This window comes from Streptomyces sp. NPDC055962 (genome assembly GCF_042270185.1).
Lineage (GTDB): Bacteria > Actinomycetota > Actinomycetes > Streptomycetales > Streptomycetaceae > Streptomyces.
Genome location: NZ_JBHJYN010000003.1, coordinates 340,441 through 455,783, shown reverse-complemented (window position 1 = coordinate 455,783; position 115,343 = coordinate 340,441). Strand labels below are relative to the sequence as shown.

General features: G+C 71.8%; 100 protein-coding genes and 1 pseudogene (2 of these 101 only partly in view). 60 read left to right on the top strand and 41 right to left on the bottom strand.

Features of this window, described 5'->3' with window-relative positions:
• Positions 1–387, top strand: partial view of an acyl-CoA dehydrogenase family protein gene (locus ACFC51_RS12570; RefSeq protein WP_376378075.1) — the final stretch only. It extends 1,332 nt beyond the left edge of the window; only the last 387 of its 1,719 coding nucleotides appear in the window; its start codon lies beyond the left edge, outside the window; its stop codon occupies positions 385–387.
• Between the two features lie 104 nt (positions 388–491).
• Positions 492–848, top strand: a complete 357-nt coding sequence (locus tag ACFC51_RS12565) for a hypothetical protein (RefSeq protein ID WP_376378078.1) — start codon at positions 492–494, stop codon at positions 846–848.
• Positions 849–894: 46 nt separating this feature from the next.
• On the opposite strand, the gene ACFC51_RS12560 is transcribed toward ACFC51_RS12565, so the two are convergent.
• Both ACFC51_RS12560 and ACFC51_RS12555 read right to left on the bottom strand, forming a co-directional pair.
• On the bottom strand, positions 895–1,524 hold the full coding sequence (locus ACFC51_RS12560) for a TMEM175 family protein (protein WP_376378081.1): 630 nt from the start codon (positions 1,522–1,524) through the stop codon (positions 895–897).
• Positions 1,525–1,649: 125 nt separating this feature from the next.
• Complete coding sequence (locus ACFC51_RS12555; protein ID WP_376378084.1) at positions 1,650–1,910, bottom strand: DUF5133 domain-containing protein; 261 nt, start codon at positions 1,908–1,910, stop codon at positions 1,650–1,652.
• 202 nt (positions 1,911–2,112) lie between these two features.
• Between ACFC51_RS12555 and ACFC51_RS12550 the strand changes: the two genes are divergently transcribed.
• Positions 2,113–2,784 (top strand): DUF998 domain-containing protein, encoded by a 672-nt coding sequence (locus ACFC51_RS12550; protein WP_376378087.1) that lies wholly within the window; start codon positions 2,113–2,115, stop codon positions 2,782–2,784.
• Between the two features lie 202 nt (positions 2,785–2,986).
• Here ACFC51_RS12550 and ACFC51_RS12545 read toward each other — a convergent pair whose 3' ends face one another.
• From ACFC51_RS12545 to ACFC51_RS12500, 10 genes are all read right to left on the bottom strand, one after another.
• Entirely contained in the window at positions 2,987–3,802 is an 816-nt protein-coding gene (locus ACFC51_RS12545; protein ID WP_376378090.1) for an SAM-dependent methyltransferase, read from the bottom strand.
• 229 nt (positions 3,803–4,031) lie between these two features.
• Positions 4,032–5,024, bottom strand: coding sequence for a polysaccharide deacetylase family protein (locus ACFC51_RS12540; protein WP_376378093.1), 993 nt, complete (start codon positions 5,022–5,024; stop codon positions 4,032–4,034).
• Between the two features lie 97 nt (positions 5,025–5,121).
• Entirely contained in the window at positions 5,122–6,120 is a 999-nt protein-coding gene (locus ACFC51_RS12535) for a glycoside hydrolase family 11 protein (protein WP_376528429.1), read from the bottom strand.
• Between the two features lie 556 nt (positions 6,121–6,676).
• Positions 6,677–7,348, bottom strand: a complete 672-nt coding sequence (locus tag ACFC51_RS12530) for a potassium-transporting ATPase subunit C (protein WP_376378099.1) — start codon at positions 7,346–7,348, stop codon at positions 6,677–6,679.
• Between the two features lie 20 nt (positions 7,349–7,368).
• Positions 7,369–9,462, bottom strand: coding sequence for a potassium-transporting ATPase subunit KdpB (gene kdpB / locus ACFC51_RS12525; RefSeq protein ID WP_376528426.1), 2,094 nt, complete (start codon positions 9,460–9,462; stop codon positions 7,369–7,371).
• Positions 9,459–11,123, bottom strand: a complete 1,665-nt coding sequence (gene kdpA, locus ACFC51_RS12520; protein ID WP_376378105.1) for a potassium-transporting ATPase subunit KdpA — start codon at positions 11,121–11,123, stop codon at positions 9,459–9,461. Before kdpA ends, kdpB begins: the two co-directional genes overlap by 4 nt.
• Positions 11,124–11,131: 8 nt before the next feature.
• The gene (gene kdpF / locus ACFC51_RS12515; protein ID WP_376378107.1) at positions 11,132–11,221 is read right to left on the bottom strand and encodes a K(+)-transporting ATPase subunit F; all 90 of its coding nucleotides are present in this window, start codon (positions 11,219–11,221) and stop codon (positions 11,132–11,134) included.
• A complete protein-coding gene (locus ACFC51_RS12510) occupies positions 11,218–11,355 on the bottom strand; it encodes a hypothetical protein (protein WP_376378110.1) in 138 nt (45 codons plus the stop codon). Before ACFC51_RS12510 ends, kdpF begins: the two co-directional genes overlap by 4 nt.
• A 186-nt stretch (positions 11,356–11,541) precedes the next feature.
• On the bottom strand, positions 11,542–12,879 hold the full coding sequence (gene lysA / locus ACFC51_RS12505) for a diaminopimelate decarboxylase (protein ID WP_376528423.1): 1,338 nt from the start codon (positions 12,877–12,879) through the stop codon (positions 11,542–11,544).
• Positions 12,876–13,232, bottom strand: coding sequence for an SAV_915 family protein (locus ACFC51_RS12500; RefSeq protein WP_376378115.1), 357 nt, complete (start codon positions 13,230–13,232; stop codon positions 12,876–12,878). The genes lysA and ACFC51_RS12500 overlap by 4 nt, the downstream gene beginning before the upstream one ends.
• Positions 13,233–13,556: 324 nt before the next feature.
• Between ACFC51_RS12500 and ACFC51_RS12495 the strand changes: the two genes are divergently transcribed.
• From ACFC51_RS12495 to ACFC51_RS12485, 3 genes are all read left to right on the top strand, one after another.
• On the top strand, positions 13,557–14,126 hold the full coding sequence (locus ACFC51_RS12495; protein WP_376378118.1) for a TetR/AcrR family transcriptional regulator: 570 nt from the start codon (positions 13,557–13,559) through the stop codon (positions 14,124–14,126).
• A gap of 52 nt (positions 14,127–14,178) precedes the next feature.
• The gene (locus ACFC51_RS12490; RefSeq protein WP_376378120.1) at positions 14,179–15,369 is read left to right on the top strand and encodes a GDSL-type esterase/lipase family protein; all 1,191 of its coding nucleotides are present in this window, start codon (positions 14,179–14,181) and stop codon (positions 15,367–15,369) included.
• A 243-nt stretch (positions 15,370–15,612) separates the two neighbouring features.
• The gene (locus ACFC51_RS12485) at positions 15,613–17,778 is read left to right on the top strand and encodes a SpoIIE family protein phosphatase (protein ID WP_376528421.1); all 2,166 of its coding nucleotides are present in this window, start codon (positions 15,613–15,615) and stop codon (positions 17,776–17,778) included.
• A gap of 71 nt (positions 17,779–17,849) precedes the next feature.
• On the opposite strand, the gene ACFC51_RS12480 is transcribed toward ACFC51_RS12485, so the two are convergent.
• From ACFC51_RS12480 to ACFC51_RS12470, 3 genes are all read right to left on the bottom strand, one after another.
• Positions 17,850–18,395, bottom strand: a complete 546-nt coding sequence (locus ACFC51_RS12480) for a YciI family protein (RefSeq protein WP_376528418.1) — start codon at positions 18,393–18,395, stop codon at positions 17,850–17,852.
• Between the two features lie 111 nt (positions 18,396–18,506).
• Complete coding sequence (locus ACFC51_RS12475) at positions 18,507–19,952, bottom strand: glyceraldehyde-3-phosphate dehydrogenase (RefSeq protein ID WP_376378127.1); 1,446 nt, start codon at positions 19,950–19,952, stop codon at positions 18,507–18,509.
• 246 nt (positions 19,953–20,198) lie between these two features.
• Positions 20,199–21,173 (bottom strand): TauD/TfdA dioxygenase family protein, encoded by a 975-nt coding sequence (locus tag ACFC51_RS12470; RefSeq protein WP_376378129.1) that lies wholly within the window; start codon positions 21,171–21,173, stop codon positions 20,199–20,201.
• A gap of 544 nt (positions 21,174–21,717) precedes the next feature.
• Between ACFC51_RS12470 and ACFC51_RS12465 the strand changes: the two genes are divergently transcribed.
• The gene (locus ACFC51_RS12465; RefSeq protein ID WP_376378131.1) at positions 21,718–22,191 is read left to right on the top strand and encodes a hypothetical protein; all 474 of its coding nucleotides are present in this window, start codon (positions 21,718–21,720) and stop codon (positions 22,189–22,191) included.
• 368 nt (positions 22,192–22,559) lie between these two features.
• On the opposite strand, the gene ACFC51_RS12460 is transcribed toward ACFC51_RS12465, so the two are convergent.
• A complete protein-coding gene (locus ACFC51_RS12460; protein WP_376378133.1) occupies positions 22,560–22,802 on the bottom strand; it encodes a DUF6411 family protein in 243 nt (80 codons plus the stop codon).
• A 151-nt stretch (positions 22,803–22,953) separates the two neighbouring features.
• Here ACFC51_RS12460 and ACFC51_RS12455 point away from each other — a divergent pair, with 151 nt between their 5' ends.
• Entirely contained in the window at positions 22,954–23,409 is a 456-nt protein-coding gene (locus tag ACFC51_RS12455) for a hypothetical protein (protein ID WP_376378136.1), read from the top strand.
• A 9-nt stretch (positions 23,410–23,418) separates the two neighbouring features.
• Here ACFC51_RS12455 and ACFC51_RS12450 read toward each other — a convergent pair whose 3' ends face one another.
• From ACFC51_RS12450 to ACFC51_RS12430, 5 genes are all read right to left on the bottom strand, one after another.
• Positions 23,419–23,961 (bottom strand): MarR family winged helix-turn-helix transcriptional regulator, encoded by a 543-nt coding sequence (locus ACFC51_RS12450; protein WP_376378138.1) that lies wholly within the window; start codon positions 23,959–23,961, stop codon positions 23,419–23,421.
• 170 nt (positions 23,962–24,131) lie between these two features.
• Positions 24,132–24,746, bottom strand: a complete 615-nt coding sequence (locus ACFC51_RS12445) for an SRPBCC family protein (protein ID WP_376378141.1) — start codon at positions 24,744–24,746, stop codon at positions 24,132–24,134.
• Between the two features lie 39 nt (positions 24,747–24,785).
• The gene (locus ACFC51_RS12440) at positions 24,786–27,176 is read right to left on the bottom strand and encodes a xanthine dehydrogenase family protein molybdopterin-binding subunit (RefSeq protein ID WP_376378144.1); all 2,391 of its coding nucleotides are present in this window, start codon (positions 27,174–27,176) and stop codon (positions 24,786–24,788) included.
• Positions 27,177–27,181: 5 nt separating this feature from the next.
• Complete coding sequence (locus tag ACFC51_RS12435; protein ID WP_376528416.1) at positions 27,182–27,718, bottom strand: (2Fe-2S)-binding protein; 537 nt, start codon at positions 27,716–27,718, stop codon at positions 27,182–27,184.
• Positions 27,715–28,587, bottom strand: coding sequence for an FAD binding domain-containing protein (locus ACFC51_RS12430; protein ID WP_376378150.1), 873 nt, complete (start codon positions 28,585–28,587; stop codon positions 27,715–27,717). The genes ACFC51_RS12435 and ACFC51_RS12430 overlap by 4 nt, the downstream gene beginning before the upstream one ends.
• 159 nt (positions 28,588–28,746) lie before the next feature.
• Between ACFC51_RS12430 and ACFC51_RS12425 the strand changes: the two genes are divergently transcribed.
• Both ACFC51_RS12425 and ACFC51_RS12420 read left to right on the top strand, forming a co-directional pair.
• The gene (locus ACFC51_RS12425; RefSeq protein WP_376528414.1) at positions 28,747–29,841 is read left to right on the top strand and encodes an XdhC family protein; all 1,095 of its coding nucleotides are present in this window, start codon (positions 28,747–28,749) and stop codon (positions 29,839–29,841) included.
• Positions 29,842–29,910: 69 nt separating this feature from the next.
• The gene (locus ACFC51_RS12420; protein WP_376528411.1) at positions 29,911–31,209 is read left to right on the top strand and encodes a TetR family transcriptional regulator; all 1,299 of its coding nucleotides are present in this window, start codon (positions 29,911–29,913) and stop codon (positions 31,207–31,209) included.
• Positions 31,210–31,245: 36 nt separating this feature from the next.
• On the opposite strand, the gene ACFC51_RS12415 is transcribed toward ACFC51_RS12420, so the two are convergent.
• A complete protein-coding gene (locus ACFC51_RS12415; protein ID WP_376374407.1) occupies positions 31,246–32,613 on the bottom strand; it encodes an MFS transporter in 1,368 nt (455 codons plus the stop codon).
• 290 nt (positions 32,614–32,903) lie between these two features.
• Between ACFC51_RS12415 and ACFC51_RS12410 the strand changes: the two genes are divergently transcribed.
• Genes ACFC51_RS12410 through ACFC51_RS12360 form a run of 11 tightly spaced genes read left to right on the top strand, consistent with a single transcriptional unit; the run spans position 32,904 to position 42,985 of the window.
• Positions 32,904–34,388, top strand: a complete 1,485-nt coding sequence (locus tag ACFC51_RS12410; protein WP_376528409.1) for an aldehyde dehydrogenase — start codon at positions 32,904–32,906, stop codon at positions 34,386–34,388.
• Positions 34,389–34,419: 31 nt separating this feature from the next.
• On the top strand, positions 34,420–35,430 hold the full coding sequence (locus tag ACFC51_RS12405) for a VOC family protein (protein WP_376528407.1): 1,011 nt from the start codon (positions 34,420–34,422) through the stop codon (positions 35,428–35,430).
• The gene (locus ACFC51_RS12400) at positions 35,427–36,224 is read left to right on the top strand and encodes an aspartate dehydrogenase domain-containing protein (RefSeq protein ID WP_376374399.1); all 798 of its coding nucleotides are present in this window, start codon (positions 35,427–35,429) and stop codon (positions 36,222–36,224) included. The genes ACFC51_RS12405 and ACFC51_RS12400 overlap by 4 nt, the downstream gene beginning before the upstream one ends.
• Positions 36,221–37,015 carry an alpha/beta fold hydrolase gene (locus tag ACFC51_RS12395; RefSeq protein WP_376528404.1) on the top strand — a complete coding sequence of 265 codons (795 nt, stop codon included), beginning with the start codon at positions 36,221–36,223 and terminating at the stop codon, positions 37,013–37,015. Before ACFC51_RS12400 ends, ACFC51_RS12395 begins: the two co-directional genes overlap by 4 nt.
• Positions 37,016–37,026: 11 nt before the next feature.
• Positions 37,027–37,548, top strand: a complete 522-nt coding sequence (locus tag ACFC51_RS12390) for a cupin domain-containing protein (protein ID WP_376374394.1) — start codon at positions 37,027–37,029, stop codon at positions 37,546–37,548.
• A complete protein-coding gene (locus ACFC51_RS12385; RefSeq protein WP_376374391.1) occupies positions 37,541–38,296 on the top strand; it encodes an SDR family oxidoreductase in 756 nt (251 codons plus the stop codon). Before ACFC51_RS12390 ends, ACFC51_RS12385 begins: the two co-directional genes overlap by 8 nt.
• A gap of 19 nt (positions 38,297–38,315) precedes the next feature.
• Entirely contained in the window at positions 38,316–39,104 is a 789-nt protein-coding gene (locus ACFC51_RS12380) for an SDR family oxidoreductase (protein ID WP_376374389.1), read from the top strand.
• Between the two features lie 9 nt (positions 39,105–39,113).
• Entirely contained in the window at positions 39,114–40,739 is a 1,626-nt protein-coding gene (locus ACFC51_RS12375; RefSeq protein WP_376374387.1) for a thiamine pyrophosphate-binding protein, read from the top strand.
• Between the two features lie 38 nt (positions 40,740–40,777).
• A complete protein-coding gene (locus ACFC51_RS12370) occupies positions 40,778–41,713 on the top strand; it encodes a PDR/VanB family oxidoreductase (protein WP_376528401.1) in 936 nt (311 codons plus the stop codon).
• A gap of 28 nt (positions 41,714–41,741) precedes the next feature.
• Positions 41,742–41,966, top strand: a complete 225-nt coding sequence (locus ACFC51_RS12365; protein WP_203184485.1) for a recombinase-like helix-turn-helix domain-containing protein — start codon at positions 41,742–41,744, stop codon at positions 41,964–41,966.
• Positions 41,967–41,968: 2 nt separating this feature from the next.
• Complete coding sequence (locus ACFC51_RS12360; protein WP_376374379.1) at positions 41,969–42,985, top strand: Rieske 2Fe-2S domain-containing protein; 1,017 nt, start codon at positions 41,969–41,971, stop codon at positions 42,983–42,985.
• Positions 42,986–43,006: 21 nt separating this feature from the next.
• On the opposite strand, the gene ACFC51_RS12355 is transcribed toward ACFC51_RS12360, so the two are convergent.
• Positions 43,007–43,699, bottom strand: a complete 693-nt coding sequence (locus ACFC51_RS12355) for an SDR family oxidoreductase (protein ID WP_376374377.1) — start codon at positions 43,697–43,699, stop codon at positions 43,007–43,009.
• 101 nt (positions 43,700–43,800) lie between these two features.
• On the opposite strand from ACFC51_RS12355, the gene ACFC51_RS12350 reads away from it, so the two are divergent.
• Positions 43,801–44,682: a helix-turn-helix transcriptional regulator gene (locus ACFC51_RS12350; RefSeq protein WP_376528397.1), complete on the top strand. Its 882-nt coding sequence runs from the start codon at positions 43,801–43,803 to the stop codon at positions 44,680–44,682.
• 8 nt (positions 44,683–44,690) lie between these two features.
• Here the strand turns inward: ACFC51_RS12350 and ACFC51_RS12345 are convergent, their stop codons facing one another.
• From ACFC51_RS12345 to ACFC51_RS12335, 3 genes are all read right to left on the bottom strand, one after another.
• Positions 44,691–45,233: a MarR family winged helix-turn-helix transcriptional regulator gene (locus tag ACFC51_RS12345; RefSeq protein ID WP_376528394.1), complete on the bottom strand. Its 543-nt coding sequence runs from the start codon at positions 45,231–45,233 to the stop codon at positions 44,691–44,693.
• Positions 45,234–45,621: 388 nt separating this feature from the next.
• A complete protein-coding gene (locus ACFC51_RS12340; protein ID WP_376528391.1) occupies positions 45,622–47,331 on the bottom strand; it encodes an FAD-dependent oxidoreductase in 1,710 nt (569 codons plus the stop codon).
• 9 nt (positions 47,332–47,340) lie between these two features.
• Positions 47,341–48,255, bottom strand: coding sequence for a diiron oxygenase (locus tag ACFC51_RS12335; protein WP_376528389.1), 915 nt, complete (start codon positions 48,253–48,255; stop codon positions 47,341–47,343).
• Positions 48,256–48,718: 463 nt separating this feature from the next.
• On the opposite strand from ACFC51_RS12335, the gene ACFC51_RS12330 reads away from it, so the two are divergent.
• The 3 genes and pseudogenes from ACFC51_RS12330 (at position 48,719) to ACFC51_RS12320 (ending at position 51,914) form a co-directional block, all read left to right on the top strand.
• Complete coding sequence (locus ACFC51_RS12330) at positions 48,719–50,059, top strand: extracellular solute-binding protein (protein WP_376528386.1); 1,341 nt, start codon at positions 48,719–48,721, stop codon at positions 50,057–50,059.
• A pseudogene (locus ACFC51_RS12325) lies at positions 50,056–51,018 on the top strand (carbohydrate ABC transporter permease). Before ACFC51_RS12330 ends, ACFC51_RS12325 begins: the two are co-directional and overlap by 4 nt.
• On the top strand, positions 51,015–51,914 hold the full coding sequence (locus ACFC51_RS12320; protein ID WP_376528383.1) for a carbohydrate ABC transporter permease: 900 nt from the start codon (positions 51,015–51,017) through the stop codon (positions 51,912–51,914). Before ACFC51_RS12325 ends, ACFC51_RS12320 begins: the two are co-directional and overlap by 4 nt.
• A gap of 108 nt (positions 51,915–52,022) precedes the next feature.
• Here ACFC51_RS12320 and ACFC51_RS12315 read toward each other — a convergent pair whose 3' ends face one another.
• Complete coding sequence (locus ACFC51_RS12315; RefSeq protein ID WP_376374357.1) at positions 52,023–52,910, bottom strand: UbiA family prenyltransferase; 888 nt, start codon at positions 52,908–52,910, stop codon at positions 52,023–52,025.
• A gap of 119 nt (positions 52,911–53,029) precedes the next feature.
• On the opposite strand from ACFC51_RS12315, the gene ACFC51_RS12310 reads away from it, so the two are divergent.
• The 6 genes from ACFC51_RS12310 (at position 53,030) to ACFC51_RS12285 (ending at position 61,453) form a co-directional block, all read left to right on the top strand.
• Positions 53,030–54,088: a type III polyketide synthase gene (locus ACFC51_RS12310; protein ID WP_376374413.1), complete on the top strand. Its 1,059-nt coding sequence runs from the start codon at positions 53,030–53,032 to the stop codon at positions 54,086–54,088.
• Between the two features lie 14 nt (positions 54,089–54,102).
• The gene (locus ACFC51_RS12305) at positions 54,103–54,630 is read left to right on the top strand and encodes an isoprenylcysteine carboxyl methyltransferase family protein (RefSeq protein WP_376374355.1); all 528 of its coding nucleotides are present in this window, start codon (positions 54,103–54,105) and stop codon (positions 54,628–54,630) included.
• Entirely contained in the window at positions 54,627–55,640 is a 1,014-nt protein-coding gene (locus ACFC51_RS12300; protein WP_376374352.1) for an NAD(P)/FAD-dependent oxidoreductase, read from the top strand. Before ACFC51_RS12305 ends, ACFC51_RS12300 begins: the two co-directional genes overlap by 4 nt.
• A gap of 46 nt (positions 55,641–55,686) precedes the next feature.
• Complete coding sequence (locus tag ACFC51_RS12295; RefSeq protein ID WP_376528380.1) at positions 55,687–56,433, top strand: YqjF family protein; 747 nt, start codon at positions 55,687–55,689, stop codon at positions 56,431–56,433.
• A 120-nt stretch (positions 56,434–56,553) separates the two neighbouring features.
• On the top strand, positions 56,554–58,668 hold the full coding sequence (locus ACFC51_RS12290) for an MMPL family transporter (protein WP_376374346.1): 2,115 nt from the start codon (positions 56,554–56,556) through the stop codon (positions 58,666–58,668).
• A gap of 82 nt (positions 58,669–58,750) precedes the next feature.
• Positions 58,751–61,453 (top strand): SpoIIE family protein phosphatase, encoded by a 2,703-nt coding sequence (locus ACFC51_RS12285; RefSeq protein ID WP_376374343.1) that lies wholly within the window; start codon positions 58,751–58,753, stop codon positions 61,451–61,453.
• A 15-nt stretch (positions 61,454–61,468) separates the two neighbouring features.
• On the opposite strand, the gene ACFC51_RS12280 is transcribed toward ACFC51_RS12285, so the two are convergent.
• The 3 genes from ACFC51_RS12280 to ACFC51_RS12270 form a co-directional block, all read right to left on the bottom strand.
• Positions 61,469–62,119 (bottom strand): methyltransferase domain-containing protein, encoded by a 651-nt coding sequence (locus ACFC51_RS12280; RefSeq protein WP_376374341.1) that lies wholly within the window; start codon positions 62,117–62,119, stop codon positions 61,469–61,471.
• 24 nt (positions 62,120–62,143) lie between these two features.
• The gene (locus ACFC51_RS12275) at positions 62,144–62,929 is read right to left on the bottom strand and encodes an SAM-dependent methyltransferase (protein WP_376374338.1); all 786 of its coding nucleotides are present in this window, start codon (positions 62,927–62,929) and stop codon (positions 62,144–62,146) included.
• Positions 62,930–63,067: 138 nt separating this feature from the next.
• A complete protein-coding gene (locus ACFC51_RS12270) occupies positions 63,068–64,783 on the bottom strand; it encodes a lysyl oxidase family protein (protein WP_376374336.1) in 1,716 nt (571 codons plus the stop codon).
• A gap of 451 nt (positions 64,784–65,234) precedes the next feature.
• Here ACFC51_RS12270 and ACFC51_RS12265 point away from each other — a divergent pair, with 451 nt between their 5' ends.
• The 8 genes from ACFC51_RS12265 (at position 65,235) to ACFC51_RS12230 (ending at position 74,331) form a co-directional block, all read left to right on the top strand.
• Positions 65,235–65,996, top strand: coding sequence for a DeoR/GlpR family DNA-binding transcription regulator (locus ACFC51_RS12265; protein ID WP_376374333.1), 762 nt, complete (start codon positions 65,235–65,237; stop codon positions 65,994–65,996).
• A 152-nt stretch (positions 65,997–66,148) separates the two neighbouring features.
• The gene (locus ACFC51_RS12260; protein WP_376374330.1) at positions 66,149–67,507 is read left to right on the top strand and encodes an ABC transporter substrate-binding protein; all 1,359 of its coding nucleotides are present in this window, start codon (positions 66,149–66,151) and stop codon (positions 67,505–67,507) included.
• Positions 67,504–68,469, top strand: coding sequence for a carbohydrate ABC transporter permease (locus ACFC51_RS12255; RefSeq protein WP_376374328.1), 966 nt, complete (start codon positions 67,504–67,506; stop codon positions 68,467–68,469). The genes ACFC51_RS12260 and ACFC51_RS12255 overlap by 4 nt, the downstream gene beginning before the upstream one ends.
• The gene (locus ACFC51_RS12250; protein ID WP_376374325.1) at positions 68,466–69,344 is read left to right on the top strand and encodes a carbohydrate ABC transporter permease; all 879 of its coding nucleotides are present in this window, start codon (positions 68,466–68,468) and stop codon (positions 69,342–69,344) included. The genes ACFC51_RS12255 and ACFC51_RS12250 overlap by 4 nt, the downstream gene beginning before the upstream one ends.
• The gene (locus ACFC51_RS12245) at positions 69,344–70,333 is read left to right on the top strand and encodes a zinc-dependent alcohol dehydrogenase family protein (RefSeq protein WP_376374323.1); all 990 of its coding nucleotides are present in this window, start codon (positions 69,344–69,346) and stop codon (positions 70,331–70,333) included. Before ACFC51_RS12250 ends, ACFC51_RS12245 begins: the two co-directional genes overlap by 1 nt.
• Positions 70,330–71,244, top strand: a complete 915-nt coding sequence (locus ACFC51_RS12240) for a PfkB family carbohydrate kinase (RefSeq protein ID WP_376374321.1) — start codon at positions 70,330–70,332, stop codon at positions 71,242–71,244. Before ACFC51_RS12245 ends, ACFC51_RS12240 begins: the two co-directional genes overlap by 4 nt.
• Positions 71,245–71,300: 56 nt before the next feature.
• On the top strand, positions 71,301–73,742 hold the full coding sequence (locus ACFC51_RS12235) for a SpoIIE family protein phosphatase (RefSeq protein WP_376374318.1): 2,442 nt from the start codon (positions 71,301–71,303) through the stop codon (positions 73,740–73,742).
• Positions 73,743–73,908: 166 nt separating this feature from the next.
• Positions 73,909–74,331, top strand: coding sequence for a DUF6221 family protein (locus tag ACFC51_RS12230; protein ID WP_376374316.1), 423 nt, complete (start codon positions 73,909–73,911; stop codon positions 74,329–74,331).
• A 43-nt stretch (positions 74,332–74,374) separates the two neighbouring features.
• Here the strand turns inward: ACFC51_RS12230 and ACFC51_RS12225 are convergent, their stop codons facing one another.
• Complete coding sequence (locus ACFC51_RS12225; RefSeq protein WP_376374314.1) at positions 74,375–75,271, bottom strand: SDR family oxidoreductase; 897 nt, start codon at positions 75,269–75,271, stop codon at positions 74,375–74,377.
• Positions 75,272–75,482: 211 nt separating this feature from the next.
• Here ACFC51_RS12225 and ACFC51_RS12220 point away from each other — a divergent pair, with 211 nt between their 5' ends.
• The 5 genes from ACFC51_RS12220 (at position 75,483) to ACFC51_RS12200 (ending at position 78,869) form a co-directional block, all read left to right on the top strand.
• Positions 75,483–75,716 carry a hypothetical protein gene (locus tag ACFC51_RS12220; RefSeq protein ID WP_376374311.1) on the top strand — a complete coding sequence of 78 codons (234 nt, stop codon included), beginning with the start codon at positions 75,483–75,485 and terminating at the stop codon, positions 75,714–75,716.
• Between the two features lie 341 nt (positions 75,717–76,057).
• Positions 76,058–76,570: a lamin tail domain-containing protein gene (locus ACFC51_RS12215; RefSeq protein WP_376528377.1), complete on the top strand. Its 513-nt coding sequence runs from the start codon at positions 76,058–76,060 to the stop codon at positions 76,568–76,570.
• A gap of 150 nt (positions 76,571–76,720) precedes the next feature.
• A complete protein-coding gene (locus tag ACFC51_RS12210; protein ID WP_376374306.1) occupies positions 76,721–77,218 on the top strand; it encodes a peptidylprolyl isomerase in 498 nt (165 codons plus the stop codon).
• A 140-nt stretch (positions 77,219–77,358) separates the two neighbouring features.
• Complete coding sequence (locus ACFC51_RS12205) at positions 77,359–78,153, top strand: SDR family NAD(P)-dependent oxidoreductase (RefSeq protein ID WP_376374303.1); 795 nt, start codon at positions 77,359–77,361, stop codon at positions 78,151–78,153.
• Between the two features lie 26 nt (positions 78,154–78,179).
• Positions 78,180–78,869, top strand: coding sequence for a ribonuclease H (locus ACFC51_RS12200; protein ID WP_376528375.1), 690 nt, complete (start codon positions 78,180–78,182; stop codon positions 78,867–78,869).
• A 58-nt stretch (positions 78,870–78,927) separates the two neighbouring features.
• Here the strand turns inward: ACFC51_RS12200 and ACFC51_RS12195 are convergent, their stop codons facing one another.
• The gene (locus ACFC51_RS12195) at positions 78,928–79,341 is read right to left on the bottom strand and encodes an ATP-binding protein (protein WP_376374410.1); all 414 of its coding nucleotides are present in this window, start codon (positions 79,339–79,341) and stop codon (positions 78,928–78,930) included.
• Between the two features lie 251 nt (positions 79,342–79,592).
• On the opposite strand from ACFC51_RS12195, the gene ACFC51_RS12190 reads away from it, so the two are divergent.
• The 5 genes from ACFC51_RS12190 to ACFC51_RS12170 all read left to right on the top strand — a co-directional run bounded on the left by ACFC51_RS12190 (position 79,593) and on the right by ACFC51_RS12170 (position 84,717).
• Complete coding sequence (locus ACFC51_RS12190; protein WP_376374297.1) at positions 79,593–80,447, top strand: helix-turn-helix domain-containing protein; 855 nt, start codon at positions 79,593–79,595, stop codon at positions 80,445–80,447.
• A 122-nt stretch (positions 80,448–80,569) separates the two neighbouring features.
• Complete coding sequence (locus ACFC51_RS12185) at positions 80,570–80,827, top strand: WhiB family transcriptional regulator (protein WP_376374295.1); 258 nt, start codon at positions 80,570–80,572, stop codon at positions 80,825–80,827.
• Positions 80,828–80,868: 41 nt separating this feature from the next.
• Entirely contained in the window at positions 80,869–81,201 is a 333-nt protein-coding gene (locus tag ACFC51_RS12180) for a YkvA family protein (RefSeq protein WP_376374292.1), read from the top strand.
• Between the two features lie 37 nt (positions 81,202–81,238).
• Positions 81,239–83,140: a rhamnogalacturonan lyase gene (locus tag ACFC51_RS12175; RefSeq protein ID WP_376528372.1), complete on the top strand. Its 1,902-nt coding sequence runs from the start codon at positions 81,239–81,241 to the stop codon at positions 83,138–83,140.
• Between the two features lie 281 nt (positions 83,141–83,421).
• On the top strand, positions 83,422–84,717 hold the full coding sequence (locus ACFC51_RS12170; protein ID WP_376374287.1) for an MFS transporter: 1,296 nt from the start codon (positions 83,422–83,424) through the stop codon (positions 84,715–84,717).
• Between the two features lie 2 nt (positions 84,718–84,719).
• Here ACFC51_RS12170 and ACFC51_RS12165 read toward each other — a convergent pair whose 3' ends face one another.
• Positions 84,720–85,376: a class I SAM-dependent methyltransferase gene (locus tag ACFC51_RS12165; protein WP_376528370.1), complete on the bottom strand. Its 657-nt coding sequence runs from the start codon at positions 85,374–85,376 to the stop codon at positions 84,720–84,722.
• A 368-nt stretch (positions 85,377–85,744) separates the two neighbouring features.
• Between ACFC51_RS12165 and ACFC51_RS12160 the strand changes: the two genes are divergently transcribed.
• Positions 85,745–85,888: a hypothetical protein gene (locus ACFC51_RS12160; protein WP_376528367.1), complete on the top strand. Its 144-nt coding sequence runs from the start codon at positions 85,745–85,747 to the stop codon at positions 85,886–85,888.
• Positions 85,889–85,923: 35 nt separating this feature from the next.
• On the opposite strand, the gene ACFC51_RS12155 is transcribed toward ACFC51_RS12160, so the two are convergent.
• From ACFC51_RS12155 to ACFC51_RS12145, 3 genes are all read right to left on the bottom strand, one after another.
• Entirely contained in the window at positions 85,924–86,451 is a 528-nt protein-coding gene (locus ACFC51_RS12155) for a hypothetical protein (protein WP_376528364.1), read from the bottom strand.
• Between the two features lie 160 nt (positions 86,452–86,611).
• Positions 86,612–87,892, bottom strand: coding sequence for an MFS transporter (locus tag ACFC51_RS12150; RefSeq protein ID WP_376528362.1), 1,281 nt, complete (start codon positions 87,890–87,892; stop codon positions 86,612–86,614).
• The gene (locus tag ACFC51_RS12145) at positions 87,889–88,497 is read right to left on the bottom strand and encodes an ArsR/SmtB family transcription factor (protein ID WP_376374274.1); all 609 of its coding nucleotides are present in this window, start codon (positions 88,495–88,497) and stop codon (positions 87,889–87,891) included. The genes ACFC51_RS12150 and ACFC51_RS12145 overlap by 4 nt, the downstream gene beginning before the upstream one ends.
• Positions 88,498–88,765: 268 nt before the next feature.
• Between ACFC51_RS12145 and ACFC51_RS12140 the strand changes: the two genes are divergently transcribed.
• Both ACFC51_RS12140 and ACFC51_RS12135 read left to right on the top strand, forming a co-directional pair.
• Positions 88,766–91,201 carry a GH92 family glycosyl hydrolase gene (locus ACFC51_RS12140; RefSeq protein WP_376528360.1) on the top strand — a complete coding sequence of 812 codons (2,436 nt, stop codon included), beginning with the start codon at positions 88,766–88,768 and terminating at the stop codon, positions 91,199–91,201.
• 172 nt (positions 91,202–91,373) lie between these two features.
• Positions 91,374–94,706: a LamG-like jellyroll fold domain-containing protein gene (locus ACFC51_RS12135; RefSeq protein ID WP_376374269.1), complete on the top strand. Its 3,333-nt coding sequence runs from the start codon at positions 91,374–91,376 to the stop codon at positions 94,704–94,706.
• 124 nt (positions 94,707–94,830) lie between these two features.
• On the opposite strand, the gene ACFC51_RS12130 is transcribed toward ACFC51_RS12135, so the two are convergent.
• Complete coding sequence (locus tag ACFC51_RS12130) at positions 94,831–95,850, bottom strand: LacI family DNA-binding transcriptional regulator (protein WP_376374267.1); 1,020 nt, start codon at positions 95,848–95,850, stop codon at positions 94,831–94,833.
• 213 nt (positions 95,851–96,063) lie between these two features.
• Between ACFC51_RS12130 and ACFC51_RS12125 the strand changes: the two genes are divergently transcribed.
• Entirely contained in the window at positions 96,064–96,894 is an 831-nt protein-coding gene (locus ACFC51_RS12125; protein WP_376528357.1) for a phytanoyl-CoA dioxygenase family protein, read from the top strand.
• A 147-nt stretch (positions 96,895–97,041) separates the two neighbouring features.
• On the opposite strand, the gene ACFC51_RS12120 is transcribed toward ACFC51_RS12125, so the two are convergent.
• A complete protein-coding gene (locus ACFC51_RS12120) occupies positions 97,042–99,393 on the bottom strand; it encodes an AbfB domain-containing protein (RefSeq protein WP_376528354.1) in 2,352 nt (783 codons plus the stop codon).
• 88 nt (positions 99,394–99,481) lie between these two features.
• Positions 99,482–101,926, bottom strand: a complete 2,445-nt coding sequence (locus ACFC51_RS12115; protein WP_376528351.1) for a beta-L-arabinofuranosidase domain-containing protein — start codon at positions 101,924–101,926, stop codon at positions 99,482–99,484.
• Between the two features lie 469 nt (positions 101,927–102,395).
• Between ACFC51_RS12115 and ACFC51_RS12110 the strand changes: the two genes are divergently transcribed.
• The 7 genes from ACFC51_RS12110 (at position 102,396) to ACFC51_RS12080 (ending at position 111,534) form a co-directional block, all read left to right on the top strand.
• Positions 102,396–103,481 carry an ABC transporter substrate-binding protein gene (locus ACFC51_RS12110; RefSeq protein WP_376376083.1) on the top strand — a complete coding sequence of 362 codons (1,086 nt, stop codon included), beginning with the start codon at positions 102,396–102,398 and terminating at the stop codon, positions 103,479–103,481.
• A 101-nt stretch (positions 103,482–103,582) separates the two neighbouring features.
• The gene (locus tag ACFC51_RS12105; RefSeq protein WP_376528348.1) at positions 103,583–105,187 is read left to right on the top strand and encodes a sugar ABC transporter ATP-binding protein; all 1,605 of its coding nucleotides are present in this window, start codon (positions 103,583–103,585) and stop codon (positions 105,185–105,187) included.
• Positions 105,184–106,182 (top strand): ABC transporter permease, encoded by a 999-nt coding sequence (locus ACFC51_RS12100; protein WP_376376087.1) that lies wholly within the window; start codon positions 105,184–105,186, stop codon positions 106,180–106,182. The genes ACFC51_RS12105 and ACFC51_RS12100 overlap by 4 nt, the downstream gene beginning before the upstream one ends.
• On the top strand, positions 106,179–107,222 hold the full coding sequence (locus tag ACFC51_RS12095; protein WP_376528346.1) for an ABC transporter permease: 1,044 nt from the start codon (positions 106,179–106,181) through the stop codon (positions 107,220–107,222). Before ACFC51_RS12100 ends, ACFC51_RS12095 begins: the two co-directional genes overlap by 4 nt.
• A 66-nt stretch (positions 107,223–107,288) precedes the next feature.
• On the top strand, positions 107,289–108,326 hold the full coding sequence (locus tag ACFC51_RS12090; protein ID WP_376376091.1) for a LacI family DNA-binding transcriptional regulator: 1,038 nt from the start codon (positions 107,289–107,291) through the stop codon (positions 108,324–108,326).
• Positions 108,326–109,390, top strand: a complete 1,065-nt coding sequence (locus ACFC51_RS12085) for an aldose epimerase family protein (RefSeq protein WP_376376093.1) — start codon at positions 108,326–108,328, stop codon at positions 109,388–109,390. The genes ACFC51_RS12090 and ACFC51_RS12085 overlap by 1 nt, the downstream gene beginning before the upstream one ends.
• A 131-nt stretch (positions 109,391–109,521) precedes the next feature.
• Positions 109,522–111,534: a GTP-binding protein gene (locus ACFC51_RS12080; protein WP_376528343.1), complete on the top strand. Its 2,013-nt coding sequence runs from the start codon at positions 109,522–109,524 to the stop codon at positions 111,532–111,534.
• Positions 111,535–111,586: 52 nt separating this feature from the next.
• On the opposite strand, the gene ACFC51_RS12075 is transcribed toward ACFC51_RS12080, so the two are convergent.
• On the bottom strand, positions 111,587–114,598 hold the full coding sequence (locus ACFC51_RS12075; RefSeq protein WP_376528340.1) for a carbohydrate binding domain-containing protein: 3,012 nt from the start codon (positions 114,596–114,598) through the stop codon (positions 111,587–111,589).
• A 441-nt stretch (positions 114,599–115,039) separates the two neighbouring features.
• Positions 115,040–115,343, bottom strand: partial view of a MupA/Atu3671 family FMN-dependent luciferase-like monooxygenase gene (locus ACFC51_RS12070; protein ID WP_376528337.1) — the final stretch only. It continues 785 nt past the right edge of the window; the window shows 304 of its 1,089 coding nt (coding positions 786–1,089); the start codon falls outside the window, past its right edge; the stop codon is at positions 115,040–115,042.

Here is a 115,343-nt window from a genome sequence, read left to right as displayed (position 1 = left end):
GTGCCCAACGTCGCCCGCTTCCGGGAGCAGGCGGACGCCCTGTGCGCCTTCGTGGCCGAGTCCGCCCCCGACGAACAGCAGAGCCGGGACCTCGACTTCCTGCTGTCGGTCGGCCAGCTCTTCGCCCTGGTCGTCCACGGCCAGCTGATCCTGGAGCAGGCCCGGCTGACCGGTCTGGACGCGGACGTGCTCGACGAGTTGTTCTCCGTGCTCGTCCGTGACTTCTCCGCCGACGCCGTCGAACTGCACGGCAAGGACTCCGCCACCCCGGAGCAGCAGGCCTGGGCCATCGCCGCCGTACGGCGTCCCGTCGTCGACGAGGCCCGATCGGCTCGGGTCTGGGACCGCGTCGAGGCGCTGTCCGGGGCCTATGAGATGGCCGGGTAGCGCCGCCCGGGTACAAGGCCGGGGCCGGGCGCTTCACCGGCGCCCGGGCGGGCATATGGAAGGTCCGGCGGCCGGATCCGGCCGGCTGCCAGGAGGAGGCGACCATGAACACGGTGTGGATCTGGCAGACACAGCTGGACCGTTCGCCGGGCGACGACGTGATCGGTTACGACGTGGAGGCGGCGGACGGGAGCCTGGGCACCGTCATCAGGCTCTCGCCGGTGCCGGGCTACGACCACCTGGTGATCGACGCGGGTGTCTGGAAGTTCGGGAGAAGCGTCGTCGTGCCGGCCGGCATGGTGACCGCGGTCGACTCCGGCGCACGGGTGATCCGGGTCGGGTGCACCAAGGAACAGATCAAGGACGCCCCCCGATTCGAGCGTGACCAGGACACCGGCGACCTCTTCTATCTGCGAGGGCTCGGCCGGTACTACGAATCCCTGGTCACCGCCGCTGGATGACCGCGGAAGCCGGCGCCACCCCTGTCGGTGGCGCCGGCCCGCCGTCTCAGCCGGACCGCACGCGGCGGCTCCTGCGGCCGAGCGCGACCTTGACCGGGACGAGCGCAAGCCAGGACCACATGGCGGCCGCGGGGGAGAGGGCGTAGGCGAGCGGCACAGTGGCACCGAAGACGAGGGCCGTGCCCGCCAGATCGGCGGCGATGGAGCGCGCTGTCCGCTCCGCGGCGTGGTCCTTCGGCCACGACCGGCGCAGTCCGGTCCTCAGCACGGCCAGTTCCAGCAGGTTGGTGACGCTCACGGTGCCCGCGTAGACCGCGACGGCCAGGGGCTCGGAGGCGTACTCGGAGAGGAGCGACGTCGGGAAGGGGATCAGTGCGATCGCGCCCAGCCAGATCAGCGCGAATCTCAGCGGCGGCGCGTCGAACCGGGGGACCAGCTCCATGATCCGGCGGTGGTCGCGCCAGAACGCGGTCAGGATCATGAAGCTCAGCGCATAGGCACCGAGGTCCGGGAGGACCTCGACCACTGCGTCCCGGAAGCCCTCGGGGGTCAGTCCCGGCGGCACCCGTACATCGAGCACCAGCAGGGTCATGGCGATCGCGAAGATCCCGTCGGACAGCGCGGAGAGCCGTTCCGTGGTCTTGTCGTCACCCGTACCCGCCCGGCTCTCGTCCACCCGGCCAGCGTCCCGGGACCGGGGCGGAACCGGGCGGGATTAGGCCGACGGCGGGCATGCCGGGCACGGGTCCAGGGACTGCGGACCGGCGCCGGCGTCCCTGCGCCGGCGTCCGGCCGGAAGGGTCAGGCGGTCTGGAGGCTGTCGTCCTGCCTGCTCACGGGACGCCGGAGCCCCGGGGAGACCGTGGCCCGCATGCCGAGCATCGAGTCCGCGACCTGGAGAGCCTGCCGGACGGCCTGCGTACCGGTCATCACGCACAGGGTGTAGGCGGCGTCCTCCACGATCCGGGCGGTCGCCTCGGTCGAGCGGCGGGCATCCTCGATCCGTGCGTCGGCATAGCGGGCCAGAGCCACTCTCAGGTCCTGAGGACTGGGTGTCAGCACAGCGGGTTCTCCTCTGGGTTCGATCCACGTCCGGGGGCGGCGCACCGGAGCACGGGGGGCCGGTGACGTCCCGGCCGCACGGTGCGGTTCACGCACCGTCATGTGATCCGGCGTCACGCGTCTACCCGGTCGCGAGCGGAGTACGCCCACCCGTCAGCGTGTGCGCCGACGCTTGCCGCAGCGGGCGTTCTACCGTTCACCGATGCGATCTGTCCCCTGGTGGGTCCTGTTCTCCTCGGTGAGCGCCCCGGTCCTCCTCGTCGGGGGCTGGGCGGTCTCGGCGGAGCTCCAGGGCCCCGGCTACGACCCCGCGACGTCCACGATCAGCATCCTCGCCGCCGACGGCGCCGCCGGGTACTGGGTGATGACGTCGGCCCTGCTCGCCCTGGGAGCCTGCCATGTGATCACCGCCTGCGGGCTGCGCCCCGCCGCACCGTCCGGACGGGTGGCCCTGGCCGGCGGCGGGCTCGCGGCGATGCTGCTGGCCCTGTTCCCGGCGCCGCGCAGCGGCGGCTCGTTCGACCACGGGGTGGTGGTGGCCGTGGGATTCGTCCTGCTCGCCGTGTGGCCGGTCCTGGCCGTACGGCGCGACCCGGGTCCCCGGCGGATCACGCCCGTCCGCGAAGCCGGCCCGGGGGCACAGGCGACGGCCCCGCTGCCCGGCAGGACGGCCCCCTGGGGCCTGCGGCCCGCCCCCTCCACGGCGGCGGCCGCACTCATGTGGCTCGGCGGGGCCTGGTTCCTGCTCGCCCTGTTCGTCCTCGACACCGCGGGGGCGGCCGAGCGCGTCATCACGTTCGCACAGTCGTTCTGGCCGCTCGTCGTGGCCTTCTCCTGCTTCCGGCACACGGACGGCGACGGGCAGCGGACGTGACGCGTGGCCCCGGGCGAGTGGGCGACACCCGTCCCCCGGCGCCCGGTGCGGAGGGCAGGAAGAGCTCCACGAGACGCCCTCGGAGACGATCGCCTCCCGGTGGGGCCCGCCCCAGGCCTGCGGCTCGCGCACCGGGCGGGGTCCCACCGCCCTGACAGCTCCCGGTGGGCCCGCCCGGAGAGGGGCCCACCGGAGCGGACGGCTACGGCTTGCGGCCCACCGCCACGTAGCCGGCGCTGATGACGTCGTCCTGGCCGGGTACCGGCTCTCCCAGCTCGGGGTGCCACGCCTCGGCGGCCACGATGCCCGGCTCGACGATCTCCAGCCCGTGGAAGAAGCGGGAGAACTGATCACGGGTGCGGGGCGCCAGCGTGAGGGTGTTCGCTTTGTACATCTCATCGACCTTGCGGGCCTCGGCCGGGTGGAAGTCGGCCGTGAGGTGCGAGATCACCACATGGCTGCCGGGCGCGAGCACGCCCGTAAGCCGGTCCACCAGCTCGTAGGCGCCGTCCTCGTCGCTCACGAAGTGCAGCAGCGAGATCAGCGAGAGCGCTACCGGGCGGCTGAAGTCCAGCGTCTTGCCGGCGTGTTCGAGAATGACGTCCACGTCCCGGGCGTCCGCCTGCACGTAGTCGATGGCACCCTCCTCGGTGCCCTTGAGCAGGGCCCCGGCGTGTGCCAGGACGATCGGGTCGTTGTCGCAGTAGACGACCCGCGTGTCGGGCGCCGCCCGCTGGGCCACCTGGTGCAGGTTCGGCTCCGTGGGTATCCCGGTGCCGATGTCGAGGAACTGGCGGATTCCCTTGCCCGTGAGCCACCGGGTGGCACGGTGCATGAACGCCCGGTTCACCTTCGCCATCACCGGGACCCCGGGCTCGACGGCGAGCATCTGCCGGCCCATGGCCTCGTCCACCGGGTAGTTGTCCTTGCCCCCGAGAAACCAGTCGTACATCCGCGCGGGATGAGGTCTGCTGGTGTCGATGCGCAGGGCGGGGGCATCGTTCTCCGGTCGGGACATGGCGAACTCCTGGATGGGCGCGGCAGCGGATGATCAGCGTGCGTACAGAATAGGGAACATGGGCGCCGGTCATGTCGCCCGCTCGCCAACTCATGCGGTGCGGTACGTGACTTCGCCGCTGTCGTCGCCCACGTGCCGGATCGTGGTCCCGGGCGGCCCGGGGCCGGGACGGTGGGTACGGCGGGGCAGGGCCGCCGTACCCACCGTCCCGTACGGGCCGCTGCGCCGGTCAGCCTGCGCTGCAGGAGACGGTCGGCCAGGTCCAGTTGCCGTTGGCCTGGATGGTGGCGCCCCAGGTGTTGCCGTTGCCGTTGGGTCTGGCGGTCAGGACCTGTGCGCTGGGGAAGGCGGCAGTGGTGTTCCAGGTGGAGAGGACCTTGGCGGGGGAGGGGACGTTCATCGTGACGGTCCAGTTGCTGGACCCGGTGACGGCTACGTTGAGGTTGTAGCGGTCGCTCCACTTGCTGCCTGCCGTCAGCGTGGCGGTGCAGCCTCCGCCGCCACCGCCCCCTCCGGTGCCGCCGCTGTCGGGTGCCACGGCGCGGCCCGTCGTCGGGGAGATCATGCCGGCGCAGAGTCCTCGGCCGGCCAGGCCCTGCGCGATGCGCGGGATCGCGGCGAGCGTGTTGGCGGGCCAGTCGTGCATGAGGATGATCTGGCCGTTGGTCAGCCGGGCGTTCGCCGCCACGATCGCGTCCGTGCTCGCGTTGTTCCAGTCCTGCGAGTCGACGTCCCAGATGATCTGGGTGAGACCGTACGCGGCCGCGGCGGCCTGCACGGTCGCGTTGGTCTCACCGTACGGAGGGCGGAAGAGCTTGGGTGTGCCGCCGCCGCCGGCGGCGATGGCCTGCTGTGTGCGGGAGAGCTCGGATTCGACCTGGGCCCGGCTCTGCTGGATCAGGTGCGGGTGGGTGTAGCTGTGGTTGCCGACCCACATGCCGGCGTCGACCTGAGCCCGGACCTGGGCGGGGTTGGAGGCCGCGTACTGCCCCTGGTTGAACATCGTGGCGCGCAGGCCGTTCTGCTTCAGGGCGTTGAGCAGGGCGGGTGTACTGCCGGACGGGCCGTCGTCGAAGGTGAGCCCGACGTACCCGTTGCAGGCCGCGGACGGGGCGGCGTGCGAGGGAGTGGTGCCGACGGCGACCGTGGTGGTCGCGGCCGTCGAGGCGACGGCCAGGGCCGTGGTCACCGCCCGGAGGGACAGGCGTGGCATGAGGCGCATGCGGGTGTCCTTCGCTTCCTGGTGGACGAGGGGTAACGGGGTGGTGGCGCGGGGCGGCGGGCACGGGCCGCCGCCCCGCCGGTGCGAGGGGGTGCGGTCAGCCTGCGCTGCAGGAGACGGTCGGCCAGGTCCAGTTGCCGTTGGCCTGGATGGTGGCGCCCCAGGTGTTGCCGTTGCCGTTGGGTCTGGCGGTCAGGACCTGTGCGCTGGGGTAGGCGGCGCTGGTGTTCCAGGTGGAGAGGACCTTGGCGGGGGAGGGGACGTTCATCGTGACGGTCCAGTTGCTGGACCCGGTGACGGCTACGTTGAGGTTGTAGCGGTCGCTCCACTTGTCGCCCGCGGTCACGGTGGCGGTGCAGCCGCCGCTTCCGCCGCCGGTGTCGCCGCCGCCACCCGAGGTGCCGCCCACGGTGATGGCGGAGCTGCCACTGCTCTGGTAGCCCTCGGTGGCCATGATCATGTAGTTGAAGGTGCCCAGGTACATGCCGTTCCTGGCCCACGCGTCGAAGTGGTTGCCGGTGGTGATGGTTCCTCCGGTCCGCTTCGACTGGCGGACGCTCCAGAACTGCTTGAACGTGCGCGTGCCCTCGATGGAGGGGGCGTTGACGCGGGTCGTCTCGTAGATGTCGTACGTGCCGCCGTCGCTGGTGACCGTGCCCTTGAACGTGCCCGTCGGGCGGTAGGTGCCCCAGTTGTCGACGATGTAGTACTCCACGAGGGGATTCGTCGACCATCCGTAGAGGGTCAGGTAGGCGTTGCCGGACGGGTTGAAGGTGCCGGAGTAGGTCACGCTCCGGCGTCCGCCCGTGCTCCAGCCCTTGCCCGCCACGAAGTTCCCGGTGTTGCTCCACGAGGTGCCGTAGCCGCCTCCGGACGCCAGGTTCATCGAGACCGAGCCGGGGCTGTCGGTCCAGAAGGAGTAGTAGTACCCGTTGTTCGTGCCGGTCTGATTCGAGTTGACGACCGTGTCGGCGCTGGCGGCTCCGGGCAGGGCGAGCACGGCCACGGCGGCCGTCGCCGCGGCCAAGGCATTGCGGATGAACCGTCTGAGACGGGCGCGTGTGCGGCTCGTCGGCTGTGCGGGTGCGTCGTTCATGTGCGTGCTTTCCTCCTCGTGCTCGTGAGGCCGGGTGGGGTCCGGGCAGCGCGGGACGCCCTCTGTGGGGGTGTCGGTGGAACAGGCGAAGGCGGCGACCGTGCGTCGTGTCGCGCGACCCGGCCGGACCGGACCGGTCGCCACGCTGCGGCGACCGGCCTGAGTACCGGGTCGGGGTGGACCCGGATCGGCAGTGGTTGAGGTCTGTCGACGGCGAACAGTGTTGATCCGGGGCGTTCGGGTGTCAATAGTTTCGGCGCGAATTACGAAAGCATCGGTCTGGAGCGTGGGTGGATGCGGGGGTGTTTTCCCTGTTCCAGGGTGCAGTGGGGTGACTCGGTCCCCTTCGGGGGTGGGTGTGTTGATGGTGTGAATCGATAATTGCAACATTGGATTTCGAAACTTTCGAAGCCTTTCGATTGTGTTGCGAACGTCTGGGACCGCCGGAGCGGACCCGGCACCGGGTCCGCGCGGACAGAAGCAGGGGCCCCCGGCGGTCGTTCCGCTGGGAGCCCCGGCTACTGCCCGCGCGGACCGGCCGGCGGTGGCGGGCCCGTCAGAGCATGGCCCTGAGCGCGCTGTTGAGCTCCAGCACATTGACCCGGGGCTCGCCCATGAAGCCGAGGGTGCGCCCCTCGGTGTGCTCGGCCACGAGCTTCGCGACCCGGTGGACGGGGAGACCGTTCCGCTCGGCGACCCGGTGGACCTGCAGCTTCGCGTAGGCCGGGGAGATGTCCGGGTCGAGTCCCGAGCCGGAGGAGGTGACGGCGTCGGCCGGGACGTCCTCGGGCAGCACCGTGTGACCGGGGGTGGAATTGTCCGCCACGACGGCGGCCTTCGCCTCCGTGACCCACGTGATCAGCTCGGCGTTGTCCGCGGCACGGTTGGTGGCACCGGAGAGGATCAGTGAGTACCGGAGATTGACGCTGTTGGAGCCCAGGCCGTTCGAGGGGCGGGGCTGGAACCACCTGAGGTCAGGCTTCGCCGCCTCGTCCGGATCGTCGGGATCGTGCTTCGGGAGGTCGTAGGTCTGCCCGATCAGCGAGGACCCGACGGTGCGGCCGCTCGCGTCGCTGATCTCGGAACCGTTGGCCTTGCCGCTGAAGAGCGCCTGCGCGACGCCCGTGACGGCGAGCGGGTAGAGGACACCGCAGACGACGCTCAGCACGAGGAGGGCGCGCAGCCCCGCTCCGAGCAGCCGGGCGGTGTTCTTGAGAGAGGTGTTCATGGCTGGTCAGCCGTTCTGGTTCAGGAGAGCCCGGGAATGAGGGAGATGAGCAGGTCGATGATCTTGATGCCGATGAACGGGGCCACCAGGCCGCCGAGCCCGTAGATCCCGAGGTTGCGGCGGAGCATCCTGTCGGCTCCGGCCGGCCGGTACCGGACCCCCTTGAGGGCGAGCGGGACGAGGGCGACGATGATCAGCGCGTTGAAGACGACGGCCGACAGGATCGCGGACTCCGGCGACGCGAGGCCCATCACGTTGAGCTTGTCCAGGCCGGGGTACACCACCGCGAACATGGCCGGGATGATCGCGAAGTACTTCGCGACGTCGTTGGCGATCGAGAACGTGGTCAGGGCGCCCCGCGTGATGAGGAGCTGCTTGCCGATCGCGACGATCTCGATCAGCTTGGTGGGGTCGGAGTCCAGATCCACCATGTTCCCGGCCTCCTTGGCGGCCGAGGTGCCCGTGTTCATCGCCACGCCGACGTCCGCCTGGGCGAGCGCGGGGGCGTCGTTGGTGCCGTCCCCGGTCATCGCGACGAGCTTGCCGCCCGCCTGCTCCCGCTTGATGAGGGCCATCTTGTCCTCGGGCGTGGCCTCGGCGAGGAAGTCGTCGACCCCCGCCTCCTCGGCGATCGCCTTGGCCGTCAGCGGGTTGTCACCCGTGATCATGACGGTCCTGATCCCCATCCGGCGCAGCTCGGTGAAGCGCTCCCGCATGCCGTCCTTGACGACGTCCTTGAGGTGGACGACGCCCAGGATCCGGGCCCCCTTCGCGTCCTCGACGGCGACGAGCAGCGGTGTGCCGCCCGCTTCGGAGATCCGGTCGGCGAGCGGGCCGGCGTCCTCGGCGACGCGACCGCCCCGCTCCTTCACCCATGCGACGACCGAACCGGCCGCGCCCTTACGGGCCTTGAGGCCGTCCACGTCCACCCCCGACATGCGGGTCTGTGCCGTGAAGGCGACCCAGGTGGCGTGGGCGAGCTCGCCCTGGTGGCGTTCGCGCAGACCGTACGCCTCCTTCGCGAGCACCACGACCGAGCGGCCCTCGGGAGTCTCGTCGGCCAGCGACGACAACTGCGCGGCGTCGGCCAGCTCCGCCTCGCTCGTGTCCCTGACCGGGAGGAACTCCGCGGCCTGCCGGTTGCCGAGCGTGATGGTGCCGGTCTTGTCGAGCAGCAGCGTCGACACGTCACCCGCCGCCTCCACGGCACGCCCCGACATGGCCAGGACGTTGCGCTGGACGAGGCGGTCCATGCCCGCGATCCCGATCGCGGAGAGGAGCGCACCGATGGTCGTCGGGATCAGGCAGACCAGCAGGGCGGTGAGGACGATCAGCGACTGCCCGGCGCCGGCGTGGACCGCGAAGGGCTGGAGCGTCACGACGGCGAGCAGGAAGACGATGGTCAGCGAGGCCAGCAGGATGTTGAGCGCGATCTCGTTGGGGGTCTTCTGCCGGGCCGCGCCCTCCACCAGGGCGATCATCCGGTCGATGAAGGTCTCGCCCGGCCTGGTGGTGATCCTCACGACGATCCGGTCGGACATGACCTTCGTGCCGCCCGTGACAGCACTGCGGTCGCCGCCGGACTCCCTGATCACCGGGGCCGATTCGCCGGTGATGGCGGACTCGTCGACGGACGCGACCCCTTCGACGACATCGCCGTCGCCCGGAATGATGTCGCCGGCCTCGCAGACGACCAGATCGCCCACGCGCAGCTCCGTGCCGGGCACCTCCACCTCGTCACGGCCCTCCAGGCGCCGGGCGACCGTGTCCGTCCTGGCCTTGCGCAGGGTGTCCGCCTGGGCCTTTCCGCGGCCTTCGGCCACCGCCTCGGCGAGGTTGGCGAAGACCGTGGTCAGCCAGAGCCAGGCCGTGATGGCCCAGCCGAACCAGTCACCGGGATCCCGGAGGGCCAGCAGCGTGGTGACCACCGAGCCGACGAGCACCACGAACATGACCGGGGACTTGATCATGTTGCGCGGATCGAGCTTCCTCACCGCGTCCGGGAAGGAGGTGAGCAACTGCCTCGGGTCGAAGAGTCCTCCGCCGGCACGTCCCGGCCCGGCGCCGCCGGACGGGTCCTCGTGCGGGGCACGGGTGGGGGTGACGGTGCTCATGAGGCGAGTCCTTCGGCGAGCGGACCCAGCGCCAGCGCCGGGAAGTAGGTCAGACCGGTGATGATGAGGATCGTTCCGACGAGCAGACCCGCGAAGAGCGGCTTGTCCGTCCGCAGGGTGCCCGCCGTGGCGGGGACGGGGCGCTGCTCGGCGAGCGAGCCGGCCAGGGCCAGGACGAACACGATCGGGAGGAAGCGGCCGAGCAGCATCGCGAGCCCGATGGTGGTGTTGAACCACTGGGTGTCGGCGTTGAGCCCGGCGAAGGCGGAGCCGTTGTTGTTGGCGCCGGAGGTGTAGGCGTAGAGGATCTCGGAGAATCCGTGCGCGCCGCCGTTGGTCATCGAACGGGGCGGAGTGGGCAGTGCCGTCGCGGCGGCGGTGAAGCAGAGCACCAGCGCGGGGGTGATCAGGATGTAGCACGCCGCGAGCTTGATCTGGCGGGTCCCGATCCTCTTGCCGAGGTACTCGGGGGTGCGGCCGACCATGAGGCCCGCGATGAACACCGCGATGATCGCCATGACGAGCATGCCGTAGAGGCCGGAGCCGACGCCGCCGGGAGCGATCTCGCCCAGCTGCATGCCCAGCATGGTGATACCGCCGCCGAGCCCCGTGTACGAGGAGTGGAAGGAGTTGACCGCGCCGGTCGACGTCAGGGTCGTCGCCACGGCGAAGATCGACGATCCGCCGATGCCGAAGCGGGTCTCCTTGCCCTCCATCGCCCCGCCGGCGATCTCCAGGGCCGGACCGTGGTGGGCGAACTCCGTCCACATCATCAGGGCCGTGAAGGCGACCCAGATGGTGGCCATCGTGGCCAGGATCGCGTAGCCCTGCCGCAGGCTGCCGACCAGACGGCCGAACGTGCGGGTCAGCGCGGACGGGATCAGGAGGATCAGGAAGATCTCGAAGAGGTTGGAGAACGGCGTCGGATTCTCGAAGGGGTGGGCGGAGTTGGCGTTGAAGTAGCCGCCGCCGTTCGTCCCCAGCTCCTTGATGGCCTCCTGCGAGGCGACCGCGCCGCCGTTCCACTGCTGGGCGGAGCCCGTGAACTGTCCGACCTCGTGGATGCCGGAGAAGTTCTGGATGACGCCGCACGCCACCAGCACGACCGCGCCGGCCACCGCGATCGGCAGCAGGATCCGCAGCGTGCCGCGCACGAGGTCGGTCCAGAAGTTGCCGAGCTCTCCGGTGCGCGAGCGCGCGAATCCGCGTACGAGGGCCACGGCGACCGCCATGCCGACCGCGGCCGAGACGAAGTTCTGCACCGCGAGGCCGCCCGTCTGCACGACGTGGCCCATGGCCTGTTCGCCGTAGTACGACTGCCAGTTGGTGTTCGCCACGAAGGACGCCGCGGTGTTGAACGCCTGGTCCGGGTCGATCGACGCGAAGCCGAGCGAACCGGGCAGGGCACCCTGGAGGCGCTGGAGCGCATAGAGGAAAAGGACGCTCACCGCGGAGAAGGCGAGTACACCGCGCAGATAGGCGGGCCAGTGCATCGAGGCCGACGGATTGGCTCCGATGGCACGGTAGATCCACTTCTCCGGCCGGTAATGCTTTTCGGAGGAGTAGACCCGGGCCATGTAGTCACCGAGCGGACGGTATGCCAGTGCCAGTGCGCCTGTCAGCGCGAGCAACTGGAGCACACCAGCTGTTACGGGGCTCATATCGGGGTTCAGAACCTCTCCGGGTACACAAGTGCAAGGACGAGGTAGACCAGCAGGGCGACGGCAACGACCAGGCCGGCGATGTTCTCGGCGGTCACAGCTTCGTCACCCCCCTTGCGATGAGAGCCACCAGTGCGAAAACCGCGATCGTGGTGACGACGAAGGCCAGATCGGCCATCGTGAGCTCCTGGAGGAAGTGAATGAAATGGAATCGGCCGGTGCGGCCGATCAAAAGCAAAGCGCACGGCCAGTCGTTCCCGGCGCCCCTTGACGGGCTCCATACGGGCCTGACGGAATTCTTGACGCCGCCCCTACGGAGCGGTTTTCGGGCAGGCGTACGCCACCCCTTTCCGTGCCGGTCCTCCCGCCTGGAAGCGAGAGGGAAAAGGGGTGGCGCTCTCTGTGTTCCGGCCCGGGCCTACTCCCCGACGTCCCGCCCGCGGAAGTCGTCGAGGGTCTCCCGGCGCACCAGCAGCCGGGCGCACCCGTCGGTGACCGCCACCACCGGGGGCCGGCCGACCATGTTGTACCCGGAGGCCATGGACAGGTGGTAGGCGCCCGCCACGGGGACGGCGAGGAGGTCACCGGGGCGTATGTCGCCCGGCAGTTCCACGTCGGCGGCGAGTACGTCGCCCGCCTCGCAGTGCCGGCCGGCCACCGTCGCCGTCGTCGGCGCGGCGCAGGAGCGGCGGCCGATGAGACGTGGCGTGTAGCGGGCCCCGTACAGGGCGGGCCGGGGGTTGTCGCTCATGCCCCCGTCGACGGCCACGAACATCTGGCCGCCCGTGCGTTTGACGGCCAGGACCCGGTAGAGCGCCACCCCCGCCGGGCCCGTGATCGCCCGGCCGGGCTCGACGACCAGCCGGGGCACGTCCAGCCCCGCGGCCGCGCAGGCCGACGAGAGCGTGGCACGCAGTTCGCGGGCCAGGGCCGAGAGGTCGAGTGCGCGCTCGCCGGGCCGGTACGGGACGCCGTGTCCGCCGCCCATGTCGAGCTCGGGCAGGGTGATGCCGTGGAGGTCGCGGATCCTCGCCATCAGGTCGACCACGCGGCGGAGGGAGGTGACGTACGGCTCGACCTCCGTGATCTGCGAGCCGATGTGGCAGTGCAGGCCGGTCAGCCGGAGCTGCGGCTGGCTCAGGATGCGGGCGACCGCGTGCTCCGCCGACCCGTCCGCCAGGGAGAGTCCGAACTTCTGGCCGTCCGTACCGGTACGGATCTTCTCGTGCCCGCCGGCAAGGACGCCCGGTGTCACCCGGAGCATCACGCGGCGGTGGTCCTGCGGGCCCACGGACGCGGCGAGCCGCGCGATCTCCGAGGGACTGTCGATGACGATCCTGCCGGCCCCCAGCCGCAGCGCCGTTTCCAGGTCGCGGGGAGACTTCGCGTTGCCGTGCATGATGATCCGCTCCGGCGGGAAGCCGGCGGTGACCGCGAGTTCCAGCTCACCTGCCGAGCAGACGTCCAGCCCGAGGCCCTCTTCGTGCACCCAGCGGATGACGGCCCGGCACAGGAACGCCTTGGCGGCGTACATGACGTCGGCGTCCGGGAAGGCCGCCCGGTACACGCGGCAGCGGGCGCGCACCTCCGACTCGTCCAGCACGTAGGCCGGGGTGTCGAAACGGTGGGCGACCTCGGTCAGGGGCACCCCGCCGACCATGACGTCCCCGTCCGGCAGCCGTCGGGCCGACAGCGGCCAGACGGCCAGGTCGTCGGCGTCAGCGGAGGCCGTCCCGGGGACGAGAGCCGTGGTCATGACGCCGTCCCCGTGCGCACGGCCCGCACCGGAAGGGGGCCGGGCCGGGGGGCCGGCGGGGCGACGGGGTGTGCCGACAGGGCCGGGTCGACCGTCAGCAGATGCGCGCCGAGCGGTACACAGAGAGCCCGCAGCAGGCCCTCCGACAGCCGGACGGACGCCTGGTCCTCGCCCAGTGTCCGCCTCAGCCGCTCCGAGGTCGTGAAACCGACGGCCGTGCGTGTGCCCAGGGGAGTGCGGAACAGCCTGATCGCCGTCCCCGCTCCGTTTCCCGGCCGGACGGGCACGTACAGACGCCCGGCCGGGAGCGGTTCCTCGGGCTCGGGATCACTTTCGTACCGGAACAGACACATGGGGCCCTCCTGGGGCTTCGACGGTGGCGCCCCGGGAGCGGGGAGGCGGTCCGGGGCGTGGCAACCGAAGCTATCCCCGCGGGGGCGCGCCACGGCCCGGCCCCTGACGGCACCTTGACGTGCAACGGCCCCGTCCATACAGGTCCCTGACGGGTGGGCGCCTGTGGGCGGTCGGCCGGACCGGATCCCAGGTCACGGACCGGTGGGGTCCCGCGCGCCGGGACGAGCCTTCCCGGCGCCGGACGACCCGCCTTGGGGAGGTCGGCATTTGCCTAAGAGGCCTAGGTAAACGCATAATCGAATCCGCCCGAGGAGATGGTGGCCATGGCACGAGCAGGACTGAACGCGGAACGCCTCACGCTGGCCGGAGCGGAACTGGCCGACGAGGTCGGCTTCGAGAAGGTGACCGTCGCGGCACTCGCCCGGCAGTTCGGGGTGAAGGACGCGAGTCTCTACTCGCACGTGAAGGGCTCGCACGACCTCAGGACCAGGATCGCCCTGCTCGCCCTGGCCGAGCTCGCCGACCGCGTCGCCGCGGCGCTGGCCGGGCGGGCGGGCAAGGACGCGCTGGAGGCGTTCGCGAACGCCTACCGGGACTATGCCGGGGAGCATCCGGGCCGCTACGCCGCGGCGCAGTTCAGGCTGGACACGGACGCGGCCGCCGCGAGCGCCGGAGTCAGGCACGCCCAGATGGCGCGGGCCGTCCTGCGCGGTTACGACCTGACGGAGCCGGACCAGACGCACGCGGTCCGCCTGCTCGGCAGCGTCTTCCACGGCTACATCAGCCTGGAGTCGGGCGGAAGCTTCAGCCACAGCGCTCCCGGCACGGAGGAGACCTGGTCGCGGGTCCTGGACGCCCTCGACGCCCTGCTGCGCAACTGGCCCGCCCCCTGACACGGCCGCCGGCCCCACAGACCAGACGCACCCGAACCGACGGCGGAGACCGATGAGCCCCCACTCCCGGCTGACGACCACGCCCCTCACCGAGGACCTGGTGCGCGGCGCCCTCGACCTGGAGCGCACCGCGCACGGTCTGCTGCCGCACCGGCTGCCCGCCCGTGCCCGCGCCCAGAACACGGACGGGCAGCTGGCCATGGCGGAGGCCCAGCCCTCCGGCGTGCGGATCGCACTCCGTACCCGGGCCACCGTCGTGGAGCTGGACACGCTGCCCACCAAGCGGGTCTACGTGGGGGCCCCGCCCCGCCCCGACGGGGTGTACGACCTGCTCGTGGACGGCCACCAGGCGGGCCGGGCCTCCGTGGAGGGCGGCAACGTCCTGACCATCGACCTCGCCACCGGATCCGCCGTGACCAGGCCGGGGCCGGTGGGCACCGTCCGCTTCGACGGGCTGCCCGCAAGGCCGAAGGACGTCGAGATCTGGCTGCCGCACAACGAGACCACCGAGCTGGTCGCCCTGCGCACCGACGCCCCGGTGGAACCCGTCCCGAACCGGGGCCGCGCGGTCTGGCTGCACCACGGCAGTTCCATCAGCCACGGCTCCGACGCCGCGAGCCCGACCACCACCTGGCCGGCCCTGGCCGCGGCGCTCGGCGGGGTCGAGCTGGTGAATCTGGGGTACGGCGGCAGCGCCCTGCTCGACCCGTTCACCGCGCGCACCCTGCGTGACACGCCGGCGGACTTGATCAGCGTCAAGGCCGGCATCAACCTGGTCAACACCGACGTGATGCGCCTGCGCGCCTTCACCCCGGCGGTACACGGCTTCCTCGACACGATCCGCGACGGTCACCCCACCATTCCGCTGCTGGTGGTCTCACCCCTCCTGTGCCCCATCCACGAGGACACCCCCGGCCCCAGTGCCCCGGACCGCAGCGCCATGAGCGAGGGCAGGCTGAGCTTCCGGGCCGCGGGGGACCCCGCCGAGACCGCCGGCGGCAAGCTGACCCTGAGGACCATCCGGCGTGAGCTCGCGCGGATCGTCGAGCAGCGCGCGGCGGAGGACCCGAATCTGCACTACCTCGACGGCCGGGAACTCTACGGCGAGGCGGACTCGGCCGAGCTGCCGCTGCCCGACGCGCTGCACCCGGACGCCGCCACGCACCGGCGGATCGGCGAGCGTTTCGCGCGGCTGGCGTTCGGTGCGGGCGGCCCACTCGCCGGCGACGCACCACGCCCCTGAGGTGGTTCCTCACCAGCGGAGGACCGAGCGTCTGAGGTTGTTCCTCACGGGCGGAGGCCGAGCGTCTGAGGCGGCCCCTCACCGGCGGAGGACCACGTCCCTGAGGTGGTCCGTCCTCCCCGCCCCGCCCACGACGGACCGCGGCGGTTGAGAGCCCGGACGTACAAGAGCATTCTTGAACAAAGGTCGTATCTGTCTCTTCGCGGGCGGCCTGCCGATGCGGGGAGGACGAGTGATGGGCCCATGAACAAGGACGAGGCGGGCCCCACGAGCCCGCCCGCCGACACGGCCGGTCCCACGCCGGACACATCCGGCGACCGGACTCCGGGCGGTGCGCCGTCAGAGGAGGCACGCTGCCGGATCCTGGCACAGCTGCCGGTGCCGGTCGCCTATTTCGGCCGGGACCAGCTCCTCGCCATGGCGAACGGGGCCGCTACCGACTCCGTCGGCAGGCCCGAGGCGTCGCTGCTCGGACTGCGTCCGGGCGAGGTCGAGCCGGGCGTGTTCCTGGAGGGGGGAGAAGGGCTCTCCGACGCCATCGCCCGCGTGCTGAGGACGGGCCGGAGCGAGCCGTACGAGTCGCACCTCACGGTGGAGGGCAGCGAACACGTCTGGCAGGCGGCGATGTCGCCCGTGCGGAACGCCGCGGGTGAGGTCGAGGGCGTGTCGGTCGTGACGCTCGACACCACCGACCAGTTCTGGGCGCGACGGCGGCTGGCCGTGCTGAACAAGGCCAGCAAACGGATCGGCAGCACCCTGGACGTGGGACGCACCGCCGAGGAACTGGCGGAGCTCGCCGTCGAGGACTTCGCCGACTTCGTCACGGTCGATCTGCTCTCCGAGGTGCTGACCGGTGACGAGGCGCGTTCCGTACTGCACAGGGACATGATCAGCTTCCATCGGGTGGCTCAGCGGTCCGTGATCGAAGGATGCCCCGAGTCGGTCGTCCCCCTCGGTGAGGTCCACTCCTACGACCGCAACTCCGTGGTGGGCCGGGCGCTGGTCCTCGGCGAACCGATGCGCGTCGCCGTCGACGACGAAGCCCTGCGGTTCTGGGCGGCGGACGAGCCCGAGCGGTCACGGAGCATGCGCGATCACAAGATCCATTCGGTCCTCGCGGTTCCGCTGAGGGCCCGCGGCGTGACACTCGGCACCACGCTGTTCTGCCGGCACAGGACGCCTGGCGGGTTCGGCACCGTGGACCTGCAGCTCGCCGCGGAGCTCGTCTCGCGGGCGGCGGTCTGTATCGACAACGCGCGCCGCTACACACGCGAACGGGCAACGGCGCTCGCCCTGCAGCGCAGCCTCCTGCCCCGCCGTGCCGCGCGCCAGAAGGCCGTCGAGGTCACCGCGCGCTATCTCCCGAACACGACGGGCGCGGGCATCGGAGGGGACTGGTTCGACGTCATCCCGCTGTCCGGCGCCCGGGTGGCCCTCGTGGTGGGCGACGTCGTCGGACACGGCCTGCACGCCTCGGCCACCATGGGCAGGCTCCGCACCGCCGTACGGACTCTCGCCGACGTCGACCTCGCCCCGGAGGAACTGCTGACCCAGCTCGACGACCTGGTGTCCACGCTCGACCGCGAGCAGCCGGCCGACAGCTCCGAGGGTGCACCGGTCGCCGGCGCGACCTGTCTCTACGCCGTGTACGACCCGGCCACCGGCCACTGCACGATGGCGAGGGCGGGCCATCCCGAGCCGGTGGTCGCGCGCCCCGACGGCACGGTCGAGCAGCTGCCGCTGCCTGCGGGGCCACCGCTCGGAGTGGGTGTGACCGCCTTCGAGGCGGCCGACTTCGAGCTGCCCGAGGGCAGCAGGATCGCCCTGTACACGGACGGCCTGATCGAGACGGCCGAGAGGGACGCCGACACCGCCCTCGCCGAACTGTGCGATCTGCTCGGCCGTCCGGCGCACTCGCTCGAAGAAGCCTGCGACACCGTGGTGGACGCACTCGTCCCCGAGCAGCTGGACGACGACGTCGCCCTGCTGCTGGCCCGCACACGACGGCTCGACGCGGGCCACTACGCCTCGTGGGACCTCCTCGCGGATCCGGCCGTCGTCTCCACCGCCCGCAAGCGGGCCGCGGCGCAACTCGTGGCATGGGGCCTGGACGACGCGGTGTTCACCACGGAACTGGTCGTCAGCGAACTGGTCACCAACGCCATCCGCTACGGCGGCGACCCCATCCGGCTCCGGCTCATCCGGGGCACCGCGCTCATCTGCGAGGTCGTCGACGGCAGCAGTACCGCGCCCCATCTGCGCCGCGCCCGGATCTTCGACGAGGGAGGACGCGGTCTGCTGCTCGTCGCGAGTCTCACCGAACGCTGGGGCACCCGCTACAGCGGCACCGGCAAGACCATCTGGGCCGAACAGCCGCTGCCGGGAGCGGAGGAGACGGACCTGGCCTGACGCGCCGCGCCCGCACCGTCGGTGGCATCCGGGCGGGTCGCTCCCGGTCGCTCCCGCCGGAGCGGCACCGCTCAGGACCGGCGTCCACCGAACTGCCAGGCGTGGACCTCGATGACGGCGTACCGGTCCCGGGTCAGGAGGGACCGCGCCGTGCCCGGGTCCGGCGCCCGGACCAGCGCAGCCGTGCCCAGCCAGCCGGCGCCGTCGTCGGACAGCAGCGGCCCGTAGGCGATCAGCTGGTCCCGGTCGGCCGGGACCGCGAGATCGGCCGCCGGGCCCGAGCCGAGCCCGAGCACCAGGTACCGGTTGCCGTCCGTGTCGCCGCCCGGGAAGTCCCACATGGTCCGCCCCAGGGTGTTGCGCCAGCGGCGCAGCAGCACGTCCCGGTAGATGCCGGCCTGGTGGTTCGGCTCGTCGAAGGCGAACGCACGGGCGGCGGCGGGATCGGGCAGGTCGAGGACGTGCAGGCTGCCGGTGGGCGTGTCGCCGTCCAGGGTCGGCCCGCGGGCGATCATCTCCTTCGCGTACCCGTCCATGTACGACCAGTGCTCTTCGGTCAGTTCGTCGCGCAGCGCCAGGGAGCCGGGACGGTCGCGGTGGTAGCAGAGGAACTCCATACCCGGATGGTCTCCTCACGGAGGGGCCACGTCGAGAGGGTTCCGGGCCCGGCCGCCCGAGGGTCCGTGTCCGGCGGCTCCCGGAGTGGGGAGCCGCCGGACGCACGGCGGTCAGACCGCGGGGGCCGGGTACGTCGGGTACTCCACGCCGGAGACGTGCTGCACGACCCGGATGACCTGGGAGGAGTAGCCGAACTCGTTGTCGTACCAGAGGTAGAGGATCGCGTTGTCGCCCTCCACCTTGGTCGCGCCCGCGTCGACGATCGACGCGTGGCGGGAGCCGATGAAGTCGCTCGAGACTGCGTCGGGCGCCGTGATGAAGTCGATCTGGCGCCTCAGCGGCGAGGTCAGCGACACGTTGCGGAGGTAGTCCAGGACCTCCTCGCGGCTGGTGCCGCGTTCGAGCTGCAGGTTGAGGATCGCGATGGACACGTCCGGGACCGGCACGCGGATCGAGCTTCCGGTGATCTTCGCCTGGAGGTCCGGCAGCGCCTTGGTGACGGCGGAGGCGGCGCCCGTCTCGGTGATGACCATGTTGAGCGGTGCGGAACGGCCACGACGGTCCGAGTTGTGGTAGTTGTCCAGCAGGTTCTGGTCGTTGGTGAACGAGTGGACGGTCTCCACGTGGCCGCGCAGCACGCCGTACTCGTCCGCCATCGCCTTCAGCGGCGGGACGATCGCGTTGGTGGTGCAGGAGGCGCACGAGATGATCTGCTCGTCCGGCTTGATCGTGTCGTGGTTGACGCCGTGCACGATGTTGGGCACGTCACCCTTGCCGGGCGCTGTCAGGACCACCTTCGCGATGCCGGGGCGCAGGTGCCGGGAGAGGCCCTCGCGGTCGCGCCAGCGGCCGGTGTTGTCGATGAGGATGGCGTTCTTGATGCCGTGCGCCGTGTAGTCCACCGACGTGGGGTCGTCGGAGTAGATCACCTGGATCGCGTTGCCGTTGGCGATGATCCTGCTGTTCGCCTCGTCGACGGTGATCGTGCCCTGGAACTGGCCGTGGATGGAGTCGCGGCGCAGCAGGGAGGCGCGCTTCACGATGTCCTGTCCGGCAGCCCGGCGCACGACGATGGCGCGCAGGCGCAGACCGTTGCCGGACCCGGTCTTCTCGATCAGCAGGCGGGCCAGGAGGCGGCCGATGCGGCCGAATCCGTAGAGGACGACGTCGCGCGACTCGCGGCGCTCCGTCTTGTTCTCGCCCGTCGCGCCGGCCACGGCCTCGGCGGTGAAGTCCTCGACGGTCAGTCCGCGGTCGTCGCTCCGGTAGGTCGCGGCGAGCATGCCGAGGTCGATCTGCGAGGGGCCGAGGTCCAGGGCGGCGAGAGCACGCAGGAACGGGAGGGTCTCGGTGACCGAGAGCTCCTCGCCGGCTATCTGCCGGGCGAACCGGTGGGTCTTGAGGATGCTGACCACCGACTTGTTCACCAGGGAGCGGCTGTGGATCAGGATCGTGACGTCCTGCTCCCGGTGCAGCTTCCCGATGATCGGGATCATCGACTCCGCGATCTCCTCACGGGTCTTCCAATTGGTGAACGAGTCCTCGGTGAAAGTCACAAGTCCATCTTTCGAGCTAGGCGGTGCTCATATGTTAACCGCACTCGATTCTGATCGTTCAGCCGGTGCCGGGCGGCCTCCCGGATCCCGCCGGCCGACGGCGGCAGGGGACCGGCCTGGCGGCCGCCGGCGGCGTCGGACGCCCCTGTCAGGGCCGGGACGACGATCATCCGCAGGGGTGGCCCCGGCGGACGGCGGACGGCGCACGGGCGCCGTCCGCCGGGGCGGGCGCGTCGGGGCGCCCGCTCATCCGCGCGTCGCCTCCGAGGACGATGCGCCGGAGGCGATGCCGAACGAGGGGTCGGGCACCTCCTCGGGGCTGATCAGTGTGGAGGGGCGGCCGTCGACACCGACCGGGACCTCGCCGTCGACGGTGACACGGCGCAGCTTGCGCTCGTGGGCGTCCGAGTCGTCCACGCCGTAGTGCTGGGTGGCGCGGTTGTCCCAGATGGCCACGTCGCCCGTCTGCCACTGCCAGCGCACGGTGTTCTCCGGGCGCTCGATGTGGGACTGGAACAGGTCCAGCAGCGCACGGGAGTCGCGGCCCGGCAGCCCGCTGATGCGCTGGACGAAGTTGCCCAGGAGCAGGACGCGTTCGCCGGTCTCGGGGTGGACGCGCACCACGGGGTGCTCGGTGAGGAACTTCGTCGAGGTGAACACCTTCCGGTACTGGGCGAGGGCCTCGGGACGGGCCTCCGGGCGCAGGGCCACGTAGTCGTAGTCGTTGGAGTGGACGGCGCGCAGGCTGTCGGCGAGCACCTTGAGGGGCTCGGGCAGCTCGGCGTAGGCCGCAGCGGTGTTGGACCACAGGGTGTTGCCGCCGTAGGGCGGGATGACGACGGCGCGCAGGATCGAGAAGGCCGGATAGGCCGGTACGAAGGTCACGTCCGTGTGCCACTGGTTGGCCCTGCCTCCGTGGTCGGAGTCGATGCCGAGCGAGTAACGGCCGTCGGCGGACGGGACGGTGGGGTGGGCGACCGGTGTGCCGAGCAGCCGGCCGAATGCCTCGTGACTGTCCTCGTCCAGGTGCTCCTGGCCGCGGAAGAGGACGACCTTGTGGGTCAGCAGCGCGGCACGGATCCCGGCCACGGTGGCGGGATCGAGGTCGCCGCCGAGGCGCACCCCGGAGATGACGGCGCCGAGCCGGCCGCCGATCTTCCGGACGGTGAGGGCGGGGGCGGAGGCTGTGGTGGTGGCGGAGGCGGTGGTTGCTGCGGACATGACTGAATTCCCTTCGGTCTTCGGGATCACCCCTCACGGCCGAGCTTGATCTCGGAGAGAAATCAATCGGCCTGTCGACGGGGGTGTGGGAGGGGACGGAGCGCCGGGATGTGCGGCTGAACCGCGGTGCGGGGTGAGGACGCCGGAGTCGTACGGGCCGGGGCGGGGGGCCGGGGCGGTCGGATCAGCCGGCGGAACAGGTGCCCGGACACGCCGCCGCGGTGGTGGGGCGGCCGGCGTGGGCGGGCCGCGCATCGGAAACGGCCGTCGCGAACATGCTCCGGAGACTCGCAGCGCCCCGTGGCGGACGTCAACCACGTGCCCCTGTCCCCGAAGGTGCCGCACGGCGGTCGGATCGGCGTGCGCACGACGTCCGCTCCGGCTTGGACGACACCCCGTCAAACCGCCCTCGACCTGGTGTTCTTCCCTCACTCACGGAGGTGGTGCGCACCCCGCACGAGGACCGGGCGCGAGGCCGGGGCCGATTTCACGCCGCCGTAACGCTGCGACCGCCGCGCGTCGCAGGACCGCAAGGAAGGACAGCATGACAGCCGCGGCACAGATGTCCCGGGCGGACGGCGACGGTCGTCGCGAGGCCAACGCCGCCACGGTGCCGCGCACGGTGCTCGGCCACGGGCCGGTCGCCCGCCGGACCATCGCGGATCTCCGTGGGCTCAGCCCGGCCGCCGTCTCAGGCCGGTGCACCGGCCTCGTCCGCCTCGGCCTGGTGCGGGAGCTGCCCGAACCGGTGGGGATCAGCTGGGTCGGCAGGCCCCGGATCCCCCTCTACCTGCTCCCCGGCACGGCCGGGGAGCAGGGAGGGAGCGCCGGTCCGGTGGCGGGCGGTATCCACATCGGGTGCCCGCCCCGACGTTCGGGCGCATGGACCTGCCGGGGCCAGCCGCTCGCCCGGCGCCATCTGCCGCATGACGGGACGGCCACCGGGGACACGCCGCGCCGCATCGTCGACGGATGCGGGAATTCCTCGGTGACACGGTCCGGGGAAGGCCGCTGCTGAGGGTCGGCGCCGCCCTCGGCGGCCGGGTCGGCCCCGGCCTCGGGACGGCGGTGCGGCACGACGCACTGGGCTGGCACCACCGCCCCCTCGCCGCCGAGATCGCGTGTGGTGGGAGAGGGATCGACGTACGGATCGACATCCACGCCGCGCAGCGGAACCATGTGCTCACGCGTCGCGCTCGGCACTCCCACCGACCCGCAGGCTTCGACGACCCTGCGCGGGCGGCGCGGTCTCGGACCCGCTGTCGTCGCTGTCCCCGCGCCGCCGGAGCGCCGCCCCGTGCACGGCGCGCGACGACCGAGCCGCCGGGGGCTGGGCCCTCGGCGGCTCGGGTGTGCGGCGCGGCCGGAATCCGGCGACGTCCGCCGTCAGAAGGGGAAGCGGCTGCGTGCCCGGCGACCGGCGGAGCCGCTGCTGCCCACGGCCTTGGAGCTGCTGCGGAAGGGCTTGCTGAAGATCCGGCCCAGGACGCCCGGAGCCTTGCCCCCGACGCGCGATCCGACCCCCAGGGTCCGCTGGGTACCGCGTTCGGGGTGGCGCGACAGGCGCGGAACGAAGAACGCGAGGACGGCCAGAACGACGCAGACGGCGACGATGCCGACGATCACCATGATGAACTCCCGGGGTTGATGAGACCTGCCGTGTGCCCGGCGGGACGACCGGTATGCGCCGCCGGTCCTGACACGGGGCACCGCGGACCGCAGGCATCGGCCGCCGCAGAGCGGGCAGGCGCAGGACATGCTCGGAAGCCACGTACGGCCCGTGACCGACCCGCCCCACAGCCCGTCCCTTCCGGCGGCAGGCGCGGCGAAAACCCCCGCGCACCACGGTCGCGAGGGCCGCCATCGGCTGCCCGGCCACCGCAGGGGAGCCTGGCGTCGGCGTGTACTCGCCTACAGCCAGGTCGAGTTGGTGCCGTCCTCGGGGCGGAGCACCGGGGACCGCTGTCTGCTCCTGGTACTGGTGCGCAAGGTGGTCGGCCATGTGGAGTTCCGCCTCTGCGCCTCCTGTTCCGAGGGGGTCATCACGGAGGTGAGCATCGAGGAGCGGTTCCACCGCAGCGGACTGGGGACCAGGGCCCTCTCCCATCTCCGGGCCCGGTACCCCGGAGTCGTCTGGCGCACCACGCTCGACCGGCGTGTGACGCGTGACCTCATGCGCCGCATGCGGGTCCTGCGGAAGGCCGAGGACACCCGGTGCGCTCACGCGCGCGACTGAGCCGGCGGACTACCGCGCGGAGCCGGGCCGTTCCTCGGCGTCGAGGATCGAGATCTCCAGCTTGCGGAGGAGCCGTGCGAGCTGCCGGCGCTCGGACGGGGACAGCCCTCCGAGCATCCGGTTCTCGTTGTCGAGGTGTTCGGCGAACGCCGTGTCCACGGTGGCGAGCCCCTTCTCCGTCAGCCGGGAGTAGACGACCCTGCGGTCCTGGGTGTCGCGCTCGCGGACGATGAGGCCGTCCTTCTCCAGGCGGTCGATCCGCAGGGTCACCCCGGCCGACGACACCAGCCCGGAGTCCGCGAGCTGCCCCGCGGTCAGCCTGTAGGGCTCTCCCGACCTGCGCAGCGCCGTCAGGACGTCGAAGCCCGCCACGGACAGGCCGTGCCGCTCGATGGACTCGGTGAGCCCGGTGCTGTAGCGCAGAAAGGAGCGGTGCAGCCGGGCGAGGACCTCGAGCGGGCTGGTGTCCAGCTCCGGGCGCTCCCGCGCCCAGTCCTCGACGACCTTCGCCACGGCATCGTGGTCCGCGGGCCTTGACGCTGCCATCCTCATCCCCTCCGTACGGTGCGAGCCGGCGTCCCTCCGGCTTCTCACGGCACTGAGAATCTTACCGCTGAGGCGATGAGCGGCTCAGCCGCGGCGGGAAAGGCACTTCGTGGTCCGACGGCGACGAGCAACTCAGGCGCGGGACCGGCGCCTCGTGGTCGAGGGCGACGAGCGGTTCAGCCGCGGGACCTGCGCCTCACCACCCCGATCAGCACGGCGGCGAACAGCACGGCGGCGGCGGGCACGGCCGCCTTCCTGAGGATCACGGGCAGTGCCACCGCGCCGAGGTCCACGGCCTCCGGCCCGTCGGCCGCCCCGACCGGTGCCGAGGCGGTGGAGGAGCCGGGGCCGTTCGCCCGCAGGAGGTCCTCCAGGCGGTCCGCGAACTGCCGCACCAGCCGGTCGCCGACCTCGGTCATGATCCCGCGTCCGAACTGCGCCGGGCGGCCGGTGATGTCGAGGTCGGTGCGCACGTGCACCCGGGTGCCGTCGGTGCCCGGAGTCAGGGTCGCGGTGACGGTGGCCGACGCGGTTCCGGCGCCCCGGGTCTCGCTGCCGCTGAGGTCCAGGCGCATGGAGCGGGCGGCCTCGTCACGGGTGACGGTGCCCTCTCCCCGGTAACTCATCTGCACCGCGCCGATCTTGACCTTGACCCGTCCGGTGAAGGCGTCGCCGTCGAGCGTGTCGAGAACGGCACCGGGCATACAGGGCGCGACCCGTGCGAGGTCGTGGAAGAGCTTCCACGCGTCGTCGGGACCGGCCGGGACGAAGAAGGTGTGGTCGAGTTGCATGGGGTGGTCTCCTGGGTTCGAAGGTGGAGGCAGGGCAGGTCAGTCGCGGCCGGCCGCCGGGCGGATCAGCTCCGCCACCCGGCTCGGCGAGAGCGGGCCGCGGCGTACGACCGCGCCGAAGGGGCGCAGCGCGTCCTCCACGGCGTTGGCGAGGACGGCCTGCGGGGCGATCGCGCCGCCCTCCCCGAGCCCCTTGACGCCGAGGTCGTTCATCGGGCTGGGGGTGTGGAGCTCGTCCATGTCGAGGTCGGGGATCTCCGAAGAGGTCGGCACCAGGTAGTCCATGTAGGTGCCGGTCCGGGGCTGCCCGTCGGGCCCGTAGACCATCTCCTCGTAGAGCGCGCCTCCGATGCCCTGCGCGATCCCGCCGGTGACCTGGCCCTCCGCGATCATCGGGTTGACGATGACTCCCGCGTCGTGGACGACGACGTAATGGAGGATCTCGACGCCGCCGGTGTGCTCGTCCACCTCGACGACGGCCGCGTGCGCTCCGCTCGCGACGGCGAAGCCGGGCGGGCGGAAGTGCACGGTCTCACTGAGTTCGGTGCCGTGCCGGCCGTCGGTGGGCTCCGGTGTCCCGGGCATCGGTGCCCGGCCGGCCAGCTCCGCCAGGCCGATCGAGGGCCCGCCCGGCTCCTTGCAAGCGACCACGCCGTCGCTCAGGTCGAGCCGGTCCGCCGGTACGCCGAGACGGCGCGCCGCCGCGTCGATGATCTTCTCGCGGACCAGCCGGCCGGCCCGGTGGGTGGCGTTGCCCGCGTTGACCAGGGCGCGGCTGGCGATGGTGCCCACACCGAACGGGGTGGCCTCGGTGTCGCCGCCGGTCACGTCGATGACGTCGAGCGGCACCCCGATCGCGTCGGCGGCGATCTGCGCCATGGACGTACGGTGCCCCTGGCCCTGGGAGGGCGCGCCTATGGCGAGCCGTACGCGTCCGGTGGGGGCGATGTCGACGCGTGCCGTCTCGAAGGGCCCGAGGCCGGTAGCCTCGATGTACATGGCGAAGCCGATGCCGAGATGCCTGCCGTCGCGGGCGCCCTCGCGCTGCCGCGCGCGCACCCCCTCCACGTCCGCCTTCGCCACGGCGCGGCGCAGGAGCTCGGGGAAGTCGCCGGAGTCGTAGGACTGCGGGCTGCCGGAGCGGTCCACCAGCCCCGTCACGTACGGCATCTCGTCCGGCCCGACCAGGTTGCGGGCCCTCAGCTCCTCCGGGGCGATGCCCAGTTCGGCGGCCAGCCGGTCCATCGCGCGCTCCATCGCGAACACGGTCTCAGGCCGGCCCGCCCCGCGGTACGGCGTGGCGAACGTGGTGTTGGTGAGGACCCCCGTGACGTCGATGTCCACGTGGGGGACGCGGTACGGACCGAGCAGATGGCAGAGCGAGTTGTACGGCACGACGAGGCCGGTCATGTTGTACGCACCGAAGTTCACGGTGATCCGGTCGCGCACCCCGAGGAGGCGTCCGTCGGCGTCGGCCGCGAGTTCGATCTCGTGGATCTGCTCGCGGGCGTGCGAGGAGGCGGTGAGGTTCTCGTTGCGGTCCTCGCGCCACAGTACGGGGCGGCCGAGCCTGCGGGCGGCGTGCGGGATCAGGAGCTCCTCGACGTAAAGGATGCCCTTCTGCCCGAAGCCGCCGCCCACGTCGGCTGCGATGACGTGGACGGAGCCGGCGGGGAGCCCGAGCGTGTGCGCGACGGCCTCCCGGAGCCGGTGAGGAGTCTGGGTGCCCGACCAGACGGTCAGCCGGCCGCTGTACGGATCCACCTGGGCCGACACCGCGCGCGTCTCGATCGGCGAGGCGACGTAGCGGTGCGCCTCGAACCGCTCGGTGACCACGGTGGGCGCGGAGGCGAAGACGGCGTCCGGGTCGCCCACGCGGGTCGCGACGGACACGGCGAGGTTGTCCGGCAGGTCCTCGTGCAGCAGGGGGGCCTGCTCGGAGAGCGCGGTCTCCGGGTCGACCAGCACGGGGAGCGGGGCGTAACGGACGTCGACGAGTTCGAGCGCGTCCTCGGCGAGGTAGCGGTTCTCCGCCAGGACGAGGGCGACGGGCTGGCCGACGTAGAGCACCTTGTCGCGGGCGAGCAGGGGCATGGGGGTCATCCGGACCGTCGGGTCCAGGAGGTCGGCGAGCCCCGGCGGGGTGCGCAGCTCCTCCTTGTTGAGCATGGGCGGCAGACCGGCCACGTCGTCGCCGGTCCACACCGCGAGGACGCCGGGTGCGGCCAGCGCCGCCGTCACATCGACGGACTCGATACGGGCATGGGCGTGCGGGCTGCGCAGGAAGGCGGCCTCTGCACGGCCGGGCAGGGCGATGTCGTCGACGTAGCGGCCGTTGCCGCGCAGCAGCCTGTCGTCCTCGACGCGGGGGACGGAACGGCCGATCCAGCTGCCGCCGTCCTGGAGGGTCCGGCCGGAATCGTGGGACATGAGGGTCACTTCCCGAAGCGCTCGTCGAGTGCCTGGCACACGGCACGGCGGATGTTGCGGTAGCCGGTGCACCGGCACAGGTGCCCGCTGAGGGCGTCGGCGACCTCGTCGGTGCCGGGGCGCTCGGGCTGCTCGGTCAGTGCGGTCGCCGTCATGACGAAACCGGGGGTGCAGAAGCCGCACTGCATGCCGTGGCAGGCGTGGAACGCCTGCTGGACGGACGTCAGCGGGGAGTCGTCGGGAGCGAGGCCCTCGACCGTGCGGACCGTGACGCCGTCGCACTGCACCGCGAGGGTCAGGCACGTGCGGACCGGCTCGCCGTCGACCAGGACCGTACACGCCCCGCACACGCCGTGCTCGCAGCCGACATGGGTGCCGGTGAGACCGAGCCTGTCACGCAGGAAGTCGCTGAGCAGCAGCCGGGACTCGACCTCGGCGCTGATCCGCTCGCCGTTGACGGTGAGGCTGATCCGGTGCCAGCCGGAGGGCTCGGCGAGCGGCGGGGTGCGTACGGCGGGAGGGACAGGTGCGGAGGGGTTCATCGGCAGCGCTCCCAGGCGGTGGTGCAGGCGCGGACAAGAAGGTGGGCGGCGGTCTCGCGCCGGTGGGCGGCGCTCGCGTGGACGTCGTCGGAGGGGGTGAGGCCGGAGAGAGTGGCGCGCCGGGCGGCCGCCAGTGCCGCCTCGTCCACACCGGTGCCGATGAGCGCCTCCTCGGCGGCGGGCAGGCGTACGGGGGCGGGGCCCGTCCCGCTGAAGACGACACGGGCGCCGCGCACGGTGTCCGTCGAGGCGTCCCGGTCCAGCAGGACGGCCACCCCGACGGTGGCGAAGTCGCCGTGTCTGCGGGTGAGTTCCTCGAAGGCCCAGCCCGACCGCTCCGGGGGCGGGGGGACGACGACCTCGCGGAGGAGCTCGTCGGGCCCGACCGCCGTGGAGAACGTGGCGACGAAGAAGTCCTCGGCGGGGACCGTACGGCTGCCGTGCGGTCCCGTGATGACGAAGCGTGCGTCCAGGGCGCGAGCCGCCGTGGGCAGTTCGGCGGCCGGGTCGTGGTGGGCGAGGCTGCCGCACACGGTGCCGCGGCTGCGGATCTGGGGGTGGCCGATGCGGGTGATCGCCTCGGCCAGCAGCGGCCACCCCCGCCGGACCGCGGGATCGGCCGCAGCCCGCGCCTGCCGGACCGCGGCGCCGATGTGCAGGGCGCCGGAGCCGTCGACCGCCAGCCGGGCCAGTTCGGGTATGCGGGTGATGTCGACGAGGAGGTCGGGGCGGGCGAGACGCATGTTCAGCATGGGGATCAGGGACTGGCCGCCCGCCACGACCTTGGCGTCCCGTCCGGGGTCGGCGAGGAGGGCGACCGCCTCCGCGACGGATCGGGGAGCGGTGTAGTCGAAGGGTGTGGGTTTCAAATCTGCTGCCACCGGGCCTCTCGGACGGTCGGCACGCCGGGCGTCGGGCGCCGGCGTGCGATCGATTCACACAGATCTATCTAGTACCTGAAATGATTTACACTAAAGTTTCTCGTTGGCAAGAGGCTCTCGCAGATTTTTCGGCCCGAGGTGAACGAAATGCGACATGTCATCGACCAGGCGGCTGCCTGGCAGAGCTCCGGAACGCGCTGTGTCATGGCGACCGTGGTGCGGACCTGGGGCTCGGCCCCGCACGGCCCCGGTGCCTCGATGCTGGTGGCGCAGGACGGCCGCGTCGTCGGCAGCGTCTCCGGAGGCTGCGTCGAATCCGCCGTGATCGCCGCCGCGGAGGAGGTGTTCGCCGGCGGCCCGCCGGTCGTGGAGCGCTGGGGGGTCGGTGACGACGACGCCTTCGCGGTGGGGCTCACCTGCGGCGGGACGATCGAGGTGCTGATCCGCGGAGTGGGCCCCGACGCCCCGCTGGGCCGGGTCGCGGCGGACCTCGCCGCCGGTGTCCCGGTCGCGCTGGTCACGCCGCTGGACGGGCGGGGCCACCTGGCCGTGGGCGGGGGAGCGGTGACCGGGACGCTGGGCGGCCCGGCCGTCGACCGTACGGCCGCACTGGCGGCCGAGGGCATGCTCGGCCGGGGCGTGAGCGGGCCGGTGGCCATCGGGGAGGACGGATCCCCCGGTCCGGACTGCCTCCCCCGGCGCGAGCTGCTGGTGCAGTCCTTCGCCTCCCGGCCGGGGCTGCTGATCTTCGGAGCCACCGAATTCGCCCGGCCGCTGGCGGCTTTCGGCGCGGCCCTCGGCCACCGCGTGACCGTCTGCGACGCCAGGGCCGTCTTCGCGGACCCCGGACGCTTCCCGGGGGCCGACGAGGTGGTCGTCGACCGGCCGGACCGCTGGTTCCACGCCCATGAGGCGCTGGTCGGCCCCTCGACCGCGGTCTGCGTCCTGACCCACGAACCCCGCTTCGACGTCCCGGTCCTCGCCCGCGCCCTGCGCAGCGCCGCGGGGTACGTGGGCGCCATGGGGAGCCGTCGGACACACGAGGACCGGGTGGGGCGGTTGCGGGAGGCGGGGGTGACCGAGGCCGGGCTCGGCCGTCTGCGGTCGCCGATCGGCCTCGACCTCGGGGGCCGGGGGCCCGAGGAGACGGCCCTCTCCGTCCTGGCCGAGATCGTCGCCGTGCGCCGCGGCGGAAGCGGTGCGCCTCTCACGGCCGGCACCGGGCCCGTCCACGTTCTGTGACCATTTTTGAACGCTCGTTTTTATGAACAGCCGTTTAATCTGGATCATGTGGACCCGGAGAACATGAGCATGAGCCGTCGACGACAGAGGGACGGCGGCCCGGCCGCCGCCCCGCGGCCGGGCGCGCAGCGCCGTCCCGGCTCGCACGACCCCGAGGGGAACCGCAGGGCCGTTCTGGACGCCGCGCGCCGCCTCTTCGGCGCGCACGGGTACAAGGGTGTGGGCGTCCGCGCCATCGCGGCCGAGGCCGGGGTGACCCCCGGACTGGTGATGGCGTACTTCGGCACCAAGGACGGCCTCTTCCAGGCCGCGGTCGGCAACGGGGCGGGCGTCAGCGGGGACGTGCTCGCGGCGGCTGCGGGCGGGACGGGGGACCTGCCGGCAGCGCTGGCCCGCGCCTACCTCGACCGGTGGGACCGGCTGCCCGCGGACGACCCGTGGCCGGCGTTGATCCGCTCGGCGGTCAGCCACCAGCCGAGCGCCGAACTGCTGCGCACGATCCTCGACACGCAGGTGGGGGAGCCGCTCGCCCAGGTGCTCGGCACCGGTGCGGAGGCGGACGTGCGCACCGCGGTGATCCGGAGCGTGCTGTTCGGTGTGATCATGGAGCGCTACGTCTTCGCGCACGAGCCGGCGGCTTCGGTGCCGACGGAGGAGCTCGCCCCGGCGCTGACGGACGTGCTCGCCACGGCGTTCGGTGACCCGGGTGCGGACGAGCAGCGTCCGGGGGAGTCGGGGTCCGCCGAGTCCCGTTCCGGTGGAGGCGGGCCGGGGGGCGCCGAGGCGGACGGCTCCCGGTGCGCCGGCGGTGATCCCGGTGCGGACGGCTCCCGGTGCGCCGGCGGTGATCCTGGTGCGGACGTGCCGGAGGCGGTGGAGCCGTCCCCGTCCGCCGTACCCGTGCGTGCGGCTCACCCCGCGGACGGCTCTCCCGCCTCGTTGTTCGCCCTGCTCGACGAGTGTGCCGCGCGCCGCCGGCTCGTCGTCGGACGGGCCGTGCGCGCCTACGGCATCAGCCTGCCCGCCTATGACGTGCTGGCCACCCTGCGCGAGGCGGGTTCCCCGTACCGGCTGACGATGGGGGAGGTCGCCGCGGCCGGACCGGTCCGGGCCGGCGGACTCACCCAGCAGGCCGACCGGCTGGCGGAGGCCGGACTGATCCGCAGGGAACGCGACGACGGCGACCGCAGGATCGTGCGGCTCCGCCTCACGCCCGAAGGGGTCGACCTGACCGGCCGGGTCGCCGCCGCACGCTCCGCCCAGGAGCGGGAGCTGCTCGCGGGACTCGGCCCTGCCGAGCGGCGGCGGCTCACGGCGCTCCTCGGGACCCTGGCCCACACGCTCGGGGCCGGTGGCCGGGAGCAGTGAGCGCTGCTCCCGGCCACCGGCCCCGAGCCGGCACGGTCAGGCGTTGAGTTCCTCCAGCGTCCTGCCCTTGGTCTCGACGGCGAACCAGGCGATCACCACACCCACCACGGCGACCACGGCGAGCTGCGCGAAGACCAGGGCCAGACCGCCGCCCGCTCCGATGACGGCGCCGACGGCCACCGGGCCGAGGATCACGCCCAGCCTGTTCCACAGGCCGCCGAACGCCGCACCCCTGGCCCGGTTGGCGGTGGGGTACAGCTCGGGGGAGTACAGGTAGAGGCCCGCGTTGATCGCGTAGAGGAAGAACGTCGTGCACGAGGCGAAGACGGCGACCTGGCCGCCCGAGGTCGCACCCGCGAGCGCCAGGACGCCGAGCGAGAGCGTGGTCCCGACGAACGCGCCGATGAGGGCGGGCCTGCGGCCGATGCGGTCGATCAGCATGGCCATGATGAAGGTGCCGAGCAGCCCGGTGACGTTGCTGAGCAGGGTGAAGACCAGCGCCGTCGTCAGGTCCAGGCCGAACTCCTTGGTGTAGAGCGACGGCAGCCAGGTGGAGATGCCGTGGTTCACGTAGTACGCGACGAACCACAGTCCCGACAGCACGGCCGTACGCCGCAGATAGCGGCCCCGGAAGAGGTCCTTCAGTGTGCCTCTGGGCTCGTCGGGCGCGTCCGCGGACGGGACCGGCGCCGGAAGCTCCTCGGCGGTCACCCGCGCGACCTCCGCCTCGATCTTGGCGATGGCCGCCTCGGCCTCCGCCGTGCGGCCGCGGGAGAGCAGCCAGCGGGGGGACTCCTCGACGTGGCGCGGCAGCATCGCGGCGATCACCACCGGCAGCGCGCCCACGAGGAACATCGCGCGCCACCCGAAGGCGGGCACCACCCAGACGGCGAGCAGCGTGGCGGCCGCCAGCCCGGCCGGGAAGATCATCTCGTACAGCAGGACGAAGCGGCCCCGCTTGTCGGAGCGGGCGATCTCGTTGATGTACGTGGCCGCGACCGGCACGACCCCGCCGATGCCGAGCCCTTGGAGGAAGCGGAAGGCCGAGAACGTCTCGATGCTGCCGGAGAGCGCCACGGCGAGGCTGGCGAAGCCGGTGACGGCGACGCCCAGGGCGACGGTGCGGACCCGGCCGATGCGGTCGCCGAGCCATCCGGCGGCCAGTGCGCCGAGCAGCATGCCGATCGAGGCGGACGTGACGGCGAACGTGGCCTGCCCGGTGCTCAGGTGCCATTCCTTCATCAGGACGGGCAGCGCGGAAGCGGCCAGCAGCTGATCGAAGGCCTCGAAGAAGGTGACGGCGCCGATCAGGAACCGGACCTTGACGTGCCAGCGCGAGTGCGGCAGTCGTTCGAGTCTCGCGGCAATCGAGCCGAGAGCGGGTTTGCCGGCCACAGTCGTCATGGAGGGGGTCCTTCCGCGGGCAGATGAGTTCCGGAGACAGTAGGGGGGCTATATCTAAGCGGTCAATGGTTAAGAGCTTAGGAACTGTGTTCCCGGCGACTCGGTCCCCATCATCGATGGAGCGGATGCGGTGCTCAAGGCTGTTCGGGCAACGATTTCACCTCGGGGTCTTGTGCCGAGAAACTTAAGCACTTAGATTTCTAGTGCTTCGGCAGTCAGGCGGTGGTGCACCGACGAGCCTGTCCCCGCCCGGAGTTCACCCCCTTCCCGCCTCGCCCGGAGGTCCACCCGTGCCGCAGTACCCCACCGAAATCCTGATCGCGGGCCAGTGGCGGCGCGGTGCGGGCGAGCCCGTCGACACCGTCGACCCGGCCACCGGCCGGGTGCTCGCCACCGTCCACTCCGCATCGGCGGAGGAGGTCGCGGAAGCGGCCCTGGCCGCCGCCGGAGCCGTAGCCGATCCTGTCTGGCGCGACATGCCGGCCCACGAACGGGCCCGGCTGCTGCACCGGATCGGCGAGCTCACCGAGCAGGCCGCCGACGAACTCTCCGCCCTGCAGACCGCGGACACGGGCAAGACGCTCGCCGAGACCCGGGCCCTCGCGCTCAGCGCCGCGGGGACCTTCCGCTACATGGCGGCTGTCCTGGAGACCACCGAGGAGTCCGTGACCCCGTCCCGGGGCCCGTACACCACCGTGAGCACCCATGAGCCGATCGGCGTCGTCGGCGCGATCAACCCCTGGAACTCCCCGGTCGCCAGCGACGCGCAGAAGATCGCCCCGGCCCTCGCCGCGGGCAACGCGGTGATCCTCAAGCCCGCTGCCTGGACCCCGTTGGTCTCCCTCGCGCTCGGGAAGCTGATCTTCCGGGCGCTCGGCGAGTTCGGGCTTCCGGCCGCACTGTTCTCCGTGCTCCCCGGCAGCGGCCGGGTGGTCGGGGACGCGCTGGTGCGCCACCCGCTCGTCGGCCGCATCGGATTCACCGGAGGCACGGAGACCGGCCGGTCCATCGCGGAGACCGCCGCCCGGAAGCTGATCCCCGCCTCGCTGGAGCTGGGCGGCAAATCGGCGACGATCGTGCGCGCCGACGCCGACATCGAACAGGCCCTGGCCGGAGTGCTGTTCGGTATCTTCTCGTCCAGCGGCCAGTCCTGCATCGCCGGTTCGAGACTCTTCGTGGCGCGGGAGATCTACGACTCCTTCGTCGGTGAACTCGTCGAGCGTGCGGCAGCGCTGCGGGTCGGCCCCGGCACCGACCCCTCCACGCAGGTCGGTCCCCTGGTCCACCACCGCCACCGCGACTCCGTCGCCGCCTACGTCGACCTCGCCCGCTCCGAGGGCGCCCGCGTGCTGTGCGGCGGCTCGGCCCCCGAGGGCCCGCTGTACGAGGACGGGGCGTACTACCTGCCCACCGTCCTCGACGGCCTGTCGAACACCTCGCGCACCTGCCAGGAGGAGATCTTCGGCCCCGTCCTGGTCGCCCTGCCCTACGACGACGAGGACGACCTGGTCCGCCAGGCCAACGACTCCGTCTACGGCCTGGCCTGCGGCATCTGGACCCGGGACCTGCGCGCCGCCGGTGCGCTGGCCCGCCGGATCGAGGCCGGAACCGTCTGGATCAACACCTACAAGCAGTTCAGTGCTTCCACCCCCTTCAGCGGGTGGAAGGACAGCGGCCTCGGCACGGAGAAGGGCCGCGACGCGATCCGCGCCTACCAGCGCCAGAAGTCCCTGTACTGGGGCATCTCGGACCACCCGCTTCCCTGGGCCAACTGACCCGGCACCCCGCCCGTCCTGGAGGGACCCCATGCACCAACCACCGCCCGGTCCGATCGCCCGGCTCCGCTCGCTGCGCTACGTCGAGCTGCACACCCCCGCCTTCGCCGAGGCCGCCGACTTCTACGAGGACGTCTGGGGCCTGGAGACCGTCGAATCCGACACCGGTGCCCGCTGGCTCCGCGGTACGAACGACGAGCACCACGTCCTCCACCTCACCGAGCGCGACCGCGTCGGCCTGGGCCGGATCGCCTTCGCCGTCGCCACTCCTGCCGAGGTGGACCTGGCCGCCCGGCGGCTCGAGGCGCGCTCCCTCGTGCCCGTCACCGGACCGGGGCCCCTGGACCAGGCCGGCGGCGGCTACGGCCTGCGGTTCACCGATCCCGAGGGGCGCCTCATCGAGATCAGCGCCCAGGTCGAGGCCGTCGCGCCCCGCGGCAGGGACGGCGCCGTGCCCGTCGGTGTGACCCACGCCGTGCTCAACACCACCGACATCGACGCAGCGGTCGCCTTCTACTGCGACGTCCTCGGGCTGCGCGTCTCGGACTGGTCCGAGCACCAGATGGCGTTCCTGCGCTGCAACAGCGACCACCACTGCATCGCCTTCAACCAGGCGGAGTGGACCTCGCTGAACCACGTGGCGTACGAGATGAGCTCGGTCGACCACTTCATGCGGGGCCTGGGGCGGCTGCGCCACCACGGGATCACCCCCCAGTGGGGCCCCGGCCGCCACGGTCCCGGGAACAACACCTTCTCCTACTTCACCGACCCGTCCGGGCTGGTCTGCGAGTACACCTCCGAGGTCGCCCAGATCGTCGAGGACGCCTGGATCGCCCGGGTCTGGCGGCGGGTCCCCGAACTCTCCGACCTGTGGGGGACGGCCGGCCCGCCCTCGAAGGACATCCGCTGCAGCATGGCCGGCTCCCCGGACCCCGGCCCGCTCGCTCCCGCCGGCACCCAGGGCCCCGGCCCGCTCGCACCCGTGGACGCCCAGGGCCCCGGCCCGCTCGCACCCGTGGACGCCCAGGAGGCCACCGCATGAGCACCGTACGCAAGGTCGCCGTCGTCGGCTGGGGCGCCATCGGCCGGGTCGTCGGCACCGCGCTCGCCGAAGGCCGGGTCACCGGCGCCGAGCTCGTCTGCGTCGTCGACAACCGCCCGCTCGGCGAGGCCGCCCCCGTACGGCAGGCGACCTTCGAGGAGGCCATGGAGGCCTGCGACCTGATCGTCGAGGCCGCGGGACAGGGCGTCGTGCGTGAATGGGGCGAGCGGGTCCTGGCCTCCGGTACCGATCTGCTGATCGCCTCCACCGGCGCGCTGACCGACGACGAGCTCACCAAGCGGCTGCTGGCCGCGGGACCCGGCCGCGTGTACTTCACCGGCGGCGCCGTCGGCGGCCTCGACCTGCTCCAGGCCGTACGCTCCCTCGGCCCGCTCGACGAGGTCCGGCTGACCACCACCAAGCTGCCCTCCACCCTCGAACAGCCGTGGATGGACGAGGAGTTGCTGGACCGGATGCGGACGGCGACCGGCCCCGTCGAGGTCATGTCCGGCACCGCCCGCGACGTGCCGGTCAAGTTCCCCAAGTCGACGAACGTGGCCGCCTCGGTCGCGCTGGCCGTCGGCGACCTGGACGCTGTGCGGGTCCAGGTCGTCGCCGACCCGGCGGCGCACCACACCCGCCATGTGATCGAGGCGTCCGGCGGCCACGGCGCGTACCGCTTCGAGGTCGCGCACCTGCCCGACCCGGGCAACCCGGCCACCAGCCAGGTGGTGCCGTACGCCGTGCTGCGCAGCCTCGCCGCGCTCGCCGGCCGGACCGGGCAGATCCTGTGAGCGCCGCCGCCGCCGCCGGCGTCCACGTCGAGGAGGCGGGCGACCACGGCCCGCTGCTGCTCTGCCTGCACGGCATCGGCTCCTCCTCGGCGGCCTTCGCCCCGCAGCTCGCCGAACTCTCCGCCTACGTAAGGGTCGTGGCCTGGGACGCCCCCGGCTACGCCAAGTCGCCCGACCCCGCCGGGCCGGTCGGCCTGGACGACTACGCCGACACGGCCGCCGCCCTCATCCGTGAGCGCGCCACCACCGCCCACGTCCTCGGAGTCTCCTGGGGCGGCGTGATCGCACTGCGGCTGGCCACCCGCCACCCGGAGCTCGTCGCCTCACTGATCGTCGCCGACTCCAGCCCCGGCTCGGGAACCGACGAGGCCAAGGCGGCCGGTATGCGCGCCAGGGCGGCCGACCTCGCCGAGCTGGGCCCCCGGGCCTTCGCCGAGGCCCGCGGCCCCCGGCTCGTCTCGGCCGCGGCGCCGGACGACCTGGTGCGCCGCGTCGTCGACACCATGGCCGGCTCCGTACGGCTGCCGGGCTACGCCTACGCCGCGGAGTCCATGGCCTCCGCCGACCTGCGTGCCGAACTCCCCTCGATCTCCGCACCCACCCTCGTGCTCTGCGGCGAGGAGGACCGGGTCACCGGCACCGAGGCGAGCCAGGCCATCGCCGGGGCCATCCACAAGACCGCCTACGTGATCGTCAAGGACGCCGGTCACCTGGCCAACCAGGAGCAGCCGGGCCACTTCGACGCCTGGGTGCTCGCGCACCTCCGCATCACCGCATCCATCCCCGAATAGGAGCCACCGCCATGCCGCTCACCACCGACGCGTACGACAACGGCGACGACCTCTCCGCGTACACCGACTCCCTCATCGCCACCAAGGCATCCCGGGTCGCCGACTTCGACACCCTCTCCTTCCAGGAGAAGGCCGGCCCCCAGTTCCGCCGCGGCCAGATCCGCTACGTCGGCTCCGGCGCGACCGGCAACCACGAGAGCGACAGCCGCATCCTCCCCTCGGGCGGCTTCACCTTCTCCAACATGCTGCTGCCGCCCGGCGCCGAGGGCCCGGCCCACACCCACCACGACGTCGAGGAGGCCTTCTTCGTCCTGGAGGGCGAGGTCAAGGTCGGCATCCACCGCGGCGCCGAGGAGGCCGAGTACCGCACCCTGGGATACCGAGACATGATCGTCGTCCCGGCGGGTGTCACCCGGTCCCTCAAGAACGAGGGCGACACCGACGCCCTGTTCTGCGTCGTCATCGGCACGCAGAAGCCGCAGGTGCCGACGTACCCCGAGTACTCGCCGATGCACGGCGTGACCCGTGGCTGACCAGCCCCCGGCAGGCCGGCGCACCGTCGTCGTCACCGGAGCGGGCCGTGGCCTGGGACTGGCCATGGCCCGCCGGGCCGGCACCGACGGCTTCCGGGTCGTCCTCGCCGAACTCGAACGCGAGCGCGGCGAGCACGCCGCCTCCGGACTGCGTGCGGAGGGCCTGGACGCCCACTTCGTGCACTGCGACGTCGCCGACCCCGCCTCCGTGCAGGCCCTTGCCGACGCGGTGCGCGAGCTGGGGCCGCTGTACGGCCTGGTCAACAACGCGGCGCTCGCCAACGGTGTCGGCGGACGCGCCTTCCAGGACATCGACATCGAGGTGTGGGACCGGCTGATGGCGGTCAACGCCCGCAGCCCCTGGCTGGTGTCGAAGGCCCTGTACCCGCTCTTGACCGGGCCCGGCCGCATCGTCAACCTCGCCTCGGACGCCGCGCTGTACGGCTCGCCCCGGCTCGCGCACTACATCGCCTCCAAGGGCGCCGTCATCGCGCTGACCCGCGCGATGGCACGCGAACTCGGCGAGAAGGGGATCACCGTCAACGCGGTGGCCCCCGGGCTCACCGAGTGCGAGGCCACCGAGACCGTGCCCGCGGAGCGTCACGACCTCTACCGCATGAACCGGGCCATCTCCCGGCCGCAGCAGCCGGACGACCTCACGGGGATCGTCTCCTTCCTGCTCGGCGAGGAGTCCCGCTATCTGACCGGACAGGTGATCGCCGTCAACGGCGGTTTCACCATGAACTGACACGCAGGAGACACGAGTTATGGATCTGGGCCTCGCCGACCGCACGATCGTGGTCACCGGCGGCAGCTCGGGCGTCGGCCTGGCCACGGTCCGCGCCCTGCTCGACGAAGGCGCCCGCGTCGCCACCTGCGGCCGCGACGCCGGCCGGCTCGCCGAGGCGGTCGCCGGTCTCGGCGCCCCGGCCGGCCGCCTGCTGACCGGCGTGTGCGACGTGCGCGACGCCGACGCCGTCCGCGGGTTCGTCCGCCGCACCGCCGAGGAGTTCGGCGGCATCGACGGACTGGTCAACAACGCGGGACAGTCCCGGATGAAGGGACTCGACGACTCCACCGCCGAGGACTGGCGCGACGAGCTGGAGCTGAAGTTCGCCGGGGTGCTCAACCCCCTCCAGGCCGCGCGTCCCCACCTCGCCGCCTCCGGAGCGGCGAGCGTCGTCAACATCAACGCGGTCCTCGCCAAGCAGCCGGAGACCCGCCTGATCACGACCAGTGCCGCCCGCGCCGGCATCCTCAACCTCTCCAAGTCCCTCTCCGTCGAGCTCGCCGGCGACGGGATCCGGGTCAACTCCGTCTGCCTCGGCCTCGTCGACACCGGCCAGTGGACCCGCCGCCACGCGGCGGCGGGATCAGGCCTGTCGTACGAGGACTGGCAGGCGGAACTGGCCGGGGACCGGGGCATCGCGCTCGGCCGCCTCGGCCGGGCCGAGGAGGTCGCGTACGCGGTCGTCGCCCTGCTCTCGCCCCGCGCCTCCTACATCACCGGCACCAGCATCGACGTCTGCGGCGGCGTCGGCCGTTCCATCCTCTGAGGAGACACCATGCGTCACGACAACGGAGGCGATCTCCTCGTCACCGTCCTGCGCGAACTCGGCATCGACACCGTCTTCGGCATCGTCAGCGTCCACAACCTGCCGCTCGTCGAAGCCGTCGACCGCGAACTCCGGTTCGTCCCCGTGCGGCACGAGGCGTCCGCCGTCAACGCCGCCGACGCCTACGGCCGCGCCCGGGGCACCCTCGGCTGCGCCCTCACCTCGACGGGCACCGGCGCGGGCAACGCGGCCGGATCCCTGATCGAAGCCCTGAGCGCCGGCAGCTCCGTACTGCACGTCACCGGCCAGGTGGAGAGCGAGTTCCTCGGCAGCGGACGGGGGTTCATCCACGAGACCAAGGACCAGCTCGGCATGCTGGCGGCCGTCTCCGCCTACGCCGCGAGCATTCCGGACGCCGGGCAGGCCGGCCGGATCCTGCGCGAGGCGGCCCGCTCGGCGCTGACGGCGCCCGGCGGTCCCGCCAGCGTCGAGTGGCCGGTCGACCTCCAGTACGCGGCGCAGACCGACGAGCCCGCCCCCTTCGCCGCGCCGGCCCCCGCCGTACCCGGCGCGAGCGAACTCGCCTCCGCCGGAGCCCTCCTGGCCTCCGCCCGGCGTCCTCTGATCTGGGCGGGCGGCGGCGCGAACACCGCACGCGGCGAACTGGCCGCCCTGCTGGAGGCCACCGGCGCCGGACTGATCACCTCGAACTCCGGGCGCGGCAGCGTGCCCGAGGACCACGAGCAGGTCATCGGCAACTTCGCCACCACCCCCGCGGTACGCGCCCTGCTCGCCGACGCGGACGTCCTGCTGACCATCGGCACGCACTTCCGGTCGAACGAGACCTCCGACTACACCCTGCAACTGCCCGCGGCCCACATCCAGATCGACGTGGACCCGGCGGCCCTCGGCAGGGTCCACCCGGCCACCCACCCGCTGCTCGCCGACGCCGCCGCGGCCCTGGACGGCCTGCTGCCGCACGCCGTCCCCGCGGAGCCCGGCTGGACCGACCGCGTCGGCGCCGTACGCACCGAGGTACGCGCGATCCTGCACGACGCCATCGGCCCGCAGGCCGCGATCTGCGACGCGATCCGCGCGGCCCTGCCCCGCGAGGCCGTCGTAGCCCGCGACGTCACCATCCCCTCCAGCAGCTGGGGCAACCGCCTGCTGGAGATGTACGACCCCCGGGACAACGTCTTCCCGCGCGGGGGAGGCATCGGCCAGGGGCTGGGCATGGGCATCGGCGCGGCGCTCGCCCGGCCCGGTACACCCACCGTCGTGATCGCCGGCGACGGCGGCCTCGCCGTCCACCTCGGCGAACTCCTCACCCTCGCCCAGGAGCGGCCCCGCCTCACCCTGATCGTCTTCAACGACGGCGGCTACGGAGTCCTGCGCAACATGCAGGACCACCACCGCTCCCGCCGCTCCGGGGTCGACCTGGCCACACCGGACTTCGAGCTGCTCGCCCGCGCCTGCGGACTGCCGTACGCCCGTATCCGCGCAGAGGAACAGGCCGGGCCGGTGCTCACCGGAGCCATCGGCTCCGACGGGCCCACGCTCGTCGAGGTCGACCTGGACGCCCTCGGTCCGATGAAGAACCCGTTCACCCCGCCCGTGCGGATCCCGGGCCAGTAGCCCGTCCGCCCGAACTGCCGGCAAGGAGGCAACAGACCATGAGCGAGGACTCGCTGCGGCTGACCGTCCGTCGTATGACCTGGGAGGCCGAGGGCGTCCTGTCCGTCGAGCTGACCCACCCCGACGGCAAACCCCTGCCCGCCTGGACCCCCGGCGCGCACCTCGACGTCCACGCCGGTGGCCAGGTCCGCCAGTACAGTCTGTGCGGAGACCCGCACGATCCGGACGTCTACCGCGTCGGCGTGCTCAACGAGCCCGCTTCGCGCGGCGGATCGCGCTTCGTGCACACCCAGCTGCGGCCCGGCCAGCAGATCACGGTCTCCGAGCCGCGCAACCGCTTCGAGCTGGAGGACGCCGACGCCTATGTGTTCGTCGCCGGTGGAATCGGGATCACCCCCCTGCTGGCGATGGCCCGTGAGGCGGCTCGGCGCGGCGCCGCGTGGCGCATGGTCTACGGCGGCAGGAGCCGGGCCTCCATGGCGTTCACCGGTGAACTCGGCGCGCTCGGCGGCGACGTCACCCTCGTGCCGCAGGACGAGCAGGGCCATATCGACCTGGACACCGCGCTGGCCGGTCTCCCCGACGGCACCCTGGTGTACTCCTGCGGCCCCGAACCACTGCTCGCGGCGGTCGAGCAGCGCTGCCCCGGGGACCGGCTGCGCTTGGAGCGCTTCGCCGCGCCGACGGTGGAACACGAGGGCGACGACGAGGCGTTCGAGGTCGAGTGCCGCACCTCGGGGCTGACGCTCACCGTCGGCCCCGGGACGTCCGTCCTGGAGGCCGCCGAGAACGCCGGGCTCGCCGTGGAGAGCTCGTGCCGCGACGGGATCTGCGGATCCTGCGAGACCCGGGTGCTCGAAGGCACCCCCGACCACCGCGACTTCCTGCTCAGTGAGGCCGAACGGGCCGCCGGCGCCTCGATGATGATCTGCGTCTCGCGGTGCGCCTCCGGCCGGCTCGTCCTCGACCTGTGACCTTCCCCCCGCACCTTCAGGAGACACCGTGACCGACACCTGGCCGTACCTGGACGTCCACCAGTCCCGTACGCACGAGCCCACCCCGTACGAGTACAAGCTCGCCGCCACCCTCGAGGAGGTCTTCACCCGCGAGGGACACGAACTCGCCGACGTGGTGCGCGGGCTCAACGCCCGACAGGTCCACGCCGCCGACGGCAGCCCGTGGACCGAGGAGTCCTTCCGCGCCGAGATGAACCGACTGGGAGCCTGACCATGACGCTGTCGTCCTCCGCCACCGCGGACCACATCTACGCGACCGGGCTGCGCAACCAGTGGCACGCGGTCGTCCCCTCGCACTTCGTGGCCCCGGGCGCTATGCGCAAGGTGACCGCCCTCGGCGAGCAGTGGCTGCTGTTCCGCCGCTCCGACGGAGCGCTGTCCATGCTCGCCGACCGCTGTCCGCACCGCGGAGCCCCGCTGTCCCTCGGGAAACACCTCGGTGACCGGGTCGCCTGCTGGTACCACGGCGTCGAGGTCGAACCCGACGGCACGGTCTCCTCCGTGCCCGGGCTGCCCGGGTGCAGCCTGGAGGGCAAGAAGCTGGTGACCTCGCTGCCCGTACGCGAGGTCGCGGGCGCGATCCTCGCCTACTTCGGCGACGAGGAGCACCCCGAGCCCGCCGAGCTCACCCTGCCCGAGCCGCTGACCGACCCCGAGGTGGACGCCTTCCTCTGCTACGCCGAATGGGACGCGCCCTGGCGGTACGCCGTGGAGAACCTGCTCGACCCCATGCACGGTGCCTTCCTCCACCACGACTCGCACACCATGTTCGACGGCGACACCACGGCCAAGTTCCGCATCCGGGAGACCGGTCGCGGCTACTTCTTCGAGAAGACCGACCAGCGAGGCGTCAACTTCGACTGGGTGGAGCTCTGCCGTACCGGAGTGGACTGGGTCGACCTCTCCATCCCGTATCCGCCGTCGGCCGGCCCCGGTGGCGCGTTCGGCATCGTCGGCATGGTCTGCCCGGTGGACGAGCGGCGCACCGGCGTCTTCTTCTGGCGCTACCGGCGGGTCCAGGACTGGCAGCGCGCGTCCTGGCGCTTCCTGTACCGGACGCTGATCGAGAAGCGCCACTGGGACGTCCTGGAACAGGACCGGGTCATGCTGGAAGCCATGCCGTCCGACGCCGACCAGCGCGAGAACCTCTACCAGCACGACCTGGGCGTGGTGCGGCTGCGCCGCCTCTACCGCGCGGCGGCCGAGGCGCAGTCGGCGGCGGGCGCCTGACGGGCCCACCGCCAGGAGCGTTCACCAGGGGAGCGGGCCGGACACGTCGGCGTACCCGCCGGTCGGACCGTCCGGCCCGAGCAGGGCCGTACGGACGATGATCTCGGCCCCCTCCTCGACGGTCTGGGTGCCCCGGTGCCCGTTCAGGTCCGTGGCGGTGAAGCCGGGCTCCACGGCGTTGATACGGATGCCGGGGAAGGCCTTCGCGTACTGGACGGTGATCATGTTGAGGGCGGTCTTGGAGGCCGGATAGGCGACACCGGGGTAAGCGTGGTGAGGGGTGTCCGGTGTGCTGACCAGGGTCAGCGACGCCAGGCCGCTGCTCACGTTCACCACGACGGGCGCGGGGGAGCGGCGGAGCAGGGGCAGGAACGCGTGCAGGACGCGAACCGGTCCGAACACATTGGTCTCGAACAGCGTCCGCACCGTGTCCACGGTGGTGTCCTCGGCGCCGACGACCGTCCCCTCGATCCCGGCGTTGTTGATCAGCACGTCCAGCCCGCCGTCGGCCTCCACGGTCTTCGCGGCGGCGGCGACGGACGCGTCGTCGGTGACGTCGATGTGCAGCATGCGCGCGCCCAGCCGCTCGGCGGCCCGCCGCCCGCGTCCGGCGTCCCGGCTGCCGACGTACACGGTGTGCCCTGCCTCGACGAGCCTTCGGGCGGTCTCGAATCCGAGACCCTTGTTCGCTCCTGTGATCAGTGTGGTGGTCATGCGTCCACGGTGCGCCGATGCGAGGCAGCGGACCAGTGACCCGGCTTTCCTGGGACCGCCGGTACCAGGACGGTGGCCGTTCGCCGGTGCACACTGGTGGGATGGCGACGGCGGAATTCGGCAGGGCGGTGCGCCGTCGGCGCGACCGGGTCTCACCGGGGGACACGGGGCTGCCCGCCGGCGGGCGCCGGAGGGCGGCCGGGCTGCGCCGGGAGGAACTGGCGCTGCTGGCCGGGATCTCCGTCGACTACGTGACGCGGCTGGAGCAGGGCCGGGCCTCCCACCCCTCGGCACAGGTCGTCGAGGCCCTGGCGCGGGCCCTGCGCATGGGCGGGGAGGAACGCGCGCACCTGTTCGAGCTTGCCGGTCTGGCGACACCGGGCCCGGGCACGGTACCGGGCCGCATCTCGCCGAGCGTCCACCGCATGCTGGACCGGCTGGCAGGGACCCCCGTCTCGGTGTCCGACGCCGCCTGGACCCTGCTCCAGGCCAACGCACCCTATGCGGCGCTGATGGGCGACCCGTCGGGATGGCGGGGCAACGCACGCAACGGCGTGTGGCGGACCATGGTCGGTCCGCCCGGCAGGGCCCGGCAGACCTCCGGGACCCGGGTCGGGTTCGAGACCGCCCTGGTCTCCGACCTGCGTACGGCGACCGCCCGCTATCCGGCCGACGAACCGCTGAAACGCCTGGTCGCGGATCTGCGCGCGCACAGTGGCAGGTTCGCGGACCTGTGGGACTCCGGTGCGGCGGGCCGGCACGAGGCGGCACGCAAGACCGTCGACCACCCCGACGTCGGTCCCGTGACCCTGGACTGCGACGTGCTCACCGTGGCGGGCAGCGACCTGCGCGTCATGATCTACACCGCCGAGCCCGGCACACGGGACGCCGAACGCCTGGCCGAGCTCACCGAGCGGGCGGAACGTTCCGGCATCGGACCGCACGGTGGGGCGCCCACGGGTGGTGCCCGTGGTTCCGCGTGAGGGCGGTCTCAGGTGGAGGGGCGGGATCCTCTGGGCCGAAGGGCGTCCGCACGCGTGCCCGGCCCGCCGTCCGGTCGCATCCCTGCCGGCTCCGGGAGGGGCGGCGCCTCCCCCGCCCGGTCCAGCTCCAGGTGCGTGTGGACGCGGCGCAGCAGGGAGGCGAACAGGTCGCGCTCCGCCCCGGTCAACGGGGCGAGGAGGTACGCCTCCGTGGCCGCCACGTCGGAGTCGAGCCGTGCCAGCGCACACCTGCCCGCAGGGGTCAGGGCGACCTCGATGCGACGGCGGTCCGCGAGGTCGCGCGCGCACTCCACATAGCCCGCCGCCTCCAGACCGGTGACGGTCCTGGTCAGATCGCTCTGGTTCATGTCCAGCCGGGTGGCGAGATCTCCCTTGGAGAGCCGGCCGGCGTCGTCCAGCATGGCCAGGATGGTCAGATGCCACAGCCGCAGCCCGTGCGCCGTCAGCGTGTCGGTGAGCCTGCGGCGCGCGGCCTTGCCCGTCGCGTACATGAGATAGGCGTTGAGGCCGAGCACGCTCGACGGCGTCACGCCCGCTGTCAGGGGTTCGTGGACCGCCCCCGGGGAGCCCGGCCGGTGCACGGTGCTTCCTGGCACTGTGACGGCCGTGAGCGACCCGGGGTCCGGGCCCGACCGCCGGCCGGAGTGCCCCATGGAATCCTCCTCGTGGACGGCGAGGGATGCTTAGTAAAGCAAGCCTAACCTAAGCATGCAATGCCTGGCGCCCACGATGAAGTTGAGGGTGTGTCAGATGAACCCCCGGCGACTTCGAGCAACGATCCGCTCCCGCCGCCGCGCTGCAACCCGCTCCCGCCGCCGCGCGGCAGCCCGTCCGAAGCCGCGCGACCCTCCGTCCGTCTCCGCGCAACGGTCCGCCGACCGGCCCGCCGACGCGTGGTCGGCGGGCCGGCCCGGGCGGTCAGCCGGGTATGCGGCGGCGGCCGCCCCTGGCCGCCGCCACCAGCTCGGGCACCGTCGCCAGCTTGACCCGCGGGCGCCCGTCGCGGAGTCCCAACGCCTTCTCGGTGCGGTCGATCTCCGCCAGGCCGCGGGCGTCCACGACGCGCCGGTTGCGGCGCCGCACGAGACGGTGGAAGGCCTTCGCCCCGTGCTCCGGAGCGGGCAGGGCGCCGCCGACGGCGTCGGCCAGCAGGGTGCCCACGGTTTCCGCGGCGCAGGTCCGGTTCGCCCCGATGCCGCCTGTGGGCCCGCGCTTGATCCATCCCACGACGTACGTCCCCGGCCGCCCGGCGACCCGGCCGCCCTCGTGCGGAACGGTGCCCGTCGCCTCGTCGTACGGCAGCCCGGTGACGGGAAGTCCGCGCTGGCCGACGGCACGCAGCAGCAGCCCGGCAGGGATCTCCAGGCCGTCCGTCCCCTTGTCCGTCGCGCCGTTCGCGCCGCTCGCAGCGTTGTCCGTGGCGCCGTTCGCCCTGTCCGTGACGCGGACGGCGCGCAGCCCGGCGTCGCCGAGCGCCTCCACGGGGGCGGAGTGGAAGCGGAACACGATACGGCGGCCCCGGGGCGGCGGGCCCGACCAGTCCACCGCCTCGCGCGGGACGTCCCGCAGCAGCGCGGCCTTGTCGCCCGGAGCGGCGGCGTCGATGGTCGCACCGGTCCGGGGGTCGTGGTCGTCGACGACCAGTTCCACCCCGTCCAGGTGCTTCAGCGCGAGCAGTTCGGATCTGGTGTACGCCGCGTCCTCCGGCCCCCGCCGCCCCAGGAGCACCACCTCGCGCACCGAGCCGGCGCGCAGGGCGTCCAGCGCGTGACCGGCGATGTCACCCGCGGCCAGCGCGTCCGGGTCGGAGACCAGGATGCGCGCCGCGTCCAGGGCGACGTTCCCGGTGCCGACCACGACGACCCGCTCGGCGGACAGGTCCACGGCGCCCGGCGCGACCTCGGGGTGGGCGTTGTACCAGGAGACGAACGTGGTCGCACAGATGCTGCCGGGCAGGTCCTCGCCGGGGATCCCCAGACGGCGCCCGGCCGGCGCCCCCACCGCGTAGATCACCGCGTCGTGGTGTGCGGCGAGTTCCTCCGGGGTGAGGTCGCGGCCCACCTCCACCCCGAGGTGCATGCGCACCCTCGGGTGGGCGTGGAATCTGCCGAAGGTGTCGCCCGCCCTCTTCGTCGACAGATGGTCGGGTGCCACCCCGTAGCGGATGAGGCCGCCCGCGACGGGCAGCCGGTCGATCAGCGTCACCTCGGCGCTCGTGTGGAGCAGCAGATCCTCGGCGGCGTACATCCCGGCAGGACCGGTCCCCACCACCGCGACGCGGAGCTTCGCGAAGTCCGACGGCAGGCTGCGCGCGAAGACCGGCTCACCCCACACGTGGAAGTTCGGCCCCTCGGGGGCCTGTTCGGGGCCTTCGCGGTCCGCGAAGTACGCCGCGTTGAGCGGGCCGTACTCCTGCTGTGCGGCAGGGAGACTGTCCACCGGAAAGACCGCCTCCACGGGGCAGGCGTCGGCGCAGGCGCCGCAGTCGATGCACGACCGCGGGTCGATGTACAGCATCTCCGTCCGGCCGAAGTCCGGTTCCTCCGGCGTCGGATGGATGCAGTTGACGGGGCACACCGAGACACAGGTGGCGTCGCTGCAGCACGTCTGGGTGATGGCGTAGGTCATGTCGTCCGCTCAGATCAGATGGGCACGCTTGTAGAACACCAGGGCGGGCTTGGTGAGCAGACGGGCCGAGGCCAGGAATTCCATGAGGCCCGAACAGCTCGAGCGCATCATCGACTTGTGGTGCTCGTTGGCCCTGGCCTCGGCGATGGCGCGCTCCGCGTCGAGCCCGGCGTTGGCGTAGACGTCCTTGTTCACCATGCTGGTGACGATCACGTACGACGCGATCGCGATGACCAGCGCGTTGATCCGGCGCCGCACGGGCCCCGCCCCGCTGAGGTGCTTGCGGGTCTCGGCGCGGGCGAACTTCATGTGCCGGGACTCCTCGACGACATGGATGTTGTTGATCGTGCGGACGAACGGCACCACCCGCTCGTCCCGCATCCAGTCGCGCTGCATGACGTCGAGGACCTCCTCGGCGACGAGGATCGCCGCGTACGCGGCCTCGCCGAACGCCAGCGTCTTGAAGGCCCGCCCGAGCTCCACCGCGAACCGGTGCGGCCGGTAGGGCGGTGCGCCCAGCTTCTGCGCGCCGCGGGCGAACATGATCGAGTGCCGGCACTCCTCGGCTATCTCGGTCAGCGCCCACTGCACGTCCGCGCTCGTGGGGTCCTTCGCGTAGACGTCGCGCAGGACCATCTGCTGGAGGATCATCTCGAACCAGATGCCGGTGCTGGCCACCGAAGCGGCCTCCTGGCGCGTCAGTTCCCTGCGCTGGTCCTCGGTGAGCTCTCCCCAGTAGGCGGTGCCGTACAGGGTGCTCCATTCGGGGCTCGCGCCGTGGAAACCCTTGTCCAGCGGGGTGTCCCAGTCGACCTCCGTCGCGGGGTCGTAGGCGAGCGTGGCGGCCGATTCGAGCAGGCGGCGGGTGAGGTGGTCCTCGGGCGGCCGGTCCTCGGCATCCGGTCGAACAGTGCTGCTTGCCATGGTGCGGCTCCTCGGTTCGTCAGCGATGTCCTTGGTGCTGTCGCATGCGCAATGCGGGTGACGGAACGTCATATGCCTTGCTGCGCACTGGACATGGCGGCAGCGTCGGACAAGGGGCCTGCGCCGGCACGGGCCGGGCGGCCTTCCGCACCCCTTGTTAGACGGAAGGTATAGCAAGGATGCCGGGTGGGCCTACCCCCCAGTAAGAAATGTGAGCCCATCCTCGCCATATCTCCTTGCGTGTGCCCGTGCGTACGCGGCCCTACCCGGGTTCGGGGCACTCCGGGTCCGCACGCGTTCGGGATCTCGAACATTGTTCGCAATGTCAGCGCGAGTCATTGACGCCGTCAATTCCCGGGCCTACGGTCCCGTCCGAAGTCACGGGCGTGCGTCGATATTTCGAACGCGATCGCCCTCTCTTCACGCGTCCCCGTACCGCAGAGACGAGTCGAGACGAGCCGCCATGCAACCACCCCTCCTCAGCCGGCGCCGAGCCCTCGCGGGCGGTGCCGGCGTCCTGGCCGCCTCCGGAGCCCTTGGCTCCCTGTCCGGCTGCGCCGCTCCTGCCACCGCCGCGGGACCGGGACAGACCCTGCTGCGGTTCTGGCATCTCTTCGGCGGCGGCGACGGCGTCAACATGCAGGGCATGCTGGACGACTTCCGGGCCGGGCACCCGGACATCGCCCTGGAGGCATCGACCCTGCAGTGGGGCGCCCCGTACTACACCAAGCTCGGCATGGCCGGCGCCGGAGGCAGGGCGCCGGAGCTCGCCGCCCTGCACCTCGCCCGGCTCGCGGGGTTCGCCCCCGGCAGGCTCCTCGACCCCTTCGACCTCGGTCTGCTGGCCGAGCACGGCGTGAAGGAGGAGGACTTCCCGCCGGACATCTGGCGCCGCGGCCAGGTCGGCGGCAAGCAGTACGCCGTGCCGCTCGACACCCACCCCTTCGTCCTCTACTACCAGACCGAGGTCTGCGAGAAGGCCGGACTCATGTCGGGCGGCCGGCTCAAGCCGATCAGCGGCTCGGACGAGTTCGCCGACGCCCTGCGCGCCGCGAAGAAGGCGACCGGGCGGCCGGGGCTGGTCACGGAGACGCTCGGTCCTGACTGCATCACGCCCTGGCGCCTCTTCTCCAGCTTCTACGCCCAGACGGGCGGCACGGTCCTCTCCGAGGACGGCAGACGCATCGCCCTGGACGACGCCAAGGCGCTCCGGGTGCTGGAGTACCTGGCCCGGCTCGTGGAGGACGGGCTGATGGTCCGCCGTGTCGACTACGCGGGATCCGTCGGCGTCTTCAACGGCGGGAAGACCGCCTTCCACCTCAACGGCGAATGGGAGATCACCACCTTCACGACCACAGGGCTCCCGTTCTCCATGACCCGCGTCCCCGCGCTCTTCGGCACCGCGGCCACCCAGGCCGACTGCCACGCCTTCGTCCTGCCGCACCAGGACGACCGCGGCGGCGCCCCGAACGAGGCCGCCCACGTGCTCGCCGCCTGGATGCTGAAGAACTCCGTGGCCTGGGCCCGGGGCGGCCACGTACCCGCCTACCTGCCCGTCCTGGACGATCCCGCGTACCTCGCCCTGAAGCCGCAGTCCGAATACCGCTCCGTCATCGACGACGTGGCGCTGGACGCACCCGCGTGGTTCGCCGGCTCCGCCTCCCGGATGTGGATCGAGCTCGGCGCCGTGTTCTCCGGGGTCCTCACCGGCTCGCGGAGCCCGCGCAACGCCCTGACGGAAGCCAATGCGCGGCTGCGGAAACTCCTCGACACCCGCAACCCCCTCCCGGGAGCAGCGTCATGACTTCCACCACCGCGGCGGCGCCCGCACCCGTGGCGAAGCCCGCCCAGGACGCGGCCGGCCGGCCCGCCCGCGGCGTGCGCAGGAAGTGGACCGAACACGGCCTTGTGTTCGTCGCGCCCTTCTTCCTCGTGTACGCCATGTTCCTGGTCTGGCCGCTGATATCGGGCCTCGGTATGAGCCTGACCAGTGAGAACATCACCGGCAGCGGAGGACGGTTCGTCGGGCTCGACAACTACGCCGAGGCCGTGCGCGACCCCGACGTGTGGTCCTCGCTGTGGAACACCGTCTGGTTCACGGTCCTGTCCACCGTCCCCCTCGTGGTCGTCGGCCTCGTGCTGGCGCTGCTCGCCCACCAGCTTCGGGTGGTGCAGTGGCTGTGGCGGCTCAGCTGGTTCGCCCCGTTCCTGCTGCCGTCCGGGGTCGTCTGCCTGCTCTTCCTCACCATGATCCTGCCGTCCGACTTCGGTCTCGCCGACCAGATGCTCTCCGCCGTCGGACTGACCCCGGAGATCGGATGGCTGACCGACGAGCGGTACGCCATGCTCAGCATCGTGGCGACCACCGTCTGGTGGACCGTCGGCTTCAACTTCCTGCTCTACCTCGCGGCGCTCCAGGCCATCCCCGTGTACCTCTACGAGGCCGCCGAACTGGACGGGGCGGGAGCCGGGAAGAGGCTCCTCCACATCACCCTGCCGCTGCTCTCCCGCACCACCGGACTGGTCGTGGTCCTCCAGGTCCTGGCCTCGCTGAAGATCTTCGACCAGGTCTACATCATGACCGGCGGCGGCCCCGACGAGTCGACCCGGCCGATCCTCCAGTACGTCTACCAGCAGGGCTTCACGGGCTACCGCATCGGCTACGCCTCGGCCGTCTCGTAGATCTTCTTCGCCCTGGTCCTGACCGTCTCCCTGGTGCAGCCGCTGCTGTCCCGGCGCCGAGCTGAGGAGGCCGCGAAGTGAGCGGTTCCACCACCGTCACCACCCGTCCCGACCCGCGGCCCGAGCGGTCCGCCGGCGGCGGAGGCCGCCGGTCGCGCTGGACGCCCGGCAGGATCGTCCTGCTCGTCATCGCCCTGATCCTCTCGGCCGCCTGGCTCCTGCCGCTCGCCTGGGCCGTCGCCACCTCCCTGAAGCCGGAGGGCGACACGACGCGGACGCCGCTCTCCTGGATCGGCTCACGCGTCACCTTCGACGCGTACAGCAAGGTCTGGGAGTCGGGCGACCTGATGGTCTGGCTCATGAACTCGGCCTACATCTCCGTCATGACCACCCTGCTGACCGTCGTGACGTGCGCGATGGCCGCGTACGGATTCACCCGCACCGACTTCCGCGGCCGGCGCCTGCTCCACGGGCTCGTCCTCGCCGGCATCATGGTGCCGCCGCAGGTCCTGATCGCCCCGCTGTTCCGCGAGATGGTGCAGCTCGGCCTCGTCGACACCTACTGGGGTGTGATCCTGCCCCAGGTCGCCGTGCCCGCCATGGTGTTCATCCTGGTGAAGTTCTTCGAGGGCGTCCCGCGTGAGCTGGAGGAGGCGGCCTTCGTCGACGGCGCCGGCCGCTGGCGGGTGTTCTGGACGATCGTGATCCCGCTGTCCCGGCCCGTGCTGGCGGTCGTCGCCATCTTCACCTTCATCTCCACGTGGAACAACTTCCTCTGGCCGTTCCTCGTGACCACCGACCCGGGAGGCATGACCCTGCCCGTCGGTCTCGTCAACGTCCAGTCGAGCTTCGGGGTGCGCTACGCCCAGATCATGGCCTCGCTCGTGATCGCCGGGACGCCGCTCCTGATCGTCTTCGCCTTCTTCCAGAGGCAGATCGTGCGCGGGATCGCGCACACCGGACTCGCCGGCCAGTAGCGGCGGAACGGATCGCGCATACCGGACTCGCCGGCCAGTGGCGGCGGGACGGATCGAGCACCACCCCGCCGACGGCCCGTACCGATGCCACCGCGTCCGGACGGGCCGTCAGGCGATCTGCGCGCCGCGGGCCAGCAGCAGGAGCACGTCCACCGACGCCACCGCCACCGTCCCCGCGAGCGCCGTCTTGCGCCAGGCTCCCGCCGGCCGCGGCCCGGTGCACGCAGCCGTCACCACCACGGCGAGGAGCGCGACCCCGCAGAGCACGGCCCCACCCGCTGTGCCCGCGGAGCCGGCGGGCCCGAGGACCAGCACGGCCGTGGCCGCCACCAGCGGGACGGGCAGCAGCCGCCGGGTCCTGGCCGTGCCCAGCCGCTGGGGCAGTCCGCGGATGCCCGCACGCAGGTCGGCCTCGATGTCCGGCAGTACGTCGCCCAGATGGGCCGCCGTGCCGAGCAGCGCAGCCGCCGCCACCACCCACCACGCCGGCCACGGACGGCCGGGCAGGCTCAGGGCGACCAGACACGGAAGGCTGCCGAAGCCGACCACGTAGGGCAGCCAGGACAGCACCGTCTCCTTGAGCCTCAGGTTGTACGCCCACGCCGCCACGACCCCGGTCAGATGCGCCGCGCCCGCAGACCGGCCGCACGCGAGTGAGAGCACCGCGCACAGGAACAGGGCCGTGAACGCGGCGCCCCACACCACGCGCCGCCCCACCGCGCCCCGGGCCACCGGCTTTCCCGGACGAGCGGCCCCGGCGTCGCGGAGGGCGTCGTAGGCGTCGTTGCACCAGCCCACCGAGAGCTGTCCGGTCAGCACGGCGGCGCCGACCAGGGCCCACCTGACGCTCGGCGGACCCGAACTGACGGTCAGCGCGGTGACCAGCACCGTGACCGCCGCGACCGGGCCCGGATGGCAGGACAGCGCCAGCGCCGCCGGTACACGCGGCAGGCGTACGCCATCGGACTGCGCGGGCGGCCGCTCGGTGAGGTCCACGCAACGATCGTAGGGACACCCGGGTGCGGGAACACGGCGACAGCGCACCGCATGTGCACCGTTTTGTCAGGAAAGGTGGGCAGGATGTGGGCCATGACCTCTCCTGAACGGTGGCCAGGGTGACCCGGATCGCGGCCGTGCACGGGGTCCTGCCGCCTCATCGCCACACCCAGCGGGACATCACCGACATGGTGGCGCGCACCTGCCTGCCCGCAGGAGCCGACCGCCGCGTCCTGGACCGCATCCACGCGAACGCGGGGGTGCGCACACGGAGCATGGCGCTGCCCCTGGAGCGCTACGGCGCACTGGACGGCTTCGGTGCGGCGAACGACGTGTTCATCGACACCGCCGTCGGCCTGGGAGCCGAGGCCGTGCGGGGCGCCCTGCGCAAGGCCGGGCTGCGCCCCGCCGACGTGGACCTGCTGATGTTCACCTCGGTCACGGGGATCGCGGCGCCCTCCGTCGACGCGCGGCTCGTCGGACGTCTCGGTCTGCGCCCCGACGTGAAGCGGCTCCCCGTGTTCGGCCTCGGCTGCGTCGCGGGCGCCGCCGGGGTGGCACGTCTCCACGACTACCTGCTCGGCCACCCCGGACAGGTGGCGGTGCTGCTCTCCGTGGAGCTCTGCTCCCTGACCTTCCAGCGTGACGACGCGAGCCCCGCCAACCTGGTCGCGACCGCGCTGTTCGGCGACGGCGCGGCGGCCGCGGTCCTGGTCGGCGGGGCCCACCCGGCCCCGGTGCAAGGCCCCGGGATCGTCGACACCCGCAGCCGCCTCTACCCGGACACCGGGCACGTGATGGGCTGGGACATCCGGGGCTCCGGCTTCACCGTGGTGCTCGACCCGGCCGTCCCCGACGTCGTACGCCGGTACCTCGCCGAGGACGTCGGCGGCTTCCTGGAACAGCACGGGCTGAAACCGAAGGACATCGCCCGATGGGTGTGCCACCCCGGAGGCCCCAAGGTCCTGGAAGCCGTCACCGACGTCCTTTCCCTGCCCGAGGGTGCCCTGGACGTCACCTGGCGATCGCTGGCCGAGGTCGGGAACCTGTCGTCCTCCTCGGTGCTGCACGTGCTGCGGGACACGATGGAGCAGCGGAGGCCCGAGCCCGGGACCCCCGGTCTGCTGATGGCCATGGGACCGGGCTTCTGCTGCGAACTGGTCCTGCTGCGCTGGTAGTCCGGAGGAATCAGATGATCTGGTACACGGCCCTGGTCCTGGCCGTCGCCGCGGAACGCCTCGCCGAGCTCGCGCTGGCCCTGCGCAACGCCCGCTGGAGCCTGGCCCGCGGCGGCACCGAGGCCGGGCGCGGGCACCACCCGCCGATGGTTGCCCTCCACACGGCGCTGCTCGGCGGATGCGTCGCCGAGGCATGGCTCTCCGGCCGCCCGTTCGTCCCCTGGGCCGGCTGGAGCATGGTGGCGGTGGTGGCCGCCGCGCAGGGACTGCGCTGGTGGTGCATCCGGACCCTGGGGCACCGTTGGAACACCCGGGTCATCGTCGTCCCGGGCCTGCCCCTGGTGACCGGCGGGCCCTACCGCTGGATGCGCCACCCCAACTACGTGGCGGTCGCTGCGGAAGGGGCGGCTCTCCCCCTCGTCCACGGCGCCTGGGTCACCGCCCTTCTGTTCACCGTGGGCAACGCGGCACTCATGGCCGTACGCATCCGGTGCGAGGACGGCGCGCTGTCCCGCCCCGCGGGGGCGGATGCAGGCGCGTGATCGACATCCTGGTGGCGGGCGGGGGACCGGCGGGCCTGACGGCGGCGATCCGGGCCGCCGCCGCCGGCCTGGAGGCCGTCGTGGTCGAACCGCGCCCTGCGCCCGTGGACAAGGCGTGCGGTGAGGGCATCATGCCCAGCGGGGTGGCGGCCCTGCGCGCGCTCGGAGTCGAACCGGCCGGCCGTGAACTCCGGGGGATCCGCTACATCGAGGGATCCCGGCAGGCCGAGGGCACCTTCCGGGGGAACCCGGGACTCGGCGTCCGGCGGACCGTGCTGCACGCGGCCCTGCACCGGCGGGCCGCGGAGCTCGGGGTGCGCGTCGTCACGGGCAGGGTGGGTGAGGTGGACCAGAGGCGCGACAGCGTCACGGCGGCCGGGCTGACGGCCCGCTGGCTGATCGCCGCGGACGGCCTGCACTCGCCCGTGCGCCGCACGCTCGGCCTCGAGGGCGGTCCTCCCGCGCCGCGCCGGTACGGGCTGCGCCGCCACTACCGCGTCGCCCCCTGGACCGACTTCGTGGAGGTGCACTGGTCCCGCCACGGCGAGGCGTACGTGACACCGGTGGGGGAGGAGGAGGTCGGCGTCGCCGTGCTCAGCCGCCACCGGCGCTCCCACGAGCAGCACCTCGCCGCCTTCCCCACGCTGGCGCGCACGCTCCGGGGCCTGGAGGCCGGACCGGTGCGCGGTGCGGGCCCTCTGCGCCGGAGCGCGAGCGCCCCCGGCGCCGGACGGGTCCTGCTGGCCGGTGACGCGGCGGGCTACGTCGACGCGCTCACCGGAGAGGGCGTCGCCCTGGCGGCGGCGACCGCGTCCGCGGCGGTCGACTGCCTTCTCGCCGGGCGGCCCGAGGACTACCCCGCCCGGTGGGCGCGGCTGACACGACGTCACCGTCTGCTCACAGGGGCCCTGCTGCGCGCCGCCGGGCACCCCCTGACCGCCGGGCTGATCGTGCCCGCCGCCCACCGCATGCCCCCGCTGTTCAACGCCGCGGTGCGCGCCCTGCAATAGCCGCCTCCTGCGCGGCAGTTCCCGGCCGTTCTGTCATCCTGGCCGGATGCCGACCCCGTCCCGCACGCCCCAGCCCGTCACCCCCGACCCGCCGCACCCGGCGATGCACCCGCTGATGACGCAGTCGTGGCGGGACCTGGCCTTCCTGCACTGGGCGGCCGACCCGGCGGACGTGGCGCCGCTCCTGCCCGCCGGCACCGTGCCGGACACCCTGGACGGGGTCACCCACGTCGGACTCGTGGCCTTCCGGATGTACCGCGTCGGATGGCTCCGGCTCCCCGGAATCCCCTACCTGGGCACCTTCCCGGAGACCAATGTCCGGCTGTACGCGCGGGACGAGCACGGCAGGCGCGGGGTGGTCTTCCGCTCGCTCGACGCCTCCAGACTGATCCCCGTCGCCGTGGCGCGGACCGTCTTCCGGCTGCCGTACGTCTGGTCCCGGATGGAGATCCGGCGCGAGAAGGACACGCTCACCTACACCAGCAGGCGGCGGATGCCCGGCCCCCGGGGCGCCCACAGCCGGATCGTGGTGCGCCCCGGCGAACGGATCGCCGAGCCGAGCGAGCTCGAACACTTCCTGACCGCGCGCTGGGGCATGCACAGCACCTTCCACGGGCGCACCCTGTACCTCCCCAACGCCCACCCGCGCTGGCCCCTGCACCGCGCGGAGCTCATCGAGTGCGACGAGAACCTGGTGACGGCGGCAGGCTTGCCCGCGCCCGCCGGCGGACCGCTGAGCGTGCTGTACTCACCCGGTGTCCCGGTGCGCTTCGGCCGCCCGGCCCGCCCGTAGCGCCCCCCCCGATGGTCCGACCGTGGCCCGCTCCCGGGGACCACGGCATGTCGCGGACCCGGCCCGCGCGCCCCGTCCTACTGTCTCCGCCACGGGACGGTACGAAGGGGCGGGAGCGTCATGCGCGAAGTGGCCCGGCTGGTGTGCGGACGCCGCGCCAAATGGCTCGTCGTGGTCCTCTGGCTCGTCGTCCTCGTCGTCGCGGCCCCCCTCGCGGGGAGACTCACCGGCGCCCAGGACAACGACGCCACGTCCTGGCTGCCGAGCAGCGCCGAGTCCACCCAGGTCTGGGAGGAGTCCAAGGAGTTCCGCCCCGAGGTCATCACCGCCGTCGTCGTCTACGCACGCACGGACGGCCTGACCGCGGCGGACCGCGCCCGGATCGCCGCGGACGAGAAGCAGCTGCTGACGCTGCGGGCCCACGGCGTACGGGGTGAGGAGACCCGCGGCCCGCTCTACGACAGCAGGACGGCTCCCGCCGCCGCCCAGATCTTCGTCCCCATCACGATGGACGAGAAGGGCTGGGAGCGGATCGGCCCCGCCGTCGACTCCGTACGGGAAGTCGTGGGGGACGGCGGGGGAGGGCTCAGCGTCCACATCACCGGCCCCGGCGGGGTCGCGGCCGACTCCTCCGAGGCCTTCTCGGGCATCGACTCGACCCTGCTCCTCGCCGCGCTCGCGGTGGTCATCGTCATGCTGCTGATCACCTACCGCAGCCCCACCCTCCTCGTGCTGCCCGTGGTCTCCGTCGTCGCCGCCCTCCTCGCCGCGCAGGCACTCATCTACCTGCTCGCGACGCACGCGGGACTGACTGTGAACGGTCAGAGCGCGGGCATCCTGACCGTGCTGGTCTTCGGTGCCGGCACCGACTACGCCCTGCTGCTCGTCGCCCGCTACCGCGAGGAGCTACGGCGCCACGAGGACCGGCACGAGGCCATGGCCCGCGCGCTGCACCGGGCCGGCCCCGCCGTGCTGGCCAGCAGCGGAACCGTGGTGCTGAGCATGCTCGTCCTGCTGGCCGCCGAGATGAATTCGACCCGCGGACTCGGGCCCGTCGCGGCCATCGGCGTGGCCGTCGCCCTGATCGCCATGCTCACGCTCCTCCCGGCCCTGCTGGTGATCTTCGGCCGTTGGGTCTTCTGGCCCGTCGTCCCGCACGCCGGCTCCCCGGAACCCACCGAGCACGGATTCTGGGCCCGGACCGGACAGCGGCTCGCCGTACACCCCCGCAGGGTCTGGGTGGCCACCGCGCTGGTGCTCGCCGTCCTGTCGCTGGGGCTCCTCCAGTTGCGCGCGGCGGGGCTCAGCAACGCCGACTCCTTCCCCGGCAAGCCCGACTCCGTCGCCGGCCAGGAGGTCCAGAACCGGTACTTCCCCGCCGGCAGCGGCAGCCCCCTCGTCGTCATCGCGGCGGCGGACCGGAGCGCCCAGGTGCGCAGCGCGGTCGAGGGGACCCGAGGAGTGGTACCCGGATCCCTCGTCGTACCGCCCGGAGCGCGCCCGGTGCACGAGGGCCGGGCCATCTTCGAGGCGACCCTCACCGACGCCGGGGACAGCGACCGGGCCGAGCGGACCGTGGAACGGGTCCGCGACGCCGTGCACCGGATCCCCGGCGCCGACGCCCAGGTGGGGGGCGACACCGCAGCGGCACTCGACATGGACGAGGCCACCCGGCACGACAACCTGCTGATCATCCCGCTGGTGCTGCTGGTCGTCCTGATCATCCTCGCGCTGGTGCTGCGCGCCCTGCTGGCACCCCTGCTCCTGGTGGCGACCGTGGTGCTGTCCTTCGCCGCCGCGCTCGGCGTCAGCGCGCTCGCCTTCCGCCACGTCTTCGACTACGCGGGCGAGACGACGGACTTCCCGCTGTTCGTCTTCGTGTTCCTGGTGGCGCTCGGGATCGACTACAACATCTTCCTGACCACGCGGATCCGCGAGGAGGCCCTGCACCGGGGCACCCGCGCGGGCGTGGTGACGGGACTCGCCGCCACCGGCGCGGTCATCACCTCGGCCGGCCTGGTCCTGGCGGGCACGTTCGCCGCGCTGGGTACCCTTCCGGTGGTGGCCTTCGCCGAGATCGGCTTCACGGTGGCCCTGGGCGTCCTCCTGGACACCCTGGTCGTCCGGTCCGTGCTGGTCACCTCGCTCTTCCTGGACATCGGGCCACGCGTCTGGTGGCCGCACCGCACGGCCCGCGAGGACGGCGGGGCGGCCCGGCCGTCCGGAACCCTCTGAGCGGCCCTCACCCGCGGCCCGGTCCCGAAAAGCCGCCGCGCACGGCTCGCCCGGCGTAGGGGCAGGGTGTAAAAAGGTGGACATGGCCGGACGCTACGGCCGCCCGCGTTCGTTTCTCCGGATGAGAAGCCTCGCTGGTCAGGTCTTTCTCCTGCAGGTGGCGATCGTGGTGCTGATCGTCGCTGCCGCCGTGGCCGCGCTCGTGCTGCAGTCCCGCGCCGACAGCGAACGCGAGGCGCGCAACCGCTCCGTGGCCGTGGCCGAGACCTTCGCGAACGCCCCGGGCATGGAAGCCGCACTGGAGAGCCCCGATCCCACCGCCGTGCTGCAGCCCAAGGCCGAGGCCGCGCGCAAGGGCTCGGGCGTCGACTTCATCGTCGTCACCAGCCGCGACCTCGTCCGCTACACGCACCCGCTGCCCGACCGGATCGGCAAGAAGTTCGTCGGCGAGGTGGGACCCGCTCTGAAGGGCCACGTCGTCACCGAGGAGATCGACGGCACCATCGGCCCGCTCGTCCAGGCGGTGGTCCCCGTCCTCGGTGCGGACGGCGAGGTGATCGGCTTGGTCTCCGCCGGGATCACCATCCAGAACGTCAGCGGTGTCACCGAGGGCCAGTTCCCCCTCCTGTTCGGGTCCGCCGGCGCGATACTGCTGCTCACCATGGGCGGCACGGCGCTCGTCACCCGCCGGCTGAAACGCCAGACCCACGGTCTCGGACCGACCGAGATGACCCGGATGTACGAGCACCACGACGCCGTCCTCCACTCCGTGCGGGAAGGCGTGCTCATCGCCGGCGGGGACGGCCGGCTGCTGCTGGCCAACGACGAGGCCCGACGACTGCTCCGACTGCCCTCGGACGTCGAGGGGAGGCCCGTCGCGGAGCTCGGGCTCGACCCCGTCGTCACCGGGCTGCTCACCTCGGGGCGCAGCGCCACCGACGAGGTGTACTCCGTGGGCGACCGGCTCCTGTCCGTCAGCCAGCGGGCCACGGACCGGTACGGCGGGCCGCCGGGCAGCGTCACGACCCTGCGGGACACCACCGAGCTGCAGGCGCTCACGGGCAAGGCCGCCATCGCACGGGGCCGGCTGAAGCTCCTCTACGACGCGGGCACGGAGATCGGCACCGCCCTGGACGTCGTACGGACGTGCGAGGAGCTGGCGGACTTCGGCACGGCCAGGTTCGCCGACTACGCCACCGTGGACCTCGCGGAGGGCGTGCTGCGCGGCGAGGAGCCCACGGCCGTCCGCGCCAGCACCGAAGGGCTGCGCCGGTCGGCCTTCAGCGGGCCCCGCGAGGACACGGGCCTCTACCCCCTGGGATCGGTGATCCGCTTCCTGCCCACCACGGCGATCGGTGCCGGTCTGCTCAGGGGGGACGCCGTCCTCGACACCGATCTGACGATGCGCTCAGGCTGGCAGCAGCAGCATCCGGAACGGGCCGAGCGCATCGTGGAGGCCGGGCTGCACTCGCTGATGGCCGTCCCCATGCGGGCCAGGGGCGTCGTCCTCGGCGTGGCCATGTTCTGGCGGGCGCAGAGGCCGGAGCCCTTCGAGGACGAGGACCTGTCCGTCGCGGAGGAGCTCGTCGCCCGCGCCGCGGTGAGCATAGACAACGCGCGCCGCTACTCACGCGAGCACAACGTGGCGGTCACCCTGCAGCGCAGCCTGCTGCCGCAGGGACTCCCCGACCAGAGCGCCATCGACGCCGCCTACCGCTACCTCCCCGCACAGGCCGGGCTCGGCGGGCTGGGCGGCGTCGGCGGCGACTGGTTCGACATCATCCCGCTGCCGGGCGCCCGGGTCGCGCTCGTCGTCGGGGACGTCGTGGGGCACGGACTCCACGCAGCGGCCACCATGGGGCGCCTGCGCACCGCGGTCCACAACTTCTCGACCCTGGACCTGCCGCCCGACGAGCTGCTGTGGCACCTGGACGAGCTCGTCGCGCGCATCGACCAGGACGAGTCGGCCGAGGGGTCGGAGGGCGGCGGAGTCACCGGGGCCACCTGCCTCTACGCGATCTACGACCCGGTCTCCGGGCGGTGCAGCATGGCCCGCGCCGGTCACCTCCAGCCCGTGATCGTCGGCCCGGACGGCAGCGCCGCCTTCGCCGACGTGCCCGGCGGCCCGCCCCTGGGGCTGGGCGGCATGCCCTTCGAGACCCTGGACATCCAGCTTGCGGAGAACAGCCGCCTGGTGCTCTACACCGACGGGCTCGTCGAGGAGCGGCACCGCGACATCGACGAGGGGCTGGAACTGCTGCGCGGCACCCTGGCCGGACACCCCGACCGGACCCCGGAGGAGACCTGCGAGGCCGTCCTCCGCGTCCTCGTGCCCGCACGCGCCCGCGACGACGTCGCCCTGCTCGTCGGCCGTGCCCTCCGCCTCCCCGCGGAGAACGTGGCCGAATGGGACGTGCCGTCGGATCCCTCGGCCGTCTCCGAGGTCCGTGCCCAGGTCTCCCGCAAGCTGGCCGAGTGGGACCTGGCCGAGGAGGCGTTCACGACCGAGCTGATCCTCAGCGAACTGGTCACCAACTCCATCCGCTACGCCACCGGCCCCATCCGCGTACGGCTGCTCCGCGACCGGACGCTGATCTGCGAGGTGTCCGACCGCAGCAGCACCTCCCCGCACCTGCGCCAGGCGGCCAGCATGGACGAAGGCGGCCGCGGCCTCTTCCTCGTCGCCCAGATGGCCGAGCGATGGGGCACCCGCTACACCGACGACGGCGGCAAGGTCATCTGGACGGAGCAGGTGCTCCAGCCCGGGGTGAACGGCCCGGTCTGAGGCGGGCCGGCCGCGTCAGTGGCCCGGAGGCACCGCCTCCCGACGGCAGTGCAGGAAGAGGTGCGGCTCGGGTACGGCTCCGGGGTGGTCCGGGGTGAACACCGTGTCGTCCTCGTCCTCGACGGTGAGCCCGGCGCCGGTCACGAGCTCCCTGAGCGCCTCCGGACCGAAACTGGTCACCCGCACCTCCTGGCCCATGAAGACGGCGTCCACCCCCTCCACGTCCAGCGGAACCGTCGCCAGGACGAGACGCCCGCCCGGCCTGAGCGCGCCCGCCAGCCGGGCCACGAGGGAGCGCTGCTCCTCACGGGACATCTGCAGGAGCGAGAAGTAGACGCAGACCGCGTCGTACGCCTCCTCGTCGAGGGGGGTGTCACGGATGTCGGCCTGCCGGAAGGACGCCCCCGGAACCCTGCGGGACGCGAGCCCGACCATGACGGGCGAGACGTCCACACCCAGCACCTCGTGCCCGGCGGCCGCCAGTGTGCCGGCGGTCGGCCGGCCCGTGCCGCTGCCGACGTCGAGGATCCTGCTGTGCGGAGCGAGCCGGCCGAGCAGCCGGGCCAGCGAGGCCCGGTGCGCGGCCGAGCCGGCGAAGGCCCGCTCGTAGGCGTCACCGATGGCGTCGAAGGCCACGGCTGCCACGGGCCTGTTTCCGTCTGCCACGAGGGTGTCCCTTCCGGACCGTTGCTACGGGATACGGGCGACGGCGACGTACACGCCGCTCAGTTCCTGCTGGGGAGCCGGAGTGCCGCGGAACCACTCGGGGGCCGTCACCAGGCCCGGCTCGACGATGTCCAGGCCCTCGAAGAAGCGGGCGAACTCCGCGCGGGTGCGCAGTGCGAGCCGGATGCCGCCCTTGCCGTACTCGGCCGCTCCCTGCTCCCCGCGTTCGGGGTTCACGTCGGAGGCGCCCTGGGACAGCACCACGTAGCTCCCCCGGGACAGTTCGGCCGTCAGCCTGCGCACGATGCCCACGGGATCGACGTCGTCGGGCAGGAAGTGGAGGAGCCCGAGGAGCGAGAGGGCGACGGGGCGGTCGAAGTCCAGGACCTTCCGGGCCGCCTCGACGATCGTGGCGGGCTCGAGCACGTCCGCGTGGACGTAGTCCGTGGCTCCCTCCGGACGGCTGACGAGGAGCGCCTCGGCGTGCCGGAGGACGATCGGGTCGTTGTCGCAGTAGACGACGCGCGACGCCGGCGTGATCTCCTGGGCGATCTGGTGCAGGTTCGGCGCGGTGGGTATGCCCGTGCCGATGTCGAGGAACTGGTCCACGCCCTCCCCGGCCAGCCAGGCCGTCGCCCGGTTCATGAAGGCGCGGTTCTGGAAGGCCCCGGCCTTCGCCTCGGCCGGCAGGTGCTCGGCGACCGCCTGGTCCACCGGATAGTTGTCCTTGCCGCCGAGCAACGAGTCGTACACACGGGCCGAGTGGGGCCTGCTGGTGTCGATGGGGGGCTGGGGTGTTCCGGTCGTCATGACATGCTCCGCTGCAGATGAGGTGGCCGCTCCACCTGCGCAGTCTGCCAGCAACTTCCCTCCCGCGGTGCTGCTTTGGCTCCGCGGGAGACGCCGCGGGAAGGGGCCCGGCCTCCCGGGCCCCTTCCCGCACGACGGTCAGGGGGCGTCGACCAGCTGGTGCCGGGGGACGGTCACCGTGCGGGCGCCGGGCTCACCGCCCAGCACCACCTTCCGCAGGGCGCTGTTGTTGGTCAGGTCCGTCTCCTTCAGGCGCTTCTCCGGATTGGCCAGGACCTGGATGAAGTAGGTGCCGTTCGGCAGCCCCGTGATGTCGAAGGACTGGCCCGGCAGGTCCTGGGTGTAGGTGTCACCGGAACCCACGTCGAGCACCTCACGGACGGAGATCGAGTTCTCCTGGCCGCAGGCGGTGGACAGGTCGGTGTTGCCCGGGTGCCAGTTGGCGTTCTTCACCGTGTAGTCGACCGCGTCGGTGTTGGCCAGGCAGAACGCCTCCTTGCCGCTGCGCACGGTCTCCTTCCGGTCCGCCTTCAGCAGCCGGTAGCTCGCGAAGTCCGTGAAGTGCCAGTGCTCGTGGCCGGGGCGCGGGTCCCATTCCATGGTGCCCGTCGGCGTGTAGCCGACCTGCTTGCCGGAGGCGTCGTAGAAGTACTGGTAGGCGTCCATCAGCGCGTTGCCCGGCTTGCGGAAGCCGTCCACCACGAGCTGGGCCGGACCCGCGTTCCACACGTTGGCGCTGAAGGCCAGATGGTCCCTGCCCGGAGCGGACGGATCCCCCGCGCCGATCGTGATGCCGTAGGCGGGCAGGGAGCGCAGGTCCGGCTTGGGGACGTCCGGTACGGCGGCCCTGCCCGTCGGCCGCTGGGCCCGGGGCGCCGCCGCCGGGGCCTGGCGGGAGCCGTCCGTGCGTCCCGGCCCGTCGCCCGCCGAGGCCCGCAGGCCCTGGCGCGCGACCGCCCACGGAACCGCGGCCGGGGCGGGCGGGTGAGGCCCGTGACCCACGTTGTACGAAGGGCCCGCACCCGTGGTGCCCGATACCGGTGCGGCCGTCCGGGGGGTGTCCCCGCCGGCGCCGTGGTGGGCGTGGTGGGCGGCGTGTCCGGCCGCCGCGCGGGCGGCCCCGGGGGCGGCGGCGGGGTTCTCCTCCTCCCAGCTGCGCTCGCGCACGGTCAGGCCGACCGACCGCGGCGTGCCGGAGATCTTGAACAGGTCGCGGTAGCGCTTGGTCACCTCCACCTCGGCGGTGTACGTGCCGGCGGGGAGCACGACAGGGGTGGAGTAGTACCCGGCGTACGTGTTGGACGCCCAGCCGTCCTCCACGCCCCACACCGAGCCCAGCGTGAACGGGTTCGTGGGGCAGCTCTCGGGGAACTTCGAGGTGGCCGGGGCGTCCGGCCGGATCCGGCCGGACGCGTTGTTCGGGCAGAACGGCTCGGACCGCTCGGCCACCTTCCTGCCCGCCTTGTCCCGCACCGTGACCCGGATGAAGTCGGGGAGCCCCGCGAAGTCCTTCACCAGTCCCTCGGGCAGGACCCGGGTGCTCGTCCTGCTGCCCGTACGGATGACCTGGGTGGCGACGACCGGGTCCTTGTAGGACTTCCGGGTCACCCGCAGTTCGAACGGGGCGCCCGAGGAGGTGAGATAGGTGCCGAGGTCGAGGTAGACGCCCGGATCCTCCTTCCAGGAGTCGAGCGTCACCGACGCCGAGGCGGTGACCAGGCCGAGCCGGGGGACGGACGGCGGCGCCTGCCGCGCGTCAGGGGCGGCGGCGACGACGCCGGCGGTCACGACGATCGCCGCCGCCGCGGAGGCCGTCGGGCGCCACAGTCGTCTGCGGGGGGTTCGGGTGCTCATGGTTCTCCGATGTCCGAGTGCCCTGAGGGGCGGTGGAGTCGCTTTGCCTGGGAGATACGGCAACCGGTCCCGGAGGTTGTCCGAAGAGCCATGAGACACGAATTGTTGGCTTAAAGCAGGTGATCTGGCCCTGAATTGGACATTCTCCTGCCGTTCCGGCCCTGGTCTCCGCCCGGCCGTGCTAGGGGCCGATGCCTCCGACGCCCCTCCATGACCGCTGACGGGCGTGAAACGGGCGCCATGACAGGCGAAACGGGCAGGACCCACGTGTGGATCAGGGGGCGCACCCCGGTCGACCAGCGCGGAGTCCTCCCGTGAAACGGGCGGCAACGGGCACAGCCCGTGGGGCGAAGGAGCTGGTCGTGGTGCCGTTTCAGCTTGTAGAAACGACGCATGGGCCCGAACGGACGCCGGGACCGCACCGGATCCGTACGAGAGCAAGGACGATGTCGTGGGCACCGACGAACGCCGACGAGGAATTCTCGAAGCCGCCCGGCGGGACGGCGCGGTCGACGTGAACCGGCTGGCCGAGCGGTTCGAGGTGGCCAAGGAGACCATCAGGCGCGATCTGCACACCCTCGAGGAACACGGTCTCGTCCGGCGTACGCACGGAGGTGCATACCCGGTCGAGAGCGCGGGCTTCGAGACCACGCTCGCCATGCGCACCACGCACCACGTGCCGCAGAAGTCACGGATCGCGACGGCGGCCGCCGAGCTGCTGGGCGACGCCGAGACGGTCTTCATCGACGAGGGCTTCACCCCGCAGCTCATCGCCGAAGCCCTGCCCCAGGACCGGCCTCTGACGGTGGTCACCGCGTCCCTGGCCGTCGCGACGGTCCTCGCGGACGCGGAGAAGACGGCGGTGCTCCTGCTCGGCGGGCGGCTGCGGGGCAGCACGATGGCGACCGTCGACCACTGGGCGACCCGCATGCTCGCCGACTTCGTCATCGACCTCGCGTACGTCGGTGCGAACGGCATCTCCCGCCAGTACGGGCTGACCACCCCGGACCCGGCGGTCGGCGAGGTCAAGGCGCAGGCCATGCGCAGCGCCCGCCGCCGGGTCTTCGCCGGCGTCCACTCGAAGTTCGGAGCGGTGAGCTTCTGCCGCTTCGCCGGTGTCGGCGACTTCGAGGCCGTCGTCACCGACACCGGGCTGCCCTCGGCCGAGGCGCAGCGCTACTCCCTGCTCGGCCCGAACGTCATCCGCGTCTGACACGACGGCGGGAACGCCCCGCCACCCCCACCGCACCGTCCCCCTCCCCGCCGGGAGGCCGGGGGCAGGCCCCGCCGTGCCCGCGGCGGCCGGCAGGACCGGACGGTCACGGGCACCGATCCACGAGCCGCTACGACCGATCAGGAGAACTTATGCCCCACCAGCAACGACGCCGTGGGACCCGCGTGCGTGCGGTCGCGGGCACGGCGGCGATGGCCCTCCTCGCCGCAGGGTGCGCCGGAGCGGGCGGCACCGCGTTCGGCGGGGGTGACGCACTGAACGTCCTCATGGTGAACAACCCGCAGATGCTCCAGCTGCAGAAGCTCACGGCCGAGCACTTCACCGAGGAGACCGGCATCAAGGTCCACTTCACGGTGCTCCCGGAGAACGACGTCCGCGACAAGATCAGCCAGGACTTCTCCAACCAGGCGGGCCAGTACGACATCGGCACCATCAGCAACTTCGAGGTCCCCTTCTTCGCGGGGAACGACTGGCTGCACCCGCTGGACGACTACGCCGCGAAGGACACCGCCTTCGACCAGGACGACATCCTCGAACCCCTGCGGGAGTCGCTCACCGCCGAGGGCAAGCTCTACGCCGAACCCTTCTACGGCGAGTCGTCCTTCCTCATGTACCGCAAGGACGTCTTCGAGGCCGAAGGGCTGACGATGCCCCCGCACCCCACCTGGCGGGAGGTGGCCGCGCTCGCCGCACGGGCCGACGGCGCCGAGCCCGGGATGAAAGGCATCTGCCTGCGCGGACTGCCCGGCTGGGGCGAGATCATCGCCCCGCTCACCACCGTCGTCAACACCATGGGCGGCACCTGGTTCACCGAGGACTGGGAACCGCGGCTCACCTCACCGGAGTTCAAGGAGGCGACCCGCTTCTACGTGGACCTCGTACGCAAGCACGGCGAGCGCGGCGCCTCCCAGTCCGGGTACGCCGAATGCCTCAACAACATGACGCAGGGCAAGACCGCCATGTGGTACGACGCCACGGCCGGTGCCGGCTCGCTGGAGGCGGCCGGATCCCCCGTGCAGGGGAAGATCGGCTACGTACCGGCGCCGGTGGAGAAGACGAGGAGCTCGGGCTGGCTCTACACCTGGGCCTGGGGCATCCAGAAGGCCTCCAAGAAGGCCGACGACGCGTGGAAGTTCGTCTCCTGGGCCTCCGGCAAGGAGTACGAGTCGCTCGTCGGTGAGACCAGCGGATGGTCCGACGCCCCGGCCGGCAAACGGGCTTCCACGTACGAGAACCCCGCGTACCTCAAGGCCGCGGGCGCCTTCGCTGACGTCACCGAGCAGGCCATCTCCGGCGCCGATCCGAAGAACCCGGGCATCCAGCCGCGTCCCGTCCCCGGGATCCAGTTCGTCGGCATACCCGAGTTCACCGATCTCGGCACCCGGGTCGCGCAGGAGATCAGCGAGGCCGTCGCCGGCCGCCAGTCCGTCGACGAGGCGCTCGCCACCTCCCAGAAGCTGGCCGAACAGGTCGCCAAGGAGTACCGATGACCACAGCAGTCGGCACCACCCCGCAGTCGCCGCCCCGGCCTCCCGCCCCACCCCGGGGGAGGAGAACCGGCCCGCGGGCCTGGGCCACCAGGGCCCCGCTCCTGCCCGCGCTGGTCTTCCTGATCGCCGTCACCCAGCTGCCGTTCGTGGCGACCCTGGTGATCTCCCTCTTCGACTGGAACTCCCTCAGCCCCGACGAGCGCGCCTTCAACGGGCTCGACAACTACGTCTCCGTCTTCACAGACGCGGCGCTCCGCGAATCCGTCCTCACCACCGTCCTGCTGACGGCGGGCGTGGTCATCGCCACCGTGGTCGTCGGACTGGGCCTCGCACTGCTCCTGGACCGCACGTTCTTCGGCCGGGGCCTGGTCCGCACCCTGCTCATCACGCCGTTCCTCATCGTGCCCGTCTCGGCCGCGCTGCTCTGGAAGCACGCGCTGTACAACCCGGAGTACGGCCTCCTCAACGGCGCGCTGAGCTGGATCGGTGAGCTCTTCGGCGACACGAGCCCGAGCCAGCCGGACTGGATCGCGGAGATGCCGCTGCTCGCCGTCATCGCGGCCCTCGTCTGGCAGTGGACGCCGTTCATGATGCTCATCCTGCTCGCGGGACTCCAGAGCCGGCCCGCCGAGGTCGTCGAGGCGGCGCGCCTCGACGGGGCGAGCGCCTGGCAGACCTTCCGCTACCTGACCCTGCCGCACCTGCGCAGGTACCTCGAACTGGGGGTGCTGCTCGGCGCCGTCTACATCGTGCAGAACTTCGACGCCGTCTTCACGATCACCGCGGGCGGCCTCGGCACCGCCAACCTGCCCTACACGATCTACCAGACCTTCTACCAGGCCCACGAATACGGACTGGCGTCCGCCGCGGGAGTCGTGGTGGTGATCGGCACGATCGTCATCGCCACCTTCGCGCTCCGGACCGTCTCGTCCCTCTTCGGTGAGGAGGCGAACCGCGCATGACCACCGCCACCGTCCCCGCGCCCGCCCCGTACACGCGACGCGTCCTGCGACGGGCCCGACGGCGCTCCGCGGCACTCGGCCTGCTGGCCTGGGCGGCAGGGCTCGCCTTCTGCCTGCCCGCCCTGTGGATGCTGCTGACCTCGCTGCACGCCGAGTCCGACGCCGCGACCAACCCGCCCTCGCTCTTCGCGCCGCTCACCCTCGACGGCTACCGGGCCTTCTTCGGCGCCGACACGGGCGTCACCCCGTGGCCGCCGCTGCTCAACTCCCTCGGTGCGTCCGTCTTCTCCACACTCCTGGTGCTCCTGCTGGCGCTCCCGGCGGCGTACGCCCTCTCCATCCGGAGGGTGCGCAAGTGGACGGACGTGATGTTCTTCTTCCTCTCCACGAAGATGCTGCCCGTCGTCGCGGGGCTCCTGCCCGTCTACCTGTTCGCCAAGAACGCCGGGCTCCTCGACAACATCTGGCTCCTCGTCCTGCTCTACACCTCGATGAACCTGCCGATCGCGGTCTGGATGATGCAGTCCTTCCTCGCGGACGTGCCGGTGTCCGTCATCGAGGCGGCCCAGGTAGACGGCGCGAGGCTGCCGACCGTCCTCGCCCGGGTGGTCGCGCCGATGGCCGCACCGGGCATCGCGGCCACCGCGCTCATCTGCTTCATCTTCAGCTGGAACGAACTGCTCTTCGCACGGGTGCTCACCGGCGTCGTCGCCCAGACCGCGCCCGTCTTCCTCACCGGATTCGTCACCAGCCAGGGGCTCTTCCTGGCCCAGCTGTGTGCCGCGTCCGTCGTCGTGTCCCTGCCGGTGCTCGCCGCCGGCTACGCCGCCCAGGACAAACTCGTCCAGGGCCTGTCTCTCGGAGCAGTGAAATAATGCGGGCAGCGATCGTCGAAGCCCCCGGCAAGGTCTCCGTCACCACCGTTCCCGACCCGGCGCCCGGGCCCCGAGAGGTCGTCGTGTCCGTCGCCTCGTGCGGGCTGTGCGGCACCGATCTGCACATCCTGCAGGGCGAGTTCGCGCCCACCCTGCCGCTCGTCCCCGGCCACGAGTTCGCCGGGGAGGTCGTCGGTGTGGGACGCGACGTCACGGAACTGGCCGTCGGCGACAAGGTAGCCGTCGACCCCTCCCTGCACTGCCACGAATGCCGCTACTGCCGCAGCGGACGCGGCAACCTCTGCGAACGCTGGGCCGCCATCGGTGTGACCGTCTCCGGCGGCGCCGCCGAGTACGCGGTGGCCCCCGTCGCCAACTGCGTCAGGCTGCCCGAACACATCGACGTGAAGGACGCCGCCCTCATCGAGCCGCTGTCCTGCGCGGTCCGGGGCTACGACGTGCTGAACAGCACCCTCGGCGCCGAGGTCCTGATCTACGGATCGGGGACCATGGGCCTGATGATGCTGGAGCTCGCCAAGCGCACCGGCGCGGCCGGTGTGGACGTCCTGGACGTCAACCCCGAACGCCTCGCCACGGCCGGCCTCCTGGGCTGCTCCCGGTCCGCGGCCGGGGCCGACGAGCTGGACCGGCCCGGCGGCTGGGACGTCGTCATCGACGCGACGGGCAACGCGGCAGCCATCCAGGACGGTCTGGGACGCGTCGCCAAGGGCGGCACCTTCCTCCAGTTCGGGGTGGCCGACTACGCCACGACGGCGGTCATCGAGCCGTACCGCATCTACAACCAGGAGATCACCATCACCGGCTCGATGGCCGTCCTGCACAGCTACGAACGGGCCGCCGCGCTCTTCGCCGCCGGAGTGCTCGACCCGGCGGTCTTCATCAGCGACCGGCTGCCGCTCGACCGGTACCCGCAGGCGATCGACCGCTTCAAGGCGGGCATCGGCCGCAAGATCGTGGTCGAGCCGTGACGGGCGGACCCGGCGCCGTCCTGGTGCTCGGCGAGGCCCTCGTCGACCTCGTGCCCGTGCCCGGGGACGGCGGTGTACGGGCGGCCCGTTTCGGCGGTGCCCCGGCCAACGTGGCCGTCGGACTGGCGGGGCTCGGCACCCCGGTCTCGTTCGCCGGAGGCCTGGGCGACGACGGCTTCGCCGCGATGATCGAGGCCCGGCTCCGGGCCGCGGGAGCCGACCTCTCGCTCTGCGCGCGCTCCGCCCTCCCCACCGCGCTCGCCGTCGCCGAACCGGACGCCCGGGGCACGGGGTACCACTTCCACCTCCAGGACACGGCGACGTTCCGGCTCCCGGACCTCTCCGCCCGGACCGCCGCGTTCGGGGCCGTGTACGTGGGCGGCCTCGCGGCCGTCGTCGAGCCCGCCGCGTCCGCCGTCCGGGCCACCGCCCTGGCGGCCGCCGGCCGGTCCCTCCTCGTCGTGGACCCCAACGTCCGGCGCGACCGGACCCTGGGCCCGGACCACGGCGCGGCCGCCCTGCGCGAGCTGTGCGGCCTCGCCCAGGTCGTCAAGGCCAGCGACGAGGACCTGGAACGGCTGTGGCCGGGAAGCACCCCGGAGGAGACCTGCCGGGAGCTGGCCGCCGGAGGCCGCCTGGTGGTCCTCACCAGGGGAGCCCACGGCAGCACGGCGTACACCGCGACGGGGCCACCGGTGTCCGTCCCCGCGAGGCCCGTCGAGGTCGTCGACACGATCGGCGCGGGCGACGCGTTCACCGCGGGACTGCTGAGCCGGATGTGCGCCCGCGGCAGCTTCACGGCGCGTCCCGGTCCGGACGAGGTGCGGGACCTGCTGTCCCACGCCACCGACGCGGCCGCCTCGGTGTGCGCGTGTGCGGGAACGCAGGTCTCCGCCCCCGCCGGAACCTGACGCCGCCGACCGGCGGCGGACATGCGCCGCCGCCCGGGCGTGCGCATCCTGGCTGTGTGACCTCGAGCCCCGATGGCAGCCGAACGCCCGACGGGCTGTCGCTGGTGCTCGCCCAGGCCGTGGTGAGTGCGGTGGACGCCGTCGGCGGATACGCCGGTGGCGTCTACATGCGCTCCCGGACCCCCGGCCTCCTCCGGATGGCGGTGCTGGCGGGGCTGCCGGGGCCGCTCCTGCGTCCCTGGTGGCGGATGCACGTGAACAGGCCGTTCCCGGTGGCCGAGGCCTATCGCGCGAACCAGCCGGTGTACCTGGGGGACGCGGAGGACGCCATGCGCCGCTTCCCGCAGCTGATGGCGGGCCTCCCGTTCCCCTTCGCGTCGCTCTACGCGCCCGTCCCCGGCGCGACCACACCCGTGGGCGTGCTCGTCGTGCTGCGCTACGCCACCCGCGGCGTGCAGGTCGGCGGAGCCGACCGGCGCCGGCTGGAGACCCTCGCCGCGCAGCTCGGCTCCGACATCGCCGCACAGGAGCTCCCGGCCCTCTGGGACTGCGACCCCGCCGTCGTACGGCTTCCCTCGCGCACCGCGCGACCGCTGCGCGTCGGACACTTCGTCTGGGACACGGCCGCCGGAACAGTGACGGCGGACGACGACGCGCACGAGATCCTGGGTCTCGGACCTGCGGACGCGCCGGTCCGGTCCATGGAGGCGCTGACGGCCGAGCTGCTCCCGGAGGACGTGTACGGGCTGTCGGCACTGGGAAGCAGTGCCGCGCGGTCCCCGGAGCCGCACGTGCGCCGGATGCGGATCTGGGGCCCCGGCGGCCGCCCGCTCCTCGTCGAGCTCGCCGGCCACGGGGAGCACGGCGGCCGTGCGGGCCGACTGACCGGTGTCGTCCTCGACCAGGGAGCGGGCCCGGTCGTCCCGGACGCCGCCGACCTGATCCCGCGCGGCCTGCTCTCCCAGGACCGTCTCGGAAGGATCACCTACGTCAACGGCCGGGCCGAGGAGATCCTCGGTCACAGCAGGGCGGAACTGACCGGACGCTCCCTCGTGGAGGCGCTGCCCTGGCTCGCGGACACCGCCTACGAGGACCACCACCGGGCGGCCCTGTTCTCCGAGGACCCCGTGTACTTCCTCGCCCGGCGCGCCCCCACGCAGTGGCTGTCCGTGGCGATGTTCCCCGGCCGCGACGGGGTCACGATCACCCTCAGCCCCTCGGGACGGCCCGGCCGCACCCCCGAATCCGTCGCGACCCCGGGCGGGGAGCTCGGCTCACCGGCCGACCGCTCCGCCGTCCTGTACCGGCCGGTCGCCCTCGCCATCGCGCTGACGGAGGCCGTCACGGCGCGCCAGGTCTCCGCCGTGGTCACGGAGGAACTGCTGCCCGCCTTCGGCGGCAGACAGCTGGCCATCTACCTCCAGAACGAGAGGCGTCTCTACCTTGCCTGGGAGACCGGCTTCCCCCGGGGCTTCCTGGACCGCTTCGACGGGGTCGGTCTCGACACCCACATCCCGGGCGTCGAGACGCTCACGACCGGGCGGCCCCTGTTCTTCGAATCCATGGAGCTGCTGGGCGAGGCATACCCCGGCATCCCCATGGACACCAGTGTCGGTGCCCGCGCCTTCCTGCCCCTGATCGCCTCGGGCCGCCCGGTCGGCTCGTGCATCCTCGGCTTCGACCAGCCCCGGGGATTCAGCCCGGAGGAGCGCACCGTGCTCACCGCGCTGGCAGGGCTCATCGCCCAGGCGCTCCAGCGCGCCCAGCGCTACGACACCGAGGCCGCGCTCGCACGGGGACTGCAGGACGTGCTGCTGCCCCACCGGCTTCCGGTCGTCGACCACGTCGACACCGTCGGGCGCTACCTCTCGGGTACCCAGGACATCGAGATCGGCGGCGACTGGTACGACGTCATCGAGACCGGCAGCCAACTGGCCCTCGTCATCGGTGACGTCCAGGGACACGGTGTCGCGGCGGCCGCCACCATGGGACAACTGCGCAGCGCGGTCAGAGCGTTCACGCTCATCGGGCAGGAACCGCAGGAGATCATGAGCGCGACCAACCGGCTGCTCATCGGGCTCGACCCCGGTCAGTTCGCGAGCTGCTGCTACGTGCTGCTCGACCCCGCCACCGGTGCCGGCCGGGCCGTACGCGCCGGACACCCCCCGCCGGTGGTCCGCCACGCCGACGGCCGCACCGTCGTCCTCGACCTACCCGGCGGGGTGGTGCTCGGCGTCGACCCCGACGCCTCGTACCCGGTCACCGAGCTGCGCCTCGGCCCGGGAGCCGTCCTGGCCCTCTTCACGGACGGGCTCGTGGAGAAGTCGAGCAGGGACATCGACGAGGGGATCGAGCGCCTGCGCAGCACCCTGGCCGAGGTCGGCCACCTGCCGCTCGCCGAGGCCGCGGACCGGATCATCGGACAGGCCCAGCAGGACGAGGACCGCCCCGACGACATCGCGCTGCTCATGGCCGCCCGCCGGGATCCGGCCTGCTGACCACCGCCGACGCGGCGGGCGGGGTGTCCGTCATGCGGAACGCCGACGGGCCGGACTGCGCCGACGGAGCGCCGGTGAGGCATCCTCTGCTGGTCGGGCAGAACCGGTCCGTGGCGGTGGGTCGACCTTCCGCCGCGTACCGTGACGGAGAAGGATTCGGAAGCAGATGGCAGACAACACGGACCTGTTGGCCTTCGTGCGGGCACGCCTCGCCGAGGAGGAGCAGATCGCGCGGGAAGCGGGCGGGGACGGCTGGCGGATGCCGGCCGAGGCCCCCGGTGAGGTGCACGACCGCACGAGCGGCATCGCGTTCGTCGTACGGTCGCGAGGCTACGACCGGCACATCGCCTACCAGGACCCGGCGCGCACCCTGCGCCGCATCGAGACGACCAGGGTCCTCCTGGACGAGTACGAGGAGATCGCGGCCCTGGACACCGACCGCCCGTCCCAGGACTTCGCCTCGGGCCGTGCCGTCGGGCTGGGGTTCGTCGTACGGCAGATGGCCGCCGAGCACGCCGGACACCCCGACTACCGGGTGAAGTGGCTGCCCCGCTTCTCCCACTGGGGCCCCTCGGAGGCCGCCGAGTAGGCCGCCCCGCCGCGCCTTCGCGCGTCCGCCGGGCCGGGGCTCCTCAGCCGTCCGCCAGGTGGCTGCCCGCGGCGTCGGAGTCGGCGCGCCCGCCCGCCCCCAGGAGCCCTGTCGCCTCGAACCGGGCCTTGCGCTCCAGCCGGGGCACCTCGCGCTTCGAGAGTGCGGTGACCACCGGGGGCATGGCCGCCCGGACCAGCTGCGTGGCGCGGAGCCACCCCGGGGCGTACACGGCGGCCCGGCGCAGCTCCGCCGCGCGCACCATGCGGCGCGCCACGGTGGGGGCCGGATAGACCTTGCGTGCGGGTCTCGGCATGTGGGCCCGCAGTTCCCGCAGCACGGGGTGCTGGTCCGCGTCACGGATCATGTCGGTGTCGGTCCAGTTCAGGTACCCGATGCCCACCCCGACGTGCTCGTGGGCGAGCTCGGCGCGCAGCGCGTGGGCGAACGACTCCACACCCGCCTTCGACGCACAGTAGGCGCTCATCATGGGCGCCGCGCCGATCGAGGCCAGCGACGCGATCTGGAGGAAGTACCCCCGCGTCGTGCGCAGCTGGGGCAGGAAGGCGCGTGCGGTGATCGCACTGCCGACCAGGTTCACCTCGATCACACGCCGCCAGGTCGCCGGGTCGGACTCCCCGAACGGTCCGCCCTCGGCCAGCCCTGCGTTGGCGATCACGACCGAGGCGGGCCCGAGGGTCCTCCGTACGTCCTCTGCCACCGCCGCCATCCCCACGTCGTCGGTGACGTCGACCTCCCAGCAACGGGCCCGGCCCGGGAGTGTGTCCCGCACCCTGGCCAGGGTTGCTTCCTCCCGGCCGATCAGGGCGACCGTGGCGCCGCGCCCCGCCAGTTCCCGTGCCATCGCCGCACCGAGGCCCCGCGCGGCTCCGGTCACCACCGCGACACGGCCCTCCAGAGGACCTGCTCCGCCCGCCATCCGCGTCTCCTCGAGGTCGACCGCGCGTGCTCCACCGCCTGCGAGCGGTCCTTCCACCTAAGCACCGGTGGCGTACGGCCGCTCCGTGGGAGAGCCGGGAGCGTTCGGCCGCCCCAGGGGGAGCCGGGGACCACCGGGCTGAGTACGCGGATCCTCGCGCCTGAGTACGTGACCCGATTTCTGCCGTGGCTCCCGCTGGTCGAATGAGGGCATGCCCACCGCAGCGCCGACGCGCCCCCGTATCCAGAACCTCGCCGGAGCCGGTACGGCGCTGGCCGTGACCCTGCTCCCGCTCGCCGTGGGCATCCTGCTGGCCAGGACCATGGCCCTGGATCCGATGGCGCCGGTGAACGCGCTGGTCACCAGTGGTGGTCAGCGTGCCCGTCTCGCCCCTTCCCGGTGGGCGCTGAAGGCTCGAACGCACGAACTCCTTTCCCGGCGGTAATGACATGTGTGTCCAGGAAAGCGCTGTCCGTTCTGTTACATGGATCCACGGGGTCCCGGCCGGGGCGCCCGGGGGAGTGGGGAGGAAGTGAACGGGGCGCCGTGACCAGGTGAACGGCTCCCCGAAAGGGTCGGTGCAACGATCAACGGTTGACAGGTCTACGACTGACGGAATCCATGTCGAATGCAGCCGTGTGTGACAGAAATGTCCGTACTTCGTCACACGAACCAGGGCGCCTTTCGGCCACCGCGAAAGCCGGACAAAGTTTGCGTTCCCGGCACGACGCCGGGGTCGGAAAACGCCCGGCGCTTCCATCCGGGCCTGCATGATGAGGGGTTTCCATGTCCCGTTCCGCACGACGGATCACCGCCACCGTTCTCGCCTCGGGTGCCCTGCTCGCCGCAGCGGCCCTGCCGGCCACGGCCGATGGCCGGGACCACGGCCACAACCGGCCGGCCCAGCGCTCGGCGGTCGTCCTGGGCGAGATCCAGTACGACAGCCCCGGCCGCGACAACGGCTCGAACCGCAGCCTGAACGCCGAGTGGGTGACCGTCACCAACACCAGCCGCCACTCCGTCAACCTCCGCGGCTGGACGCTCTCCGACGAGAGCCGGCGTACGTACCGGTTCGACCTGCGGCTGCCCGGCCGTTCCTCCGTCCGCGTCCACACCGGTGTCGGCCGCGACACCCGCCACGACGTGTACCAGGACCGCCGCAACTACGTCTGGGACAACAAGGACACGGCCACGCTCCGCGACAACCGCGGGAACAAGGTCGACTCCGAGTCCTGGGGCCGTCACCGTGACGGCGGCCACCGTGACGGCGGCCACCGCGGCCACCGCGGCAACCACTGAGCGGAACCGGTAGGGAGAAGCGGCGTTCTCCCTGACTGACGACGGCGTACCACGGCTCACCCCGTGGTACGCCGTATTCGTGCTGCTGGGGGCCGTCGGGGAGCGGGGGTCTGTGCATCGGGGCGTGGCGGATGATGTCAGGATGGGCTCATGACCATCAAGGCGTATTTCGACATCACCATCGACGACCAGCCCGCCGGGCGGATCGTGTTCAACCTCTTCGACGACGTGGCCCCCAAGACCGCGGAGAACTTCCGCGCGCTGGCCACCGGTGAGAAGGGCTTCGGCTACGCCGGCTCGCCCTTCCACCGGGTCATCCCGGACTTCATGCTCCAGGGCGGTGACTTCACCCGGGGTGACGGCACCGGCGGCAAGAGCATCTACGGCGAGAAGTTCGCCGACGAGAACTTCACGCTGAAGCACAACAAGCCGGGCCTGCTCTCCATGGCCAACGCGGGCCCGAACACCAACGGTTCGCAGTTCTTCATCACCACCGTCCTCACCCCGTGGCTCGACGGCAAGCACGTCGTGTTCGGTGAGGTCGCCGACGACGCCGGCATGGAGCTCGTCCGCAAGATCGAGTCGTACGGCACCTCGTCCGGCAGGACGAAGGCGAAGATCGCCGTTTCGGAGTCCGGCGTTCTCTGACGCACGTGACGGGGCTCCCGGCCGTTTCCACGGGCCGGGAGCCCCGTGCCGTGCCGGGTCGGGCGGCGTCCGGAAGGCGTCCCGGGCCGGAGGGTGCCAGGGTGGAGGGTGCGCCCGGACACCGACGAGAGGAGCGCCAGGTGCGTATCGATCTTGCCGGCAGGACCGCGGTCGTGACCGGATCCTCACAGGGCATCGGGCTCGCCGTCGCGACAGGTCTGGCGGGCGCCGGAGCGCGCGTCGTGCTCACCGGACGAGGCCGTGACCGGCTCGACGCCGCGGCGGAGACGCTGCGCGCGGCCGAGCCGGACGCCGACGTGACCACGGCCGCCTGCGACCTGGCCACGGAACAGGGCGCCGCCGAGCTGTACGCGGCCGTGCCCGCTGCGGACATCCTGGTCAACAACCTCGGCATCTTCGGCTCCCGGCCGGCCCTGGAGATCACCGACGAGGAGTGGCGGACCTACTTCGACACCAACGTCCTCAGCGCGGTACGCCTGATCCGCCTCTACCTGCCCGGCATGACGGGGCGAGGATGGGGCCGGGTGCAGAACATCGCGAGCGACTCCGCGATCGTCGTCCCGGCCGAGATGATCCACTACGGCATGTCGAAGACCGCGCTGCTCTCCGTCTCCCGCGGCTTCGCCAAGGAGGCTGCCGGGACGGGGGTGACCGTGAACTCGGTCATCGCGGGCCCCACCCACACCGGTGGTGTCGAGGACTTCGTCCACGAGCTCGTGGGCCCGGACCTGCCGTGGGACGAGGCCCAGCGCGAGTTCATGCGGCTCCACCGCCCGCAGTCTCTGCTCCAGCGCCTGATCGAGCCCGAGGAGATCGCCAACCTCGTCGTCTATCTCGCCTCCCCGCAGGCGTCGGCCACCACCGGCGCGGCCGTGCGGGTGGACGGCGGCTACATCGACTCGATCGTGCCCTGATCTTCCGGGCTGGCATGATTCGGGGCATGAACGAGCGCATCATCGCCGCGTGTGACGGGGCATCGAAGGGCAATCCGGGACCTGCCGCCTGGGCGTGGGTCGTGGCCGACGGCCAGGGGAGTCCCCAGCGGTGGGAAGCGGGCCCGCTGGGCACCGCCACCAACAACGTCGCCGAGCTCACCGCTCTGCTGGAACTGCTGAGGTCGACCGATCCGGCTGCTCCCGTCGAGGTGCGCATGGACTCGCAGTACGCGATGAACGCGGTGACCAAGTGGCTCCCGGGGTGGAAGCGCAACGGCTGGAAGACGTCGGCGGGCAAGCCGGTCGCCAACCGTGAGCTGGTCGTCGGCATCGACGAGCTGCTGAGCGCGCGCAGCGTCACCTTCCGCTACGTGCCGGCGCACCAGGTGGACGGCGACCCCCTCAACGCGCTGGCCGACCAGGCCGCGAGCGAGGTGGCGGTCTCGCAGCAGGCTGCGGGGACGGCGTACGGCACCGCCGACCTGCCCGTACCGGCCCCCGCGCGGTCGACGAAGGGCCGCGCCCCCGGTGCGGCGGTGAAGGGCACCTCTGCGGGCAAGCCTCGTACGAGCGGCACGATCCGGGCGAAATTCGCGGGCCGGTGCCACTGCGGCAAGCCCTACGCGGCCAAGGACATGATCGCGAAGAACCCCGACGGCTGGGGCCACCCGGAGTGCCGGGCCGCCCTCGCCTGAGCCGTCGTCCCCGGGGCGTCCTCGTCCGAGCCGTTCGCACGCAGGGGCGTCCGGTCGGTCAGACGTCGGCCCAGACGAGCCGGCCGGACACGCTGCTGCGGGTGCCCCAGCGGGTCGCCAGCGCGTCCACGAGCATCAGGCCTCGGCCGTCCTCGGCCACCGACGCCAGGCTGAAGCCCTCGTCCGTGCCGACGGGCCGGGTGAGGGCGACCGGGCCGGGGCCCTCGGTGCCGTCCGCGCCATGAGGCCCCTCACCCCGTACGGGGGAGGAGTCCGGATCCCGTGGACCCGGCAGCTCCGGGATGTGGCGCCGGCCGCGGTTCCACACACAGATGCGTACCCGGCCGGGCGTCCGCAGGAGGCGGCACCGGATCCGGCGCCCGGCGGTGTGCTCCACCGCGTTCGTGACCAGCTCGGTCACGACGAGGGCCGCGGTCTCGACACGCTCGTCCGGCTCTCCCCAGCTCCGCATGGCTTCCTGCACGCGGTGCCTGGCCACGGGGACGCCCCTGGGGAGGCGGGGAATCCACCAGCTCTGTGCGCTCCGTCCGCCCGAGCCCTCCGGGGCCTGACGTGCGCACGCGACTATTTCCGACATGTACGTACTCTCCGTGCAAAGGGCATACTTTGCAAGGGGCAGAATGCCCGGATGGTTCCGAATCAGCGCTGAGACCGCTCCGACAGCCACACAGCGTCGGGGCCCGTGCGCGGAAGGGTACGTGGATGAGGCCCCGGTCCGGCCCCACCGTCGAGCATCGTGTCCTGGCGGCACGCCTGCGGATGTTCCGGGAGCGTGCCGGCGTCAGTCTCCAGGCGGCGGCCGTGGCACTGGGTGCCCACCCCGCCACCGTACGCCGTATCGAGCGCGCCGAGACCGGGCTCGACGCCCATCAGGTCCGCGTCCTCCTGGAGCGCTACGCGGTACCGGCCGAGGAGGCCGAGCCGGTCATGACGGGCCTGACGGCGGCGAACCTGCCGGGCTGGTGGCACCGCTGGCGGGACGCGATGGAGCCGTGGCAACAGGAGGTCATCGGCATCGAGTCCTCCGCCACGCTCGTCCGGACCTGGCACCCCGCCCTCGTCCCCGAACTGCTGCGCACCCCGGCCTACGAGGCGGCCCTGTGCCGGGCTCTCACCGCCGACCCCCCGCCGAGACGCGACCGCCACCTCGAACTGCTGGCGGAGCGGCAGCGCCGCATCGAGGAGCGGGGAGCGGCCCTCTGGGCGCTGCTCCCCGAAGCCGCCCTCCGCACGACGGTCGGCGGCCCCGCGGTGATGGCAGGACAGCGGGCGGCCCTCGAGGAGGCCGCGCACCGGAAGCACCTCACCGTCCAGGTGATCCCCCTCGACTTCCCGCCGCACCCCATGACCGGTGTCCCGCCGCTGCACCTGCTGCGCGTCCCGGCCCCGGAGGTCGGAGACCGTGCAGTGGTGGAGACACCCGGCGCGCGGGCGGACATCATCGACGAGCCGGTCGTGGTCATGGACTACCGCATCCGCCTGGACAGCGCCTGCGCGGCCGCCCCGCACCCGGGTTCGCCGCTGCCGGACGGCGGGGCGCGTGCCGGAAACCCGTGAACGTCTTGCCTGTTGTGGTTTCGAACGCCCGATGACGGTCACGCGCACAGTACGGACGTCACAGCGACGAAGCGGAATCCAGCGGAGACCAACGCCGCTCCCTGCGAGAAGGAGTGAGAGTCATGGAGAACTGGCGCACGCAGGCGGCGTGCCGCGAGGAGGACCCCGACCTGTTCTTCCCCATCGGCAGCACCGGCCCCGCGCTCGTACAGGCCGAGGAGGCCAAGGCCGTCTGCGGGACCTGCCCCGTACGGGAACAGTGCCTGGAATGGGCGATGGAGAACGGACAGGACGCAGGTGTGTGGGGAGGCATGGACGAGAACGAACGCCGTGCCCTGAAGCGCCGCCGCGCCCGTCACCAGGCCAGGAGCCACGGGTGACGCCTCCTGGCTCCGGCCGCCCCCCGGGGAGATGATGAGCCATGGACATCTCGGTCTGGCTCGTCCTCGGCGCACTGGCGCTCCTGCTCATGGCGGGGGCCGCCGCAGTGCTCCTGGTCCGTGTGATCCGGGCCAGGAGACTGCTCGTCGACGCGGGGATCCCCCTGCGCGACAAGGCGCTCGTGTGGGCGTCGGTGATCTACACCGTGTCGCCCGTCGACCTCCTGCCGGACCCCGTCTATCTCGACGACATCGGCTTCCTGCTGCTCGCCCTGCGCTCGCTGCACTCGGCGGCGCGGGCGGCCGGCGCGGGGCGGCGGTCGGCGGCACACAAGGAACCGGGCGGCAACCTTTCGGCGTCGGGGAGCAACTGAGGGGGCGTAAGCCGTCCCCTGCCAGAAGGTGCCTCCCGTGGAGCCTCTGCTTCCCCCCTCCGGTCCCCGCCCCCGCCGCGGACGCCGTGTCACCCGCACCCGCGCACTGATCAGCGCTCTGGCGGCGGGGCTGCTCGCGGCCGGCGGGCTCGTCGCCCTGGGCCCGGCCTCGCATGCCGCCACCGCGCGGCAGGCCGAGGCGCTCGACCGCGGTGTGGTGAGTGTGCACACCGACAGCGGGAACCTCGTCAGCTGGCGCTGGCTGGGTACCGACCCCGACAACGTGTCGTTCAACGTCTACCGGGCGGGCACCAAGGTCAACGCCTCACCGGTCACCGCATCGACGAACTACTTCCATGCGGGTGCGCCCGCCATCGCCGACTACACGGTGCGCGCGGTCGTCGGGGGAGTGGAGCAGAGCGACTCCGTGCACGCGATCCAGTTCCGCGCGGGATACAAGGACGTACCCATCAGCCCGCCCGCCGGAGGGACGACACCCGACGGCGTCGCCTACACCTACGAGGCCAACGACGCCTCAGTCGGCGACCTGGACGGCGACGGTGCCCTCGACTTCGTACTGAAGTGGCAGCCCACCAACGCCAAGGACAACTCCCAGTCCGGCTACACGGGCAACACGATCATCGACGGGATCCGCCTCGACGGCACCCGGCTCTGGCGGATCGACCTCGGGCGGAACATCCGCTCGGGCGCGCACTACACCCAGTTCCAGGTGTACGACTACGACGGCGACGGCCAGGCAGAGGTGGCGACGAAGACCGCCGACGGCAGCGTCGACGGAACCGGCAAGGTCATCGGCAGCTCCTCCGCCGACTACCGCAACTCCTCCGGCTACGTCCTGTCCGGGCCCGAGTTCCTGACGATGTTCAACGGCAGGACGGGCGCCGCGATGGGCACCGTGGACTACGTGCCCGCACGCGGCACCGTCTCCTCGTGGGGCGACTCCTACGGCAACCGGGTGGACCGCTTCCTCGCGGGCACGGCCTATCTGGACGGCGCCCGGCCGTCGCTGATCATGGCGCGCGGCTACTACACGCGCAGTGTCATCGCCGCCTGGGACTGGCGCAACGGCGCCTTCACCCGGCGCTGGACCTTCGACACGAACAGCTCGACCAACTCCGGCAAGGGGTACGACGGCCAGGGCAACCACCAGTTGTCCGTCGCCGACGCCGACGGGGACGGCAAGGACGAGATCATGTACGGCTCGATGGCCGTCGACGACAACGGCAGCGGGCTCTGGACGACGAAGAACGGCCATGGAGACGCCATGCACGTGGGCGACCTCGATCCCTCCCGGGCCGGCCTGGAGGAGTTCAAGGTCGACGAGGACAGCTCGAAGCCGTCCTCCTGGATGGCGGACGCGAAGACCGGCCAGATCCTGTGGTCGACCCCGGCGAGCGGCGACAACGGCCGCGGGGTCTCCGGCGACATCTGGTCCGGCAGCGCCGGCGCCGAGTCCTGGTCCTCGGCCGTCTCCGGCGTCCGCGGGCCGAAGGGCGACGTCGTCACCAGCCGCAAGCCGTCCAGCTCGAACTTCCTGTCCTGGTGGGACGGCGACACGACCCGTGAACTCCTCGACGGCACCCACATCGACAAGTACGGCACCTCGGCGGACACCCGCCTGCTGACCGGGGACTCGGTCCACTCCGACAACGGCACCAAGGCCACCCCCGCGCTGTCCGGCGACCTCTTCGGCGACTGGCGCGAGGAGGTCGTCTGGCCGACCACCAACAACACGGCGCTGCGGATCTACTCCACGCCGTTCGAGACCGGCACGAGGATCACCACACTGCTCCACGACACGATGTACCGCACCGCGCTCGCCTGGCAGAACACTGCCTACAACCAGCCGCCTCACCCCAGCTTCGCCATCGGCAACGGGATGGCGACCGCGCCCCGGCCGACGATCACGACGCCGTAGCCGCGGAAGGCCCCGTTCCCTGCGTGTCGAGTGAAACCCGAAGCCGCCGGCTCCGTGGTACGGCTCCTGAAGGACCGGGTCCCGCACAGGAACAGTGCGGGACCCGGTCGTCCGCCCTGCTCACGGAGACCGTTCCTCGCGGTGGTCCAGGTGCCCGCCGACCGCGCGGCCCGCGACGACAGCGGCTGACGACAGCGGCCCGGGCGGCCGCCGTAGGGGCGTGAGATCCGGCAGGTAATTCCGTTGTACGAGGACGACGTTGTGGGAGACGATGCGCGCTTGTGACCTCGCGCGCAGATGAACCGATCCACAAGGCAGCCCCGCCCGCCCCCGTAGTGGCCATCACCCCCTCCACCCCGGCGCACCGGGACGGCAACGTCCTGCGCTGGCTGATCGCCTACACCTTCTCCGTGGTCGGCGACGCCGCCTACTTCGTGGCACTCGGCTGGGCCGCGCAGAAGGTGGCCGGGCCGGCCCAGGTCGGTCTGGTCATGGCGGTCGGCGCGGTACCACGGGCCATTCTCATGCTCGGCGGCGGTGTGATCGCCGACCGGTTCGGCCCGCGCAGGGTGGTCATCTCCTCCGACGCGGTCCGCGCCGTGGTGATCCTCGCGGCCGCCGCAGCGCTCGCGTTCAGTACTCCCGGCCTCTGGCTGCTCGTCGCGCTCGCCCTCGTCTTCGGCGTCGTGGACGCCCTGTTCATGCCGGCGGTCGGAGCCTTGCCGCCCCGGCTCACCGGACGCGACCAGCTGATGCGGGTGCAGAGCCTGCGCAATCTGGTGCAACGGTCCGGCCACATCGCCGGTCCGCCGCTCGCCGGGTTCTCGATCGGGCTGGGCGGCTCCGCCGCCGCGTTCGCCGTGACCGGGATCCTCTTCACCCTCTCCCTGTTCCTCCTGGTCGCGGTCCGGCTCGCCCCGCTGCCGCCCGGGGAGGGGCCCACCGTGGACTCCACCGCCCGTCGTGACCTGGTCGACGGCATCGTCTACCTGCGCCACGAGCCCGTCGTCGGCCCGCTCGTCCTCTCCGGACTGCTCTCCATGATCGGCTGCATCCCGCCGATGGCGATCGGCGTCATCATGCTCGCCGAGGAACGCGGCTGGGGCCCCTCCGGCGGTGCCTGGGTGAACGCCGCCCTCAGCACCGGCGTCTGCACGACCTCGCTCCTCCTCGTCGTGCGCGGACGCTTCGCCCGGGCCGGCCACTGGCACAACATCGCCCTGCTCGTCGCCTCCGCGGGCATCGGCCTCATCGGTGTCATGCCGAACCTGGCCCTCGCGGTCGCCGTGGCGTTCGTCTCCGGTCTGGTCTCCGGCCTCTGCGGCGGTCTGTCCATGGCCCTGATGCAGGCCAACACCGCTCTCGCCTTCCAGGGCCGGGTCGCCTCGGTCCAGGCGCTCAGCGCGGTCGGCATCACCCCGGTGATGTTCCCGCTCTTCGGCCTCCTGGTGGAAGGGTGGGGCGCCGGCCCCACCTTCCTCCTCTTCGGTTGCATCAGCATGCTCGGCGCCACGGTCTCCACCGCCTCCCACGCCGTCCGCCATGCCGACCTGGACTTCACGAAGACCGCGGACTGACGTCAGGCCTGGCGCCGGAGAAGCGTGTAGCGCCAGAACAGACGCCGGCGCAAGCGGGCGCCCGGCAGCCCCTCTTGGGCCCGTCGCACGATCTCGGCGAAGCTCATGGCGGGCGGAAGCGTCGGAGCGGTCATCGACGCGGGGCGAGTCGCCCCGCGTCCTCCGTTCCTGAGCAGCGCCATCACCACGTCCATCGGGATCGCCGCAGCCCCGAGAGCATGGTCGCCGAGCGTCCGCGCACGGGCGACTCCCACGACGACCAGCGTCCCGCCCGGGGTGAGGCGGTCGCGGAAGCGGGTGAGCGTCTCGGAGAACGGCAGGTGGTGGAGGGCCGCCACGCACGTGATGACGTCGAACGGGCCCTGCGGCAGCCCGGCCGCCGCGTCCCGGACGGTGAACTCGACGGGGAGGGCGGGCGCCGTGAGACTCCGCGTGCAGGCGACCATGGCCGGGTCGGCGTCGATGCCCTCGACCGACGTGGCCCGCGCGGCCAGGCACCGGGCCGGATCACCGCTGCCGGAGCCCACGTCCAACGCCCTGCCGAAGTGCTCGGGCAGGCGGCGCAGAAGCCAGCGGTGGTAGTGCGCGTTGTGGTCCCAGGGGTGAGCTGCATGGAAACGGTCGAGTGCCGGGAGCACACGGGACATCGGTGTCGGCATGGCGGGATTCCATCACCCCGCGGCGTCGGCGTCAGGCGGTCCGGGCGCCTGCTGCCGTTCTGCCGTCTGCTGCTTCGGCCGTCGACAGCGCCCCGGGTCGAGCGCAGTCCGGCAGCAACGGCCCCGTGCCCGGCTGTCCCGCCCACCGCACGGAGCGGTGGTCAGCGGGTGAGCGCCCGGGCGAACTCGACCGAGCGGTCGAAGCACCCGGTCACGTCCTCGTCAGGGATCCCACCCCACGATGCTGGGCCCTCTCGATGAGGCACAGCTCCACCGGTGCCCCCGCTTCGCGCAGCGCCTCGGCCAGGCGCACACGTCGCCTGCTGGACACCAGGGCGTCGCCGGTTCCGTGCAGCAGGAGGAGGGCGGTGGCGGTCGATCCGGCGGGTGTGCGGGCAGTTCCTCGGTGCGAACCCGACGTCGCCGGTGGTGAGCAGCTTCTCGTCCTGCTCGCCCTCCTGGCCCTCGACGAAGAGCCGTGGCGCCCCCTGCCGACGTGGATGCCCTCGTAGGTGTCGGCGTGCATAAGGGCCGGGATGCGAAGGCGTCAGCTCGGGTCCTCCAGGGCTGAGCGCATGTGGCGGTACAGGGCGAGCGTGTACCGGCGCATGCGGAAGACGCCGTAGCAGAATGCCGCCATGGCGACGGTGAACACCAGCGGGAACACCAGCGATCCGCTGACCGCGCCGAGGACGAGCATGCCGACCACGACCAGGCCCATGAAGCCGAGCCAGTACGGCAGCCACCGGCCCGCACGCTCCAGCCTCCCCAGCTGGTCGGCGACGAGCCGTCGCATGGCCTCGCGCTCCTCCGGGTCGCTCGGCACGTCGCGACGGCGTATCCGACGGGTGAGCTCGGCGACCCCGCGCGGATCCTTCCCGGTCACCCGCCCGGCTCTGCGGCGCTGAACGGCCAGGATTCCGACGCTGATGGCGGTGTAGAACGCGCCTTGGACCACCCAGACCAGCGGGTGCGACCCCTGGCGGAACAGTGCGGTGAGTCCCGTGCCGAGGGCGAAGATCAGCACTGCCTGGGCGGTCAGACTGCGGTCGAGCCAGAGCTTCCAGCTGTGCACGGCGTGTGCCTCCTGGGAACCGACGGTGACGCTGACGTCCTTCGGGTACCCCGCCGGGTCCGCGTCACCGCAGGGTCTCCAGGGCCCGTTCGGCTCGGACTCGGCAGGAGGTGACGGGCGCCGTCCCGCGGCGCCGTGCGGAGGCCGGGTGGACGCCGGCTCAGGCGGCCGTGTCCACGCGGGTGTCCGGTGCCAGGGAGCGGATGCCGGGTATCGGCGAGGGCAGCAGCCACAGCAGCGAGACGACCCCGCCGACGGCGGCGACGAGGAGTGTGGCCCGCAAGCCGACCGTGGTCGCCAGGAGGCCGCCGGTGAGCGCGCCGACCGGCCGTATTCCGTAGTTGATCGTGCTGAACGCCCCTGCCACGCGACTGCGCACACCGTCCGGGGTCACGGCCGTCTGAAGGGCGTTGAGGTTGACATCGAACAGCATGACGCCGAATCCGGACAGGAAGACGGACGCCGCCAAGGCTCCGGCCCGGAGCCCGGGCGCACCGTCCGCTGCGGCGGTGACCGCGATCGCGGCAGGGAACAGCACCGCACCCACGACGACGCTGCGCCCCACGCCGAACCGGCGTGAGACCGCCGGAGCGGCCACGGCGCCGAGGAGGGACCCCGTCGCGCCGACGCCGAACGCCGTCCCGATGAGCCCCGCGGACAGCCCGAGGTCCCGGTCGGCGAACAGCACGATCAGCCCGCTGCCCCCGATGAAGGTGAAGAAGTTGACGGTCGCACAGCACCCGAGGCTGCCCCGCAGCACGGGGTGACGGATGACGAACGCCAGTCCCTCCTTGGCACGCCGAGCGAGTGGAGGGGTCGCAGTGCCGACCTCGACGGGGTGTTCGTCGACCTGGACGCGGCCGAGCACGACCGCCGATACGAGAAACGTCAGGGCGTCGACGGCGAGGGTGAGGGGAGCGGCGAGGAGCTGGATCAGAGCACCGCCGACGGCCGGGCCGGCGACGTGCGACGCCGATCGTGCGGCGCTGAGCCTGCTGTTCGCGTCCACGTAGGAGGCGCGTGGTACGAGACCGGCGAAGAACGGCGGATAGGCGGTGTTGAACAGCACACCGGCAGTCCCCATGAGCACCGCCACGACGTACAGCTGATGGAGTGTCACTGCGTCCAGCAGATACGCCGCCGGGACGCTGAGCAGGACGGCGGCGCGCACCAGGTCGGCGAGGATCATCAGGCGGCGCTTGCGGACCTGGTGGTCGACCCACGCCCCCAGCAGGACGGCCAGCAGATTCGGGGTCCAGACGAGCGCGGTCAGCAGGGCGACCTGGCCGGCCGACGCGTTGAGAACACCGGCCGCGAGCAGGGGCAGGGCCAGCTCGGTGATCCGGTCGCCGAACTGTGAGATCGCGTGGCCCGCCCAGAAGCGGCGGAACCGCCGGTCCCGCCACGGCGGAGGCCCGGCGGTCCGCTTCGAGCCCCTCACTGTGATTCCCCGGGCCGCTCCTCGGGCCCCTCCGGCAGGACGTAGCGCAGCAGTTGGACGCCGCGGCCGTCGGCCGGCCGCTCGGCGGCGTCACGGGTGACGTAGGGCGCGAGCACCCGCTCGATCTCGTCCTCGATGGCGGCGAGTTCGTCGGCGGACACGACGAGGCGGGTGCTGGCCAGTCCCGCCCGTCTCGTCCACTCGGGTTCGAGCCCGGGCTCCACCTCGGCCGCCCATCTGCCCGGCAGGTCCGCGTGGCGGAGGAACAGCTGCCGCGACAGCAGCCGTGCGGCCGACCGCCCCTCCTCGTCGGCTCCGTCCAGCGGCGTCCCGAACCGGAAGCCGCGTGCCGCCGCCTCCCACCTCCGCCGGCGGCGGTCCGGTCCGGGCTCGCTGTCACGCACCAGCCCGAAACCGGCCAGGTGGCGCAGATGCCAGCTGGTCACCGACGGCGTCGCACCGACGTCGGGGGCGAGCTCCGTCGCGGTGGCGGGCCCGTGCCGCTGAAGACGGTCGAGGATCGCCAGACGCACAGGATGCGCCAACGCCCTCATCGCTTGAGGGTCCTTGATCTCGACATCGCCCAGGCGATTACTGGATTCCATGACGTGAGAGTCTTCTCTCATATTATCTGGGAGTCAACTCTCACGAATCCCTGGGGCGGGGAGGAGCGGCGATGCCCATCGGTTGACCTGGCGTCATGTGCCGCTGTCCACGGCCGCGTTCACCATTCGTTCACGGCCCGGATCCGTCCGCGGCATTCCCTCGCACGCCCAGGAGACCTACGCTCGGCCGCGAATCGACCCACGCCGTCACGTCGCCGTACGAGCGGCTCTGACAACGTTGTCCAACCTGCCGGAGGTATCCGAGAACATGCCCTCCAGACCGTCCGCGGCCCGGCGTATCGCCGCACGGACCGCCGCGATCCTCCTCACCGGCGCGCTCGCCGGTGCCGTCACTCCGCCCGCGGCCCAGGCCGGCGCGCTCGTCACGCGTCCCACCGCCTGGGTCGACCCGATGATCGGCACCTGGAACGGGGGCAACACGTACCCCGGCGCGGTCCGCCCGTACGGCATGATCGCCTGGTCGCCGACCAGCACCACGGGCGACCAGACGAGCACCGGGGCGGCCAACGGATACGAGTACGGGGTGACCCGGATGCGTGGACTGAGCCTCACCCATGTCAACGGCGCCGGGTGCAACCCCGGCGCCGCGGGGGACGTGCCGATCATGCCGTTCGTCGGCGACGTCAGCTCCTCGCCGTCCGCGGACACGAAGGACGCCGTCTACGCCTCCGGCTTCTCGCACGACGACGAGCGTGCCGTGCCCGGCCGCTACACGGTGGGGCTGGACTCGGGCGCCACCGCCGACCTCGCCGTGAGTGAGCGCGCGGGTGTGGCCGACTTCGGTTTCCCGGCCGGCAAGTCCGCCAACCTGCTCTTCCGGGTCTCCAACTCCCTCAACGGCAGCGAGGACGCCCGGGTCGAGATCGACACCGCCCACCGGAAGGTGACCGGTTCGGTGCTCACGGGGGCGTTCTGCGGCCGGCGTGCCAACGGCGGGACCAACAACCGAAAGAGCTACTACCGGCTGTACTTCAGTGCCTCGTTCGACCGCGACTTCGCGACCACCGGCACCTGGCACGACGGCACGCTCTCGCCGGGCGCCACCACCGCGAGCGGCGGCGAGGGGTATGCCACGGGGGCGGACCGCGCCGGGCGGGGGTCCGGCGGCTGGGTCGGCTTCGACACGTCCGGGGACGACGACGTCCGGATGCGGATCGGTATCTCCTACGTCAGCCAGGCAGGCGCCGAGGCCAACCTGCAGGAGGAGATCCCGCCGAGGGCGGGCGTCGACGACGTGGCCCGCGCCGGCTCCGCCGCCTGGGACCGTGAGCTCGCCTCCGTGCGGACCGGTGGCGGCAGCGACGCGCAGCGCACCGCGTTCTACACCGCCCTGTACCACTCCCTGATGCAGCCGAACCTGATCAGCGACACCGACGGCCGCTACCCCGGCATGGACGGGAAGCCGCACCGCGTGACACACGGTCAGAAGGCGCAGTACAGCAACTTCTCGGGCTGGGACCAGTACCGCGCACAGATCCAGCTGCTGGCGCTCCTCAAGCCCCGGATCGCGGGAGACTTCGCCCAGTCGCTGTACAACTTCGCCGGGCAGAACGACGGGGTGTGGGACCGCTGGGTGCACGTCAACGGGGCGACGCACGTCATGACGGGTGACCCCACGGCCGCCACCCTGGCGACCTTCTACGCCATGGGCGTGCGCAACTTCGACTACGAGGGTGCCTTCGAGTCCCTGGCCCGCCAGGCCACGGTCCCCCGGCCGGACGGCCTCTCCGACGCGGGCTGCCCCGGTCAGTGCACCGGCCAGCGGCCCAACCTGGCCCAGTACCTGGAGTCCCACTACGCGGCCCAGGACGTCTGCCACTGCTGGGGCGGTGCGGCGGAGACACTGGAGGACGCGGTCGCCGACGACGCGCTCGGCCGCTGGGCCCGCCTGCTCGGGCGTGACGAGGAGGCCGCAGCCTTCGAGGAGCGCGGCGGATGGTGGCGCAACGTGTTCAACCCCGATGCCGGTGACGGCGCCGGGACCACCGGCTACATCCAGGCGCGCAACCTCGACGGCTCCTGGGTGACCCCCTTCGCCCCGGGCAGCGACCGGGGCTTCGCGCAGGGCACCAGCGCCACCTACACCTGGATGGTCCCCCAGGACGTCCAAGGCCTCGCCGCCGCGATGGGCGGCCGGGAGGCGGCGGCGACGCGGCTGGACGGCTTCTTCCACAAGGCGGACGGTTCCTGGTCGGTCAAGGGCGGCGACGCGCTGCGCTACGACCCGACCAACGAGCCCGGTATCCACGCCCCTTGGCTCTACAACGCCATGGGGCAGCCGTGGAAGACCCAGGAGACCGTACGCGAGATCGTGAACACGGTGTACGGCACCGGCCCGCGCGGCCTGCCCGGCAACGACGACCTCGGCACCATGTCGGCCTGGTACGTCTTCTCGGCCCTGGGGCTCTACCCGCAGACTCCGGGCAGCGCGACCCTGCTGATCGGTGCGCCGCTCTTCCCGTCCGCGGTGCTGCGGCGGGCACAGGGCGGCGACATCACCCTCACTGCTCCCGAGGCGGATGCGACACATCCGTACATCGACGCGGTGAAGGTCGACGGACGGACGGCCGACAGGTCCTGGACGGACGCCCGGCTGGTGACCCGAGGAGGGGTGCTGGCCTTCCGGCTCGCGGACCGGCCGAACACCTCCTGGGCCACCGGACCTGCGGGTCTTCCGCAGTAATGCACCAACGGGGCCTGCCCCGCGGTCCGGTGGGCGGCTCGGCGCCGCTCACCGGGCCGGAGCCGCCCTGCGGGTGGGGCGGGACGGCCGTTAATTTTCTATCGTTGAAAATTCTCCCTGCACGACCGTTGTCAGGTGTTTGAGGCTGTGGCTCAATGTTCGACTATGTGCAGTGCTTCGCGGTTCGGAGCACTCCGGCTTCTTCGACGAGGACGACGCCTTGATACGACAACTTGCCCGCCCCCGCACCGTTTTGAGAACACTTGCCTGTACGGCGGCGCTGCTGCTCCCCGTGGGGGCGACCCTGGTCCCGGCCGCCGCCGCGGCACCCGCCGCGGAGGCGGCGGCCCCCACCGCCTCCGCGTTCGTGAAGGAGGACCCCTCCACCGAGGTGCACGGCCTCAAGGGTGAGTACTTCGCGATGTCCGCCCCTGGTGCCCGCGACTTCGCCGAGCTCGGTGCCACGGCTCTGGACCCGGAGATCAACTTTCCCGGACTGACCGGTGCCTTCGAGTCGGCCACGGGGAGGACCGAGAACACCACCGCCCGCTGGACGGGGCAGATCGCGGCCCCCGAGGACGGCGACTACACCTTCTCCGCCATCGGGGACAACGGCTTCCGCCTCTTCATCGACGACAAGGCCGTCATCGACCACTGGGAGCCGGACTGGGACAAGGAGCAGACCAGCAAGCCCGTCACCCTCAAGGCCGGTGAACAGCACACCTTCCGGCTGGAGATGTTCCAGGACACCGGCGGGGCGAACATGTTCCTGCGCTGGTCGAGCGCGAAGCTCGCCAAGCAGATCGTCCCCGAGTCCGCGTTCACCCCGCCGGCCGACTTCGAGGTCTACCCGGTCGGGCTGAGCGTCGCGGAGGACGGCCTGAAGGTGCAGGCGACCTTCGACCACGAGGTCAGCGGCCTCCAGGACGTGAAGGGCCACCTCGGCATCGAGGCGGACACCACGCCGATGCCGGTGAAGTCGGTCGTCAGGGCCTCGAACAACCGCAAGGCGCTCATCGTCACCCTGGGCGGAGCTGTCCAGAAGAACCAGCAGGTCAGGTTCGCGTACGACGGTGAGGGCGGCCTGAAGAACGGCGACGAGACCGTCCCGGAGATCAGCCGCAGGGCGAAGAACCTCTCCACGCACCGGCTTCTCACCCCGTGGGGCGAGAAGGTGAACCCCAAGAACCCGCTGCCCGAGTACCCCCGCCCGCAGCAGGTGCGCGACGACTGGAAGAACCTCAACGGTCCCTGGGAGTTCGCGGGAGCCACCGCCGACGAGAAGCCGGTCTTCGGCAAGTCGCTCGACGAGCGCATCACCGTGCCGTACCCCGTCGAGTCCCAGCTCTCCGGGCTGGAACGCCACGAGGACCACATGTTCTACCGCAAGCTGGTCACCGTGCCGAAGAGCTGGTCGGTCGGCAAGCGGAGCAGTGACGAACGCCTGAAGCTCAACTTCGGCGCCGTCGACTACCACGCGCGCGTCTGGGTGAACGGCAAGCAGGTCGCCGAGCACACCGGCGGCTACACCGCCTTCAGCGCCGACATCACGGACGCCCTCAAGGGCAGCGGTCCCCAGGAGATCGTGGTCGCGGTCACCGACACCACCGGTGCCGACCAGCCCACGGGCAAGCAGTCCGCCAACCCCAGCGGCATCTTCTACACCGCCTCCTCCGGTATCTGGCAGACCGTCTGGATGGAGCCCGTCGCCCCCGCGGCCGTCGACTCCCTCACCACCACGCCCGACATCGACAAGGGCAGTCTCGCCCTGACGGTCAACTCCGAGTCCGCCTCGAAGTCCGCCCGTGTCACCGCCGTCGCCCGTGACAAGAAGGGCAAGGTCGTCGGGACCGTCACCGGACCGGCCAACGGCGAGCTGAGCCTCCCGGTCGCCAAGCAGCACCTCTGGACGCCGGACGACCCGTACCTGTACGACCTCGAGGTCACCCTCAAGGACGGCCGCTCCAAGGACACCGTCGACAGCTACTTCGGCATGCGTTCCTTCGGCGTCGCGAAGGTCGGCGGCTACCAGAAGCTGGTGCTCAACGGGAAGCCGTTCTTCTCCCTCGCCCAGCTCGACCAGGGCTTCTACCCCGACGGTCTGAACACGGCTCCCAGCGACTCCGCCCTGCTCTTCGACCTGAAGGCGCAGAAGGACCTCGGCTTCAACTCCGTGCGCAAGCACATCAAGGTCGAGCCCGCCCGCTGGTACTACCACGCCGACCAGCTCGGTCTGCTGGTCTGGCAGGACTTCGTCTCCGGCAACATCACCGGTGAGAAGGGCCAGAAGGCCTTCCTCGACCAGGGTGCCGAGATGATGGAGCAGCTGCACAACTACCCGTCGATCGGCGCCTGGATCGTCTTCAACGAGGGCTGGGGCGAGTGGGACCGCACCGAGACCGGGAAGATCACCGAGAAGGTCCAGGCCGCCGACCCCTCCCGGGTCGTCAACGCCCACAGTGGTGTCAACTGCTGCAACTCCAAGGGTGACAGCGGCAAGGGCGACATCATCGACCACCACGACTACAACAACACCGACCCTGCCTTCCCGGACGGGAACCGTGCGGCGATGGACGGTGAGCACGGCGGCTTCACCCTCCGGATGCCCGGAAACATGTGGCCGGGTGCCCCCACCGCGATCTACAGCGGTGTCGCCGACAAGGACGCGCTGACCGCCAAGTACGTCGACAACACCCGTACGTACTACCTGGACGCGGCCCGCGCCGAGCTCTCCGGCTCCATCTACACCCAGGTGACCGACCTCGAGAACGAGCTCAACGGTCTCTGGACGTACGACCGCCGCGAGATCAAGGTCGACCCCAAGAAGGTACGGAAGATCAACCAGGAGGTCATCGCGGCCGGCGCCGCCGCGGGTGAGCGCGACGAGGTCAAGGGCGGCGGTGCCTGGTCACTCGACGAGAACAAGGGGACCACGGCGGCCGACAGCGGCCCGAACCACAAGGACCTCACCCTCTCGGAGGGGACGTCGTGGACGCCCGGCGTGCAGGGCTCGGCGCTGAAGTTCAACGGTGAGGGCCAGTACGCCGAGACCGACGGCCCGGTGGTCGACACGACCGGTGACTACACCGTCTCCGCCTGGGCCTCGCTCGACGCGCTTCCGGGCAACTACGGCACCGTCGTCAGCCAGGACGGCCGGCGCCAGGAGAACCCGTTCTACCTCCAGTACGGCCAGGGCGGCTTCGCCTTCTCCACCCCGGGCGCCCACCGGGCCCGCCTGGAGATCAAGCCCGAACTCGGCAGGTGGTACCACCTGGTCGGCGTGCGCAGCGGTGACCAGATCAAGCTGTACGTCGACGGGAAGCTCGCCCAGACGGCGGAGGCGGGCAGCGCCGACGTCAGCAGCGGTGCGCTCTCCGTCGGCCGCGCCAAGTGGTCGGGCGGCAACACCGACTTCTGGAACGGCTCGGTCGACCAGGTGAAGGTGTTCGACAAGGCGCTCACCGACCAGGAGGTGACCGCGCTCCACGACGGCGAACAGCCGTAAGGAGCACACCCCGCAGGACCGCTCCCGGCAGTGTGTGCACGCGCCGCACTGCCGGGAGCTCCGCGCTGTCCGTCGACGGTGCTCCCACGGGGCCGCCGCCGGACACCGCACGCGGGCTGCTCCGTCACACCGGGGCGACCGCGGCTCCGGTGCTCTCCCGCGCCAGCACACGGTGCGGGACCACGATCCGCCGTGCGGGCAGGGTGTCGAGGCGTCCGAAGACGCGTTCGGTCAGGCACTGCACCGCGCGTTCGGCGATCTGCTCCCGGTCCGGGGCGATCGTCGTGAGGGAGGGGGCGGCGAATCTGCCGTCCTCGATGTCGTCGAACCCCATCAGCGCCAGATCCTCCGGCACCCGCACGCCCTGCTCCGCCGCCACGCGCAGTGCGCCCAGGGCGAGTTCGTCACTGAAGCAGAAGACGGCGTCGGGAGGCGCGGGCAGTTCCAGCAGTTCACGCAAGGCCCGAGCCCCCTCCGCCCGGTGCAGGTCGGCCACCTCCACCTCGGCCACCGGGCTCAGGCCGGCCTCCCGTACGCCGTGCCGGAAGCCCTCGGCGCGCAGTTCGGCCGTGCCGTGGCCCAGTCCGGACTGGAGGCCGATCGCGGCGATGCGCCGACGGCCCCGCGCGACCAGATGACGGGCGGCGTCCCTGGCCGCCTCCACGTTGTCCAGGGCGACATGGTCGATGGTCCCGTGCGGCTCCAGCTCGCCCAGGACCACCAGCGGCAGGCCCCCGGCGAGCGAGGCCAGGTCGGCCGGCGAGGTGGACCAGGGGCTGATGATCATGCCGTCGACCTGGTGCCCCCCGGAACCGTCGAGCAGCCGCCGTTCCAGATCGGGCCGCCCCCCGGTCCGCTCCAGGAGTACCGTCCACCCGCGCTCCTGTGCCGCGTCGATGAGAAGACCCGCCAGTGCGCCGAAGTAGGGGGAGTGGATCTCGGGCACGACCACCCCGATGAGACCGGTGCGTCCCTGCCGGAGGTTGCGGGCTGCCAGGTTGGGGCGGTAGCCGAGCTCCTCCACCGCCGCCATGACCCGGGCGCGTGTCGCCGGGGCCACGGCCGCGGCGTTGCTGACCACGTTGGAGACGGTCCGGACGGACACGCCGGCGAGCGCGGCGACGTCCTTGAGTCTCGCTGCCACGGCGGTGCGCTCCTGTCGCTCTGCGCGGGGCCCGGACCTCGGCCGCCACCTCCGCGGTGAGCACCGTAACAGCCCCTGTCCACCTCGGCGCACCTTCCCTCTTGCTTCGTTGTTTGCAACGTTGCAACATGGGGGTGGCAGGCGAGGAGCATGCGGAACGTGCCCGTGCGGCCCGCGTGTCGACCCGCTGCCCCGACGAGAGGAACCACTGCCATGACCGACGCCCCGACCGCCGCCCCCCGCCTCGACGCCGCCGTACGGGACCTGTACACGGACGGCATCACGGCGTGCCGGGGCGCCTTCACCCCGCAGTGGGCCGACGCGATGCGCGAGGACATCGGGACGGCCTTCGCCGAGGCGCGCGGCAGGGAGGGCGGAGCGGTCGGCAGGGGCCCCCACCGCTACTACGTCGAGATCCACCCCGAGCAGCTCCGGGGCTTCGTGGACCTCGTCGACCATCCGTGGGTGCGCGCCGTGTCCGAGGCCGTCCTGGGACCCGACTACCGGATCGTCGAGCTGGGCTTCGACGTCCCCCTCGCCGGAGCGGTGAACCAGCCCTGGCACCGGGACTTCCCCATGCCGGAGGCCACCCGTGGCGAACGCCGGCTGACCTCGCTCGCCTTCAACCTCACGGCCGTCGACACACGGGAGGACATGGGACCGTTCGAGATCGCGCCCGGCACCCAGTGGGACGACGACGCGGACTTCGGTCACGGCATGTTCCCGACCCGGGACACCTACCCGCGCTACGAGGGGCTCGCCGAGCGGAAGCACCCCCGCAGGGGCGACATCTCGGCCCGGTCCGCCCTGACGGTCCACCGGGGCACGGCCAACCGGTCCCCCGACTCCCGGCCGGTCCTGGTGCTCGGCGTCGACGCGCCGGGGGCGGGCAACGACGCGCAGCACGACATGGCGGTGACGAGGGAGTACTGGGCATCGCTGCCCGGGCGGGTGCGGGCCCATCTCCACTGCCCGGTCGTGGAGGTGCTGGCCCCGATCGTGCAGAAGCACACCATCGAAGGCCTGGTGATGGGTGACGCCTGACGTCCCGGACGGCCCTGCGGGGCCTGCCCGGTGCCGGGGGAGCGGCCCTGTGGGGCCACGGCGGACGTGTGCGGGCGGGCCCGGTGGCGGCGCGGGGTGCGCCGCCACCGGGCCCGCCGGTGCGCTACTGCGTGTGCCGGAGCGGTGTCACGGCGCCCAGGGGGCGTCCACCGACCAGGTCGTGTCCTCGGTGAAGGTCGCCGCGTTGTCCCACGCATGCCCGCCGCCGGGGGTGGCCAGCCACACCTCGGAGCCGATGTGCCGCATGTAGCTGCCGGGCAGGTTCGCGCTGGAGAACCTCACCCCGCCGCTGCCCGCGACCGCGCACCAGGTGGCGTCGGCCTTGAAGAGGGCCGAGCCGTCGTTCGCGTCGCGGCGGACCCGGAAGTCCCGGTGCCGGAGGTACTCACCGGGGTAGTTGCGCGACTCCAGCGAATAGCAGTTGCTGTTCGCCAGACCGGTGACGACCTTCCAGGTGGCGTCGCTCTTCAGCAGCGCGCTGCTCGCACCGTCGACGACCGCGGTGTAGGCGAGCGCCTCGGAGTGCCGCAGGTACTTGTTCGTGTGACCGGGCGTGGTGACCCGGAGCGACTTGTACTGCCCCGTGGGCAGGGTGACGGGCGGGGCGGGCGTCTTCGACGCCTGGATGAGGGCCTGGTTGGCGGCCTTCACCCGGGCGGTGTCGACCTTGACCACCTGGCGGTCGTAGGTGAGCAGCCCGTTCGCCTCGTTCTCGACGTCGGTGATCTCCGTGTAGACGGAGGCCGAGAGCCCGGCCGGGAGCTGCCCGACACGGATGCTGTCGAGGAGTCCGACGAAGCGGTTGTTCAGGGCCGCGACGCTCGCCTGGTCCTCGTAGCTGAAGCCGCCGCCCGGGTACCACTCGTGGCCCGGCACCTTCCAGCCCAGTCCGCCGAACTCGCCGAGGACGGCGGCTCTGGTGGCGGTGGGTGAGGTGTTGCCCGGTCCGACGTAGATGTGGTTGTCGACCACGTCACCATTGCCGCCGTCCACGGAACCGCAGCAGTTCACCCCGCTCATGTTGTTCACCAGCCGGGACGGGTCGTACGCCTTGACCTCGTTCGCGATCCGGGCCTGGTCGTACTGGCCCCAGCCCTCGTTCTGGTTCACCCACATGACCAGCGACGGCGAGCTGCGGTGCTGGTCGATGACCGCGTGGTACTCGGCCTCCCACTGCGTCCGTGCCGCGCTGTCGGGGCTCTTGCCGGTGTCCATCGCCGGCATGTCCTGCCAGACGAGGAGGCCCAGCTTGTCCGCCCAGTAGAACCAGCGCTGCGGCTCCACCTTGATGTGCTTGCGGACCATGTTGAAGCCCAGGTCCTTGTGCGCCTGGAGATCCGACCTGAGGGCGGCGTCGGTGGGCGCGGTGTAGATGCCGTCGGGCCAGTAGCCCTGGTCCAGCGTGCCCGTCTGGAAGACGAACTTCCCGTTGAGGACGGGGCGCAGGATGTTGTCCACCTTCGCGATCGCGATCGACCGCATGCCCGCGTAGCTGCCGACCGTGTCCACCACGGTCGTGCCGTCCAGCAGGTCGGCGCGCACGTCGTAGAGGAAGGGGTCGTCCGGGCTCCACAGCCGGGTGCCTGGCACCGGGACGGAGATCTCCGAGCCGGGCGCCCCCGTCGCCGTACCCACGACGGTGCCGCCGCTGGAGACGGTGACCCGGGCGGTCCGGCCGCTGCCGGCCGCCACCTGCACCTTGACCCGCAGGGTGCTGTCGCCCAGGTTCGGCGTCATGTCCAGGCGGGTGACGTGCGACGCCGCGACGGGCTCCAGCCAGACCGTCTGCCAGATACCGGAGGCCGCCGTGTAGAAGATCCCGCCGCCCGCGTGGGGGTTCACGTCGTTGATCCGCTGCTTGCCGACGGCCTGGCCACCGGTCTGCGTCGGGTCGTACACGGAGACCACGATCGTGTTCGTGCCCCCGTTGAGCTGGGGTGTGATGTCGTACGAGAACGAGTCGAAGCCGCCCTTGTGCGCCCCGACCTGGGTGCCGTTGACCCAGACGGTGCTCTGCCAGTCGGAGGCGCCGAAGTTGAGCACCGTCCGGCGGCCGTTCCAGTTCGCCGGCACGGTGAAGGTGCGCTTGTACCAGAGCTTGTCGTTCTCGGTGATCTTCCGCTTGATCCCGGAGAGCGAGGACTCCGCGACGAACGGGACCCGGATCTGCTCCGAGAAGGACGCCGGCTGCCCCGCGTCACGGCCGGTCACCGCGAAGTCCCAGATGCCGTTGAGATTGGCCCAGTCGGGACGGGTGAGCTGGGGGCGCGGGTACTCGGGAAGCGGGTTGTCGACGGACACCTGGTTCGTCCAGGGCGTCGTCATCGGGGCCGGCTTCGGCGTCCAGGCGGCGGGCGCGGCGGCCGCCGGGGCGGTGGCCGCCCCGACGAGCGCGGTGGCGAGAAGTGCCATCAGGCCGGTACCGGCCGTTAACCGTCTCCACCAGGTGCGGGGACGTGGTGCGGGTGCGGGCTTCATCCGAGGATCTCCTTGAGGAGGGAAGGACTCCCCGCGCCGGAGTGGCGCGGGGAGTGGCTCAGAAGTGGTCCGGAAGGCGGGCTGCTCCTCAGAGCAGCCGCCAGAGGTGGTCCGCGGTGCCGTTGTCGTCGTACTGGACGACATGGGCGCTGTCGGCGCCGGACATGCCGTCCACGCCCAGCACCTTGCCCGAGTTGCGGTTGCGGACCCGGTACCAGCCACCGCCGTCCGGCACGAGCTGCCAGAGGTGGTCCGCCGTGTCGTTGTCGTCGAACTGGACGACGTGGGCGCTGTTCGCGGTGGACATCAGGTCGACGCCGAGCACCTTGCCGGAGTGCTGGTTGCGGATGCGGTACCAGCCGTCCCCGTTTGCCACCAGACGCCAGAGGTGGTCGGCCGTCCCGGTGTCACCGAACTGGACGACGTGGGCACTGTTGGCGGTCGACATGCCGTCCACGCCCAGCACCTTGCCGGAGTTCCGGTTGGCGATCCGGTACCAGCGGTCCGCGAGCCACGGCGCCGCGTCCGGGCTCGCCGTCGGGAAGGACGTGATCCGCAGCCGCGCCGCGCCCATCGGCACGAGCGTGACCTCCTCGACCGGCTCGGTGCTGCGCGCGGGACTCGCCTGGAGCGGCGCCACCACGTGCTCGCTGTCGGCGCTCCACTCGGGGATGCGGCGGGCGCGCGCGGTCATGACGAGCGGCGTGTTCTCCAGGGTGAAGGGATTGTCACCGGGTGCGCGGCCGGTGGATCGGTGGTGGAGCGAGTCCGTCGGGCGTGCGCTGTCCAGGACGAGGCCGTAGTTCCACGGGGTGGTGGCGTGGACGGCGTACTCCGGGAACTGCGTGGTGCCGCCGATGCGCTCGTACGTCTCCCCGATGCGCAGGGAGTAGGTCAGCGGCCCGTGGTCGACGCTGACCGAGCCGTGGTTGCCCGTCCAGGTGCGCACGGTGGTCCGCTGCGGCAGACGCAGGGTGACCTTGTCGCCGTCGGACCAGGTCCGGTCGATCCGGGTGAACGCGGGGCCGGCCGGGGCGGTGACCCGCTGCCCGTTCACCCGGACGTCGGGCTCGGCGCACCAGGCCGGGACGCGCAGCACCAGGGGGAAGCGCAGTTGCTTCGGAGCCCTGAGGGAGAGGGTGACGGTGTCCGCGAAGGGGTAGCCGGTCTCCTCCGTGAAGGTGACCTCCGTGCCGTCCGCGACCTTCGCGGTGACCTCGCAGGGTGCGTACATCGCCGCGGCGAGACCGTTGTCCGGGGTGGCCAGCCAGAGCTCCTCGGTGAAGTAGGGCCAGCCCATGCCGTAGTTGTGCGGGCAGCAGCGGTACTGGTCGACGCCCGGCAGGAACGCCTGCATGGCGAAGCCGTTCTGGAACTGACGGTCCTTCTTGGGGACGTTGTCCAGGTCGACGCTGTTCGCACTCGTGACGTAGTGGATCGCCTTCCCGGACGGGTCCAGGGAGGCGGGCAGCGAGTTGAACGCCAGTTCCTCGCAGCGGTCCGCCCACAGCGGGTCGCCCGTGATCCGGGTGAGCAGCTGGTGGCTCGCCATGAACTCGACGATCCCGCAGGTCTCGAAGCCCTGCCGGGGGTCCCCGTGTCCCGGCCGGGCGTTCTCGTCCCCGGCGAAGCCGCCCCCGGGGAACTGCCCGTACTGGTCCATGGCCTTGGCGTACGTCCCGTAGGTGTCCCGGGTGTCCTGCTGAGCGCCGCTGCGCAGGGCGTACTGGGCGGGTTCGCGGAAACCCTGGGCGATGTTGACGTTGTGCGGGTTGACCAGGTTGTCGCCCCAGTCGGCCCCGTAACGGTGGATCTTGTCGGCGAGGTCGAGCAGGAAGGTGTCACCGGTGCGGTTGAACAGCCAGTACACGCTGTCCAGGCCGTCGCCCCAGCGCAGCGCGATCCAGCTGGTGTTGAAGGCTCCGGGGCCCTGGGCGTTCATGTAGCGGAAGAACCTGCTGAGGAACGGGATGATCCGGCTGTCGCCGTTGTACTCCTGCCAGGAGCGCAGCGCCTGGACCAGGGGCAGGAAGGGCCAGAAGTCGGGGCCGCCGTTGAGCGAGGTCCGCAGGGCCTTCGGGCCGAAGAAACCGTCGGACTGCTGGGTCGCGAGGATCGCGTCGATCCACTTCCGGGCGCCGGCCAGGGCCTTCGCGTCACCGGTGACGATGGCCAGGTCCGTGTATCCGCGCAGCCAGTAGGGGACTTCCTCCCAGCCGCCCTTGTCGGGCCTGACCCAGCCGGACCCGGCGAAGTCGAGGAAGTGGGAGAACTCCTCGTACCGGCCGCAGAGGCCGTCCAGCTGCATCCGGAGCTGGCCGGCCAGCCATCCCCTGGCGGCGACCCGCCCGGGCGGCAGCTTCAGGAAGGCCGTCGGGTGCAGCGGCGCGGCGTTGGGGGAGTAGTGGCCGCCGGGCGCCGCGGCCATCACGCCGTCGGCCGCCGTCGCGGTGGAGGACCAGCGGCCGCCCGCGGTGACCGCGGCGGCGGTGGCCAGGGCACCGGTCATGAGTTGTCTGCGGTTCAGGGGCATCGTGTGGGGACTCCGCTTCTGCTCTGCCGGACAGGGGTGGGGTGACCGGCCCGGACGGGACCGGTGCATGGCGAAGGAGGCCGTCGCGCCCGGAGCTGATGGAGCGACAACCTCTCTGCAACGTTGGAAAATTGATGTCGGCGGTATGACAGCACGCGGTCAAGCCGGTGTCCAGAGGGAGCGCAGTACCTGGTGCCGTACCGCCCCGCCGAGCGGCCCGCCCCGTGCCGACACATTTTGGAAACGCATCGACAACTCTCTTGCCGCCTGCGCCGCCGCGCCTATATAACGTTGTAAACCGAGCCGCCGAGAGGCCGAAAAAGCCCTCACGGCCCCCCGTTTCCGCAGCTGGAAGCGGGTTCGTGAGGGATACGTAGTCATCTGCCGCCGAGCGGCCGATGCACCGTCCCGCCATGCCCGACCGCACGCCGAACGGCGTGCCGTCACCTCGCCAAGGAGCGTCCCGCGCATGATGACCCAGCGTCGATCCCGTACCCTCGCAGCGGCCTGCCTGCTCGCCGCCACCGCCACGCTGGCCGTTTCCGGCTGCTCCAAGTCGGAGACCTCGGACAACGCGGGCGGTGACAGCAGCCAGGGAGCACAGGCGGCCAAGTCCCCCGAGGCCGCCTCCGGCCCCGGCTGCTCGCTGCAGACCTACGGCGCGCCCAAGATCGACCTCAAGGACGCGGTGGTCGGCTTCTCCCAGTCGGAGAAGGAGGCCAACCCCTTCCGTATCGCGGAGACCCAGTCCATCAAGGACGAGGCCGCCAAGGTCGGCGTCAAGAAGCTGCTCACCACCAACGCGCAGTCGCAGCTGTCCAAGCAGATCAGCGACATCCAGGACATGCTGTCGCAGGGTGCCCAGTTCCTCATCATCGCCCCGCTGAACTCCGACGGCCTCGAGCCGGCGCTCAAGGCCGCGGCGGCGAAGAAGGTGCCCGTCCTCACCATCGACCGCAAGGTCAACTCCCAGGCGTGCAAGGACTACGTGGCCTTCCTCGGCTCCGACTTCGTCGAGCAGGGCAAGCGCGCCGCCGACGCGATGATCAAGGCGACCGACGGCAAGGGCAAGGTCGCGATCCTCCTCGGCGCCTCCGGCAACAACGTGACCACCGACCGGACCAAGGGCTTCGTCGACCAGATCAAGGCCGAGGCCCCCGGGATCGAGATCGTCGCCCAGCAGACCGGTGAGTTCGCCCGTGACAAGGGCCAGCAGGTCATGGAGCAGCTGATCCAGTCCAAGCCCGACATCACCGCCGTCTACGCCGAGAACGACGAGATGGGCCTCGGCGCCGTCACCGCGCTGAAGGCCGCAGGCAAGAAGCCCGGCAAGGACGTCAAGATCGTCTCGGTCGACGGCACCCGCAACGCCGTGCAGGCCCTGGTCAACGGCGAGTACAACGCCGTCATCGAGTCCAACCCGCGCTTCGGACCGCTGGCCTTCGCGACCGCCCAGAAGTTCTACGGCGGCGAGGAGATCCCCGAGAACGTCATCATCAGCGACCGCGCCTACGACGAGACCAACGCCAAGGAATCGCTCGGCGGGGCGTACTGATCCGCTCCTGAACCCAACGGCCCCGGCCGCCGCGGCACCCTGACCGGGCCACGGCGGCCCCCGGGCCCTCCTCCTTGGACAGCGGAAGGCCGAGAACACCCATGGCACCACCCGAAGCAGTACCTCAGGCACCGGAGGCGGCCGTGCCGACGGCCCCCGCCGTGCTCGAAGCCCGCTCGGTGAGCAAACGGTTCCCCGGCGTCGTCGCCCTCGACGACGTCAGCTTCTCCCTGCGCGCGGGGGAGACCCACGCCCTGGTCGGGGAGAACGGCGCCGGCAAGTCCACCCTCATCAAGGTGCTGACCGGTGTCTACCGGCCGGACGGGGGCGAACTGCGGATGACGGGTGGACCCGTCAGGTTCGCCCGGCCGTTCGAGGCACAGCAGGCCGGTATCTCCACGATCTACCAGGAGGTCAACCTCGTCCCGCTGATGAGCGTGGCGCGGAACATCTTCCTGGGGCGTGAGCCCCGCAACCGCTTCGGCCTCATCGACTTCGGGCGCATGCACCGGGAGACCGGCGAACTGCTCGACGGCTTCGGCGTACGCGTGGACCCCCGCCGCCCGCTGCACACCCTCGGTGTCGGCACCCAGCAGATGGTCGCCCTCGCGCGCGCGGTCTCCGTCAACGCCCAGGTCGTCATCATGGACGAGCCCACCTCCTCGCTCGAACCGCGTGAGGTGGAGACCCTCTTCCGCGTCATCGAACGCCTGCGCGGCCAGGGCATCGCCGTCCTCTACGTCAGCCACCGCATGGACGAGCTCTACCGGATCTGCGACCGGGTCACCGTGCTGCGCGACGGCCGGCACATCCACACCGGCGACCTCGCCGATCTCGACCGGATGCAGCTCGTGTCCATGATGCTCGGCCGCGACCTCTCCGAGGTGCGGCGCTCCGGCGTCACGAACTTCGCCGCGGAGGGGCACGAGGCGGCCCGTACGCCCGTCCTCACCGCGACCGGCCTCTCCAGCCGGCTCCAGCTCCACGACATATCCGTGTCCCTGTACGCGGGAGAGGTGCTCGGCCTCGGCGGCCTCCTCGGCTCCGGCCGCAGCGAGACGGCGAAGGCCCTGTCCGGTGCGCTGCCCCTGGACGCGGGCGAACTCACCGTCGACGGCACCACCCTGAAGCGCCTCACCCCGGCCGCCGCGATCCGCGCCGGCATCAGCCTGCTGCCCGAGGACCGCAAGGCCGAAGGCATCGTGCCCGGCCTCTCCGTCCGCGAGAACATCGTGCTGGCCGCCATGCCCCGCCTCTCCAGGGCCGGCGTCGTCTCGCGCGCCAAGCAGGACCGGATCGTCGACATCTTCATGAAGCGCCTGCGGATCAAGGCGTCGAGCCCCGAGCAGAAGGTCGGGGAGCTCTCCGGCGGCAACCAGCAGAAGGTCCTGCTCGCCCGCTGGCTCTGCCTGGAACCCAAGGTCCTCCTGCTCGACGAACCCACCCGCGGCATCGACGTCGGGGCCAAGGCCGAGGTGCAGAGCCTCATCGACGACCTCGCCCGCGAAGGCCTCGCCGTCCTGCTCATCTCCTCCGACATCGAGGAGCTCATCGAAGGCGCCGACCGGATCGTCGTCCTGCGCGGCGGGGCGGTCGCGGGCGAACTGTCGGGCGACGACGTGGCCGAGGACAGGCTGCTCGAAGTGCTCGCCGACCACGCACCGGAGCCGGACAGGGACCCGGCCGCCCAGGAGGACCCCCGATGACCGACACCGCCGTGGCCCCGCCCACGAAGAGCGACCCGCCCCGCACCCCCGCGAGCCACCTGGCCCGGCTGCGCGACCCCGCCTGGTACCAGCGGTACGGCGTGTACGTCGCCGTGGCGGTGGTGCTGCTCTTCAACGCGCTGTTCACCGAACACTTCATGACCGCCGACAACTTCCGCACCCAGCTCGTCCAGGTCGCCCCCATCGTCATCGTCGCCCTGGGCATGGCCCTGGTCATCGGGACCGAGGGCGTCGACCTGTCCGTCGGCTCGACCATGGCGCTCGCCGCCGCGTTCCTCCCGCTGTACCTCGGCTACGGACTCGTACCCGCGCTCGTCGTCTCGCTCCTGGCCGGCGCGGTCGTCGGAGCCGTCAACGGGGCCCTCGTCTCACTCGTCGGGCTCCAGCCCATCGTGGCCACGCTCGCCCTCTTCGTGGGAGGCCGGGGACTCGCCCTGGTCATGGCCGACGGCCAGCTCAAGCAGATCGTCAACCCGGACCTGCTGTCGCTGGGCACCGGCTCCTTCCTCGGAGTCCCGCTGGTCGTCTGGATCGCGGGCGTGCTCGCCGTCGCCGTCGCCTTCCTGGTGCAGCGCACCACCTTCGGCCGGCAGATCGTCGCCGTGGGCGGCAACCGCTCCGCCGCCGCGCTCGCCGGACTGCCCGTCAAACGGGTCCTCATCGGCGTGTACGTGCTCTGCGGCGTGCTCGCCGCGCTCGCCGGCATCCTCGCCACGGCCCGGCTCACCGCGAGCGACCCGTCCTCGCTCGGCACCCTCATGGAACTCTCCGCCATCACGGCGGTCGTGGTCGGCGGCACCCCCCTCAACGGGGGATCCGTCCGGGTGCTCGGCACCGTCGCAGGCGCCCTGCTCATGCAGCTGCTGCGCGCCACCCTCGTCAAGCACGACCTGCCCGACTCCACCGCACAGATCGCCCAGGCGGCCATCATCATCGCCGCCGTCTACGTCGCCCGGGAGCGTCGGTCCCGATGAACGAAACCAAGCCCATCACCGTCGCCCCGGCCCCGGTGCCGACGAAGACGCCCGCGGCCCGCCCGGCCGCCCGCCCCGAGCAGACCGGCCGGCAGCGCGCCGCCGAACTCCTGCAACGCCAGGGGGTCCTCGCGGTCCTGCTGACCGTCGTGATCGCCGCGTCGTTCATCTACCCGACCTTCGCGTCCCTGGACAACGCCCGCGGTGTCACCATCCAGGCGTCCTTCCTCGCCGTGGTCGCGCTCGGCATGACGATGGTCATCATCACCGGCGGCATCGACCTGTCCGTCGGATCGGTCTTCGCCCTCGGGGGAGTCCTCGCCGCCTGGGCCTCTCAGTACGGCTTCCTCGCGGCGCTGCTGCTCCCCCTCGTGGTGTGCGGGGGGATCGGCCTGCTCAACGGCCTCCTCATCGCCCGGGGCAACATGGCCCCCTTCATCGTCACCCTCGCCACCCTGCTGGGCGCCCGAGGGCTCCTGCTCGCGCTCACCGACGAGGGTGCCACCACCTACCTCGTGCCCAAGGACTCCGCCTTCGGCGAGCTCGGCCAGGGCAGCGTCTGGGGCTTCGGATACCCGATCCTCATCGCCCTGGTGCTCTTCGGGGCCGGCGGACTCGTCCTGCAGCGCACCTCGTTCGGACAGACGCTCTTCGCGGTCGGCGGCAGCAGTGACGCGGCGACCCTGATGGGCCTCCCCGTCGCCCGGACGAAGATCCTCGTCTACACCCTCAGCGGCCTCCTCGCCGGTCTCGCCGGCGCCCTGAACGCCGCCCGGCTGTCCTCCGGCGTCACCATCGTCGGCGTGGGGATGGAACTCGACGCGATCTCCGCCGTCGTCATCGGCGGCACGCTCCTCGTCGGAGGCGCCGGATCCATCAGCGGAACCCTCTGGGGTGTGCTGCTGCTGGCCGTCATCCAGAACCTGATCAACCAGATCGGCTCGCTCAACTCCTCGTACCAGTCGGTGGTGAGCGGCGGCTTCCTTATCGTTGTCGTGGTGGCCCAGCGCTATCTCGCGCGCAGTCGCAGAAGCACCTGACGACGAGCCGGCCCCACCGGGCCGGACCTCAGAACCGAGCCGAGCCGAGCCGAACCAAGGAGTGCCGTGGGCGTCAGCCTCAAGGACGTTGCACATCGGGCAGGCGTGTCCATCAAGACCGTGTCGAACGTGGTGAACAACTACCAGCACGTCACACCGGCCATGCGCGCCAAGGTGCAGAAGGCGATCGACGAGCTCGGCTACCGGCCGAACCTCACCGCCCGCCACCTGCGCAAGGGCCGCACGGGCATCATCGCCCTCGCCGTCCCCGAATTCGGCAACCCGTACTTCGCCGAGCTGGCCGGAGCGGTCATCGACGCGGCCGCCCGGCACGACTACACGGTCCTGGTCGACCACACCGCCGGCCTCAGGGAGAAGGAGCTCCTGGTCAGCCAGGGCTTCCGGTCCCATGTGATCGACGGCCTCATCCTCAGCCCGATCCACCTGGAGACCGAGGACCTCATGGCGCGCACCGAGACGGCGCCGCTGGTCCTGCTGGGCGAACGCGAGTACGAGGCGCCCTACGACCACATCGCCATCGACAACGTCGCCGCGGCCCGCGCGGCCGTGCGCCACCTCGTCGGCCAGGGCAACCGGCGCATCGCCTTCCTCGGATCGCGTACGGGGCGGGAACGCCAGCCCGCCCATCTGCGTCTGAGGGGCTGGCGCGAGGAGCTCGCGGCTTCCGGCATCACCCCCGACGAGTCCCTCGTCGTGGTCACCGACGGCTACGGCCGCGAGGACGGGGCCGCCGGCATGGCGCGGCTCCTGGACCGGGAGGACCGGCCCGACGCCGTGTTCGCGTACAACGACCTCATCGCCATCGGGGCGATGCGGACCCTCACCGAACGCGGCCTGCGGATCCCGGAGGACGTGGCCGTCGTCGGCTTCGACGACATCGAGGAGAGCCGCTACACGACCGTCACACTCACCACCATCGCCCCCGACAAGGAGGCCATCGCACGCCTCGCCGTCGACAGCCTCGTCGAACAGCTCTCCGGCGCACCCGTCGCCGAACCGCGCAGGCCGCGTCCGGGCTACCGCCTCGTCGTACGCGAATCCACCACCCCCGGGCCCGACTCCGGCCACACCGAGGACCTCTGATGCCGCGCCCCACCGTGCACCGCACCCCCTTCGGCTCCACCCACGGGATCCCGACCGGCCTGTGGACCCTCGACAGCGGCACGGGCGTCCGTGCCGAGGTCCTGACCTACGGCGCGTCGCTGCACAGCCTCACCGTGCCCGACACCGCCGGCGCCCCCGTCTCCGTCGTCCGGTCCCTCGAGACCCTCGACGACTACACGGCGAAACACCCCTACTTCGGGGCCGTCGTCGGCCGCTACGCCAACCGCATCGCGCACGGCCGCTTCGTCCTGGACGGGACCGAGCACCACATCCCCGCCAACGACCGCGGCCACGCCCTGCACGGAGGACCGGACGGCTTCCACACCAAGGTGTGGGAGGCCGAGGCGGACCGCAACGACGACAGCGTGTCGGTGCGGCTCACCCTGCACAGCCCGGACGGCGACATGGGCTTCCCCGGGGGCCTGGACGCCACGGTCACGTACACCCTCGACACCGCCGGAACCCTGGCGGTCGAGTACACCTCCGTCACCGACCGCCCGACCGTCGTCAACCTCACCAACCACGCCTACTTCGAGCTGGCCGGCCGCGGTGACATCCGCGGCCACAGCCTGGAGGTCGACGCCGACACCTATCTGCCGGTCGACGACGACGGCATCCCCCTGGGGCCCCCGGCCGAGGTACGCGGAACCCCGTTCGACCTCACCGCACCCCGCGTCCTGGCGGAGTGCCTGGGCCAGGAGGACGAGCAGCTGCGCTCGGCGGGAGGCTTCGACCACTGCTGGGTGCTTCGCGACTCCGGCGGCGGCCTGCGCCGTGCCGCACGGCTCACCGCCCCGGACGCGGCCCGCGTCCTGGAGGTGTGGACGACGGAGCCCGGCATCCAGGTCTACACCGCCAACCAGCTCGACGGCTCCTTCACCGACGCCACCGGCCGCCGCCACGAACAGCACGGCGCCGTCTGCCTGGAGACCCAGCACCTGCCCGACTCGCCCAACCGTCCGGACCTGCCCAGCCCGGTGCTGCGTCCCGGCGAGACCGCGCACAGCCGGACCGAACTCCGTTTCCCGCACCTCAGGAATTAACCGATTGCCCCGGGCGTGAACGGTTTGCTGTAATTCCGGCACCAGCCGACCCGACCGGGAGATGTCCATGCGCCGAGCTTCTCAGTCCACCCAGACAGGAATTCACCCCTATCTCGAGGACCTGAAGCTCAGTGCACACAGTGAACCTGGGAATTCTGGCGCATGTCGACGCCGGTAAGACGAGCCTGACCGAACGGCTGCTCCACCACGCCGGAGTCATCGACGCGGTCGGGAGCGTCGACGACGGGAGCACACGGACCGACTCCCTCGCCCTGGAACGGCAGCGCGGCATCACCATCAAGTCCGCCGTGGTGTCCTTCGCCGTCGACGGCGTCACGGTCGACCTCATCGACACCCCCGGCCACCCCGACTTCATCGCCGAGGTGGAACGGGTCCTCGGCGTGCTCGACGGCGCTGTGCTCGTCGTCTCCGCCGTGGAGGGCGTCCAGGCCCAGACCCGCATCCTGATGCGGGCGCTGCGCCGCCTGCGGATCCCCACACTCGTGTTCGTGAACAAGACGGACCGCCGGGGCGCACGGTGCGAAGGCGTCCTCGCCGACATCTCCCGGCGGCTGTCGCCCTCGGTCGTCGCCATGGGCTCGGTCGAGGACGCGGGGAGCAGGAGTGCCCGCACACGGGCCCTCACCGCCGGGGACCCCGCCTTCGTCACCGCGCTGACCGACCTGCTCACCACTCACGACGACGACCTCCTGGCCGCGTACGTCGAGGGCACGGCCGGTGTTCCGTACGGCCGGCTGCGCGAGCGGCTGGCGGCGCAGACCCGCCGGGCGCTGGTGCACCCCGTGTACTTCGGCTCCGCCGCCACCGGAGCCGGGGTGGCCGAACTGACCGCGGGAATCACCGAGTTCCTGCCAGGGGCCGGCCAGGGCACCGCGGGCCCGGCCTCGGGAACGGTGTTCAAGGTGGAGCGCGGCCCGGCGGGGGAGAAGATCGCGTACGCCCGCATGTTCTCCGGGGAGGTACGCATCCGGGAACGCGTCCGGCTGCTGGGCGACGGCGATCAGGAGGCCCGTGAGGGCAAGATCTCCGCCATCACCGTCTTCGACAACGGGACGGACGTGCCCGGCGACGCGCTCCCGGCGGGCCGGATCGGCAGGCTGCGCGGTCTGCACACCGTCCGGATCGGCGACACCATCGGCGAGACCTGTGGGCGGCCGGCCAGGTCCCACTTCGCCCCGCCCACCCTGGAGACCGTCGTCACCCCGTGCCGCCGTCAGGACAGGGGAGCGCTGCACATCGCGCTCGGACACCTGGCGGAGCAGGACCCGCTGATCGGTGTGCGCCGTGACGCGGTCCGGCAGGAGGTCTCCCTGTCGCTCTACGGCGAGGTGCAGAAGGAGGTCATCCAGGCGACGCTCGCGGACGAGTACGGCATCGAGGTCGGCTTCCGGGAGACGACGACCATCTGTCTGGAGCGGCCCGCGGGAACGGGCGCGGCCGTGGAGTTCATCGACGTCGAACCGAATCCCTTTCTCGCCACCGTCGGTCTGCGGGTGCAGCCCGCCGCATTCGGCAGCGGGGTGGAATTCCGCCGGGAGGTGGAGCTGGGGTCCATGCCGTACTCCCTGATGCGGGCGGTGGAGGACACCGTGACGGAAACGCTCTCCCAGGGAATCCACGGATGGCGGGTCACCGACTGCACGGTCACCCTGACCCATTCCGGATACTGGCCCCGGCAGAGCCATGCGCACGCGGTGTTCGACAAGAGCATGTCGAGCACGGCGGGCGACTTCCGGAATCTGACGCCCCTGGTGCTGATGGAGGCACTGAGGCGGGCCGGGACGACGGTGTACGAACCCATGCACCGCTTCCGCGCCGAGCTCCCGGCCGACACGCTCGGTCCGCTCGTGCCGGTTCTCGCGCGGCTGCACGCCGTTCCGGAGCCCCCGGTGACGGACGGCGGCGTCTGCACCGTGGAGGGGGTGGTTCCGGCCGCCCGCGTCCATGAGCTCCAGCAGCTGTTGCCGGGGACGACCCGTGGGGAAGGGGTGCTGGAGTCCGCGTTCCACGGCTACCGGCCGGTCGAGGGGCCTGTTCCGCACCGGTCCAGGACCGACCGTGATCCGCTGAACCGCAAGGAGTACCTCCTGCGCACCCTGAGGCGGGTCGACGGCGGCCGGTGAGGCCCGGGGATGCGGCCGGACACGCCCGGAGCGTGTCCGGCCGCACGACGGGTCACTTCAGGTAGGGGCCCGCCGTACCGATCTTCCCCGGGGCCGCGTTCCTGCCGCCGAGGTCGAGGACGTACACCCGCAGATTGCCCTTGCCCGGTGCCGGGACGGCCAGCTTCCCGCCCGTCACGACCTGGGTGTCTCCGGTGACGGCGTCCTTGTAGGTGCCGTCGGGGATGCCGGTGTACGTGGCGCCTCCGGTGACCGTCACCAGCGCGAAGCTGTCCGTGCCGCTCGCGGTGTCGGTGTAGCGCCGCTTGTACGCCATCGAGCCGGTGATGCCCTCGGTCGAGTACTGCCCCATCTGCAGGGCGGGCACTGCCCGGCGGATCTGGTTGAGCCGCTGCACGTGCTTGACCAGCGGCTTGGCCAGGGTGTCGGCGACGGCGCCGGACGCGGAGGAGACGGTGCCGAAGTCCGACGCCTTCACGGTGCCGGCCACGTGGTCCCCGAAGTAGGCCCGGCCGGTCGTCGCCAGCGGGCAGGTGGGCCCGCAGTCGATCTTCTTGCCGGCCTGGAACTCGACCTCGGAGCCGTAGTACAGCGTCGGGATGCCCCGGAAGGTCCACATCAGGGACATGTTCTCCGCCCAGGCGTCCGTGCCGCCGGCGTACCGCTCGCTGCTCTTGTTGGGACCGTAGTCGTGACTGTCGACGTACACGACGTTGTAGGTGGCGTCGTTGTAACTGTCGTCCGAGTCCTTGCCGTTGTTGTAGGCGTTGTTCGCGTCACCGAAGTTCATGTGCATGCGCATGTCGATGACGTTCATCCCGGAGAACCTGCTGTGGTCCGGCGCGTGGTAGCTGTTGCCGTTCAGGAAGGCGTTGGTGGAGGTCGGCTGGGAGCCGGTGCCCTGCTGCTGCTCGTAGTCGTACATCTCCAGGGCGGCCTTCCCGTCGTCCGCGCTGTACTCCTTGCGCTCCTTCCAGGTGTAGAACTGCGCGGAGTGGTTGACCGAGCCGCGGTTCCACTTGTCGTTGACGAAGGCCGCGACCTCACCGAAGACGAAGAAGTTCTTCGCCGCCTCGGCGCCGAACCGCTGGGTCACGCGCTCCTGGACGGCCGGGAGGAAGCGGCGGTTCCAGGTGGTGCGGGGGATGTGCACGGCGGTGTCCACGCGGAAGCCGTCCACGCCCATGTCGATGTACTTGTCGTAGGCGCCGATCAGGTAGTTCTGCACGGGCGCACTCTCGGTGTTGAAGTCGGCGAGGTCGTCGTGCAGCCAGCACGAACGGGAGTCCTCACCCTCCCAGTTGCCGATCCAGCAGTTGTGGTAGTACGCCTTGGGGAACATGCCGGACGTCGGGTTGGGCCACTGGCAGTTGTAGATCCGGTAGCCCTCCGGCGAGGTGTACTGGGTGGGCGTGCCCCAGTTGACGCAGGTGTTGCCGGAGGGTTCGGCCGTCGACCAGAGGTCGCCGTTGTAGTACGACTTCCCCGACTTGGTCTCGACGGTCAGCCCGTCGTACTCGAAGCCGTCGTTCCTCTCGTCGTAGTACCAGCTCCACTGGGCGTCACGGACCCCGTACGTCTTAGGGGTGAACAGGCCCTTGGCGCCCCAGCGCGAGGAGTGGTTGTAGACGACGTCCTGGTAGATCTTCATGCCCTTGGCGTGGGCCGCGTCGATGAGGTCCTGGTAGGAGGCGCCCGCCGACTCGAGCCGGGAGTCGACCTCGTAGAAGTCGTAGCCGTGGTACCCGTGGTAGTCGTAGTCGGACCGGTTCAGGACCACGGGGGTGATCCATACGGCCGACATGCCGAGGCCCTTGATGTAGTCGAGCTTCTCGACCAGGCCCTTGAAGTCGCCGCGGAACATGGGGTCGTCGTTGGCCGCGTTGCCCGACTTGGTGTGCTGGCTGCCGCCCCGGTTGTTCGTGGTGTCACCGTCGTTGAAGCGTGCGGTGAGGACGAAGTAGATCGGGTCCTTACGGGGGTCGGTGCCGAGCGGCTTCCCGGAGGCCGGGGTGGCCGGCTTCTCCCCGGTGGTCGCGGTGGCGGCGGCCGAGGCCGCCGAGACGTTCCCGGCGGCGTCGACGGCCTTGACGGTGTAGCTGTAGGCCGTCCTCGCCTCCAGGCCGGTGTCCGAGAGGACCGTGGAGCCGACATCGCTGACCAGCGTGCCCTTGGTGCCACCGGTCCTGGTCACCTGGTACTTCGTCACGCCGCGGTCGTCGGTGGAGGGTTCCCAGCTCACCACGACGGACACCCCGTCCGCGCTCGCCGACACCTTCGACGGGGCGGTGGGGGCCTGGGTGTCCGGTGTCTCGGCCGCGCAGGGGTCCTTCGCGCCGCCGGTGACCTTCCCGTCCTTCACCGTGGTGAGGCCGGCGGGAACGGCGTAGTTGCTCCCCCTGTTGTTGTCCCAGACGCCGTTGCCGTTGTTGAAGGTGGCCAGCATGGAGGTGGCGGTGCCGAGACCGACCGACTTCTTCACCCAGCCGGTGCAGGCGGGCTCCATGCCCACCCCGGGCACGGTGGTCCAGGAGCCTCCCGCCGGCTGGTAGTGCAGATTGGTGGTCGTCCAGCCGACCGTGGCGGTCGAGTAGTAGACCGACGCGGTGCGGCCCTCCTCGGGCTCCGTCCCGGGATCCGCGCAGGGGTCGCTGTGGGCCACCACGCCGTCCTTGACGGTGACGGCCCCGGTGCCCAGGGCGTAGTTCTTCCCGTTGTTGTTGTCCCAGACCCCGGAGCCGTTGTTGAACGTCGCGGCCAGGCCGGAGGCGCCGCCCAGGCTGACGGTCTGCTTCACCCAGTCCGTGCAGGCGGCCACCATGGTCACCCCGGGCACGGTGGTCCAGGATCCGCCGTCAGGCGCGTAATGCAGTTTGTACGAGGACCAGTTCTTGGTCTTGGTGTAGTAGAAGACGGTGGCCGTGGACTCCGAGGAGGCCGCCGGAAGGGCCGATTCCGCGCCGGAGGCCCCGGGTGCAGGGGTGGTCAGGAGGCCCAGCATCACCGTCGCCGCGACGGCCGCGGCCGCCGGGCGCCCGAGCAGCCGGACAGGGGTGCGTCTCATTCGTGTGTCTCCAGGGGAGGGCCGCGGGCGGGTGGACCGCGGCTGCCGACAGCACGGCCGTTCAGCGAGCGGCCGCGAGGATCCCGCCGGAGAACCCGGACGCGCCTCGGGGTTCGGGCGAGCAGTACCTCCTGACGGAAAGAACCGTCGGAAGCTTTCTGCAATCTCTTGCGGTCAGGAAGTTACCGGTGCATGACAGGCCCGTAAAGAGGTCGCGCGGTACCGATGTGCGAACGTACGGGCCTGCGTCCTGGAGGGCGGGCCGACGGGTGGCCGTGATCCGCGCGTTCACCGCCGGGGCCTCCTGCGGCGGGGAACGGGAGGGGACCTGTGGGCCGACCCGGGGAGTACGGTCCGTGGACGCCTCCGCCGGACGACTGCCGCACACGCGGACGCCGGAGCCGGACGGCGCCCGTGAACGCCGCCGCCCGGCCCCGGACGTCAGGCTTCCGTGCCGGGACCCCCGCTGCCCGCGGCGACCCTGGCCCGCAGCGAGTCGAGGTGGTGCAGGGAGCCCAGCACCTCTTCCCGGTCCACGCCGAAGTCGACGAGGCACGCGATCTCGTCCACGCCCATGGCGGCGAGTCTGCGCACCACCTCGACGCCGTCCTCGACGGTGCCGAACAGGCCCGCGCTGGTGAACAGCCGGTCGAACTGCCTGGTGAGCATGAACTCCTTGTCCTGGGCGGAGACCCGGTTCAGGTCGAAGCCGTCGGCACCGGGAGCGGCCGGGGAGGCCGCGATC

Excerpts from the sequence above, each read along its gene's own strand:
- ACFC51_RS12565 (WP_376378078.1), top strand. The coding sequence starts at position 492 with ATGAACACGGTGTGGATCTGGCAGACACAGCTGGACCGTTCGCCGGGC.
- ACFC51_RS12550 (WP_376378087.1), top strand. The coding sequence starts at position 2,113 with ATGCGATCTGTCCCCTGGTGGGTCCTGTTCTCCTCGGTGAGCGCCCCG.
- ACFC51_RS12545 (WP_376378090.1), bottom strand. The coding sequence starts at position 3,802 with ATGTCCCGACCGGAGAACGATGCCCCCGCCCTGCGCATCGACACCAGC.
- ACFC51_RS12540 (WP_376378093.1), bottom strand. The coding sequence starts at position 5,024 with ATGCGCCTCATGCCACGCCTGTCCCTCCGGGCGGTGACCACGGCCCTG.
- ACFC51_RS12535 (WP_376528429.1), bottom strand. The coding sequence starts at position 6,120 with ATGAACGACGCACCCGCACAGCCGACGAGCCGCACACGCGCCCGTCTC.
- ACFC51_RS12530 (WP_376378099.1), bottom strand. The coding sequence starts at position 7,348 with ATGAACACCTCTCTCAAGAACACCGCCCGGCTGCTCGGAGCGGGGCTG.
- kdpB (WP_376528426.1), bottom strand. The coding sequence starts at position 9,462 with ATGAGCACCGTCACCCCCACCCGTGCCCCGCACGAGGACCCGTCCGGC.
- kdpA (WP_376378105.1), bottom strand. The coding sequence starts at position 11,123 with ATGAGCCCCGTAACAGCTGGTGTGCTCCAGTTGCTCGCGCTGACAGGC.
- lysA (WP_376528423.1), bottom strand. The coding sequence starts at position 12,879 with ATGACCACGGCTCTCGTCCCCGGGACGGCCTCCGCTGACGCCGACGAC.
- ACFC51_RS12500 (WP_376378115.1), bottom strand. The coding sequence starts at position 13,232 with ATGTGTCTGTTCCGGTACGAAAGTGATCCCGAGCCCGAGGAACCGCTC.
- ACFC51_RS12495 (WP_376378118.1), top strand. The coding sequence starts at position 13,557 with ATGGCACGAGCAGGACTGAACGCGGAACGCCTCACGCTGGCCGGAGCG.
- ACFC51_RS12490 (WP_376378120.1), top strand. The coding sequence starts at position 14,179 with ATGAGCCCCCACTCCCGGCTGACGACCACGCCCCTCACCGAGGACCTG.
- ACFC51_RS12485 (WP_376528421.1), top strand. The coding sequence starts at position 15,613 with ATGAACAAGGACGAGGCGGGCCCCACGAGCCCGCCCGCCGACACGGCC.
- ACFC51_RS12480 (WP_376528418.1), bottom strand. The coding sequence starts at position 18,395 with ATGGAGTTCCTCTGCTACCACCGCGACCGTCCCGGCTCCCTGGCGCTG.
- ACFC51_RS12470 (WP_376378129.1), bottom strand. The coding sequence starts at position 21,173 with ATGTCCGCAGCAACCACCGCCTCCGCCACCACCACAGCCTCCGCCCCC.
- ACFC51_RS12465 (WP_376378131.1), top strand. The coding sequence starts at position 21,718 with ATGACAGCCGCGGCACAGATGTCCCGGGCGGACGGCGACGGTCGTCGC.
- ACFC51_RS12460 (WP_376378133.1), bottom strand. The coding sequence starts at position 22,802 with ATGGTGATCGTCGGCATCGTCGCCGTCTGCGTCGTTCTGGCCGTCCTC.
- ACFC51_RS12450 (WP_376378138.1), bottom strand. The coding sequence starts at position 23,961 with ATGAGGATGGCAGCGTCAAGGCCCGCGGACCACGATGCCGTGGCGAAG.
- ACFC51_RS12445 (WP_376378141.1), bottom strand. The coding sequence starts at position 24,746 with ATGCAACTCGACCACACCTTCTTCGTCCCGGCCGGTCCCGACGACGCG.
- ACFC51_RS12440 (WP_376378144.1), bottom strand. The coding sequence starts at position 27,176 with ATGTCCCACGATTCCGGCCGGACCCTCCAGGACGGCGGCAGCTGGATC.
- ACFC51_RS12435 (WP_376528416.1), bottom strand. The coding sequence starts at position 27,718 with ATGAACCCCTCCGCACCTGTCCCTCCCGCCGTACGCACCCCGCCGCTC.
- ACFC51_RS12425 (WP_376528414.1), top strand. The coding sequence starts at position 28,747 with ATGCGACATGTCATCGACCAGGCGGCTGCCTGGCAGAGCTCCGGAACG.
- ACFC51_RS12420 (WP_376528411.1), top strand. The coding sequence starts at position 29,911 with ATGAGCCGTCGACGACAGAGGGACGGCGGCCCGGCCGCCGCCCCGCGG.
- ACFC51_RS12415 (WP_376374407.1), bottom strand. The coding sequence starts at position 32,613 with ATGACGACTGTGGCCGGCAAACCCGCTCTCGGCTCGATTGCCGCGAGA.
- ACFC51_RS12405 (WP_376528407.1), top strand. The coding sequence starts at position 34,420 with ATGCACCAACCACCGCCCGGTCCGATCGCCCGGCTCCGCTCGCTGCGC.
- ACFC51_RS12400 (WP_376374399.1), top strand. The coding sequence starts at position 35,427 with ATGAGCACCGTACGCAAGGTCGCCGTCGTCGGCTGGGGCGCCATCGGC.
- ACFC51_RS12390 (WP_376374394.1), top strand. The coding sequence starts at position 37,027 with ATGCCGCTCACCACCGACGCGTACGACAACGGCGACGACCTCTCCGCG.
- ACFC51_RS12380 (WP_376374389.1), top strand. The coding sequence starts at position 38,316 with ATGGATCTGGGCCTCGCCGACCGCACGATCGTGGTCACCGGCGGCAGC.
- ACFC51_RS12375 (WP_376374387.1), top strand. The coding sequence starts at position 39,114 with ATGCGTCACGACAACGGAGGCGATCTCCTCGTCACCGTCCTGCGCGAA.
- ACFC51_RS12370 (WP_376528401.1), top strand. The coding sequence starts at position 40,778 with ATGAGCGAGGACTCGCTGCGGCTGACCGTCCGTCGTATGACCTGGGAG.
- ACFC51_RS12360 (WP_376374379.1), top strand. The coding sequence starts at position 41,969 with ATGACGCTGTCGTCCTCCGCCACCGCGGACCACATCTACGCGACCGGG.
- ACFC51_RS12355 (WP_376374377.1), bottom strand. The coding sequence starts at position 43,699 with ATGACCACCACACTGATCACAGGAGCGAACAAGGGTCTCGGATTCGAG.
- ACFC51_RS12350 (WP_376528397.1), top strand. The coding sequence starts at position 43,801 with ATGGCGACGGCGGAATTCGGCAGGGCGGTGCGCCGTCGGCGCGACCGG.
- ACFC51_RS12340 (WP_376528391.1), bottom strand. The coding sequence starts at position 47,331 with ATGACCTACGCCATCACCCAGACGTGCTGCAGCGACGCCACCTGTGTC.
- ACFC51_RS12335 (WP_376528389.1), bottom strand. The coding sequence starts at position 48,255 with ATGGCAAGCAGCACTGTTCGACCGGATGCCGAGGACCGGCCGCCCGAG.
- ACFC51_RS12330 (WP_376528386.1), top strand. The coding sequence starts at position 48,719 with ATGCAACCACCCCTCCTCAGCCGGCGCCGAGCCCTCGCGGGCGGTGCC.
- ACFC51_RS12305 (WP_376374355.1), top strand. The coding sequence starts at position 54,103 with ATGATCTGGTACACGGCCCTGGTCCTGGCCGTCGCCGCGGAACGCCTC.
- ACFC51_RS12295 (WP_376528380.1), top strand. The coding sequence starts at position 55,687 with ATGCCGACCCCGTCCCGCACGCCCCAGCCCGTCACCCCCGACCCGCCG.
- ACFC51_RS12290 (WP_376374346.1), top strand. The coding sequence starts at position 56,554 with ATGCGCGAAGTGGCCCGGCTGGTGTGCGGACGCCGCGCCAAATGGCTC.
- ACFC51_RS12285 (WP_376374343.1), top strand. The coding sequence starts at position 58,751 with ATGGCCGGACGCTACGGCCGCCCGCGTTCGTTTCTCCGGATGAGAAGC.
- ACFC51_RS12275 (WP_376374338.1), bottom strand. The coding sequence starts at position 62,929 with ATGACGACCGGAACACCCCAGCCCCCCATCGACACCAGCAGGCCCCAC.
- ACFC51_RS12270 (WP_376374336.1), bottom strand. The coding sequence starts at position 64,783 with ATGAGCACCCGAACCCCCCGCAGACGACTGTGGCGCCCGACGGCCTCC.
- ACFC51_RS12260 (WP_376374330.1), top strand. The coding sequence starts at position 66,149 with ATGCCCCACCAGCAACGACGCCGTGGGACCCGCGTGCGTGCGGTCGCG.
- ACFC51_RS12255 (WP_376374328.1), top strand. The coding sequence starts at position 67,504 with ATGACCACAGCAGTCGGCACCACCCCGCAGTCGCCGCCCCGGCCTCCC.
- ACFC51_RS12250 (WP_376374325.1), top strand. The coding sequence starts at position 68,466 with ATGACCACCGCCACCGTCCCCGCGCCCGCCCCGTACACGCGACGCGTC.
- ACFC51_RS12245 (WP_376374323.1), top strand. The coding sequence starts at position 69,344 with ATGCGGGCAGCGATCGTCGAAGCCCCCGGCAAGGTCTCCGTCACCACC.
- ACFC51_RS12230 (WP_376374316.1), top strand. The coding sequence starts at position 73,909 with ATGGCAGACAACACGGACCTGTTGGCCTTCGTGCGGGCACGCCTCGCC.
- ACFC51_RS12225 (WP_376374314.1), bottom strand. The coding sequence starts at position 75,271 with ATGGCGGGCGGAGCAGGTCCTCTGGAGGGCCGTGTCGCGGTGGTGACC.
- ACFC51_RS12220 (WP_376374311.1), top strand. The coding sequence starts at position 75,483 with ATGCCCACCGCAGCGCCGACGCGCCCCCGTATCCAGAACCTCGCCGGA.
- ACFC51_RS12215 (WP_376528377.1), top strand. The coding sequence starts at position 76,058 with ATGTCCCGTTCCGCACGACGGATCACCGCCACCGTTCTCGCCTCGGGT.
- ACFC51_RS12210 (WP_376374306.1), top strand. The coding sequence starts at position 76,721 with ATGACCATCAAGGCGTATTTCGACATCACCATCGACGACCAGCCCGCC.
- ACFC51_RS12200 (WP_376528375.1), top strand. The coding sequence starts at position 78,180 with ATGAACGAGCGCATCATCGCCGCGTGTGACGGGGCATCGAAGGGCAAT.
- ACFC51_RS12195 (WP_376374410.1), bottom strand. The coding sequence starts at position 79,341 with ATGCGGAGCTGGGGAGAGCCGGACGAGCGTGTCGAGACCGCGGCCCTC.
- ACFC51_RS12190 (WP_376374297.1), top strand. The coding sequence starts at position 79,593 with ATGAGGCCCCGGTCCGGCCCCACCGTCGAGCATCGTGTCCTGGCGGCA.
- ACFC51_RS12185 (WP_376374295.1), top strand. The coding sequence starts at position 80,570 with ATGGAGAACTGGCGCACGCAGGCGGCGTGCCGCGAGGAGGACCCCGAC.
- ACFC51_RS12180 (WP_376374292.1), top strand. The coding sequence starts at position 80,869 with ATGGACATCTCGGTCTGGCTCGTCCTCGGCGCACTGGCGCTCCTGCTC.
- ACFC51_RS12165 (WP_376528370.1), bottom strand. The coding sequence starts at position 85,376 with ATGCCGACACCGATGTCCCGTGTGCTCCCGGCACTCGACCGTTTCCAT.
- ACFC51_RS12145 (WP_376374274.1), bottom strand. The coding sequence starts at position 88,497 with ATGGAATCCAGTAATCGCCTGGGCGATGTCGAGATCAAGGACCCTCAA.
- ACFC51_RS12140 (WP_376528360.1), top strand. The coding sequence starts at position 88,766 with ATGCCCTCCAGACCGTCCGCGGCCCGGCGTATCGCCGCACGGACCGCC.
- ACFC51_RS12125 (WP_376528357.1), top strand. The coding sequence starts at position 96,064 with ATGACCGACGCCCCGACCGCCGCCCCCCGCCTCGACGCCGCCGTACGG.
- ACFC51_RS12120 (WP_376528354.1), bottom strand. The coding sequence starts at position 99,393 with ATGAAGCCCGCACCCGCACCACGTCCCCGCACCTGGTGGAGACGGTTA.
- ACFC51_RS12115 (WP_376528351.1), bottom strand. The coding sequence starts at position 101,926 with ATGCCCCTGAACCGCAGACAACTCATGACCGGTGCCCTGGCCACCGCC.
- ACFC51_RS12110 (WP_376376083.1), top strand. The coding sequence starts at position 102,396 with ATGATGACCCAGCGTCGATCCCGTACCCTCGCAGCGGCCTGCCTGCTC.
- ACFC51_RS12105 (WP_376528348.1), top strand. The coding sequence starts at position 103,583 with ATGGCACCACCCGAAGCAGTACCTCAGGCACCGGAGGCGGCCGTGCCG.
- ACFC51_RS12100 (WP_376376087.1), top strand. The coding sequence starts at position 105,184 with ATGACCGACACCGCCGTGGCCCCGCCCACGAAGAGCGACCCGCCCCGC.
- ACFC51_RS12095 (WP_376528346.1), top strand. The coding sequence starts at position 106,179 with ATGAACGAAACCAAGCCCATCACCGTCGCCCCGGCCCCGGTGCCGACG.
- ACFC51_RS12085 (WP_376376093.1), top strand. The coding sequence starts at position 108,326 with ATGCCGCGCCCCACCGTGCACCGCACCCCCTTCGGCTCCACCCACGGG.
- ACFC51_RS12075 (WP_376528340.1), bottom strand. The coding sequence starts at position 114,598 with ATGAGACGCACCCCTGTCCGGCTGCTCGGGCGCCCGGCGGCCGCGGCC.